Origin of the sequence: Dechloromonas sp. TW-R-39-2 (assembly GCF_016864195.1) — a bacterium.
GTDB lineage: Bacteria > Pseudomonadota > Gammaproteobacteria > Burkholderiales > Rhodocyclaceae > Azonexus.
The window spans coordinates 3,187,874-3,299,727 of sequence record NZ_CP045202.1 but is presented as its reverse complement, the minus strand read 5'-3'; the positions used below and the strand labels follow the sequence as shown (position 1 = coordinate 3,299,727).

Below are 111,854 nucleotides of genomic sequence, written 5' to 3'. Positions count from 1 at the left end.
TTCAGTGTGAACTTCATCCCTTATTCCCCGTTGGCAAAACTGAAGTTGGTCAGGTAAGACTCATACAGGCGTACAGGCTCGACACCATTAGGCAGGCGACGGGCAATCGACTGGAAGCGGCGATCATCGTCAGTGACGATATATGCCACTACCAACTCATTCGACTGAGTAACTGCCGAAATAAATGGCGCTGCAAAATCCACGTCTACCAGCAAACCATAGGCGTCGGAAACCTCCCATCCTGATTCGGGAAGTTTGTCGATGCGCCGACCACGACTACCAGCTTTCATCCACAGCAAGGGAGCAACACGAGAGAATGCTCGGTTGTGGCTTACAGCGATTGGTGTCTCGTAAGTCAGAGTGAAAAATTCGGCATTTTCCGCGAACCCTTCGGCCATCGGAAATTCATCGGTGAACTTGTAATCGCCCTTTATTGGGTGACCGTCTGGGGTTTTCCCACTTATGGCGGCGTTAACGCGGGGTTTGGTGATGTAATCACAGATGCCCAACATTTCCCAATCAGGATCGCCAGGTCGGAAACCGCGCTCTTGGAGGGACTTCTGCTCATCGGCAGCAACTTCATTGTTGGTGACGGAGATGCACTGACGATGCCCCTCATCCTGACGGTTCAAACGCATCACTGCATGAGCCGTGGTGCCCGAACCAGCAAAAAAATCAAGGATGACGGCACTGGGTTTGTCCCCAACAAAAAACCGTAGAGAGTCCTCTACTGCATACAGAGATTTGGGAAACGGGAAGCGGCGATCAGGGAGTAGCCGCGAAACGATAAGAGAGCCGCCGGTTTCTGCATTATGCGAGTCCATGTTCCACACTCGCTTCGGGATTACCCCTTTGCGTTCCTTGTGAATTGCCTGCACTGCCCCATCTGGATCACGCCCGACAACATCAATTCGCCCGTCCTGTATAGCTTTAACGGTCCCACTCGGTAGATAGTGAATTGCCGCTTGTTCCTTCTCTGGCTTGGGGTTGCGTGAGCGGATGAAACCATCTCTAAGGTATCGTTTAGCTGTTTCTGGGGTAATCCCCCAAAGCCCTTCTCCCCCATTGGGCCTCAAAGGCCAGACAGCAAATGTACCAATCGGTGCTGCTATAAGTGATCGGTCAATATCGTCGGCTATTGGTTCACCAATAGAGTGGATGTGGCCTGACTCGATATTCACAAAAATCGGATAGAACTGGTTTGGACGAGCACCTCGCTTGGCTGTCGGTTCACGCCGTCGTAGACCAAGCCATTCAATTTCTTGTCCAATTTGGGCGGTTGCTGACCGTGAGTCGTCCAACATGTTCTGCTCACCAAGCTGGACCTTGCAATTACCAATCCGCACAAAGTAAATAAATTCCTCAACGCGGGAGAATTGCCCAAATCGCGCCACGCCTTTGGCACTTATTACGGACGTAATCATCTCGATTGCTGCTTCTGGGAATATCTGTTCCAAAAGTAGCCCAAGCCGTAGATATTCCTTTTCGTCGATGGTGACGATCAACACTGACTCAACAGGGTTCAATAACTGTTTGGCCGACAACAAACGTCGCTCCATCATCGCCAGCCATTTACTGTGCCGGTAGAGGTCGTCACCTTCAACGTAATCGTTGTTGTATTTCCAATCCTTTGCGCCTGTGTTGTACGGTGGGTCGATGTAGATTGCATCCACCTTGCCGCGGTGGGTGTAAGTCAATGCTTTGAGGACGTGGTAATTCTCTCCGTTGATGACGGTATGGAACGGCTTATCGCCACCACGCTCAACCCTGCCCGTACTTACCAATCCAGGATAAATGGTATCCCGAAACTCCGAAACTACGACTAAATCAGCCAGTCTCTCGGTTTTTGTTTCTGCTTCTGCTGCACCCAACAATTCGAGGTCGGCGACCTTGCCACCATCTAATTTATGGATGGCCTTCACTTGCCATAGGCGTTGATCGCCCTTCTTTGTTGAAACGCGTTCGGGCAGAACTCGTACCTTGTCACCCTTGCGGATCGGACGTTGAGGAAGCTCGACCGCTTCCGGGCTATGGCGCTCGAAGTTCAAACCGAATGGTAGGCGGGACGATAGCACCTTGAACTCACGATCTAGGTCGGCACCAAGCAGGGGGTCTTTGGCTTTCGCCTGCGCGATAAGGTCTGTTAGTCGTGACACAACGGCTCCAAATACGTTCTTGCGAGGCTTTTTGCCTTCGTTTTTTCTTGAGTTTGCAGCGTCCAGTTCACTTCTTCTGCGTTCTGGCGAAGGACAGGACAGTACTGGCCGCGAGATAAGGGCATCTTGTTCAGGTGCAGTCACCCGAAGAGCAGCAATTGTAGATGACGCATGAGGTTTTCATGTGTTTCAAGGCGATTTCTGGCCTAAATATGACGAATTCCTGTGTTGAACGGCACAGCGTAACTGTCTTCATACCAAACGCACTCCTTGCTTGGTCGCACGATCAAACGAAAACACATGTTCTCGCGGGTTTTCTTCGCAACGTCCGACGATCCGCTTGGGATGGGTAGTTTCTCCCCGCTCCAGCTTGACCATCCATCCACAGACTGGGCATGTCGCAGAATATCGGCTGACATGAATCGTACTCGGTGTATCGGTGTCTCTGGCTCGGTTGATTTCGATGGTCGCCCCGAACTCCTTCCAGGCTAGTGCCCAGTCGGGTGCAATCACGATTCGATCCTCGAATAGCTGAAAAATACCGCTGAAGTAGCGGTGAGCAACCCAAGGAAAGCCAATCCCGAGGGCAAAGAGCAACAGGTCTTGGCCGGTTATAGGCTGCGTCCGATACCAAAGCACCAGCCATATCAAGAATTCAAAGCAAACGGCGAAAATCAGGAATAGGAGCTGCCACGTGAGGTAGCCATACCGCTTCGAGGGCGTCCATTTCAGACCGTCAGCAAAAAGAAACTGGCCGAAGGTGGAAAGTTTCAGTGACAAGTCGCGCTTGTAATAAATACCACCAGCCTGAGGAAGGAGCGCAGGCATGGTCTGAGTCATTTCATTGCCTGGGGTACCGGGTAATGGCCGGGATGCCAATCGGTAATACGCCGGTTTGCCATTCTCCTTCTGCACGATGGGGTAGGTATCCAGCCCCGCTTTCCGGCTCAATTCGATGAGAACAGGCTCGATCTCAGGCAGATAACGGGTTTCTATCTCTTTCCAGATTGGACTTAGCCATTGAGATGGCTCCAGGTTTGGATTGCCAGCCAGATCGGTATGGATTGCCTTGGTGCTGACTCGCAGTGATCTGTTTTCCTGGGATGCAGAACGAAGGGCCTCCTGAGCTAGGTAAACCATGATCTTGCCTGCCCAAATCTGCCGCCTATCTTCCGGGATCGCTGCGATTAGTATTTCGGCGAGTTGCTTGAGATGGCTGATATTCTCATCATCAGAATTTTCATCAATCAATTGATCTGTAAGGTTATTACTCACCATAAACTGACCCTCAACTTACCCTTTCTGACTGCAGAAATACGCTGCTCAAGCCTAGCTTGGCCCCTGTTACATCAGGAGGTTGAGCAGAATGAGCAAAGAAAGCAACGGCAAGCATGTTATTCCATTTGGTTGGCACGTGCCGACGCAGCGAATGGTTACAGCCCGCGAGGTGGCGAATGGTCGTGGCTGTGACTGTGTTTGTATTGCCTGTGGAACACGGCTTCAAGCGCGACAGGGCGAAATCCGAATTTGGCACTTTGCTCACGATAGCGAAACCCAGTGCCAGGTTGCTGCTGAGGCGGCGATTCACTACATGGCAAAACAATTAATCGCTGAGCGTGGCTCAATTTATCTTCCTCACAGGGAGAAATCGAAGGAAATCCATGGAAAGCGAAGAGTTTGGTCGGAGACTATTTGCACCGATGTGCAGCAGCCGGGGTTGCATCCCTTGGAAGATTGCCAAGTTGAGAAAACAATCACCATTCCAGCAGAGCCAGGTACGACTTTCCGACCAGATGTGCTTGCGACACTAAACGGCTTGCCACTGGCAATAGAAGTGCTCAACACTCACGCCGTTGAGCCTGAAAAGGCCGCTTGGTTGGAGGTGCAAGGGTATTCAGTACTCGAAATCGACGTAAACGACATTGGTTTGCTGCCCCAGGATCAAATACTGAGCGCCCTTGAAGTTCGCCTGTTCGATACTGCGGACTACACCTCCTGGCTTTGTCACGCTGCAGACCGGGAGGCAATTCGAGCACTGCAGGAGATTGAGGCTGATGTTCGCGCCAGAAGGCTGGCAGAGGAAACGATCCTGTTGGCTCAACTCGAAGCGGCAGAAGCAGCCCAAAAGCGCAGGGAGGAGTTCCTTCGCCGAGTGCGCGACATTGATGCCCTGAAGATTCCTGTTGGTGGTTGTACTGTTCGTATCGGCAGGAACTTCGAGCGTGTTTCGCTGAAGGTGCATGGGTACGCATCAGATGAGGTTTTTGCAGCAACTAAATCGCTTGCACGTGAGCATGGAGGGCGCTTCAACCCTAAAGCCAGATGCTGGGAGTTTTTCAGAGATGCCGAAACCGAAAATTTCTTCGATCAGCTATGTGAGAGGGTACAGCAGCGACTGGTTGGTTCATTCTGGGGCTCGAAGCCGACGCCACTGGCAGTAGCCAAGGAAAGGACAATACCGCTGCCGGAACGTCCATTACCTGTGTTTTTTCAAGACCCCGTACTTCAAGAAGCATTCGATGAACGGGCAGGAATTCTGGAGTTCGATGCAGGCTACGAGCGTCATGCCGCTGAGCAAATAGCTTTTGCTGAAATTCAAGCATCTACTGCCGTCACTGGAATGACTGGTTCACTTTGATACCGACCTGACAGGCAATTCCAAGCTTGTCGTCCATAGCGGTATTTCCTTAATACGATTTCTAATGACTGCTTTCCGCAGGATTCCGGACACGCCCGCTACTGAACCGCAACACTAGCAATCTTCCGCATTTCGTCCGCCCATGCCTCAATTGCGTAGTCGCCTGACGCAACATCCACCCAGTACAAAGCTTCGATTGGATGACGAGGTGGGCGAGGAAGGTTATATAGGTGAGCTATAGCCAATACATTCCGCATCGTCTCACCATTCCGATGAGCAGCAGCGTTACGAACTGTCTGCAGGTGACTTACCTGTACTCCAAGACCAAATGCTGAGAGAAGTTGGCTTCTATTGACAGGGTTTGCAGCCGGTATCACTGTCGCCAGTACGCCAACATCCCCCCAAGTTGGTTCAAGGCGTAGTGTGGAATTGGTTCTCCCCGCCAGGATTGGACTTCCACTGCCTCTTGTCTGTTTAGCGATGTAGGAAACACGCTCCCACCTAGCGGGTGCAACAGAGGGAGCGAGAACGTTGCCTGATGCCGTTGTACAACCTGTAGCCGAAAACATAACAACGTCACGACAAAAATGCCCCCATGATTGCCATAGCGAAGAAACCAAACCTTCTAGATGCATCCACTCTTTCTCGCCTGTCCGGTTGAGATCAGCAGAAACCGCAAAATTTAAAACATGTTCCCCAATGCGCTCCAGTCGCGCCAATAGCTTCTTTTCGATTTGTTCAAGATTCATAGCCAGGCACTAACCAAACAAAATTAAAGCTGGCCGCGCAAAGCCTGAACCAACATCCTCACACGCACCATGCGAGAATTTTCCCGCGTTGTTGCTTGTGTGGCTAATACATAGTCGCGGAATGGGCCATCAATTTCTTTCCCCTCGTGAGCCATAGCGAGCGCCTGTAATTGCTGGCGAGCGTCATCAATGTTCAATACGAACTGCCCAATCGGCGGCAATCCAGTCGACTCCTCGAAGCCGGGGATTCCATACTTGTTGTGTATCAGCGCACAGAAGAGAGAATGAACGATATAGGACTTGAAGAGGAAGGTTCCACGAAGCTCTCCTAGACTAGTCCCAATGAATGAGAAAACCTCATCCAAGTACTGCATGTAGACATCTGTTTTATCAAACGATTTGTCATACTTCTCGTACAGCTTGTTCAGCTTCGCATTACTGGTGCTAACAACACCTTGCTCCAGCGCCAACACCATGTCAGCAACCAATTCTGAATCTTCCATGCGAACGAGTTGGCGGTTTGTCAAAATGCCGAAGGAAAGAATCGTCGGCGATATTCGATCTAAAACAGAGTTCACAAACCACTTGAAATTACCCATATATATTGAGTGGCGTTTCTCTGCCTCATTCAACGGCAAGGTATAAGCATTCATTCGCCGAAACATTTCAAGAATTTCGGCTTCACCCGCATTTCTGATGATGTCTGCCGGAACTTTTGCCATTAGAAATTCATCTTGCACATCCTCATCCAAATCGGAAAAGCAGTGTCCTGCATATTTCTCCGAAACAGATGTCAGCTTGAACTTGTCCTGAAGGAAGTCGATGATCGAAGTTATACGCTGCTGACCATCAACTATTTCCTTGATAACCTTCTTACGGGAATCAAGCTGCTCATAAAAATACAATTTTGGGAACGGGAAACCCGTCAGAATCGTATCAATAAAATAACTTCGAGCCGTCGAAGGCCATAGACCTGAACCGCGCTGATAATTCCGGTTAACTACAAGCTCGCGACGGGCAAGCATGTCTCGAATTTCAGCGATGGAATATGAATTAGGCTCAAGTCGCACAGCGTGTTCTCCAACAATAAACTCCGTCGACATAACGGGACGATGCAGTTTACAACATTACCCTCCCTGCATTTTCGCAACTTTAGACTTCACTTAAGGCATAGAAGGGATGACGCTGGTGTCTGCTCGGAAACTTAGATCCGCCTGCTGCTGTACGGTGGTCTGCGGCCTGCGATTTCTCACCGTGATGATCCGACCATGAAGGGCTAAAGTAAAATTTAAGGATGACCCGATCCGAACTGAATGCTGCGCTGGCCCAGCGTTTCCCACAACTGATGCAGAAAGATGCTGAAATGGCCGTGACCGAGATTCTTGGCGCGATTGCGACGGCATTAGCTGCAGGAAATCGCGTCGAAATTCGTGGTTTTGGCTCATTTGCCTTGAACTATCGACCTCCGCGCACAGGCAGAAACCCTAAGACTGGTGAAAAGGTAGCTGTCCGTGGCAAATTCGTACCGCACTTTAAAGCGGGGAAGGAGTTGCGTGACTTGGTTGATACCTCGCAAACTTCCGGTGCTTTACTGAGGTAGGCAGCCTTGGGATTGGCTCATCAATAGGGGGAGCAGGTTGTGAAATTCGTTAATCCAAAACGGCCAGAGAAATACAAAAAATGTTGGACACGCATTAAGGCAGGCTGCGAATTTTCAGATGGAGATAGGGAGAAGCTGAAAAAATATGGTCCTTGGCTCCGCGCACTGCATAACGCGAAGTTGGCTCCGAAAAATGAGTTTGAGCAGCATTTCGTCAGTGTTTGCAGAGGTGAAGCAGTTTCTGAAAACGATCTTGAGACGGTTTGGCTTCGCTACATACACTGTCGCCTTGTCGAGACTCAGCTTCGGCGTTTGCATCGAGCAGACCAGGACTACGCAGGGGTACGCTCGTCGTTGGAGCGATTTGCCTCGAAGGGAAACCCGTTTGCCATTAGATGGCTTAAGGATGAGGGTGCGTGGGAGGAAGAACCTAGCGACGGATACTCCAATCGAGTCTGGAGGGAGGGTGCTACTTCTAAAATTGTGCGGATTGTCAGAGGTTAGGGGAGATTTTGCCTAACAAATACTGTGAGTGATTAGCTCGTTCGCATACAGTATTGCCCTCTTTTGAATGCTGTATAAAAATACAGTATTAAGAGGAGGCCGCCATGATTCGTATCGTCTGCCCGTTTTGTCATTCCCCACTGAACGCCGCTGATTTGGAAACGGCAACGCTCGGTGATCGCGTGTGCCTGGTTTGTCCCGAGTGCGAGCACGTCCTGTTGATGGACGACCATGCTCAAGCTGAAGTTCAGGTGTCTGCCGAGGGTGTTGAAGCTCATGCTTGAGGCTGCTCAGGCAAGCCTAGATTGGTTGCCAGCCATCGACCCCCCGCGTGTATTCATTCCGCTCGGTGCCGCCAAGGTGTCTGCGGGGTTTCCAAGTCCTGCTGCTGACTACGAAGATAAGCGGCTCGACATTAACGAGTATCTGGTTCGCAACCCGGTCAGCACCTTCTTCTTCCCGGTGCAGGGCGATTCGATGCAAGGAGCGGAGATCTTCGACGGTGATATTTTGGTCGTGGATCGCAGCATTAAGGCCATACACGGTCACATCGTGATTGCCTTCGTCGATGGTGAGCGCCTGGTGAAGCGATTGCATCACCGCAATGGTCGCGTCGCGTTGGTTGCTGAAAACCCAGCCTACCCGACCATCGACATTCGTGGCGACATGGAATTGGTGATCTGGGGGGTGGTGATCGGCAAGTTCAAGCGGCTGGGGTAGCGATGCCGGTTTTCGCGTTGGTCGATTGCAACAATTTTTACGCCAGTTGCGAAAAACTGTTCGATCCGAAGTTGGCATCGAAGCCGGTGGTGGTGCTATCGAACAACGATGGCTGTGTCGTTGCGCGGAGTGCTGAAGTTAAAGCCTTGGGCATCCCGATGGGCGTTCCCTGGTTCAAAATTCAGAAGGAAGCCAAGCGGTACGGCATCGTCGCCTTCTCGTCGAATTACGCCCTGTATGCCGACATGAGCAACCGTGTCGTCGAAGTTCTCGCTCAGTTCACCCCAAACCTGGAGGTGTACAGCATCGACGAAAGCTTTCTGGACCTCAGCGGTTTTCACCGTGACCTGATCGAATACGGTCAGGAAATCCGGCAGCGCATTCAACAGTGGCTGGGCCTGGCCGTGTGTGTCGGCATTGCGCCGAGCAAGACCTTGGCGAAGTTGGCGAACCACTGCGCGAAAAAAGGCTTGGCTGGCTCCGCTGGCGTGTGTGATTTCACGACCATGACTGAATCGCAACTTAGCCAACTGTTTGCCAATATTGAGGTTGGAGAGGTCTGGGGTGTTGGCAGAAAGATTGATGCTCGCCTTGCCGATATGGGCATCACCACGGTGTTGCAGCTTCGAGAGGCCGACCCTGAGGTGATTCGCTCGAAGTTCTCGGTCGTGCTGGAAAGAACGGTTCGGGAATTACGGGGCGTGTCCTGCCTCGACCTGGAAGAGGTTGCCCCGGATAAGCAGCAAATCATGTGCAGCCGATCCTTCGGTCAGTACGTTTATGACCGCGATCAGCTTGAGGAAGTCGTCGCCAGTTATGTAGCCAGGGCTGCCGAGAAGCTGCGAAAGCAAGCCTCACTGGCCGGTGCATTGATGGTATTCATTCGCACCAACCCGTTCAGCCCCAAGGAGCCGCAATATCAATGCTCGATGACCATTCCCTTGCCCGAGGCGACTGCTGATACCCGAGTGCTGGTCAATTGGGCATTGAAAGTCCTGCGGCGAATTTATCGCCCTGGCTATGGCTACCAGAAGGCCGGGGTGATGTTGAGCGAACTGCGGCCCAAGGCCATGGTACAAGCATCGCTGTTTGTCGATCCTGAGAATGATCGAGGCCAGCGGTTGATGGAAACGCTCGACGTAATCAACCAGCGGTGGGGTCGAGGCACATTACGCTCAGCGGCTGAGGGTATTGAGAAGGCTTGGAGGATGAAGCGACAGCGACTATCGCCGAGCTACACCACCGATTGGGATGGGCTTCCGATGGCTGTGGCTGGCTAACATTACTCATGAATGAGCCAGATGAAAGGTTGTTCTTTACTGCGACGTATTTGGGCTTAGTGCTGCGGAATAGTGGATGCCGTAATAACCACTATTCGAGGCAACGATGAACCGTCGAGAGTTTTTGAAAATACTGGCACTGTCAGCGGGTGCATCCACAGCTATGCCCGCAGCAGCAATTTTAAACACGGTGGGTGTCGGTCAATGGCCGCTCATTGCTAGGGATAGTCCGGCTAATTTCACCGACATGGGCGATGCTTCAGATACTGATTTCCCGAAAATCGGCATCGTGGCGGCAGGTAGTGGGGCCTGTGGCATGTTGCGAAATTCACAAGGGAATTTGCCTTACCTTGAGCGCAGTGTGGCAATAGACACCAGCCCCTTCGTCCTTCATCGCACGAAGGCAGATCGTTCTGTCAGAGTAGGCCAGTCAGCAGACAAGATCACAGATTCCAAGCTACTTCGTGTGCAGGCTAAGGCCGCTCAATCGGAAATCCGTGATGCGTTGGATGGCCTGGATCTGATCTGGCTGCTGAGCAGCTTGGGCGGTAACGCCGGCACTGGCATTGCACCAATAGTGGCCGATGCCGTCAAGGATTTAGGTATCCCAGTGATCGCAGCGTCGGTGACCCCTTTTGAGTTTGAAGGTGAGCGCCGAAATCAAATCGCTCGCGCCGGACTGAATTCAATCACGCGCCGTGTCGCAGTCTCGATTGAGTTACCCAATGAGGCCTACGTAACAGACGACGATGATGAAACGCTCGACACAGTTCTGGGGAGAGTCAGCAGCGATTTCGAGCGTTTGTATAGCGCCAGCAGTTCCATTCTTAGCCAGCAAGGTCTGATTGGTGTTGATTTCGAGGATTTTCATGCAGCATTGGCGCAGGGACAAGGGGTGGTCGGATTCGGTAACGGCGAAGGCAATGGAGAAGCCGGGTTGAGAACGGCATTATCTGCGGCTACGGCTCACAATTCTCTCGGTGCTGAGCGGCTGTGGCAGGCTAAAGGTGTATTCGTTGCTATCCAACTAAAGTCCAGCAACGAACCGATACGCCGAATCAACGAGGTTATGCAAGACATGAATGCCCTGGTCAGCGATTCTGAGGCACTGGTGATCTACGGTGCGGTAGTCGATCCGAACCTTTCCAGTGACGCCCACATTTCCATCATGGCGGCGTTATGATTTCGGAACGAATAGCGATATGGAGTAGATAATGGGAATCTTGGACGAGGACATTGAAGCCCTTGAAAGCAGGCAATCCGGCGAAGAAGTCAAGGAGGCGATACGGGAATTTGGTGAACCGACCGAGCATGAGTTCGCTTGCTATCAAAATGCAATTACCACGCTGGCTAGGCGAGCCAATAACTCCGAGTACGATACCTTTATGAATGTCGAGGATGGAGAAATCATTGATCTGCTCACCGATGAGGGAATCGAGGATGACCGCGCAGAAGACATTCTCGATCAGTGTGCTCAACGCTGGAAACCACGCGATCTGAGCAAATCCTGGCCTTAATCCTTTTCTGGTGAGACTCGTGCAAACCAGACGCGGAGAACCTCCTTGGCGAGTGCTATGTTAGCTGGACGCTGGTGAAAAATAGCATGAGCCTGGAGACTCCGAAGTACGTTGGGTAAGTCGCGAATGCTCAGGGTGGGTTGGGCCGCAAAGAAGGCTGCTACATCATCAACGAGCGGCACATCAGTGGCCTGTGCTTGCTGCTTTAGATACCGTTTGCGTGATTCGATAGCGAAACAAGACAATTGCCCAAGAGCGGAACCGCTATTGACGTGGCAAGTCACCGCGGCACCTTTTGCCAAATAATCGAGCATACGGCTATTCATATTCGGGAGTTCGTTGGCAGCCGAATGGCTGCTCAAGACGATCTGACGCCCTCGTATTCTCAGTGTTTCTCCCACAGTACGCATTACGTCTTGCGCCACATTGTGCCCAGCAAGATCCTGCAGGTCGTCGATGAGGAGTAAATCCATGGTGACCAAGCGGCGGTCGAGTGTCTGGGGGGACAAAAATGCGGATGCCGGAATTCGCAAAATTTGAGCGACTGGTTCGTAGCGCAAGCGCCCCAGGCCGATGGCATTTAATAGGTGGGATTTTCCGCTACCTGATGGCCCCATGATGAGAAGTGGATTGCGCTCCGGGCTTTGAGAGAGGCTGGCAAGGGTTGCGTAGCCAAAGGCAGCGGCGTTGTCTGGTGTGAAGTTGAATTGCTCGAATGTCTGTTCTGTATTCAAGCCACACCGAATGGCATGATCTTGCACTTCAAGGGCGAGGGGACGTTCAGCACCGCGTTGCTGACAATATTTGACAAGTTCCAGCAAGATACCCTGAGTGGCGTGATGCTCGCCCAGGATTGCCCAAGTGACCATCGGTATCGCCGCAGTCCGAACCGCTTGGTCGAGAAAGTGAACAACGGCCATATCAGGATCGTGCCGATCTAGCCAATCACCCACAAAGCTGATCTGGGTAACGGTTCCAGTAGCCAGCAAGGCAATGGCTGCGTTTGGTGTCGGCGCATAAATCACCTCTTGGTGAAGCGATAATTCATCACTGAGAACAAGGTGCATGACATTTCCTTCGGTGGTTGAACGCCAGACTGCCAAAGGAGAGCGTCAAGATATGTCCCGTACAGTCGGGTGCGACGTATTCTGACTCACGCATCCGTAAGCTGATAACATCAAGTCAGCAACGAGGTTCCCATGCCGCGCCAATTCAAACTCTCGAAATCGAAATTGCTCGCCTACCGGCAATGCCCCAAGCGGCTTTGGCTGCAAACGCACCGGCCTGAATTAGCGAAGGTTGATGACGCCACCACAGTCATCATGGCAAGCGGTACGGAGGTCGGCGAAGTGTTTCGCTCGCTGTTTCCGAATGGGGTGCTGATCGACGATGAAAGCCTTGGGGATGCTTTGGCATCGACTCGAGAAGCACTTATAAACGCTCCCAACGTTCCGATCTTCGAGGCCACCTTTGAGGCAAACGATGTGCTGGTTCGCGTCGATATGCTGGCTCCGAACCAGCATGGTTACGAATTGGTCGAGGTCAAATCATCAACCAGGGTGAAAAGCTACCATCTGGACGATGCGGCAATCCAAACCTGGGTCACGCAAAACGCCGGTATTCCAGTAACGCGAACCGCGATTGCCCATATTGATAACAGCTTCATCTACCCCGGTGAGCAGGAGTACCGAGGCTTGTTTGCCGAGGAAACCATCAATGAGCAGGTCGCTGAGCGGCTGCCACATATCATTCACTGGGTTCGTGACGCGCAAAGTATGTTGGCGGATGACGAGCCGTGCATCGAAGCCGGTAACCAATGCCACGATCCATTTGCTTGCCCCTTCGTTGCCTACTGCGTTCCTGACGTTGAGGGCCCCGAATACCCGGTAGAAATCCTGCCAAGGAGCAATCGGCTTGTCGCAACGTTGAAGGCGGAGGGCTATGACGATCTTTGTGCCGTGCCAGGTGATCGGCTGGAGCGGGCGATTCACCAAAAAGTTCACCGTGTCACCAAGTCAGGGCAAGCGGAGTTGAGCGACGAGGGGCGGGAAATTGCTCGGTCCCTGCCATACCCAAGGTATTACCTCGATTTCGAGACGATTGGCTTTGCTGTTCCGCGCTGGGCCGGAACATGGCCTTATCAGCAAGTACCGTTTCAGTTTTCCTGTCACGTAGAGTTGGCTCCCGGTGTTGTTGCGCCGACCGGGTTCTTGAGCACCGATGGGCTAGATCCTCGTCGTGCATTTGCAGAGGCGCTTATCAATGCGGTGAATGCCAAACTTTTCGCAGACCGCGGCATGGAGTTCAACCCGATGGGGCCGGTGCTTGTTTACAACGCACCTTTTGAGCGGAGTCGGATCAAGGAACTGGCGGAGCATCTTCCTGATTTGGCTGAGCAACTCTTGGAAATCAACGAGCGGATGGTCGATTTTTTGCCGATTACCCGTGAGCATTACTACCACCCTGAAATGCGTGGCTCTTGGTCGCTCAAAGCAGTATTGCCGACGATTGATGCTGGCCTGGGCTACGATGGAATGGCTGTTGCCAATGGCGGTATGGCTCAGGATGCATTCCTCGAAATGATCGACGTTGGAACTGATGAGGGGCGAAAGGAAGAGCTTCGGCAAGGATTGCTCGATTACTGTGCCCTGGACACCTACGCCCTGGTGCAGTTGGTCGAATTTTTCTCGAAGGAAAGCTGATGCCAAAGGTGGCACAACATCACGCATTAGCCAGGCAATGGCAATTGCTCCGCTTGTTGCCAAATAAGCTGCCAGGCATGACTAGCAGAGAGTTAGTCGACAAGCTCGAACGGGAGGGCTTTGTCGTCACCAAGCGAACGGTCGAACGTGACTTGGCTGAGCTTTCAACCATTTTCGGCATTGCCTGTAACGATAAGGGGATGCCCTATGGCTGGTACTGGATGAAAGGGGAGTACGCTGATTTGCCTGGGATGAGCGTTTCGGATGCGGTTTCGCTCCGGCTCGTGGAAGATTTACTCAGGCCTTTACTGCCATCAGCCATTCTTGAGTCGCTTGAAACTCGATTCGGGCAAGCCAAAGCAAAACTTGCTGAATTGTCGGCAGACAATCCCAACGCCAAATGGGCCGACAAAGTGCGATATGTGTCGCCGTCGATGCCGTTTTTGCCTCCCAGAATTGATTCGGCGGTGCTAGACGCAGTTCATGAGGCGCTACTGAGCGAGCATCAGGTTGAGGTGGAGTACAAGAAAGCTTCAGGGGAGCAACAAACCTATCGGCTGCATCCGCTTGCCCTTATCCAGCGAGGACAAATCACCTACTTGGTTGCCACTGCATTCGATTACGAGGATGAGCGACTTTATGCGTTACATCGTGTTCTCAGTGCTCACATGCTGACCGACTTAGCTAAGGTGCCTGAAAAATTCGCTGTTGGAGACTATGTGCGGTCAGGGGCACTTGAGTTTGGGGGCAGCGACAAAATCAATGTTCAGTTGCGAGTTACAAATACGCTTGCCGACATTCTTGCTGAAACCCCTCTGAGCATGAATCAGCGACTTGTTTCCTACGGCGATGGCTTTCTTGCCATTGCTGAAGTGCATGACAGTTGGCAGCTAGAATGGTGGCTACTTAGCCAAGGAGGTGCAGTAGAAGTCATTGAACCTGCTCATCTTCGTCATCGACTTATGCTTCGGATTAATGAAATGTGCTTGGCGTACCAGATTGATAGCCATGGAAACCAGTAACTTAGCTCCCCTTTTTGTTGAGCGAACCAACGAGCTTCTCACTCGTATTGCAGGCATCAAAAAAGCGTCAATACTGCATCAGCGTGAAGTTCATCAAGCGGCGATGCAGGCAACTAAAAAGTTGCTGACTGAGGCAGTTTTGCATATCGAACGTATTGAAAGAGGCGCACCACATTTCAATGTGTTTCACGCTCTGGGGATCGTAAGGAAGGAGCTAGTGCAGTCCAGATTTTTAGCCTTCCTGCTTTTGCCGATGGCTGAGCATGGACAAAACACTCTATTTTTGAATTCTTTTCTGGCAGCAATTGGTCTTCCCCATGTGGATGCCGCATTCTCGAAGGACGTTCAGGTACAAACGGAGCTATCCATTGGCGCCGGTGGTCGCCTCGACATTGTCTTGAAAGGGCCGAGTTTTCTAGTTGCTATCGAGAACAAGGTCGATGCTGGTGAGCAGGAGGAACAGTTGCCTCGGTATCGCACATGGCTGGACTCTGATTGTCATGGGAGCGAATGTAAGCATCGGGAATTGGTATTTCTGACACCGAGCGGCTATGACGCAGAGACTGGAAATGGCCTTGAATATCGAAGAATGTCCTATCTTGAACTGGGTTCGATTTTTGAATCTGTAGTTGAGGATGTTGGCACTGATGCGGCTGCTGTCAGATTTTCTGTCGAGCAGTACATCACTGCATGTCGAATGGTTTCATTAGGAATGAGCGCAATGACAAAAATTGATCCGGAGCTTCTTGCTTTGCTGACCAGCCCTGAGCATTTGGCGACTGCACTTGAACTACAAAATCAGATGGCTGTAATTCGTGATGACGCAGCGCAAAAGTTTGCAGATCAAGTCGTCACTTTTCTGAACCAGCAATTGATTGCAGCAGAAGTTAATCAAGATTGGATAGCGGAAAGGCAAAACAATTGGGATACCGCGGTTCAGATTCGACCAGCAAGGCTAACAGAGGGGCGGCGAAGTTACTTTTTGGTCGCTTCGGGCATCGTAATGGCGAATGGGAAAGGTTGGTTCGGATGGCGCTGGCCGCAAAAGCTATTCGACTATCGGCAGCCTAGCTCGGTAGCGGAAGCAGAGCTGGCAAAGCGCATGACTGATGCTGATGGAGGAAAAACCGATGGTGAGGCGATTTGGTTTAAGGGATTGCGAGGTGGTGTTGGTGCCTACGATTCGACCAGCAGCGATGACATGGTGAAAGTCATTGAAGACAATCGCAAAGAAGATCATCCATTGGCAAAGGCGATAGCCAATGAGCTTTCTGAAGTGTTTTTCAAGTGGAAGGATGAAATCGTTAAGCTGCCTTCGTTCTTGGCAACCTAAGTCTGTCTCACTCATATTGCATTAATCACTGGTTTGCACTGCTAAAGACGTTCTTCCCCGACTGGGTCATCGGGATCACTGGCTCGATGCTTGGCTGCAAACTCTGCCGGCGTCAGGTAATCCAGTGAGCTATGCGGCCGATGCTGGTTGTAGTCTCGGCGCCAAGCGGCAATCAGGATACGAGCCTGGGGCAAGCTCGTACCCAATGGTCGTTCAGCGGTTGATGGCGACGCTTGATGTTATTAACCAGCGGTGGGGCCGAGGCACGTTGCGGTCAGCGGCTGAGGGTATGGAAAAGCCGTGGCAGATGAAGCGACAGCGGCTGTCACCAAGCTACACCTCAGACAGGGAAGGGCTGCCGATGGTGGTCGCTTGCTGATGCAAAAGGCAGCCAGACTTTAGGAATACGTTTACTTTTGGTGCGCTAGGAAATGAGTCGATACGAGATCATCGTTTTTTGATGAGTGCCTATAGGGGTTGTGAATCCACTACTGTCTGCTAGACAGACGAAGTGCCTGGTCTAGAACCGACTTCTTGACGTCATCAGGATGGGAATCGCTGCACATGATTTCAGCGGCGAGAAGTAAAGCAGCCGGAGTGGTGCCAAGAACGCTTGAAATTTCCTCCAGCTTGTCGATTGTTGGGCTTTTAAGACCTCTCTCCAAGCTGCTTAGGTATGTGCGACTTGAAACCAAAGTGAAGTCTTCTTGAGTAAGACGCTGCAGCTTCCTGGCTGATCGAAGGACATGAGCAAGTGCCGTTTTCAGGCATGGGCGCGATGTGTTTTTCATTGCGCCATGAACCCATTTTGAACACTATAGAACTACAATCAATAGTGTTCATTTTGGGCAAAATTGGCCGATATATTAGCTCTGCCTATCGAGGAACTTTCCTGGTAATGCCTCAAAGTAATCAATACAAATATTGCGTCGCTGAGTGCTCAACGCAATCTTTCTAAATCCCAACTTGAGCAGAGGGAGTGTTCTGCAACGACATTCATCAGGGCTGCGTGTCAATTGTGACAAGGATGATGCTGCGGGCTTACCGATTGCCACTCGCATGGAAGCGCAAAGTTGGAGGAAGTCGTTGGGCAGTCTGGCTCGACGCAAGTTGCTCGCAAACAATTGAAGTGCCTATGTCGAGTGAATTGCTCAAGTGCTATTAGTGTAAAATATGTCAATTGTGGCACATTTGGTTGCAGGTGCTGAATGCCTATCGGTAATATACAAATACAACCTTGGAAATGGTGATAAATGTTTATCCACTCCGCGAAAAATACATCAAGGCGCATTTTTCCTTTCATTGTGGTTTTACTAATGATGCCTAATTTCCTGTGTGCAGCAACCGGAAATAACGATATTACACCGAAAATAAAACGATTTCGTCTTAACTGTCCTTTGCCCTCGACAGCAAAGTGCATATCTACTCGATTGATCCCATCTGGCTATACAGTTTTGAGCGAAAAAATTGATGTTGAAATATATGAAGATTCTTGGGTGATTGATTTCAGAAAGCGAAAGAACCCTCAGGATCGGCAAATTGAGTTGCGAATCGTTTCATCGGATGGTGAGTTGTATGTTATTAATGCATTATTTCCTGAAGAAAAAATTGCGCCTGTTCCTTTGGCTCCCCCTGCCGTGCCTATTAATAAAACCTCTTCTACTACCCCCGCTAAAGAGAAATCTGAGTTAAAAGAAGATGCCGCACAGCCGAACAAGGTAAAAAAACAAGAGGTCATACGGCCGGAATCTGAATTGTCAAAAAAAGAGGGGGCTTTGATTAATTCAGAGTCGTTTTGCGAAACTTTGGCAAAAGATCCTGTTGTTAAAAAGTATGTTGAAATTCTTCAGAAATTCTCCGCCTTTAGTGGAAAGGTTGAAAACTACAACGAAAATCGACCTCATTTCGATAGCGCAGATCGACGGCTTGAGCGGTATGTTGACTCAAAGTCGGTTGATAATCCAGGAACTGTTTCTGATGTGCTCGCAGATTGCGCCTTGCAAATTAAAGATTCGAAGTTGTTTCCACTTTTTGGCGTTAATCTTAGTGACTTAAAAAGATATTCAAAGGATAAGGCGGATAGAGATGGCGCGCGTCAGAAACAAAATGTGCCGGGAAATATAAAACAAATTGATGCCAAGATTGGTGTTTCTTCGAATCCATTTCTTAATTCCCGCTCAAGGAAAGTTGTTCTCAGTAATGGTGACACTCCGCTTCTTTCCGCGCTAATGTTTCAAGATGGTAAGGACGAAGTTAAATCAATTGAAAAGGAGGTCTTTGATGATCTGAATAAAAAGCTCGCTAGCCTCAAGGCAAATCAAGATGGAATCCAGAAACGGGAGGCGGAGCGTAAGAAATCGGTGGTAAATCTAGCTGCGCGACTAAAAAAAATAAGCAGTGGGGATCTTAGGGTGGCAAAAAGCTGTTTCGATATTGCCGTTGGGTTAGAGGCCAATATGAGCGACCAGCTTTTGCCAGCGATATCGCCAAGTAAAGAAGTTCGGGCTATTACTGCTATGTTACTGGACTACGATGAGAATGAATTGATTAAGTCTGGGCAAGGCAAGTTATCTGTTAATAATAATTTTGGAATGTTCAAAACAGGTGCAAAAACCCAGTGGTTTGGAAAGGATGAGATATCACCAGGGAATTCCAAGGTTTTTGTTGTTGGTCGTTATGTGGCAAATGAGCAGGTAAAATTAACCAATGGATCAGTTAAAAAAGCTTCTGTATTTGAAGCTTTGTGTGTCTCCCCTGACAGCAAATCAATGTCGATAGACGATGCATTTATTTATATGAACAACGCTGATGAGTTGGAGAAGGAATTAAGCCGATAATGCAAAGGTGACGTCGTTCGAGGCCTCCTAGACACGCTTGCAGCACATGGTATTCATCTTCCAAGTCTCTAGTCAGCCAGCGACTTCACCAGGTATCTAAAACAGGGTTTTGGCACCCGATGGGGGCTTGCTCCCACCCCTAATTCGGATGGAAGACGTCGACTTCACTATCAAGTCCTGGCTATTACGTTTCATCAAGCGATCCTTCACGGCCTTGGCGCGACCGGGTGTCGCCAAAGGAGGGGTAGAGCATAAAAACTTGGGCGGTTGAGGCACGGCGTCTGCCCGTAAATGACCAAACTTCTGGTCTAACTGCTTATCTGAAAGCCTGAACTCGGAGCCTTTGACAAAAATTGAATCGAAATGCCTAGTGAGAGGCTTCGCATGGCCCTCAAATTTGACTTCGGCTAGATAGCAGCAGTTGCAGTAGTCAATAACCCTTCCCTTCCCATAATCCGGGTGGAGCAGCTTAGTGCCAACCAGTTGCTCGCGCGTGACCTTGTCCCGATTTTCGCGGATAACCTTGCGGATGCTCTTAGTCATGGCGGCTGGCCTCCCTCCCGCAGAGACTGAGGTTGCGAGACGGGGTGAGGTCGATAGCGGTGTGGAGGCTACTCGGCTGAATATCCGATTTATGCTTCCCGAGCTTCTTCACCTGCGATGGACTTCCGCGGGTAAGTTCAATCGTGATGCTACGAGGGCGAGAGAATGAATTGGCTTTCATAGTGTTACTCCGTTTTTGTAAGATGTCTCATGTTGGACTGAGGGGGGCACTAGGGGGCAATACTGGGGACTGGGGTTTTTTTTCATATTGTTGCCCGAGCTTGGTTAGGGGGCGTTTGGGCCCCCGTATTCGTCTCCTACTAGTGATGGCGGCGACCATTGATGTGATGATTGGCCGTCTTAAACCGCTTCCCTCGACCGGCCCGCCAAGCATCGTAAAACCCCGATTTAGTGCACAGCTTCAGCTCTTCAGTGAGATGCTTTTCCAGCACCTTGTACCAACCCTTGGGAATATTCATGTGGTCAACTCGCATCTCTTCCAAGTGAGACAAGATTGCTTGAATGCGAATTTCGATCACGGAAATGCGGGGCTTGTTCAAGGGGGGGAGACCGGCGCTAGATGGTTTACATTGCGGCACGATGTCTTCAGGCAGGAGACGATAGGCATGACCACGCGAAGCAAAATAGCCATTGAGATCCTCCAGGCGAATTTTCTCGACTGACAGAACGCACGCATCCGGTTGATACGGGAACCCCGCTGTATTGCGGACAAAGATGTCCCCGGACAACAGGGCTCCAGCAATTTCATACTTCACCTCTGCCTCTGGGATCGAGTATTTCTTCGCGATTTGCTGAATTGCCAGTAGCACAAGAACGCAACCCTCCGTAGTGGAAGTCGAGATTGCGACAATGTTCATTTCGGGATTGGTAAGAGAAATAATCAACATGGTTGAACTCCTGTTCAGTGCCAGGTCTGAAACAACTAGTCAGACCTGGCAACGGTTATTAGTGGTTGTGATTGGCAGCCAAGGGGTTAGGCAAACAGATCAGAGATGTCGCTGGTTTCGTTGACGTCATCACCAGTGCCATGAGCAAACGCCTTTACTTGACCGAGTTGCTTCTTCGCATCAGCGGATGGCAGCGGGATTGGGGATGCAACCAAAGCTTTCGGCGCAGCGAGGCTGGCATTGATCTGACGCAACTGCTTCAACTTGGCTTTGGCGGTTTCCCGAACAAAGCAGTGCGCAGCCAAGTGATTCGGAGCCTGATATTCATCGGGCAGCTTCATCCAGTTGGGCAAATCCGGGGAAATCTTCGTGCTGTGGATAGCCCAGGGGATGGTGATGTCGATACGTAACTCAGTCTCGATGTGGCGCTTGATGCTCGAAAAATACTGGCTGCTTTTACCAATCATTGACGGGTGCTGCTTGGGATCAACACCAGCAAAGTAGTCGAGCAGGATGGTCTGTTCAGCAGGGGGCAGCTTGGCGATCTGATCCGGCTTCGGGCGCTTACTACGAAGTTCCTCGCTAACGCGAAGGTAATCCTTGATTTGCTGGAAAGCCCCGGCAATAAGCTCAGCCGCCTTTGCCTTGTTCTTCCATGCCAGCGGTGAGTCACCACCATTTGCTTCCAACCACTTATGCTCCGCATTGTGTTCAAGGCGAACCTTGTGACAGCTTTCGCCATACACAGCTTGGCGTATCGCTGGTGAGTGGAAGGTCTCAAAGGAATTTGGCGTAGGCCCGACTTTCACATACGACTTGTCCTCGAAGTGGCGAGGCTTAAGGATGGTGACAGTGCTCTGCCCCGCCGAAGTGATGACAGAGATCGGCTTCTTCTGCTTGGCGTTGGTATGGTGAGTATTCAGCGTTGCTTCGCCGTATTGTTGAATCTTCGAGTTGAAGCTGTTCGCCTCTGCCTGATCCTTGCAGTCCAGCAAATACGTCAATGCCACTCCCTTGATTGAAGAATGTTCGAGATCAAGTTGGTTGACGATGACAGGGCTGCAGCCTTGCTGTAGCAGGTGCATTTTTAAAAATTCGAGTGCAAACACGCAGCACCAGTACACGAGTATCTGCAGCAAGGCGTTGTTGCCGACCACGCAGGCAGGAATGTGGATACTGATTAAGTACCCCAGCAACTCACCCTTGCGAGCAGCCTTGTTGTTACGAAAAACTGGCGTGACCATGAAAGTGGCACCAGTCAGTGCTGACTTAATCCACTGGGACTTGGGAGTGGAACTCGATATCTCCCCATGGTGATTCACCGATTGTTCAACATCAAAGGGAATCGTATCCATCTGCTCTTCGGTGAGCACCCATAAAGCGCCATCACCACAGGAAGGCGGACGTGAGCCTCATCGGGTAGCAAATGGAATCGTTCCAGTTGTTGATTGACGTTTGCCCGCCGCGCAGCTTCACGCTGAAGAGCAGCAACCAGCTTTTCTTCCTCGGTGAGGAATTTCTTCTTTTTGACCGTCATGGCCCACTCCTAAAAGAAGTTAGCCAGCGACCAGCGATGTGCCTGTCGATCTAGCTGCTGGTCTTTCACAGCTAAAAAAATGGACTGATTGGCGATGGCTGAGAGATGCATCTACTCCAGCAAAGGAATGCTTCTTTAGGCCAAACGTTTTCAAAATCGTGAGGAAATGGGAGGAAATTCGTGTAAGATTTTGGCGATGCGATGGACTTGTTTGATCGCTATACAAATGCGCGGGAAAGGCTAATTCGTGTGGGGTCCTACGGGAGGGCGAGCAGGGCTGGCGATGATTCAGCGTTCATTTTCTGCCTAACTGACGTAGGGGGGGCACAGGCCGCTTACAACTTTTAGAACGAAGGCAATGGCGAAAATATCAAAAGTTTTTCCTCTCGATTTCAACGCGCAAGAATGGACTGTGGAGGAGGCGCTACCGTGGGTGTTCTTTGGAGATGACAGTGGCAAAGGCATCTGGAAAGAACAGGCTGAGTTCAACGTCCAGTTTGTTGTTGGGGAAGCAGACGAACGGTCAAACAACATACACCTAAAGACGTGCACTCGGCGGTTACAGAAGTACTTCAGGGAACATGGGGAGGTGAGGCGTTGCACAGCCTTTTCCCCGTTGGTTTGGTGCCGACTTGCGATTCAGTTTTGGCTAATGCTCGGTGGCCGTCAGGAGGCCTTCATGTCGGCAATGACTGATTGGATTAAAACGAAGAATAAAGGAGGGAAAGCGTTCGTCGCTTATTGCTGTGCCACTACTGGCAAAAAAGGGAGGATGCCGATGGAGGCTTTCCTGTTCGGTGGTGATGAGTTGCCCGACTTGAAAGCAACCGAATGGAAGTACAAGCAGAAGGCCGCCACCCTCCCTCCGCATAAAGTGGAGTCCCAACGTTCGAAGGTGCGCACCGATGAAGATCAGGTTGGTGCGAACATCCTCGTGGCAGTTAAACATGCGGTTAGTGAGGTCATCGGAAAAAAGCGTGGGGAGTCACTATATCTCCGTGGTACTGACAAAAAGACGGGGAAGAAAAGGTACAGGGGGACGAAGTACGATCTACTGGAAGAAATATGCCCAGCCGGAAAAGATTCGGGAGGGCGGTGGAGATTAGCGAACGGTAATGGGATAAGCCTGTACGCTGAATCAACCTTGATGAAGGCGATATCCAAGGTTGCTATCTGCCGGAAATCTTGGCCCGGATGACTGGCAGGGCAGAATCAAGGTAATGTTTAACGGAGCAGGTGAAGCTATACTTCAACTTTTAACCCTACCTTGCGAGATACGAGCCGAATCGAGTGTCAGAGATACGATTTCGGGTAGCTCAGAGGGTAGCTAGACTGAATTCTAAAACACAAGATCGCCGATTTATAAGGCTTGGATAGCGTTTCAAAGCTATTGTTCAAGACCTTATAATTCGCCCCATCAACACCCATGGAGTTTGTTTAAATGGCACGTACCGTCAATTGCATCAAGCTGGGCCGCGAAGCCGAAGGCCTCGATCTCCCGCCGTATCCCGGCGCTCTGGGTCAGCGCATTTTCGAGCATGTTTCGAAGGAAGCCTGGCAACAGTGGATCAAGCTGCAGACGATGATCATCAACGAAAACCGTCTCAATCTGGTTGAGGCCCGTCATCGCAAATACCTGGCCGAGCAGGTCGAAAAGCATTTCTTCGGCGAAGGCGCCGACCAGATCCAGGGCTTTGTCCCGCCGGCCGCCTGATTCCAGACGCCCGACCAATAAAAACCCGCCATTCGGCGGGTTTTTTGTTTTCAGGCAACCTTGCCTAGCGCAAAGATGAGCAGCGCACTGCCGGGTATGGCGGCAATTGCCAGTTTCAAGCCGGTGCGGCGGATGCCCAGACCGACTTCCTCGATGAATTGGTCCATGTCGCCAAACAGTTCGGGAAAGGCGGCAATATCGCTACGGGTATTTCTTTCCATGTTGATCTCCGAAGTCCTGGGGCGTAATGGACACCACTATCGCCGGGCAATGTTGCAGAAAAATGAATCCTGGCGGTGTCGGACGTAGTTCGGAGAGCTTGGGGCTGGGCGCTGCGGTAAAGGCAGCTTGCCGGCTGGCTGCTGCGGTCAACCGGCAAAAATCCATGGTTATGGCCCATGGTTGGGCCAAGCAGTTCAGGTGACTTGTTCGTGCCGCAGCAGGCTCAGGCGTTCCGCCATGTGCCGAGCTTCTTCACGGTTGATTTCGGTCTGGCGACGTCCGAAGGCATCGCGTTCCAGGCGTTCGCAAGCGGCAGCCTCGATGCTGCGGATGCAGCGCCAGCGCTTGCCGAGCTTGGTGGGGAAGAGGCGCATCTGGTCTTTAGGGTGATGCACCCGACAGCAGTAACAAAAGAGCATTTCCGACATGGCAACCTCGTCGCAAAAAGGGTCGTGGCTGACAGCATGATAGGCCAATATTGCCGCGCGATGACAGCTTAATGCAGTGCTTGTTGCAATAAGCCTGTCATCTGTCTGAAACAGGCGATTCCTAAACTGGCTATTCTGTAATCGATTTTGAAGCGAAACATGATGATTGTTCTGATGGATGACGATACCGCCGAGTTGGCACGGGTCATGGCTGGCGGTCTGCTCTATCCCGTATTCCAGCCGATCATCGATTTCCGCATGCGCAGCATTCTCGGTTATGAAGCACTGATCCGCGGCCCGGAAGGAAGCGAGCTGCATCGTCCCGACATGCTGTTTGCCGCCGCGCGTCGGGCCGGTCGTTCATTGGAGCTGGAGCATGCTTGTCGCGAAGCCAGTTTGCGCGCCTTTGCCGGTCTCAATCTTGCCGGCCGATTGTTCATCAATGTCACGCCGGGTTGCCTGCTCGATCACAAGATGATGAATGGCCAGACGCGGGAGTTGTTGAGCGAACTGGGCATTGCGCCCAACCGCATCGTCATCGAGCTGACCGAAAATCAGCAAATCACCGACATGCCTGGCATCCAGGATGCCTTGCTGCATTATCGCGGGCGGGGCTTCCAGATTGCGATTGACGACCTTGGCGAAGGCTTTGCCAATTTGCGCATGTGGTCGGAGCTGCGTCCGGAGTACGTCAAGATCGACAAGCATTTTGTCCATGGCATTGCCGATGACCGGATCAAATACCATTTTGTCCGGGCCATGCAGGATCTGGCTGAGATTTGCAATGCCTCGCTGATCGCCGAAGGTATTGAGCGCCCGGAGGATTTCACCTGTATTCGCGACATGGGGATTGCCTGCGGCCAGGGCTTTTTCATTGCGCGTCCGGATTGCGCGCCGGTGCGTCAGATGCCGGGCAAGGTGCTGGCCGCCATCGGTCATCAGCGTGTCTCACTTTCGCCGATGGCGGGTGGCGTCGGCAAAATGCCGACGGCGAAAACCTTGGTCAAGCCGATTGAGCCGGTCTTGCTGCACGCCAGCAACGCAACCGTGATCGAGCGTTTCGAAGCCGACCCTGATCTGGATGTCCTGCCGGTTGTGCATGGCACCAACCCGGTGGGCATGATCAATCGGCACAGCATGATCGATCGTTTTGCCCGTCCTTTTCGCAAGGAGCTTTTTGGCCGCAAGAGTTGCGACCTGTTCATGGATCATGCGCCACTGGTCGTTGATCAGCATGCGACCATCCAGGAACTGGCCCTGATGATTGCCCTGGCGCCCAAGCATTACCTGTTCGATGGTTTCATCGTGACCGGCGAAGGCAATTACCTGGGGGTCGGCAGCAGCCACGACTTGATGGTGACCATCACCGAAATGCAGATCAGCGCTGCCCGCTACGCCAATCCGCTGACCCAGCTGCCGGGCAATGTACCGATCAATGAGCACATCGACCGCATGTTGGCCGCCGGCAGCAGCTTTGTCGCGGCCTATATCGATATCGATAATTTCAAACCCTATAACGATACTTTCGGCTATCGCCGCGGCGATGACGTGATCCAAGCGCTGGGCCGGCTGGTTTGCGAGACGGCCGATGAAGCGCAGGATTTTGTCGGCCATATCGGGGGCGACGATTTCTTCGTCATCTTCCAGAGCAGCGACTGGGAAATGCGCTGCTGGTCGCTGGTCCGCAGCTTCGCCGAGGCCGTCGATGCCATGCTGGGGACCGAAGAACGGGCGCATGGTGGCTATATGGCCGAAAACCGGCGGGGCGAAATCGGCTTCCAGCCTTTGCCAACCTTGTCGATCGGCGCTGTTCGTGTCGGGGCCGGCGAGTGCGAGTCGCACCGCGAGGTGGCTGCCGCTGCTTCGGCGGCCAAGAAGCAGGCCAAAAAGAAAAGCAAGGCCGGAGACGATCCGTTCGGCGGTAGTGTCTTCATCGAACGACGGCGTGCCGGTCAGGGCGAGCCGGCCTTGGCGCTGGGCCGGATGTTGAACTGAGGATGCTGCGGTCGACGGCCCGCAAATCACTAAAACCGGTTTTCAGCCGTCAGTAAAAGAGCCGTCCGAGATCCAGGGTGGCGCGTTTGCCCAAGGCGGCCCGATGCTCGTTCAGCCATTGCCGGGCATGCTCCCGCCCGTTGTCGCGCAGGCGCAGGAAAAACGGCAGGCTGACCGCCAGTTTGCTGTCGGCTGGCAGCTCGTTCATCAAGGCGTCGGCCGGGATGGCATGGAAGCGCACCTGGCGAATGCGTTGGGCCAATTGTCCGGCCGGTAACCATTTTGTCAGCCAGTCGGGCAGGCGGGATTGGCCGGTGCGTTCGTGCAAGTGGGCGAACATGCGCATTTCGCGCAGGAAGGTGGCGCCAAAGGCAAGCTCGCGCAGGCGTTGCCGAATTTCCTGGGCTGAGTCCGGCGTCTCGGTGTAGTGCAGCGGCGTCAGTAAAACCAGCAGGATGTCGGCCGCAGTGCAATCGTAATAGAGCGGGAAAATTGCCGGGTTGGCGCTGTAGCCGCCGTCCCAGTAAGGCTCGCCATCAATCACGATGGTTCGGTGAATGGTCGGCAGGCAGGCCGAGGCAAGCAAGGCTTCGAGCGATAGCTCGTGGTTCTCGAAAATACGCAATTTGCCGGAATTGGCGTGTGTGGCGGCAATGAACAGCTTGATCGGACTGCTGCGTCGCAGTCCGGCAAAGTCGATCTGTTCGGAGAGGATGTCGCGCAGCGGATTCAAATCGAATGGATTCAATTGCTCCGGCGAAAAATGCTCGGTCCATTGCAGCATCATTTTCATCGCGGCAGGGATGGCCGGTGCTTCGCCGCTGCTGCGCTGCTGGAAGGGGGCGCTGGCGGCAACGGCTGTCCAGAAACCTTCGAGGGCGCTGCGTGCCCCATCATGACCGCCGCTCATCAGGCCCTGCGCCAGGCAGGCCGCGTTCATGGCGCCCGCGCTGGTGCCGCTGACGCCCTCGAAGTCGAGTTCGCCGGTTTCAAGCAGGTAGTCGAGTACGCCCCAGGTGAAGGCGCCATGGGCGCCACCGCCTTGCAGGGCAAGGTTGATCCGGCGTGGCCGGGCGGTGGATTTCATGGGTTCTTCCTCCTGATGCTCGGGCGGTGTTGAGTCGGCAGTCTGGGATAAGGCCGTGCCTGCGTCAAATCAGTTTGCTGCGCACCAGCGCGATAAAAAAAGCCCGGCAGGGCCGGGCAAAAGAGAGTCGGGATGATTCGAGTGGAGAGTCAGCGGGTGCGGCTCCGTGTGCGGGCAAGCGGTTTTTCCGGGGGCGGCAAGGTGCTGGCGATGGCTTGCTTGGGCAGATGTGCCTCCGGGCTGGCCAGTTCGACGCTTTCGATTGCGGCGGCACTCATCTCGTGGAGGGTGGTTTCAGCGCTTTTCAGCGTTGTTTTCATGGCTTGCAGCGCGATTTCGAATTCCCACGGGCTGCTTCGGCTGGCCCGGTTCAGGCTGGCAAAAACCAGGTGGTCGAAGGTTCGAACCTGCGATTCGGCGGTCTGGATCAGCGATTTATGGGTGGCGCCGAGTATCTCGTAAGCGGCATTGAGCAGCTTGCTGTTGCGCGTGCTTTGTTCAAGCCACAGCGCAACGGGAAAGTGAATCAGCGACTCCAGTTGTCCATGGCCGAAACCGGCCCAGTGTTTGCTGCTGCCGTACAGTGCATCGCGCCCTGCTGCGGCGAAAAGTTCGGAGAAATGCTGGCTGGCCTCAAGGCAGGCGGAGGACAGGCCGAGCAGGTTGTTCAGGCTGTGTTCCCGGGTCTGGCTGATGTCTTGTTGTGTCAAAAACATGGGGCACTCCCAAGGGCGTCGAGAACCCTCAGATTAGTGCCCCGATGTGACAGGACGATGAATCAGGCCAGTGTCTTGACACCCTCGGCCGTGCCGAGCAGCAGCACATTGGCCGGCCGGATCGCAAACAGGCCGTTGGTTACCACGCCGGTGATCTGGTTGATCTGCGCTTCCAGCCCTTTCGGGTCGGTGATCGACAAGCCGTGGACATCAAGAATGATGTTGCCGTTATCGGTGACGAAACCGGCGCGTTCCTGCGGTCGACCGCCCAATTTGGCCAATTCCCGCGCAACGTGCGCCTTGGCCATCGGGATGACCTCGACCGGCAGCGGAAATTTGCCCATGGTGTCGACCAGCTTGGAACCATCGCAGATGCAGACGAAGGTGCCGGCCACGGCGGCGACGATCTTTTCACGGGTCAGGGCGCCGCCGCCGCCCTTGATCATGTTCAGGCCGGCATCGATTTCGTCGGCGCCATCGACGTAGACCGGGATGAACTCAACGTCGTTCAGGTCGAGCACGGTGATGCCATGGCCTTCAAGACGTTTGCGGGTCGCTTCCGAACTGGCGACGGCGCCCTTGTAGCGCGCTTTGAGCGGTGCCAGTGCGTCGATGAAGAAGTTGGCGGTCGAGCCGGTGCCGACACCGATGATGCTGCCTTCCGGCGCGTGTTCGGCAACGTAGTCGGCGGCGGCCTGGGCGACGGCCTGTTTGAGTTCGTCCTGGGTCATGCGGCTGCTCCTGATGAGTTTTGCCGGCATTTTAACCTGTCAAAAAAGTTTAACTTTGCGTCTCGGCGAAATCTATAAACTGTCTATACCGTTTTTTAGGAGAGCAGCATGACGACACAAAAGAAAACCACCCCGGCCGCCAAGCCGGTTGCCGCAGCAAAACCGCCGAAAAAGCTGATCCCGCGTCCGGCCCCCAAGGCTGAGCCGATTGAGCCGGCTCAGACGGCGGTACCCGAGGTCGCTGCGCCAGTCGGGCAAGCAGACGTTGCCATGCCGAGCGCCACGGCGGCAGCAGCCAAGGCGCGTCCGAAGCCGGTCCGCAAGCCTTCTGCCGTTGATGAAACGGTAGCCAAGCACCAGAAGGTGTTGGCCGAGGCGCTGGTCAAGGCCCAGGCGATCAGTTACGAGCAGCCGATCACCGTTGGTCAGCCGGAAGTGGCCAAGGTCCAGAAAGCCGGCAAGCCGGCCAAGGTCAAAAAGACGCGTCTGGTGCGCGACAGTTATGCCATGCCGGAAACCGAGTATGCCCAGATTGCCGTGCTCAAGAAGCGTCTGGCCGGGCTGGGGGGCGAGGCCAAGAAGAGCGAATTGCTGCGGGCCGGTATCGCCCTGCTGGCGGCGCTGAATGATGCCGAACTCAAGGCTGTGATGGGGCGGGTCGAGCGCATCAAGACCGGGCGTCCGGCCAAGTAAGCAAGCAATTTTCGGCCGCTTTCGGTCGCTGCGGTCAACGGGGCATTTTGCCCCGTTTTTATTGCCCGGATTTGAGTGGTTCTGGCGGTGCCTGATGGCTATTATTACAAGCTGTCATCCGGTTGTAACAATCGGTGATTAACCTGAGCGTCGTTGTTTATTCCAACTATGTGCAGGAGTCCCCATGTTCAAGCAATCCACCCTCGTTTCATTCATGGCAGCGGCCGGTGTGGCCCTGTTCGGCGCCCAGGCTGCTCAAGCCCAGGTCGTCAAGATTGACGGCTCTTCCACGGTTTATCCGATTACCGAAGCCGTTGCTGAAGAGTTCCAGAAAGCCAAGAAGAACGCCATCAAGGTGACCGTGGGTATTTCCGGTACCGGCGGCGGCTTCAAGAAGTTTTGCCGTGGCGAAATCGATATTTCGAATGCCTCGCGCCCGATCCTGAAGAAGGAAATGGATGTCTGTAAAGAGAGCGGCATTCAGTACATTGAACTGCCGGTTGCTTTTGACGCACTGACCGTGGTCATCAACCCGAAAAACAACTTCATCAAACAGTTGACCGTGGATGAGCTGAAGACCATGTGGGAGCCGGCGGCCCAGGGCAAGATCACCAAGTGGAACCAGGTCAATCCGGCCTGGCCTGATGCGCCGATCAAGCTGTTCGGTGCCGGTGCCGACTCGGGTACCTTCGATTACTTTACCGAGGCGCTGGTCGGCAAGGCCAAGTCCTCGCGCGGCGACTACACCGCTTCCGAAGACGACAATGTCCTGGTCCAGGGCGTGTCGCGCGACATCAACGCCATCGGCTATTTCGGTTATGCCTACTACGCTGAAAACACCAGCAAGCTGAAGGCCGTGCCTATCGTCGAAAAGGCTGGCAAGCCGGGCGTTCTGCCTTCCGAAGCCACCGTGATCAACGGCTCCTACCAGCCGCTGTCGCGTCCGATCTTTATCTACATCAACCCGAAGTCGCTGGAAAAGCCTGAAATCCGCGAGTTCGTCGAGTTCTACATGAAGAACGCCGCTGCATTGACCAAGGAAGTGAAGTACGTGCCGTTGCCGGCCAAGGCTTACACGGTCAACATGGAACATGTGAACAAGAAGAAGGTCGGGACCGTGTTCGGTGGCAATGCTGAAGTCGGCATCACCATCGAAGAGCTGCAGCGTCGCGAAGCCAAGTAAGGTCTCACCCGGTGCGCCAAACGCCCGTCTCTGAAAGCCTGGCCCCGGTGGGGCCGGCTTTCTTGTTTAAGGAATTCTTTTTGTGAATTCACACGCCATGTCTGCAAATAACGCTTCTGATCTGCCACAGGTCAGCGATCGTCTGGCCTACAACGCCATGCGCAACTGGAAGGAACGGCTGATCGAAGCAGTTTTGTTCGGTGCTGCGGCAATTTCTGTCCTGACGACGCTCGGCATCGTTTACGTGCTCGTATCCGAGTCGTTCCATTTCTTTTCGAATGTCAGCATCGTCGATTTCCTGACCGACACGCAATGGACGCCGCTGTTCGATGATGCCCACTTCGGCATCATGGTGCTGGTTTCCGGCACCCTGGTTTCCTCTTTCGTCGCACTGGCTGTCGCCATTCCGATGGGGACGGTGATCGCCATTTATCTCTCCGAATTCGCCAACAGCAAGGTGCGCGAGGTTGCCAAGCCGATTCTCGAACTGCTCGGCGGTATCCCGACCATCGTTTTCGGTTACTTCGCCCTGCTTGTCGTGACGCCGCTGCTGCAGATGGTTTTCCCGGAACTGCCGGGCTTCTCCCTGCTTTCAGCCGGCCTGGTCATGGGCATCATGATTGTTCCCTACATCGCCTCTCTCTCTGAAGATGCCATGCGCGCCGTGCCGATGAGCCTGCGTGAAGGGGCTTACGCCATGGGCTCGACCCGCCTTTATACAGCGATCCACGTGGTCGTCCCGGCGGCGCTCTCGGGACTGGCCGCCTCCTACATCCTTGGGATTTCCCGTGCTGTCGGCGAAACGATGATTCTGGCGGTTGCCGCCGGCATGCAGCCGAACCTGACCTGGAATCCAATGGAGCCCGCGGCAACCATTACTTCCTACATTGTTCAGGTGGCGCTGGGTGACTTGCCGCATGGCTCGATCGGTTACCAGACCATTTTTGCCGCCGGCCTGACCCTGCTGCTGATTACCTTGCTGTTCAATATTCTCGGCCAGTGGCTGCGTGCTAAATACCGGGAGAACTATTAATGAAACCGCTGACTACCGAAGAAATCCGCGCCGTCATTGCGCGCGGCAAATTGCGCGACACCATTTTCAAGGCGCTGGGCGTATTTTGTCTGGCCCTGGCGTTGGTCGTCATCGTCGCGTTGATTACCGACATGGTAATGAAGGGCTCGGAACGTTTCACGCTCGACTTCTTCCTCAACTTTGCTTCGCGTCACGCCAACAAGGCCGGCATCCTGTCGGCCTGGGTCGGCTCGCTGCTGGTCATGCTGGTGACCGGGCTGGCTGCCGTGCCGCTGGGTATCGCAGCCGGTTTGTATCTTGAGGAGTATGCCAAGCGTAACTGGCTGACCGAGATCATCGAAATCAACATCACCAATCTGGCCGCCGTCCCGTCGATCGTTTATGGCTTGCTGGCGCTGGGCATCTTTGTGTACCAGTTCGGTTTCGGCCAGAGCATCCTCTCGGCCGGCCTGACGCTGGCGCTGCTGATCCTGCCGATCATCATCGTGTCGACCCGCGAAGCGATCCGCGCCATTCCGGCGATGATCCGCGAAGGTTCGATGGCGGTCGGTGCGACGCGCTGGCAGACCTGCCGCTATCACATCATCCCGTATGCCATGCCCGGCATCCTGACTGGCGTGATCATCGGCCTGGCCCGTGCCATTGGCGAAACTGCGCCGATCATCACGATCGGTGCGCTGACCTTCATCGCTTTCCTGCCGCCAGCCCCGTTCATGGGCGAACCGGCCGCCGGTTTGTTCGATTGGGTGATGGCACCATTTACCGTGATGCCGATCCAGATCTTCAACTGGACTTCGCGCCCCGATCCGGCTTTTGAAATCAACGCTGCCGCCGCCGGTTTCGTGTTGATGGCCATGGTGCTGTCGATGAACGGTGTCGCGATCTACCTGCGGTACAAGTTGCGCAAGAACATCAAGTGGTAAGAACTCACCCAGGGGTGACCGTGGCAATGTCCCGGTCGACCTGCTGAAAACCAAAAAAATGAATATCGAACTGGAGTCTCAGATGCAGATTCACGACACCCCGGCCCTCAAGGCCGAAGCCCGCAACCTCAATTTTTATTACGGTGAGGCCAAGGCGCTCAAGGGCATCAACATGCCCATCTACGACAAGAAGGTCACCGCCCTGATCGGACCTTCCGGTTGCGGCAAATCGACCTACCTGCGCAGCTTCAACCGGATGCACGACCTCTATCCGGGCAATCGCTACGAAGGCGAGATCCGTTTTTATCCGGATAACACCAACCTGCTGTCGCCGGATGTCGATCCGATCGAAGTCCGGATGCGCGTCGGCATGGTTTTCCAGAAGCCGAATCCCTTTCCCAAGTCGATTTACGAGAATGTTGCCTACGGCCTGCGCGTGCGCGGCGAGAACAACAAGCGGATGCTTGACGACAAGGTCGAGCACGCCCTGAAGGGCGCCGCGATCTGGGATGAAGTGAAAGATCGCTTGCAGGATCTGGCCTCCAATCTCTCCGGCGGCCAGCAACAACGTCTGTGCATTGCCCGTGCGTTGGCCACCGATCCCGAACTGCTGCTGTTTGATGAGCCGACGTCGGCGCTTGATCCGATTGCGACTGCCGCGATCGAGGAACTGGTGCATGAACTGAAGAAGCGCGTCACCATCCTGATCGTGACCCACAACATGCAGCAGGCGGCTCGCGTTTCCGACTATACGGCCTACATGTTCCTGGGTGAAATGATTGAATTCGGCAAGACCGACGAAATTTTCATCAAGCCGCAAGACAAGCGGACGGAAGATTACATTACCGGCCGTATGGGTTAATCAGGGGACAAAAATGAACGAAAGCCAACACCTTTCCAGCCAGTTCGACGAAGATCTCAGCCGCCTGCGCACCCATGTGCTGCAGATGGGCGGTCTGGTCGAAACCCAGGTTTCTGCCGCCATCGACGCTTACACGACCGGCGAGATCGCCAGCGTGAAGACCATTGTCGAAACCGACCGCAAGGTTAACGAACTTGAAAAGGCGATCGACGACGATTGCGCCCACATCATTGCCAAGCGTCAGCCGACCGCATCCGACCTGCGTCTGGTGCTCGGTATCAGCAAGATCGTTACCGATCTGGAGCGGGCCGGCGACGAAGCCAAGAAGATCGCCAAGGGCGTGCGCCGTATTTATGAAGGTGGTCACATGCCTTCGCAATACGGTGTCGGTATCCGTCACCTGGCCGAAGCGGCGCTGATCATGGTGCGTCAGGCGCTGGACGCCTTTGCCCGCCTCGATACGCCGCTGGCGACCAATGTCATCCGGGCCGACTCCGATGTCGATACCGAATTCAAATCGATCATCCGCCAGTTGATTACCCACATGATGGAAGATCCGCGCACCATCACCACGTCGATCGACATCATCACGATTGCCCGCGCCATCGAGCGGATCGGCGATCACGCCAAGAATATTTCCGAGCAGGTCGTATTCGTCGTCGAAGGTCGTGACATCCGCCATACCGGCAAGGAGTCCACCAAGTGACACCGACCATTCTGGTTGTCGAGGACGAGCCGGCCATTCAGGAACTTGTCGTCATCAATCTGAAACATGCCGGATTCCTCGTCGTTCGCGCCGGTAGCGCGGAAGAAGCCGAGTCTGCCATCCGTGCTGCCTTGCCTGATCTGGTCGTGCTCGACTGGATGCTGCCCGGCCAGTCCGGCGTAGCGCTGGCCAAGAAGATTCGGGCCGATGAGCGAACCCGCGAGTTGCCGATCATCATGCTGACGGCGCGCGTCCATGAAGAAGACAAGGTGCAGGGCCTGGAAGCCGGGGCCGACGATTATGTCACCAAACCGTTTTCGCCCAAGGAACTGGTCGCCCGGGTGCGTGCCGTGCTGCGCCGCCGGGCGCCGCATCTGGCCGGTGAAGCGATCGAGGTCGGTGATCTGGCGCTCAATCCGGCAACGCATCGCGTGCTGGCCGGCGGTCAGCCGATTGAACTCGGCCCGACGGAGTTTCGCCTGCTCTTCTTCTTCATGACGCATGCCGAGCGGGTTTATACCCGTGCCCAGTTGCTTGACGAAGTCTGGGGTGATCACGTTTTCATCGAAGAACGTACGGTCGATGTGCACATTCGTCGTTTGCGTGCCGCGCTTGAATCCTCCGGGCATCATGAACGGGTCGAAACGGTGCGCGGTACCGGTTACCGCTTCCGGGGAGCTTGAGCCGGGTGTCGTCACAACTGATTCGGGCAGTTTTGCTGGCTTTGCTGGCGGCGCTTCTGGCGCTGCCCGTTGGCTATTTCGTGGCCCATTGGGCTGGCTGGGCCGTCTTTTGCTGTGGCCTGGGGCTGCAACTGGCTTTCCACTTTCGCAACTTCGCCCGTCTGGAGCGCTGGTCGCGGTCACCGGTCGTCGATAGCAGCCTGGAAGGTGAAGGTGCCTGGGATGGTGTTTTCGGCCGTCTCTATCGCCACGAAAAGGATTTGCGCACCAAGCTGGCCCAGCGCGATCACGAAATCAGCATGCTGATTGCGGCCGGACAGGCATTGACCGACGGGGTCGTCCTGCTCGATGCCAATAATCTGATTCTGTTTTGCAATACGACGGCAGAAATGCAGCTTGGCCTGGTGATTCGTACGGATCGGGGGCAGCCTGTCGTCAATCTGGTTCGCCAACCGGAGTTCGTCAATTATCTCGGCAGTAACGATTTCTCGCGGCCGCTAACCTTGAGAACAGAGCGGAGCGAGGATCGCGTTCTTTCGATTTTCGTCATTCCCTATGCCGGCGACCGCCGGCTGATGCAGATCAAGGATGTGACGCAGACCGATTTGCTGGATCGCATGCGGCGCGATTTCGTAGCCAACGTTTCGCATGAGTTGCGTACCCCGCTCACCGTGCTGGCTGGTTTCCTTGAAACCTTGCAGGAAATCGAGGTCGACCGCGACGAGCAGGCACGTTACCTCGGCATGATGATTGACCAGTCTCGCCGCATGGAATCGATCGTCCAGGATTTGCTGACGCTTTCCTCGATCGAGTCGGCGCCGCCGCCGGAGAGTGAGATCGTCGATATGGCCAATATCGTCGATAAATTGCGGCGCGATGCCGAGGCGCTTTCGGCCGGGCGGCACAGCATCGTGATCGAAACCGACGGCCAGGGCGACCTGCGTGGCTCCGAGCCTGAACTGGTCAGTGCTTTCGGCAACCTGGTGGCGAATGCCGTGCGTTATACGCCAACTGGTGGAAGGGTGCGGATCAGCTGGCGCGCCAATACCCAGGGCGCCGAGTTTGCCGTGCAGGATACCGGGATCGGGATCGACGCCAAACATATCCCGCGGCTAACCGAGCGTTTTTATCGCGTCGACCGCGGCAGGTCGCGCGATGCCGGCGGTACCGGGCTGGGATTGGCCATCGTCAAGCATTCGCTGAGTCGCCATCAGGCACTGCTCGATATCAAAAGCACGCCGGGCGTTGGCAGTCGCTTTGCCGCACGTTTTCCAGCCAGTCGGGTGGTCGGCGTCTGAGTTGTTTAAACGGATGGCATGTCGTCGAATAATATATTTTACGATTAAGCTTGACGTAAGGTTCCGCATGCTGGATAGTGCGCACCTCTGACGGACGCGGGATGGAGCAGTTGGCAGCTCGTCGGGCTCATAACCCGAAGGTCGCAGGTTCAAGTCCTGCTCCCGCAACCAATTAATTTTGCTGGCTTAAACGCCGGATTCGTCAGGGAAACAAGCGAGAAGCGGCCGGCAAATTTGCTGGCCATTTTGCTTTTTGGGTTCCCCATTTCCTCCCCGGACATCATGGCACTTCCCGGCATCGACCCCACTCAGTACGCGGCACAACTGGCCGCCAAGCTTGAACTCTTCAAGCAGTCATTCGCCCCTTATGGCCTGCCCGAGCCCGAGGTTTTCTGCTCGGCCCCACAGCATTACCGGATGCGTGCCGAATTCCGCATGTGGCATCAGGACGAGCGGGTCGATTACGCCATGTTCGATGCCGAGCGACCGAAGCAGCCGGTGATTCTCGATACCTTCCCGGTGGCCAGCGAAACGATCTGCACGATGATGCCGATCCTGCGCGATCGTCTGATCGCCAACGAGGTCTTGAAGCATCGCTTGTTCCAGATTGATTTCCTGTCGACCTTGAGCGGCGAGTTGCTTGTCACGCTGATTTATCACCGCAAGCTGGACGACGAATGGGAAGCGGCGGCACGTGCCTTGGCCGCAGATTTGAACATCCAGCTGATCGGCCGCAGTCGTGGCCAGAAAATTGTCGTCGACCGCGACTGGGTGCTCGAAGCGTTTGAATTGAACGGCCGTCAGCTGCGCTACAAACAGATCGAAGGCAGCTTCACCCAGCCGAATGGCGGGGTCAATCGCCAGATGCTCGCCTGGGCCTGCAAACAGGCGGCCGGGCTGGGCGGCGACCTGCTCGAACTGTATTGCGGCAACGGCAACTTCACGGTGGCGCTGGCGCCGTTGTACGAGCGCGTGCTGGCCACCGAAGTCAGCAAATCATCGGTCTATGCCGCGCAATACAATCTTGAAGCCAACGCAATTGAAAACACCGCGATGGTCCGCATGTCGAGCGATGAAATCAGCAATGCGCTGACCGGCAAGGAAATCTTCACGCGGATGAAGGATGTCGATCTGGACAGCTATCGTTTCTCGACCATTTTTGTCGACCCACCGCGCAGCGGGCTGGATGAGACGACGCTGGCGTTGGCCGCTGGCTTCGAGCACATCCTCTATATTTCCTGCAATCCGCAAACCTTGCAGGAAAACGTTGCGGCCTTGCAGGCGACGCACCAGATCGTCGCTTCGGCGGTGTTCGACCAGTTTCCTTATACGCATCATCTGGAGTCCGGGCTGCTGCTCAAGCGGCGCTGAATATTTTCAACCCGGGCCAACTGAAGCCGATGGTTTTTCCATCGGCTTTTTTTCGTTCGCCACGAGGAGAAATGTCAGACAGGGGATTGCTGCGGTCTACGCGATAAAACAACAAAAATGAGTTGTTCAATAATAAATATAAAATTGACAAAAATACAAAACACGAATAGTTTGTCATAAACATCTGCGCAGCGAGGTTCTTCCATGTCGGCCAATTTGCAAATTCTTTTCGATAGCATCGACCAGGGCTTGCTGATTTTGTCGCCCGATGGCGTGGTGCGTTTTTCGAATGTCGCCGCGACATCGCTCTTCAATCTGACGCTCGGCAAACCGCTCGGGATCGAGGGCGTTCAGGTCCAGCTCGCGGCGCTCGGTCGTGGCTACGTCAAGTTACCGCTGGAGTTTGAAATCGAGGCGCCGGGCAAGACCTGCCAGGGTGACCGGCTCAAGCTGAAGGTGCTTGAATCTCCTGTCGGCGGCGGCTACCTGCTGGTGGCGCGCAATGTCAGCGAGGCGACGCGCTTCGACACGATCATTACCAATCTGGCCAATTTGATGTCGGTCGAACTGGCTCAACCGATGCGCCGCTTCTCGGAGAATCTGGGGGCCTTGCTGGTTGCCACCGTGCCCGATCTCGATGCGCGTTATGCCTTGTCCGAAGAGGTGCGCAAGGTGCTCGGCCAGGGTGAGGAAATCGCTTCCCGTGTGATTCAACTGGCTTCCTTTGCCGAAATATTTGCCAAGTCGCCGGTTGTTGCCGCCGAGCGGATCCAGGTGCTCGATCTTGTTTCTGCGCTGATTCGGCGGCTGCGCCCGCTGCTCGATGAGCGCAACATCAAATTCAACATGAACGGCCTCAATCAGGAGCTGCCCGTGATTTACGGCAGCCGTGACTGGCTGGTCGAGGCGCTTTATGGCTACATTGAATACATGCTGAAGCATTGTCGGGTTCGTTCCGATCTTGAACTGGTGGCTCGTCCCTACGGCAATTTTCTCAGCTTGCAAATCCGCAATCACGGGCGCGGCTTGCCGCTCCAGGCAGCCTCTCGCAGTCACCTGCCGTTTTCTCAGCAAGCCAAAGGCGCTTCCGGTGGGCAACCTTTACAGAGTCTTGGCTTGGGCATGGCCCTGTGCAAACAGATTGTCGAACTGCACCACGGCAGTCTGAAGCTGAGCGAAGAAGACGACGAAATTACGGCCTTCGTCCTTGAATTGCCGGCCGGTGCACCGGGTGATGCGGTGGTGCCCAATCTGGATGCTGAGCAGGCACGGCGTTACGCCCAGGATTTGATGCGCCTGATGCAGCGTCAGCGCGCAAATACAGATAGCAACTAAGTAAATAGCGATCGGGAGAACAGCATGAGCGAACGAAAAATAATTCTGATCATTGAGGATCAGGCAGATATCCGAAAATTGATCAAGATGACCATGGAGCTTGGCAACAGCGAAGTTCACGAGGCCGACAACGGCGAAAATGGCTGGCATATGGTCAAGGCGCTGCGTCCGCATCTGGTCCTGCTCGATGTGATGATGCCGGGCAGTCTGGACGGTTACCAGGTCTGCCAGAAAATAAAGCAGGATCCTGTTCTGCGGCAGACTGCGGTCGTTTTGCTCACAGCGCGCGGGCAGCAGGCCGATTTTGACATGGGCCACCAGGCCGGTGCCGATGCTTACCTGACCAAGCCTTTCAGTCCGTTGGAGTTGATCGACACGGTCGATGGCTTGCTCGATAAATCCAACCGCCAACCGGTGTAATCATGACAAGCAACCTCGCATTGCGTCGTTTTACCGCCGCCGCCTTTTTGATGCTGGCTGGTATTGTCCATGCGGCCAACGAGCCGGTACAGATCGGTCTGGATCTTGAAGTTGGCGATCTGAGTAGTACCTCCGATGAGGCGATTCGTCTGGGGGTTGCCCAAGCCGTGGCGGAAATCAATCAACGCGGCGGGGTGCTGAATGGCCGTCCGCTGGAGGTGCTGGTTCGCGACAATCGTTCGGTGCCGGCGCGTGGCGTTGAAAATCTGCGGACTTTTGCCGCCATGCCGGATGTCGTTGCCGTGATGACCGGAAAATTCAGCCCCGTGGCGCTGGAGCAGGTCAAGGAATTACCTGCCCTCAAGATCGTGCTGCTCGACCCCTGGGCAGCAGCCGATGGCGTGACCCAGAACGGGCAATCGCCCAACTGGGCCTTTCGTCTTTCCTTGTCGGACAGCATGGCTGTCTCGGCGGTGTTGCGTCAGGCGCGCAGCCGTGGCTTGACGCGCCTGGGCGTCTTGCTGCCGAATATTTCGTGGGGCCGCAGTACGGCACAGGCGCTCAAGGCGCAGGCCAGTGCTGCCGGTGTCGAGATCAGCGGGACCGAGTGGTACAACTGGGGCGGCGATCCGACCCTGATTGAGCGTTACCTGGCATTGCGCCAGTCCGGGGCGCAGGCCATTTTCCTGGTTGCCAACGAACGCGAAGGCTCCCAGCTGGTGCGTGGGTTGGCCGAGTTGCCGGATGCGCAGAAACTGCCCGTGATCAGTCATTGGGGAGTCAGTGGCGGAGATTTCCCCAAGCTGTGTGGCGACAGCCTGCAGAAAATCGATTTTGTCCTTGTCCAGACATACAGCTTCGGCACGGCGCGCAATGAGTCCGGCAAGGCGCTGGCTCGTGCCGCCCAGAAAGCATTCGGGGTGAGCCATCCGGACACCATTCCATCGCCTGTCGGCATTGCCCATGCTTATGATTTGACGCATCTGCTGGCCTTGGCGATCAAGAAAGCCGGCTCGGCCGATCGTGCGGCAGTACGCGCAGCGATGGAGCAGTTGGGGCGTTTTGAGGGAGTCGTCAAACGCTACGACAAACCATTTACGGCCGACAATCATGAAGCCCTGCGCGAGCGCGATCTGTTTTTTTCGCGCTATCAGCCCGATGGTCGATTGTCGCGGATAGAAAAGAACTGAGTGGGGTGCGACGATGAACACCCCTGTCGTTGCCAAACTATTACAAAGCAGCACCCGGTTTTTCGATTGGTATGAGGGCAGTCTGGCCAATCGGTTCAAACTGAAAACCCAGTTGCTGGTGACTGTGTTGTTGGTCGGGTTTGCCACACTGACGTATCCGCAGCTCTTTTCCCTGGTCCAGGAGTCAGCCAGCCAGCATCTTGAGGCAATGGCCATCCTGACCTCCCAACGTATCGAGTCCGATCTGGACCGCCTGCTGATCGAAACCGAAAAGCTGTCACACCGGACCCTGGTTGCCAACGGTCTGGCGGACTCGGTCGGCAGCCAGGTCTATTTGCGCCCTTATCTGTTGGAGCATCGCCAGGGCTTTCCCGACCTGCTTTCCCTGCAACTTCTGGATGCGCTGGGGCAGGTGGTCGCCTCTGCCGAGCAACATCCGCCGGTGGCAAAGAACGCCTTGCAAAGCGTCATGAGCCATGAAAAAGCGGTGTTCGAGCTGATCTCCGAGGGGAATCGGGTTGTCTTGGACGGTGCTTATCCGGTGCGTTATCAGGCGACCGGGTCTACTGAAGGGGCTCTGGCCATGGAAGTCGATCTGTCGCAGCTTGCCGGACGGGTGATCAATACCATGCACAACCCGGAAAGCTTGCCGCTGGTCGTTGTCTTGCAGGATGCCAGCGGTCGCGAGATATTTTCGAATGCTCCCGCAGGTGACGGCGACTGGCTGATGGTCGAACAGACATTGCATGGCGTTCTCGCCGAAAAAGGCTTTCCACTGAAGTTGACCGTCAGATTGCCGAAAAACGTGGCCTACGCCCCGTTGCTGAAAATGAAAATGGTTGCGGCGGTGATGGCGCTGGTGACCTTGCTGATTGCGCTGTACCTGAGCCGCCAGATTTCCGAGAGCGTGGTTCGTCCGCTCAGCGAAATGAGTCATCACGCCATGGAAATTGCCGGGGCCGGTCCCTCCGGGCTGAGCCAGTTGCCGGTGACGCGGCGCGATGAAATCGGCTGGATGGGAACGGCGTTCAATGAGATGGTCTTTTCGTTGCGTCAGATTTACGAAAATCAGGAAGCCACGGTTCTGTTGCGTACCGAGGAGCTGGCCAGTACGCAGGCACGTTTGGCCAGCGTTCTGGCCAATATTGATGACGTGATCTATTCGATGCCGATCGACTTTTCGATGGTCAGCTATATCAGTCCGGCTTCGACCAAGATATTCGGCCATCCGCCCTCGGCTTTTCTTGAAAATCCGGGGTTTTTCGAACAGCAGGTCAGCCTGGTGGATGTCGAACGGTTGCTTGAGGCCAGGCACAATCTTTCGGCCGAGGGCGAAACCGAGCTGCGCTATCGCATTGTTCGTCCCGATGGTGCCGAGCGTTGGGTGCTTGATCGTTTCCACCAGGTCATGGATGCCAATGGCTCACCGAGTGGTGTCGCCGGCGTGATTCAGGATGTGACCTCGACCGTCGAAGCGGAGGCATCGTTGCGTTTGCGCGAGCGGGCGCTGGCCTCAAGCTCCTGCGGGGTCGTCATCGTTGATATGTTGTACGCGCATCAGCCCATCCTTTATGTCAATGATGCTTTCGAGCGGATTACCGGCTACAGCGCCGCCGAGGTCATCGGCAAGAATTGCGGCATGTTGCAGGGCGGACGTAATGAGGATCAGGGCTTTGCCTTGGGGCAGATGCGCCAGGCCATCCGTAACGGCGAGAGTTGCAAGGTCGTTTTGCGCAATTACCGTAAAAATGGCCAGATGTTCTGGAATGAGCTCCAGCTTTCGCCGCTGCTCGACGATAGTGGGCGCATCACGCACTACATCGGGATTCAGAACGATATTTCAGCCAGCATCGAGGGCACGCAGGCGCTGGTCGAAAGTGAAAACCGCCTGGCCCTGACCATCGATGCGCTGCATGAAGGCATCTGGGACTGGAACATGGTCAGCGACAGCTTGATCACCAGCCCGAGCTGGGCTGCGGTGCTCGGGCTGGATCCGGCCAATTATGTCGGGGCGCATCCCCTGAGTTCGTTTACCGACCTTTTGCCGGATGAGTGGCACGATCGCCTGTTTGCCGCGATCCGCCGCCACATTGATGGCGAAGCCGAGGATTACGAGCTGGAGCATGAAATGATTCGCGGTGACGGCCGGCGTATCTGGGTGACCAGCCACGGTCGCGTGGTCGAACGCGGCGCGGGTGGGCAGCCCTTGCGCATGGTCGGCAGCATTGTCGATGTGACGCAGCGGGTCGAGGCATCCGACCGGATTATCGCCCTGATGGGGCAGCTCGATGTCATTCTGACGCTGACGCCGGACGGTATCGCCTATTTCAACAACGATGGCGTCGTTTCATTCATCAACCGGGCCTTCGAACAACTGACCGGTATCAAGGCCGGCGAGGCATCCGGCTTGTCTTCCCGTGACTTCATCGAGTTGCTGCGTTCGCGTGTCGACCCAGCCCAAGGGTTTCCCGATCTGCTCAATCTCCACCATGAGACGGGTGACGAGCGGCACCTGATCCATATCCTGCAGCCACGCCAGCGAGTCCTGCAGGTCAGCTGGCATAGTCCGAGCGAAGGGAGTTCGGTCGTGGTCTACCTGCGCGACGTGACGCATGAAACCGAAGTCGACCGCATGAAGAGCGAGTTCTTGTCGACCGCCGCCCATGAATTGCGCACACCGATGGCCAGCATCATGGGATTTGCCGAATTGCTCACGCTGCGCGATTTTGGGCCGGAGCGGACACGCGACATGCTGGGAACCATCAATCGCCAGGCCAAGCGGCTGACCGACCTGATCAATGAACTACTCGACCTGGCTCGCATCGAGGCCAGGGCCGGCAAGGATTTCAAGATCGCGCCGTACCCGCTGGTGCCGGTGATCAATGATGCGATTGCAGCATTGAATGTGGATGGCGACCGCGGTCGCATGCAGTTTGTCGAGCCGGCTTCCCAAGCTGTCGTGCCGATCGATCCGGCCAAGCTGCAACAGGCGATTATCAATATCCTGTCGAATGCATACAAATACTCGCCCGATGGTGGCCCGATCGAAATTTCGGTCAGCCGGCGTATCCAGGGTGGGGGGGAACAGATCGGCGTAGTGGTGCGCGACCATGGGATGGGCATGACGCCGGAACAGTCCGATCGCCTGTTCGAACGATTTTTCCGGGCCGATCCATCGGGCAATATTCCCGGAACCGGCTTGGGCATGTCGCTGGTCAAGGAAATCATGGATGCCATGCACGGTTCTGTCAGCGTAGACAGTCAGTTCGGGCAGGGGACGACGATTGCCCTGTGGTTGCCGCTCGACAGTGCCGCCGTGCCGGTTCAGGAGGTTTCAACCAAACAACCCAAGGCCTACGGCGAATTGACTCTCTGGCAGGACGACGCGCCGGTTGAAACCGCACAATAAAGGAGCTTTTCGATGACCGCCCTAAAACAGAACAACGTGGCCTTTCCGTTTGATGCGGAATTCGTCCTTGATGACAATTCATTGCTCGATATTCCGCCGGTGCAGTCTCGCCCCGGTATGTTGGAAACGCTGAACCGTCTTGAAAATGAAAAACTCAGCGCCTACAGCCAGATGCACCGGATGGTGGCGGATATTGCCCTGCTCAAATACCAGCGGGAAGGCAGCCAGCGCGAGGTTGGGCAGGTGCATGCCGACTCGCTTTACCGCCTGGCGCTGATGGCCGAATACCGGGCCGGCGACGGTGCCGCCAAAATTGCCCGCATGGGTGTGCTATCGGCCTTGCTCACCGTGTCGATGGGGTACGAACTGGAGTTTTGCGATGCCATGCAGCTCGCCGCTCCTTTGCTCGATATCGGCGAAATCAGCTGGCCGGATCATTTGCGGCAAGTGCCCGAGCTGAACGATGCCGACCGGGTCTTGATGCAGGCGCATTGCCAGGTGGGCAGCCAGCTCCTCGACGGAGCGAGGTTTGTCGAGCTGCGTCTGGCTGGTGAAATCGCCCTGTCGCACCATGAAAATTTCGATGGTTCCGGTTATCCGCTGCGCCTGAGCGGTGAGGATATTCCCTTGGGTGGCCGGATCGTGGCGGTAATCGATACCTTCGATGCCTTGTGTTCAGAGCGCCCTTATCGACCGGCATATGCGCCGCAGAAAGCGGCCGAACTGGTCATTTCCGGTAGCGGAAGTCGTTTCGACCCGGAGATCATTCGCGCCTTTCAGCGCGATCTGCCCCTGTTGCTGCAGGTTCGCAAGGAGATTTCGATACCGGAGCTGGCTAACCGCGCCGGTTTGGTTTTCGGCCAGCCGCCCGAGGCCGGGTTGTGGCAAAAATTCATCTAGGGTGGGTTGACCGGAGCATTGCCGCGGTCAACGCCGAAATCAGGCCGCAATCGGCTTGACCTTGCTGGCGGCCAGTTTGGCGCGCTGACGAGCTTCGTCGGTATCTTTTCCATTCGCCACAGCGACCCCCATCCGGCGTTTCTTGAAGGATTCAGGCTTGCCAAACAGGCGCAGGTCGCTGCGCGGCACGCTCAGTGCCTCGGCCAGCCCCTCAAAGGCGATGCCCGTTGCTTCCATGCCACCGTAGATCACAGCCGAGGCGCCGGCTTCTGACAGTGCGGTGTCGACCGGCAGGCCGAGGATGGCGCGGGCGTGCAGTTCGAATTCCGAAAAGCGTTGCGAGCAGAGCGTGACCAGCCCGGTGTCGTGCGGCCGGGGGCTGACCTCCGAGAACCACACCTTGTCGCCCTTGACGAAGAGTTCGACGCCGAACAGGCCGCGCCCGCCGAGATTGCCGGTCACGGCGGCGGCGATTTCCTGGGCGCGCTGCAAAGCGGCGGGCGTCATCGGCTGCGGTTGCCACGACTCGACATAATCGCCGGCCACCTGGATATGGCCGATCGGCTCGCAGAAGTATGTCTGCACCTGGCCTGCTGCATCGCAGGCACGCACGGTGAGCAGGGTGATTTCGTAGTCGAAGTCGCGCATAAGTGCAAGTTGTAATAAAATGGACGCCACAAAATTGTTGTAAATCAAAGAGGTCGAGCCTTGCCGAAAGTCCATTCGTGAGAGGTTTTGATGGACAAATAACGGCGGGAAGTGTCCATTTTGTTTATTCTCTGTTTGTCGCGTATTCCGACCAAAGGAGCCACTCTGTCTGGCACAAAACGCCACCCAGTAGGCACACGGCATGGTCTGCAGATGATGCCCAATAAAGAGGGAGTGAGATGTCTCGCAAATCAGGCGCAGTGGGAAACAGTAATTCGCAGAAGGTCAAAGATCTGCCAGCACTGGCAAACCAGAAAATAAAGGTTGGCCAGCCCAGCAAGTTCGTTCACTTTGTCCGCCTTAGCAAATTGCTGGGCGCGGTGGCGATGGTGGAACGCCTGCGGGAACAGTCGAAGTTCAATAAGGGCGGAAATTTTGCCTTTATGTGGGCACTCGACGCTGCCAATTCATCTAATTGGGATGCGGCGGCATTTAGCAAGTTTCCCAAAAAAGAGTTTGATACAAGCAATGCCATGCTCATGCTGTCACCAGGTATTCCGGAGAGTCGTTGTCACTGCACCGAATTCCAGTTGCTTAATGGACTTGAGAAAACCCAATCTGATAGCTATAAGCGCGTCAACGCCGTTGCCATTTATACCGAACGCTTCCCCTGCAAAAGCTGCACGGCTCTGCTTCTAAATTACAAGGGCCTGCGGCCCGACCTTGCGATCTGTATTTACCATACTGAGGAAGAGCACATGCAGCACGCAATTGCGCTGCAGCAGGCCAAGATAACGTTGCGCAGGGTTCCCAGACTCTCAGATGCCTTGCGGTTCGAGCCGAAGGTGGGTTCGGATTATGTCTTTGCTCATGGCAATACGCTGGAAAAATTTACTTTTATGGGACCTTCGGCACCGGACTTGAGCGAATGGAGGGATCAACAAGGAAAAATGATGGGAGACCTCCTCAACGACGCATGCTATCTCTTGGTAGGGGATGCAACGGGACAGCCTGTTCCCGGCACGCTGGCCTACCTGACAGCCCACTTCTCGACCACGTAAGCTATGCCAATTCGGCCTTTGGATGTCGTATTCGATAGGCTACGATGTTGCCCAATTCAACCTAACGCTTGATCTCTATGACAAACCACTGTTTTCGTCGTCTTGGAACCCCCCTTAGTCCATCTGCCGTCAAGGTTATGCTGCTTGGCGCTGGTGAGTTGGGAAAAGAAGTTGTCATTGCGCTGCAGAGACTGGGGGTAGAGGTAATTGCAGTCGATCGTTACGCAGATGCGCCGGGCATGCAGGTTGCTCATCGCTCACACGTTATTTCGATGACTGATCCCGTGGCGCTTCGGGCGTTGATTGAGGCAGAGCGTCCGCACCTTGTGGTGCCAGAGATAGAGGCGATTGCTACTGCGGTGCTAATTGAAATAGAGCGCGAAGGTCTCGCAGAGGTAATCCCAACTGCTCGCGCGGCCCAACTTACAATGAATCGAGAGGGGATCCGGCGCCTTGCAGCAGAGGAGTTAGGGCTACCTACCTCGGCTTACGCATTTGCGAGTTCTCTATCTGAGTTACAAGCCGCAATTGATGGGGGAATTGGTTACCCATGCTTTGTTAAGCCCGTTATGTCCTCCTCTGGAAAGGGACAATCGTTGTTAAGGGGCGCACCGGATGTCGCCAATGCTTGGGAGTTCGCTTTGCAATCGGGGCGGGTGAAGGAGGCTCGTGTAATTGTCGAGGCATTCGTGCCCTTTGAATACGAGATTACCCAGCTTACAGTGCGTGCACTTGGTTTGTCGGGCGCTATTGAAACCTTCTTTTGCGAGCCGATAGGTCACGTTCAGGTCGCAGGGGATTATGTCGAATCCTGGCAGCCACAGCCCATGTCTTCTATTGCTCTTGAGCGAGGCAGGGAGATTGCAGCTCGTATCACAGAGGCCTTGGGGGGGCGGGGGATTTTTGGAGTAGAGCTTTTCGTTAAGGGGGATGATGTCTGGTTCTCTGAAGTGAGCCCTCGTCCTCACGACACCGGCTTAGTGACACTTGCTTCACAACGACAATCTGAGTTCGAACTGCATGCGCGAGCTATTCTAGGTTTGCCAGTAGACCCCGATTTACGCCGTCCGGCGGCATCAGCCGTGATTTATGGTGGTGTGGATGCCAGAGGAATAGCCTTTGAAGGCTTATCCGATGCCCTTGCTGTGCCTGAATCTGACGTGCGATTGTTTGGCAAGCCAGAAAGTTTCAAAAAGCGTCGTATGGGTGTTGCTGTTGCTAGCGCTGATGATATTAATGAGGCTCGTCGCCGTGCGAAATTGGCGGCCAGCCGTGTTCGGCCGGTTCTTGGATAGCGCGAACATCTGTAGCTAGCAATATGTTTTTGGATCTTGATAAACCGCTGCGAAAAGCTACCGAAGTAGACGTACCCTAAGGGTCAGGACCGTTTGGATGCGTGCACCTGTGAGCAAAGCAAGCAGGTGAACTAGTGACATTTCGGTATTTTCGAGATTGATGAGGGCTTCCAAAAGCCACTCTTGCTCTGCTCCGGTAAGCGGCTTTAACTTTCCGCCATCGTCAATTGTCTCGACGAATGGGTCATCCTGTTTTCTGGGCTTGATAGAGATGTCGGTCGTTGCGATTTTTTTTGATTTTGAAAATCCTCTCGCATCCATATAGTTGATGTAACGGTCGGATTCTTGCCAGGTCGGATAGGCGGGCTTGATTAATTCTTGACCAACCAACCAGCGGTAAAAAGCAATTACTGTCCCCATGCGTCGTTTGGCAGTTGGTGCTGCCAGCTCACATGCTTCAACCTGAAACTTCAGCTCGCCATGATAGCGATAGGTCGGGCGGTGAAGCTTACGCTGCAAAAATAGGGTGAAATCGATCCCTTCGTTCTCAAGAAAGCCGAGGTAAGCAGAAAGATCCTCAGCAATGCTTGCATAGGTTCCCATGTTTGGCGTAGGGGTGCCTTCCAGTCGGGACAGAATATACAGATTAGCTACGTCCCAAGGGACTCCTGAGCGATCTAGGACTACTGGAAACAGGTTGTAATCGTAGCGAATCCACCGTGCTCTGCGCTGATGGTCAATTGAGGAAATCGGACGGTAATAGTATGTCGTGCTTTCAGCGTTCTCGCCGACCGCGAGGCTCCTCTTCTTCGCGCCAGGAGTGTTCTGATCGCAAACTTCTGAAAGAGCAAGGATTGGCAGAAGTAGTTTGCTCACTGTTGTTTATGCCCCTCGTTACTGCAAGCTACGATAGAGTCTAAACAGATTTTTACAGCCGGGACGAACCCTAAGCCAGTAACGTGTCGGACGAAATCAATCGAACCTCCGCCGCCCCTATGCAGCTGATCGTGACTTAGCAATTCATTGATCCACTTTTCGCCGGTAACAATGAACCGAAAGTCGCGGCTCTGGTAGCTCACCTGAATGCGAAATGAGCCCTTGCTGCAATCGTGGGGAGCGTAGCTGCTATCGAATTTGTAGAACGCCCCAAGAAAATCAAGAACGGCTGTGACACGAGCTTGCCTTGCCGTTTCAATTTCGGAACTAGTCCAAGGTCCGGCCAAGTGACACTCCTGAAAAGCACTACTGCGTTTTAATAAAAACGAAACCCTCAACCCCAAAAGCAAAACACCGACAAGGTTCTCTCCCTTGTCGGTGTCCATTCCAGCAAAACTTATGAATGCTGTCTACTTAGTGAATACTTGCACTTACGATGAAGCCTTCGACGATGATCCGGCCCGAATTGACCCGTCCGCCGCTGGCCGCGTAGTCCCAGGCAGTCTGTACATCGGCCGGGCCGCGCAGCAGCGACTGGCCCTTGCCGGACGAGGACATCACCGGCTTGACGATGCACGGGTAGCCGATGCCAGCATCGATCGCCGCCTGCAATTCGGCCAGCGAGTCGGCGAAACAGTAAGGCGAGGTGGCCAGGCCGAGTTCTTCGGCGGCCAGCCGGCGGATGCCTTCGCGGTTCATCGTCAGCTTGGCGGCGCGAGCGGTCGGGATGACTTCAGCCAGGCCTTCGCTTTCGATTTGAACCAGCATCTCGGTCGCGATGGCTTCGATTTCCGGCACGATGAGGTGCGGCTTTTCCTGTTCGACCAGGCGGCGCAGCGCGGCTCCATCGGTCATCGAAATGACGTGGGCGCGGTGCGCCACCTGGTGGCCGGGGGCATTTTCGTAACGGTCGACAGCGATCACTTCAACGCCCAGTCGCTGCAGCGCAATGATCACTTCCTTGCCGAGTTCGCCCGAGCCGAGCAGCATGACGCGCAAGGCGCTGGGGGAAAGCGGGGTGCCGATTTTCATGGAATTCTCCTGACGGTAGCAGTGCTGTCGAAGGCGACAGCGAGGTCAAGCGCGCAATCTAGGTGCAGCGGCGCAGTGCGTCAAGGCATGCTTGCTGAAACCTCAGCGTCACTGCGTTGTCATGCCGGCTTCACAGCGAGTTAATGATCGGCGGCTATTTTTACGCCATGTCATCCATTACTTTCTCAGCCCTGGCCGGTCGTTTTTCTGCGTCGGCGTTACTGGGCGGCCTCTCGCGCTGCCTGACTTCCCCGTGGGCCATCATCCTCGCCGTGGCCTTGGCTTTTTTGCTCAATGCCCACTCGCTGCCCTTGAGCGATGTTGATGAAGGTGCTTTTTCCGAAGCGACGCGCGAGATGCTGGCGCGGGGCAATCTGGTTTCGCCGACCTTGAATGGCGAAGCGCGGCATGACAAGCCGATTCTTATCTATTGGCTGCAGGCTGCTGCGGTCTACGTGCTGGGTGTCGATGAATTCAGTTTTCGGTTGCCATCGATTCTGGCGGCGTTGGCCTGGGTTGTCGTGCTGTACCGCTTTGTTGCCCGTCAGGAAGAGCAGAGTACTGCAGTCGTCAGCGTGCTGGCCATGGTCCTGTCGCTACAGGTCGGCTTTGTCGCCAAGGCCGCGATTGCCGATGCTTTGCTCAATTTGTTCATCTGCCTTGCCCTGTTCGCCATCTACGACCTTTTTCTGGCCGGGCGCAAAGGTTTGGGAACGACAGCGATTCGGCGCCAGCAGTGCCTGATCTATCTTGCGCTCGGTTTGGGTTTCCTGACCAAGGGACCGGTGGCCGTCTTTCTTCCACTGGTGATCGGAAGTTTGTTTTTTATTTCCGCAGGGGCCTGGCGCGAAGCGCTGCGCACAGCATTTTTCCTGCCTGGCTGGGTGATTTTCCTGTCCATCGTCCTGCCCTGGCATGTGATGGTTTTTCTTGATCAGGGCGATGCCTTTTTCCGCGGGTTCTACCTGCAACACAACCTGAATCGCTACGCCAGCACTTTCGAAGGCCACGGCGGCAATCCGTTTTATTACCTGCTGGTCTTGCCACTGGTCCTGATGCCTTTTTCCGGTTGGCTGCTGGCCATTGCCGGACGTCTTCTCGCGGGACTGAAGCGAGCCGATGAGGCTGCGTTGTTCGAACGTTTCCTGATGTGCTGGTTTGCGGTCGTCCTGGTCTTCTTCTCTTTTTCACGTACCCAATTGCCGCATTACCTGCTTTACGGCTGTACCCCCTTGTTCATTCTTCTGGCGCGTCATCGCCAGATTGACAAACAACGCTTGCTGGCCTTTCTGCCGGTTGTCCTCTGGGGGCTGCTGCTGGCGGCCTTGCCCTGGATTTTCGAACGGCTGGCCGGACATCTGACGCGCCCGCTTGAAATCATCCTGCTTGACGGGTTGACCGCAGCATTTGCCCGTCCGGCATCCTGGCTGCTGGCCTTGTTTGCCTTGCTGGTGTTGGCCATTTCTGTCTGGCGCCGCCTGCCGGTCTGGCAGGGCCTGGTCTTGATCGGCTTGCTGCAGGCCGGGTTGGTTTTTGGTGTGATTGCCCCGTGTGTCTTGTCCGTGACACAGGGGCCGGTGCGCGATGCAGGTGAGCTTGCCAGGTCGATGGGAGAGCCTGTGCTTGCCTATAAATTCAATCAGCCAAGCTTCAGCGTGTACCGCCAGGCCATCACGCCAGCCCGCGTTCCGGGCGCCGGGGAGTTGGTCATCACACGTCGTGATCGTCTGGATTCATTGGCACAGGAGGTTGCGCCCTTGGGCGTGACTGAAGTTTACCAACGGGGTTTTGTCTCATTGCTGCGGGTCGGGGAGAGCATCGCTCATGAATGACGCTACGCTTCAGTCGGAACAAGGTCCGCTTCTCTGGCTGGCCTTGTGTTTTGCCGGCAGCGCTGCCCTATTGGTCGGTATCAATGGCTGGTGGGGTGGATTTCATAGCGCGCAGGCGATCAGTGGCTTGCTGCCTCACTGGCTGTGGGAATCGCTGACGACGCTGGGTGATGAACGCATCCTGCTGGCATTGATGCTGCCCTTTTGCCAGCGTTATCCACGCGTTTTCTGGGCCATCGTGATGGCCAGCCTGATCGGCGCACTGGCTTGCCGCGGCATCAAATTCTGGGCTGAAATGCCTCGACCGGCAGCGATCCTGGGGGTCGATGAGATGACCTTGATCGGTGCGCGCCTGACCCGTCACAGTTTTCCGTCCGGGCATACCGTCTCGGCTTTTTGTTTCGCTGCGGTCTGGCTGGGTCTGCTTGGCTGGCAACGCTGCTGGCCGATCCTGGTGCTGGCTGTTGTTGCCGGGTTTTCACGCATTGCTGTCGGCGCGCATTGGCCGGTCGATGTGTTGTTCGGGGCGGCTATCGCATTCCTTGCTGCCTGGGCTGGATTGAGCCTGACCAATGTTTTTCGCTGGGGGCTGCGTTCAAGTGCGCATTGGGCGCTGGTTGGACTCGCCGCACTGGCCGTTGCAACCCTGCCTTTCGATGGGCAGGGCTACCCCGGCTCCTTGCCCTTCCGTCTGGCGATTTGTGCCTGGGGCCTGGCCGGTTTTCATGCTCACTATCTGGCAGCTATTCTGCGTCATGGTTGGGAGGGCGCAAGACGGCCTGCGGCAATGGCTTGGGCGGCTGCAACAAAACCTTAATCCGGATGTCACGGGCGATTCATTGTCGCCCTCTATCGTCGCCACATGCCCAAGGTTAGATCCATTTTCCTGTCTGACATCCATCTCGGCACGCGGGCGTGCCAGGCGGATCAACTGCTCGATTTTCTGCGCGAGTATTCGGCCGAACAGACCTTCCTGATCGGCGACATCATCGATTTCTGGGCGATGAGCCGCAGCATCCACTGGACGCAGCAGCAAAATACCGTGGTCCAGAAACTGCTGCGCCGGGCGCGTCATGGCGAGCGCGTCGTGTTCATTCCCGGTAATCACGACGAAGCCTTGCGCGATTACTGCGGCATTGTTTTCGGCGAGATCGAGGTGGTCAGTGAGCTGGTCCATGAAACGGCCGACGGTCGCCGCTTCCTGCTGATTCACGGCGACATCTTTGACCAGGTGACGCGGCATCACCGCTGGGTCGCGGTACTCGGTGACAAGGCTTATGACCTGCTCGTCCGGCTCAATCACTGGCTGTCCTGGGGGCGACGCAAGCTCGGGCTGGCCGGTTACTGGTCGCTGGCCGGTTACGCCAAGCGCAAGGTCAAGACGGCGCTCAATTTCATTTTCGATTTCGAAGAGTCGGCTATCCACCACGCCCGCGAGCGCGGTCTGGATGGGGTGATCTGCGGCCATATCCACTGGGCGACGATCCGTGACATTGGCGGCCTGAGTTACGTCAATTGCGGCGACTGGGTCGATTCCTGTACGGCCATCGTCGAGCATTTCGATGGTCGCCTAGAACTTGTGGCCTGGGGAATGCGCAGTCATCTCCCGGCCCTGGCTGCTCCGGCGGCAGACGTGGTGGAGGTTTGAATGCGTGTCCTGATGGTGTCCGATGTCTATTTTCCGCGGGTCAACGGGGTGTCGACCTCGATCGAAACCTTTCGCCGTACATTGTGCGGGCTGGGCGTCGATGTTCGCCTGGTCGTGCCGCGCTATGGCGATGAGGCCGAGCAGGAAGGGATCATCCGCGTTGCCGGCCGTTCGATCCCCGGTGACCGGGAGGATCGGCTGGTCGGCTGGCGGGCGATGCATCGCAGCGTACTTGAAGCGGCGGTGGATTGTGATCTGATCCATGTCCAGACGCCTTTCGTCGCCCACTATGCCGGCCTGAAAGCTGCGCGCCAGCTTGGTTTGCCGGTCGTGGCAACCTATCACACGCTGTTCGAGGAATATCTCCAGCACTATGCATCTTTCCTGCCTGCCGGCTGGTTGCGCCGGCAGGCACGCGCCTTCTCGCGTCGCCAGTGCAATGCGCTGGACAGTGTCGTCGTGCCATCAACGGCGATGCAGCAGCGCTTGCAGGAATACGGCGTGACCGTACCCTTGCAAGTGCTGCCGACCGGTATTCCGACCGGCCAGTTTGCCCAAGGGGATGGTGCGGCCTTCCGCTACAAGTACGGGATCTTGTCGACCCGGCCGATGGCACTTTTCGTCGGGCGCGTGGCGCATGAGAAAAATATCGGTTTTCTGCTCGATGCGCTGGTTCATGCCCGTGCCCTGCGGCCAGACATCTTGCTGGTCATTGCCGGCGAAGGTCCGGCGATGGATGACCTCAAAGCCCGGGTCAAGTCACTGGGTTTGCGCGATTCGGTCCGTTTCATCGGTTATCTCGACCGGGCGCAGGCTTTGCCGGATTGCTATGCAGCCGCCGATGCCTTCGTTTTTGCTTCACGAACCGAAACGCAGGGGCTGGTTCTGCTCGAAGCGATGGCGGCGGGCGTGCCGGTCATTGCGCTGGCCGATATGGGAACCATCGATATTCTTGCGCCGGGGCGGGGCGCGCTGTCGCCACCTCCGGAGCCAAAGGCTTTTGGCGAGGTCTTGGGGCACTACCTGAATAGCCCATCGACCTGGTCGCATCTGCGCCAGGACGCCCCCATTTATGCCGAAGAGTGGTCGGATAACGCGATGGCCGCACGATTGGCGGCACTTTATCGCCAGTTGGCAGGACGCAAAATCGAGCAGGAAAGTCCGTTGACCGCAGCAGCCTGATAACAGGTGGCCAATCTGGCCGATTACCAGGCCCGGCCGACCGGATGCGCCTGGGTACGTTCATGGAGAGTGCATGTCCGATTCGAATCCTGACCCCCTTGGCCTTGATCCGGCCAATGAGTCGCCTTTCAAAGGCAAGACCGGTTTGCGCCGGGTGTGGAATGCCTTCAATTATTCAATCGCCGGTCTGAAGGCAGCCTACCTGTGCGAAGACGCTTTTCGCCAGGAGGTTCGTCTGGCGGTGTTTCTTTTTCCGCTGGCTTTTCTCTTGCCGGTCCCCTGGCTGGGGCGTGGCTTGATGCTGGCCAGCTTGCTTTTTGTGTTGGTGGTGGAGTTGCTCAATTCGGCGATCGAAGCTGTTGTCGACCGCGTCAGTCTTGAAAATCATCGTCTGGCCAAGCGTGCCAAGGATATCGGCAGTGCTGCCGTGCTGGTCTCCTTGCTCAATGTGCTGGTGGTTTGGGCTTGTGTGCTGAAAGAGGTGCCCTGGTGAAATTGCATATTGTGTTTGTCACGGAAACCTTCGCCCCGGAAATCAATGGCGTAGCCATGACGGTCGGGCACCTGGTCGATGGCTTGCGCCAGAACGGTCACCGGGTCAGTCTTGTTCGTCCGGCACAGGGCAAGGATGATGTCGCCGGGCCGGACGAATGCATCGTCGGCGGCTTGCCCTTGCCGGGTTACCCCGGTTTGCGCTTCGGCTTGCCGGCGCAGCGGCGGTTGCGCCAAAGTTGGCGCGAACTTCGCCCGGATGTCGTCCATGTCGTGACGGAAGGGCCGTTGGGCTGGTCTGCGGTCAACGCGGCAAGACGCCTGAAAATTCCAGTGACTTCCGGTTTTCATACCAATTTCGACCGCTATAGCGCTCACTACGGGTTGGGCTGGCTACGACCGGCGGTGGCCGCTTATTTGAGAATGCTGCATCGCCGCACGCTGGCCACGATGGTGCCGACCGAGGCGCTGGCAGCCGAATTGGCTGGCGAAGGGATTGCCGGCGTGCGAGTTGTCGGGCGTGGCGTCGATACCGAATTGTTCGATCCTGCCCGGCGCAATGCCGGCTTGCGTCGGAGCTGGGCTGTACCTGAGCGCGGGCTGGCCTGCCTTTACGTCGGACGAATGGCGCCGGAAAAGAATCTTGCCTTGGTCGAGCAAGCTTTTGCCGCAATTCGTGCCCGTTGCCCCGAAGCTCGCATGATCTGGGTCGGCGATGGACCGTCGCGCGGCGGGTTGGAAAAGGCGCATCCGATGCATCATTTTGCCGGCCTGCGGACCGGTAGCGATCTGGCTGAACACTATGCGAGCGCCGATCTTTTTCTTTTTCCCAGCCTGACTGAAACCTACGGCAATGTCGTTGCCGAGGCCATGGCCAGCGGCCTGCCGGTGCTGGCCTATCGCAGTGCCGCGGCCGCCGAGTTGATCGGGGGCGGCAATGCCGGGCTGACCGTCACGCCGGGCGACGAGTCGGCCTATGTGGCGGCGGCGCTTGATTTACTCGATGCGCCGGAGCAACTGGATGAAATGGGCCAGCGGGCGCGACAGGCAATGCTGTCGCGCAGTTGGTCGAATGTCGTGGCCAGTTTCGAACGTGTCGTTTATGACGCGCTGGATCAGAATTCAGCGTGGAAGCGCAGCGATCCGATGTTGGCCGGACCGCGATCGGCGTTGTAGGCCGGATTGGCGATGCGCTGGTAATCGGCGCTCAACCACAGGCCGGAAACGACTTTCCAGCTGTAATAGGTTTCAAGGATATTTTCCGGCCGGTAATTCAGCCCGCCATCGCCGATGAAGAACGAGATGCCGCCTTTGGTCAGGTAGCTGCGGCGGTCGTTGGACAGTGAGTTGCGCGCCCAGGACAAGCCGAAGGTGTCATCCGGGCGGGCCCAGGCGGCACCCTTGAGCGAGATCCCCGTCGCAAACGAGGCATCGGCCTCGGTGAAGGCATAGGTTTCGGTCGCTCCATCCGCATGCATGGCACGCAGGAACATGCCGAGATTCTCGCTCAGCGATTGTTCGAGGTTGATCCCGAAGCCGTACTTGGTTTGGTCGCTGTTGCGGACATAGGAGATGGCCTTGGCATCGCCTCCCGGATGGCTGTCCAGCCAGTTGCTGGCATCACGGTAAGTGCCGAGCAGGGCACGGTTGCGGAAGGCCAGCAGGCGGATTTTCCCCGGCCGCTCGGCGATCGTGTGGCTGTGTTCGATTTCGATCTGGTCGCCGTAGTGGTGCATGATGCGATAGTCCATGACCGACCCGTTCGGCTCCTTCGGCCCCGTCATCCGGCCAAAGCGCAGTACCCATTCATCCTGGTACCACTCCCCGGCAAAGCCCCAGCCAAAACCGCGGGCATCGGCGGCATAGTCATAGGCGGCACTGGCCATGTTGCTCCAGTTGAGAAACTGGGTGCGCGGGTCTTTGGCGTAGGCATTGCCATCGAAAATGTCGAGCGTAGAAAAGTTGCCGGCTGTCAGGACAAAACGGTTTTTGGCAACCTTGCCTGCCATCTGGTTGAAGGCTGACTCGACGAACTCCGATTCATCGTCCAGTGCCCATGTCTGGCGCAGGAAAAGTCGCTGCCGATAGGCTTTGGGCTTGGTCCCGGAAACGCGGGTTGCTTCGCCATTGCTGAAGCCGCCCAGCCCGGTCAGGCCGGAGAGCGGGTCGCCCTGGCCGATCTCGACGTTGAGATAAACCTCACCGTTCTGCCACGGCCGTGCCCCGAGATAGGCACCGGAAGTGAAGGTATAGCCGCGTTCATGCTTTGCGGAAAGACTGTTCGGCCCGCTGTAGTTGGCTTGGAATCCGGGGGATTTTTGCCAGATGTAAGTGGCTTGGCCTTTGGCTTGCCATTGTTCTTCAATTTCTTCGGCCTGGGTCAGCGGAGAAAAAACAAGAGCGAGCAGGAGGGTGGGCGTGAAACGCATGGAATGAGTGCCGCATTTTGAGAAGTGGGCGCGATTATAAAAGCAGGAGATGAAGCTGGCGTTACACAATCCAACGCCACCGACATTCTTTCGCCTGTTGCTGCATTGCGTCCGCCTGCTTTATACGGATTTCACTCTGACGAGATCGGGGTGCTTTGCCTGGTCGAGCAAAATACGTTCAACCCGTTGCTGCCACAATTGGGCGAACAGACTGCGTTCGGCCTCGCTAGCCTGTCCCGCCAGAATGTTGCCGAGCAAGGGGCCGCAGCGAGGATCGCCGGGGACGTGGCTCAGGTCGAGCTGGCATTCGACGCTCTGACCGGTATCGCGGCGGCTCAGGCGGATGCCCGAGATGGTCGGCGTAGCAAACGACAGGCGCCGGTTGCGCCGGAACTGCCCGGCCAGGCCCTTGAATCCACCGATTCCGGCGGCGCCGGTCAGCAGCGTGAGAACGCTGGCGGTTACGCCGGCAACGCCGCTGTCTTCGGCTTCAGGCAGGGCAACGTCAATTTCTCCGCGGACCGGTGTTTCAGCCCCGTAAAGGGCGCGCAGGGCACTAACTCCGATCAGCCAGGCGCCGGCCACGGTCGGGCAGGCGTGACCGCAGAGTTTGACGGCATCGGTGAAGCTGTATTCGATCAAGCCGCCGTTTGCGGCCCCCAGCACTTCGGCCAGCGGGTCGCGCACGGTGATTGTCGGAATGCGTGAAAAATAGTCTGGAAAGGCCATCTTGATCTCCTTGGGCAGGCAGTATGCGCAGGCTCGGAGAGGGGGGCCTTGATTTCGGTCAGCCGCGCTGGATCAGTTCGATCTTGTAACCGTCCGGGTCGTCGACAAAAGCGATGATTGTCGTGCCGTGCTTCATCGGCCCGGCTTCGCGCACCACCTTGCCGCCGCGCTTCCTGATTTCGGCGCAGGCTGCCGCCGCATCGGGCACGGCCAGTGCAATGTGGCCGTAGCCGTTGCCCAGCTCGTAGCTTGGTGTGTCCCAGTTGTGCGTCAGTTCGAGTACGGCGCCTTGCTCTTCCGGGCCGTAGCCGACAAAGGCCAGCGTGAAGCGGCCTTCGGGGAAATCGCTGCGGCGCAGCAACTGCATGCCGAGGATTTCGGTGTAGAAGGCGATGGAGCGATCGAGATCGCCGACGCGGATCATGGTGTGAAGAATGCGCATGTGAATGTCCTTGCAGATCAGAATTGGGGGATTTGCCGGCCGAGTTGACGCAGTTCGAGACGCCGGCTGCGCCAGTCCGGACAAAGTTGTTCGACGACAGACCAGAAACGCGGGCTGTGGTTCATTTCCTTGAGGTGGGCCAGTTCGTGGCAGACGACATAGTCGATGATGTCCAGCGGCATAAAAATCAGCCGCCAGTTGAGCGAGATGCCACCGTGATGGGCGCAACTACCCCAGCGTGTCCGAGCCGATGACAGGCGCAGCGGTGGCGTATCGACGGCAAGCCGGGCGGCGTGAAGGCCAAGTCGTTCGGCAAAAACCGTGCGCGCTTTTTCGCGCAGGGCCATTTCGAGCAATTTTCCGGCGTCGACCGTGGCAGCCGTCTTGAGATAGAGCGTGCGGCCGGCAAATTGCCAGCGCTGCCGGCCAATGTCGCTGAATGCCACGGTCCACGTTTCGCCGAGCAGAGAAATGCGGGTGCCATCGGCGATGGCCAGTTTTTCGGGGAGCGGGCGTTCGCGCCACTGGGTCAGTTTGTCGAGGACCCAGTTGGCGTGTTCCTGAATCAACTTTTCAATGTCGCCGAGCCGGGCGCGCAAAGGAGCGGCAATACGCAGGCCGCGCTGGTCGATGCTCAGGCCGATGGTTCGCCGGCGGCTGCGTCGCAACAGATAGGCGATTTGCGCATCACCGAGGGCAATGCGATGGCTGGTTTCAGGTGGCGTTGTGCTGGGCATCCGCGTAGCGGTGCGGCGAGATGCGGTGCATCTCTTCCTCGATCCAGGCTTCGGCTTGCCGGTTGACCTCAAGTTCGCTCAGGCCGGTTGCGTCGAAGGCCGGGCCGATGCTGACCGTGACGGTGCCCGGTTTCTTGAGGAAAGCCTGGCGCGGCCAAAGCTCGCCGGCATCGTGGGCAATCGGCACGACTTTGCAGCCAACGCGGGTGGCGAGATAGGCGCCGCCTGCCTTGTAGCGTTTTTTGTGGCCGGGGGCGACGCGCGTGCCTTCGGGAAAAATGATGACGTAAAAGCCCTGTTGCAGACGTTCGCGGCCCTGGACGACCACCTGGTCGAGAGCGTCCTTGCCGGCGTTGCGGTCGATCGAAATCATCTTCATGGCCGCCAGTCCCCAGCCGATCAGCGGGACGCGCAGCAATTCCTTCTTGAGCACGAAGACGCAGTAAGCGCCGTTCGGCACATAGTCCTGCAGCGTCATGGTTTCCCAGGCCGACTGGTGCTTGGCCAGGATGACGCAGGGTTCGTCCGGCATATTTTCCAGGCCGATAACGCGGGGGCGGATGCCGAGCATGTTTTCGACCCCGAACTGGATGCCGAGCCGCCACAGCTTGCCCAGGCGATAACCCCACAGGCCGCGCAGCAACAGGGCACCGATAACGACCAGCGGCGCAGTCAGGATCGACCAGACGATCGCCCAGGCCATGAAAACGGTGGAGCGCAGTGCGTTCATCATTTTCTCCCGTTCAGGATATGGTCGACGGCGGCTGCCAGATCGGCGAACTCCAGCGTCCCCTCGGGCAGATTGCCTTCGGCCTTGGTCTTTTCACCCTTGCCGGTATGGACCAACATGGGCTGGCAACCCAGCGCCGCACAGGCTTGCAGGTCGCGCAGCGAATCGCCGATGGCCGGCACGCCCTTCAAGTCGGCATTGAGGGTTTCCGAGATGCGCTTGAACATGCCGGGTTTCGGCTTGCGGCAATCGCAGGCTGAATCGGCGGTGTGCGGGCAGAAGAAAATGGCATCGATCCGGCCGCCGACAGTGAACAGCGCCTTGTGCATCTTTTCGTGGATGCTGTTCAGCGTGTCCATGTCGAACAGGCTGCGTCCGACGCCGGATTGATTGGTCGCCACGACCACGCGGTAGCCGGCCTGGTTGAGGCGGGCAATGGCTTCCAGACTGCCGGGGATCGGTTTCCATTCGGCCGGGCTCTTGATGAACTGGGCTGAATCGAAGTTGATCACGCCGTCGCGATCGAGGATGACAAGTTTCGTGGGCATGGCGGCCTTTCCGGCTTAGGCGGAGAGCTTGGAAATGTCGGCGACCTTGTTCATCGCCGCGTGCAGCTTGGCGAGCAGGCCGAGACGGTTGGCGCGCAGGGCAGGCTCTTCAGCGTTGACCATGACATCGGTGAAAAAGTTGTCGACCGGAGCGCGCAAGGCAGCGAGTGCCTGCAGCGATTCGGCGTAGTCGCCCGTATCGAAGGCAGCATCGGCCTGCGGCACGATGTCGACCAGTGCGTCGTGCAGGGCGATTTCGGCAGCCTCCCTGAGCAGGGCGTTATCCACCGTGGCTTCGATGGTGTTTTCGACCTTCTTCAGGATGTTGCTGACGCGTTTGTTGGCGGCGGCCAGTGCGGCGGATTCCGGCAGGGCGGCAAAGGTGCGTACGGCGGCCAGGCGCTTCGGAATGTCGCCCAGGCGCTGTGGCCGCTGGCTGACCACGGCATCGACTTCCTGCGCCGTGTAACCCTGCTCGCGCAGGCTGCCGGCCAGGCGGTCGTAAATAAAGTCGGCCAGTTCGCTGTCGGCACTCTTGAAGCCTTCGACGGCGGCAAAAGCACCACCCGCCACGGTCAACAGGGAATTCAGCGGTAAATCCAAATTGCCCTCAGCCAGCATGCGGATGGTGCCCAGCGCATGACGGCGCAGCGCGAACGGGTCGCGGTCGCCGGTCGGGATCTGGCCGATGCCGAACATGCCGACCAGGGTTTCCAGCTTGTCGGCCAGCGCGACGACGGTGCCAACCTGACCGCGCGGCAAGGTGTCGCCGGCAAAGCGCGGCTTGTAGTGATCTTCGATGGCGTCGGCGACCTCGACGGCCAGGCCGTCATGCAGCGCGTAGTAGCGGCCCATGATGCCCTGCAGCTCGGGGAATTCGCCGACCATGTCGGTGACGAGGTCGGCCTTGGCCAGCACGGCAGCCTGTTCGGCGTGCAGCGCCAATGCTTCGCCGCCGAGTTGCTGGCCGATGGCACGGGCAATGGCGGCGACGCGCTGAACGCGCTCGCCCTGGGTGCCCAGCTTGTTGTGATAAACAACCTTGCCGAGGCCGGCGACGCGGCTTTCCAGCGATTTCTTGCGGTCCTGGTCGAAGAAGAACTTGGCATCGGCCAGACGTGGACGGACGACGCGCTCGTTGCCGCCGATGACGGCGGAAGCGTCTTCCGGCGAGATGTTGCTGACGACGAGGAACTTGTTGGTCAGCTTGCCGGCGGCGTCGAGCAGCGGGAAGTATTTCTGGTTGGCCTTCATGGTCAGAATCAGGCATTCCTGCGGCACGGCGAGGAATTCTTCTTCAAACTGGCCGATCAGCACATTCGGACGTTCGACCAGCGCGGTGACTTCGTCGAGCAGCGCATCGTCCTCAATCGGCTTGCCACCAGCGGAGGCGGCAGCAGCTTCAAGCTGGCGAACGATCTCGGCACGGCGTTCGGCGAAGGAGGCGATCACGGCACCGTCGGTCGCCAGCTTGGCGGCGTATTCGTCGGCGTTGGCGAAGACGACCGGATCGACGGCGGCTTCAAAGCGGTGACCGTGCGTTTCCCGACCGGACGTCAGGCCGAGGATGGCGAGCGGCACAACGTCGCTACCGTGCAGCGCAACGAGGCCGTGTGCCGGGCGGACGAAATTGACGCTGCTCCAGCCGTCCTGCAGCTGGTAGGTCATCACTTTGGGAATTGGCAGTGCGGCCAGCGCGGCTTCCAGCGCTTTTTGCAGGCCTTCGGCCAGCGTGGCCCCCTTGGCCATGCTGTCGTAGAACAGGATGTCGGCCTTGCCGTCGTTTTCGCGGCGCAGGCTGGGCACGCAGGATTCATCGGCGCCGAGGGCGGCCAGCTTCTTGAGCAGGGCGGGCGTGGCGTTGCCGGCGGCGTCGAGGCCAACGGCGACCGGCATCAGCTTCTGGACGACCGGCTTGTCGGCAGCGACAGCGGCCACAGCGGTGACGTGCGCGGCCAGGCGGCGCGGCGAGGCGAACGCGGTGACTGCTGCGGTCGACGCAGTCAGACCCGCCGTTTTCAACGAGTTGGCCAGTGTCTGGGCGAACACTTCACCCAGCTTCTTCAGCGCCTTGGGCGGCAGTTCTTCAACGAACAGTTCAACGAGCAGATTTTGGACGGTCATGTTCAGGCAACTTTCTTTTCAATCTGGGCCAGCACTTCAGCCGCCCATTCCTTCGGGGCCATCGGGAAGCCGAGGCGGGCGCGCGAGTCGAGATAGGCTTGCGCCACGGCGCGGGCCAGGTTGCGGATGCGGCCGATGTAGGCGGCGCGTTCGGTCACGGAAATGGCACCGCGCGCGTCGAGCAGGTTGAAAGTGTGGGCAGCCTTGAGCACTTGCTCGTAGGCCGGCAGTGCGAGCTGCGCACCCATCAGGTGCTGGGCCTGCTTCTCGTGCGCGCCGAAGGCGTGGAACAGGAAGTCGACGTCGGAGTGTTCGAAGTTGTAGGTCGATTGTTCGACTTCGTTCTGGTGATAGACGTCGCCGTAGGTCAGGCCTTCCGTCCAGGTCAGGTCATAGACGTTCTCGACGCCCTGCAGGTACATGGCCAGACGTTCGATGCCGTAGGTGATTTCGCCGGTGATCGGCTTGCAGTCGATGCCGCCGACCTGCTGGAAGTAGGTGAACTGGGTCACTTCCATGCCGTTCATCCAGACTTCCCAACCGAGGCCCCAGGCGCCCAGCGTCGGGTTTTCCCAGTCATCCTCAACGAAACGCACGTCGTTTTTCTTGAGGTCGAAGCCGAGGGCTTCGAGCGAGCCGAGGTAAAGCTCAAGAATGTTGTCCGGCGCTGGCTTCAGCACGACCTGGAACTGGTAGTAATGCTGCATGCGGTTCGGGTTCTCGCCGTAGCGGCCATCCTTCGGACGGCGCGACGGTTGCACGTAGGCGGCTTTCCACGGTTCTGGGCCGATCGCCCGGAGGAAGGTGGCGGTGTGGCTGGTGCCGGCGCCGACTTCCATGTCGTACGGCTGGAGCAGGGCGCAGCCCTGGGCGCTCCAGTATTGTTGCAGGCGCAGGATGATTTCCTGGAACGTGGGTTTCTTCGGGGATGTGTTGCTGGTCGTCATCGGACGCACTCGGAAAGACGGAAAGCCTTGGATTTTACTAGGTTTTACCCCGCTCCGGCAGGTCTGCGCCGGCCCCGCTGGCAAAGCCTTGTCGTGTCAGGTCCGGACGGTGCCTGGATACTGCAATTCAGCCGAATGCTCATTGGGTTTTGTTGTTGTCGTGCAACATGTTGGTGCCGCGTTTTGGTCTTTTGAATTGACAATATTCAATATAATCAATAGACTGCAAATTATGTTGCGGTGCAACATCGGCTCGCCCCTGTGTTTTCGGGCATCTGAATCCTCGTCATGAGGTCTGCGAGCGGGTGTCGTACCCCCTGTAACCGTTCGCTGACGGCGTTGTTTTCCGCAGTGGCAACAGTGAAGGAGGTCGCGTGTTCGCTACGTCTCTTTTTCCGCCGGTGATGTCACGTTTGACGTCAACCGTGTTCGCAGTACTCCAGAAATTTCTTGTGGTTTTTGGCCTGGCCCTGCTGGTCGCTTTGGTTGGGGCGCATAACGGCCATGCGGCCTTTGTCGACGGTATCCGTTCGGTCCTGCCGAGAGAGGCGCTGCTCGGCGACGAGCTGGAAACCGATGCGCCGCCCGAAGCCTTGGAAGATGTTCCCTCCGTGCTGCTGACGCCTCGCATGCGCGCGGCACTGGCCTACGTTTCAATGCGTTATCACGTGTCGACCGAGGCGCTTCAGCCAATTTTCGCCACGGCCGAAGAGGTCGCGCGGGATTTGCAGCTTGATCCCCTGTTGATTGTCGCGGTGATCGGCGTTGAGTCCGGCTTCAATCCGCTCTCGCAAAGTGTGGTCGGCGCGCAGGGCTTGATGCAGGTAGTGCCGCGTTTCCATCAGGACAAGTTGCCGAGCGATGCTGGCAGTCTGCCGTTTTTTGATCCGCTGACCAATGTCCAGGTCGGGGCTCGGGTGCTGAAAGAGTCGATTCGGCGCAATGGCGGCCTGGAAGACGGGCTGCAACAGTTCGGCGGAGCGACCAAGGATCCGGCCAGGCGTTACGCGACGCGGGTGCTGGCCGAGCGTCAGCGCCTTGAATTGGCAGCCCAGCGCTGGCGTTCGACCTGAACGTGCTGCTCAGCGGCGACGGCGGCTGAGCAGGGTCAGGATTGCCGCAGCGGCCAGAAAACCGAAGTTCCCGATTCTGGCAAACGGCGTCAGGCCTTCGTAGGCACGCACTTCGCCATGCAGCACGCCTTGCGTAAAGGGCGCCAGGGCGGCTTGAACGACGCCGTCGGGGCCGACGATGGCGGTCATCCCGGTGTTGGTCGAGCGCAGCATCGGCCGCCCTGTTTCGCTGGCGCGCATCTGGGCGATCTGCAGATGCTGCGGCTGTGCCAGCGAGCGACCGAACCATGCAGTATTCGACAGGTTGGCCAGAATTCCGGCAGCGGGCAGGGCGCGAATGATTTCTTCGCCGAAAACATCCTCGTAGCAGATGTTGACCGCGACATGGCGGCCGGCAATGGCCAATGGCGTTTGTTCCGCCGGGCCGCGGGTGAAGGACGACATCGGGATGTTGGCTAGGCTCATGAACCATGAAAATCCGGCCGGAATGGTTTCGCCAAACGGGACCAGGTGCGTCTTGCGGTAACTTTGCAGCGGCGATGAACCCAGGCTTATTGCGCTGTTCCAGTAGTGTTCGCCATCGCCACTCAGCGTGCCGATGATCAGGTCGCCCTGGTTGGCCTGTGCGGTCGCCTTGAGCGAATCGACGTAGGTCGGTGGCAGCTGGTCGAAAAAGGCGGGAATGGCGGTTTCCGGCAGGATGGTGAGTTGGGCCGGATGGGCTTCGATCAGTTCGCGATAGGTTTCGAGCGTGCGAAAGAAGGCTTCCGGCCGGAATTTCATTTCCTGCGGGATGTTGCCCTGAATCAGCGCAACGCTGATTGGCGCACCAACAGGCGTGGTCCACGCAATCTGGTGCAGCCCGAAACCACCTAGGGCAAGCAGCGTCAGCGCCAGCGCACCAACGCGCCAGCGCAGCAGCAGTGCGCCACACAGCGCGACCAGCAGGCTCAGACCGTGTACGCCGATCAGCGGTGCGAAGCCGGCGAGTGGGCTGGGCGAGGCCTGCGAGTAGCCGACTGCCAGCCAGGGGAAACCGGTGAAAACCCAGCTGCGCAGCCAGTCGACCGTGGCAATCAGGCTGGCGAAATAAATCGCTTCACGCCAGAAATCATGCGCCGGCCAGCGCTTGAACGCCCAACCGGCGAGGGCTGGGTAGAGCGCCATGAACGCACAGAACAGGAAAGTCGCCGGTGCGGCAAGCCAGATCGGCATGCCGCCGAAGACCGAAAGGCTGACGTAAATCCATGACACGCCGCCGAGGAAAAAGCCGAGCCCGAAGCAAAAGCCGGTCAGCGCTGCCTGGCGCGGCGTGCCGGCTTGGCGCCATGCGAAGAACAGCCCGAGCCAGACAAGCGGGGTCAGCCAGAACAGGCCGAAAGGTGCGAAGCACAGCACGCCGGCCGCACCGGTGGCGGCAGCAAAGGCATACGGCGCAAGCGGGGATCTAGCCAGTAAAGTCTTCAGCACCGGCTTCGAATTTGGGCGGCGGGGTGATCAGCAGGGTGTACAGGCGACGGCTGTCGGCCCGCAGGACCTGGACGCGCATGCCATCGATGTCGATCACTTCATTGCGTTTCGGGACGCGACCGATGTGGCGCAGAACCAGCCCGCCGACGGTGTCGAACTCTTCGTCGGAGAAGCGGGTGTCGAAGGCGGCGTTGAAATCTTCGATTTCCGTCCGCGCCTTGACGCGGTACATGCCTGAGGCGTCGAGGCGGATGTTGTCGTGCGCTTCGTCGAAGTCGTATTCGTCTTCGATGTCGCCGACGATCTGTTCGAGCACATCTTCGATGGTGACCAGGCCGGCGACGCCGCCGTATTCATTGACGACGATGGCCATGTGGTTGCGCGAGACGCGGAATTCGCGGAGCAGCACATTGAGGCGTTTGGATTCCGGGATGAACACCGCCGGGCGCAGCCAGTCGCGCAGGTCGAAATCCTTTTCGGTGTGGATGCGCAGCAGGTCCTTGGCGAGCAGGATGCCGAGCACTTTGTCGCGGTCGCCGTCGACCACCGGGAAGCGCGAGTGCGCGGCTTCGATGACGATGGGGATGATTTCGTCCATCGGGTCATCGACGTCGATCGCATCCATCTGGGCGCGCGGAATCATGACGTCGGAAACACGGGTGTCGGAGGCGGCAAGTGCGCCTTCGATGATGGTCAGCGCATCGGCGTCCATCAGATTGCGCTCGTAGGCCGAGTGCAGGATTTCAAGCAGTTGCTCGCGATCTTCGGGTTCGCGCAGCAGCAGGGAAGTCAGTCGTTCGATGAAGCTCGGTTTACTGTCACTGTCCATGATTTTTAAACCGCATACGGGTCTGGATAACCCATCGCGGCGAGAATCTCCGTTTCTTCGTTTTCCATGGCCTGGGCAGCCTCGTCTTCTTCGTGGTCCCAACCCTGTAAATGCAGCATACCATGCACCGTCAGGTGCGCGTAATGCGCCGCCAGCGGCTTGTTCTGCTCCGCCGCCTCGCGTGCCACGACGCTCGGGCAGAGGACCAGATCGCCCATGACCAGCGGTTCGGTGTCGTACGGAAAGGACAACACGTTGGTCGCGTAATCCTTGCCGCGGTATTCCTTGTTCAGTTCCTGGCCTTCGTCGGCGTCGACCAGACGGATGGTGATTTCACCGCCGCCGACCAGCGCAGCGCGGGCCCAGCGGACAAAATCCGCCCGCAAGGGTAAGCCCTCACGGTTACAGGCATATTGCACGGAGAGATTAAGACGTTTGCTTGCTGTGGGATTCATAGGCGGCAACGATGCGGGCGACCAGTGGGTGGCGCACGACATCTTCCTTTTGAAATTCGGTAAAGGCCAGGCCGCGTACCCCCTTGAGGATATCGCGTGCTTCGCGCAGGCCGCTCTTTTGCCCCTTGGGCAGGTCGATCTGGGTGATGTCGCCGGTGACCACCGCCTTGGCGCCGATGCCGATGCGGGTCAGGAACATTTTCATCTGTTCCGGCGTCGTGTTCTGCGCCTCGTCGAGAATGATGAAGGCGTGGTTCAGCGTCCGTCCGCGCATGAAGGCGAGCGGCGCGATTTCGATGGCGCGCTTTTCGTAGAGCTTGCTGACCCGGTCGTGGCCCATCAGGTCGTACAGCGCGTCGTACAGTGGGCGCAGGTAAGGGTCGATCTTCTGTGTCAGGTCGCCGGGGAGGAAGCCGAGGCGTTCGCCGGCTTCAACGGCCGGCCGGGTCAGGATGATGCGTTCGACCAGATCGCGTTCGAAGGCATCGACCGCACTGGCCACGGCGAGATAGGTCTTGCCGGTGCCGGCCGGGCCGATGCCGAAGGTGATGTCGTGCTCCTGGATCGCATTCAGATAAGCGACCTGGCGCGGTGTTCGGCCGTGCAGTTCGGTCTTGCGGGTGACCAGTTGCGGGCCGTCGACGGGGCCTTCGGCCTTGCGGCTGATGCGCCGGACCGGCGCGTTGGTCAGCTCGATCAGGCCGAGCTGGATTTCGTCGACCGAGAGCGGCTGGCGTGCCATGCCGTAGAAGTGACGAATGGCTTCCGCGGTCAACGCCGCTTTTTCCCCCGAAATGGAAAAGCGTTCGTTGCGCCGCTTGATGCTGACGTCAAAGCCGGTTTCGATCTGGCGTATGTTCTCGTCGAGCGGGCCGCACAAATTGGCCAGCAAGGCGTTGTCGACCGGGGCAAGCGCCAGGCTGACCGGCTTGCTTTTCGGGGCCGGCTTAGCCTTCTCGGATGACAATTTCGCCTCTCAGGCTGTGCGGCAGTGCCGACGTGATGCGGACATCGACGAAGGTGTTGATCAGGCGTGCATTGCCGGCGAAATTGACGATACGGTTGTTGTCCGTCCGCCCGGCCAGTTCATGCACGTCCTTCTTCGACGTGCCTTCAACCAGCACGCGCTGGATGCTGCCAACCATCGCCTGGCTGATTACCTGGGCCTGTTCGTCGATACGCTTCTGCAGGCGCAGCAGGCGAGCCGACTTGACCTCCGCTGGCGTCGAATCGTCCATCTCGACTGCCGGGGTGCCGGGGCGCGGGCTGTAAATGAAGGAAAACGAGCTGTCGAAACCGACATCGTCGATCAGCTTCATCGTTTTCTCGAAGTCTTCGTCCGTCTCGCCGGGGAAGCCGACGATGAAGTCGGAGGACAGCGAAATGTCCGGCCGCGCAGCGCGCAGCTTGCGGATAACCGACTTGTATTCGATGCTCATGTAGCCGCGCTTCATGGCTGCCAGCACGCGGTCCGAGCCGGACTGGACGGGCAGGTGCAGGTGCGAAACGAGCTTGGGTACGTTGCGATAGGTTTCGATCAGGCGATCGCTCATCTCGCGCGGATGCGAGGTGGTGTAGCGAATGCGCTCGATGCCGGGAATTTCGGCGATGTACTCGATCAGCAGTGCCAGGTCAGCCTTCTCTTCCGTTTCGGCCATATCGCCGCGGTAGGCATTGACGTTCTGGCCGAGCAGGGTGACTTCGCCGACCCCGTTGGCGGCCAGGCCGGCCACTTCGGTCAGGATGTCGTCGAACGGACGGGAAACCTCGCCGCCGCGGGTGTAGGGGACGATACAGAAGGTGCAGAACTTGGAGCAGCCTTCCATGATCGAGACGAATGCCGAGGCGCCTTTGACTTCAGCCGGTGGCATCGAGTCGAATTTTTCGATTTCCGGAAATGAAATGTCGACCGCAGCCTTGCCCTTGGCTTTGCGCTCGGCAATCAGCTGCGGCAACCGGTGCAGGGTTTGCGGGCCAAACACCACGTCTACATAAGGCGCGCGAGCGACAATCGCTTCGCCCTCCTGGCTGGCGACGCAACCACCGACGCCGATCACCAGATTTGGATTCAGCTGTTTCAGGTGGCGCACCCGGCCGAGGTCGTGGAAAACCTTCTCCTGCGCTTTCTCGCGCACTGAGCAGGTGTTGAACAGGATGATGTCGGCTTCTTCCACGTTGTCGGTTTTGACAACGCCTTCCGAGGCGTTGAGCACGTCGGCCATCTTGTCCGAATCGTACTCATTCATCTGGCACCCAAAGGTGCGGATGAACAATTTCTTTGGCATGGGTAACTACTTTACGGGAATCGTGAGTCGCCGGCGGGCGATGGGAGGTCAATCAAAAAACAGTCGCACATTATAACCGAGCATAAATCCGTTGACCGAAGAAGCATCCCAATCTATAATCCGCGCCCTCGTAGTGTGGTGATGTAGCTCAGTCGGTTAGAGCGATGGATTCATAACCCATAGGTCGGCAGTTCGATTCTGCCCATCACCACCAAAGAATCAAAGAAAAAGCCCAACCATCACCGGTTGGGCTTTTTCTTTTTGTTCCCTTCAGTACCTTGGCGCCGGTTCCTCAGGTCGATTGATTCAAATTCCAGTGGGCAAGCTACCGTCCTGTGCTTGCTTTAGGGACTCGGAGTTTATTCGGGTGATCATGGGGTCAAGAGAGAGGTGAACTGACTGGACTTAACCAGTTTTTCGACCAGTTTCTTTACGGCAGGGATGTAGGCATCGGCAGCCTCTTGGCAGGCTGTGTCGGCACCAAATGATGTTTTGAAATCGTACTTTTCTGCAATCTCCATGGTTTTCCCATTGGAAGATGAGATGCGGATTTTCAGTATCCACCAAGCATCTGAAAATGTACTTGTGGAGGAGAACACCAGGTTTTTCAGCTCTCCGAACAGGGCCATCTTTGGTGCAGCCTCATTGAATGCTCCTGTTGCCCTGATTTCATCGGCTAATGCCTGTTGAATGAATGCTTCGAAAGTTGTGCGTTCTGGTGGCGTTATTTTTCCTGCAGCGCGACATTTGTCGTCAATGTAGGTGGGGGCTTTGAAGGGGGCGACAGTTATATTTCCAACAGTGATGGCCTTGATTGTTGATTGTCTATCGACGTTGTAGCGTTTGCTTCCGGGTGGTGCGCACGCGGATACGACTATTGCTAACAGAAGAGAGAATGCCAATTTCATTTGAGGTCGCCTGTTCCGTTGGGGTGCTAGGCCAAATTTTATAGCCTGAATCAATGCCGACAAAGACAGTCGCTCACGGTGATGACTTCTTGTTGCAATGACAAAGCCCGGTTTTTATGCCGGGCTTTGTCATTTCAATCCGCGGCAGAGCTGCGGATGAGGTGGTCGAAGGCGCTCAGCGAAGCGGTCGCGCCGGCGCCCATGGCGATGATGATCTGCTTGTAGGGAACCGTCGTGCAGTCGCCGGCCGCGAAGACGCCGGGCACGGACGTCTGGCCCTTGGCATCGATCTCGATTTCGCCGCGATTCGACAGGTCGACCGCACCTTTCAGCCAATCGGTGTTGGGCAGCAGGCCGATCTGCACGAAGATGCCTTCGAGTTCGATGCGCTTCATCTCGTCAGTATTACGATCCTTGTAGACCAAGCCATTCACCTTCTCGCCGTTGCCGGTAACCTCGGTCGATAGTGCCTTGGTGATCACCGTGACGTTGGGCAGGCTGTGCAGTTTCTTCTGCAAAACGGCATCGGCGCGCAGTTGACCGTCGAACTCGAGCAAGGTGACGTGACCGACGATGCCTGCCAGATCGATCGCCGCTTCGACGCCGGAGTTACCGCCGCCGATTACCGCAACGCGCTTCCCCTTGAATAGCGGGCCATCGCAGTGCGGGCAGTAGGCTACGCCCTTGCCGCGATATTCCTTTTCGCCCGGCACGTTCATCTCGCGCCAGCGCGCGCCGGTGGCGAGGATTACCGATTTGCTCTTCACCGAGGCGCCGTTCTCCAGCTTGATCTCGATGAGGTCGCCGGGAATCAGCTGCGTGGCGCGTTGCAGGTTCATCACGTCGACCGGGTATTCCTTGACGTGCTCTTCCAGACCGGCGACCAGTTTCGGGCCTTCGGTAGCTTTCACGGAAATGAAGTTCTCGATGCCGACGGTGTCCATCACCTGGCCGCCGAAACGTTCAGCCAGCAGGCCGGTGCGGATGCCCTTGCGGGCAGCGTAGATGGCGGCCGAGGCGCCGGCCGGACCGCCACCGACGACGAGCACGTCGAAGACTTCCTTGCTGGCGATCTGCTCGGCAGCCCGCGTTGCGGCGCCGGTATCAAGCTTGGCGATGATTTCCTCGATGCTCATGCGGCCGGCACCGAATTCCTCACCGTTGAGGAAGACGGTCGGCACCGCCATGATCTTGCGCCGTTCGACTTCGTCCTGAAAAAGCGCGCCATCGATCATCGTGTGGCTGATTCCCGGATTGAGCACGGCCATCAGATTGAGTGCCTGCACGACATCCGGGCAGTTGTGGCAGGACAGTGAGATGAAGGTTTCGAAGTGAAACTTGCCGGGCAATGCCTTGATTTGCTCGATCACGGCGGCGTCGACTTTGGGCGGGTGGCCGCCGGTTTGCAGCAGGGCGAGGACCAGTGAAGTGAACTCGTGGCCCATCGGGATGCCGGCAAAGCTGATGCGCGCAGTTTCGCCCGGGCGACCGATGGCGAAGGAGGGTTGTAGTGCGGCACTGCCGTTTTCGCGCAGGCTGACCTTGTCTGAAAGTTCGGTGATGTCATTCAGCAACTGGCGCATGTCGGTGGCAGCCGGGCGGCTATCAAGTGCAGCGACCAGTTCGATCGGTTGCTGGAGCTTTTCGAGGTAAGCCTTGAGTTGCGTTTTGATATTGCTGTCGAGCATGGTTTTCTCCCTGTCCTGAATTTCACTGAAATGCTGCGGTCGACCGCAGCATTGCGCTGAAATCGCCGCCACCCGTTGCCGGATGGCGGAATTTGCTTACTTAGATCTTGCCGACCAGATCGAGCGACGGTGCCAGGGTGGCATCACCTTCTTTCCACTTGGCCGGGCAGACTTCACCTGGGTGGGCGGCAACGTATTGAGCAGCCTTGACTTTGCGCAGCAGTTCGGAAGCGTCGCGGCCGATGCCCAGGTCGTGAATTTCGGCAATCTTGATGACGCCTTCCGGGTTGATCACGAAGGTGCCGCGCAGTGCCAGGCCTTCTTCCTCGATCATCACGCCGAAATTGCGGGTGATGGCGCCGGTCGGGTCGCCGATCATCGGGTAGGTGATCTTGCCGATGGTGTCCGAGGTGTCGTGCCAGGCCTTGTGGGTGAAATGCGTGTCGGTGGAAACCGAGTACACCTCGACGCCCAGCTTCTGGAACTCGGGGTAGAAATCAGCCATGTCGCCCAGTTCGGTCGGGCAGACGAAGGTGAAGTCGGCCGGGTAGAAGAAGACGATGGACCACTTGCCCTTCAGGTCGGCGTCGGAAACCGGCACGAATTTGCCGTTGTGGAATGCGGTGGCCTTGAAAGGTTTGATTTCGGTATTGATGTTGGACATGACGTTTGCTCCTGGTGGGTTAGAAATTCAACATGGATTGCATGTTAGCGAGCGTCTTTTCATTGCTCCAATTGAATAAAAGAATTTATCGAATAGCTTTTGGCTATGTGCTGAATTTTTTGGTTTGGTTAAAACTAGTCCGAAAGTACTAATATTTATCCTGCAGTGGCACTACTATGGGTATCAAGCGATTTCATGTTGACTCAAATCAACTCAATTGCAGGCCATATCAGGATGATGCGCAGGATGTCGCCGCATCCCTGCGGATTCTGCGGACGATGCAACGAGGAACAGCCATGAATATTTCCAGTGCCATCGTGCACATTTCACATGCACAGCTTGAAGAAGCCTGCGCCATTTTGACCGGCATGCCCGGCGTGGAAATCCACGCCCGCAGTCCGGAGGGCAAGGTTGTTGTCACGCTTGAAGATCACGATACCAATTCGGCGGCCGACAACTACGTGGCCTTGCACCGTATTCCTGGCGTTCTGGCAGTGGCCATGGTTTATCAATATAGCGACGACGAGTCAGTTACTGAGGAGGTAGAGGCGTGAAGCTCAATCGACGGGATTTCATCAAGGCCAATGCAGCTGCAGCGGCAATTTCAGCGGCCGGTCTGACCGCATCAACGGCAGCCGAGGCAGCCGGCAAGGACGATATTCGCTGGGACAAGGCGCCGTGCCGTTTCTGCGGCACCGGTTGCAGCGTGCTGGTCGGTACCCAGGACGGCCGCGTGGTGGCCACCCAGGGCGACCCGGAAGCGCCGGTCAATCGTGGTCTTAACTGCATCAAGGGTTACTTCCTTTCGAAGATCATGTACGGCAGCGATCGTCTGAAGACGCCAATGCTGCGCATGAAGGATGGCAAGTTCGACAAGAACGGCGACTTCGCACCGATTTCCTGGAAACAGGCTTTCGACATCATGGAAGAGAAGGCCAAGGCAACGCTCAAGGCCAAAGGGCCGAACGGCCTGGCGATGTTCGGTTCCGGCCAATGGACGGTGTGGGAAGGTTATGCTGCCTCCAAGCTGATGAAGGCCGGTTTCCGTACCAACAATCTTGATCCCAATGCACGTCACTGCATGGCCTCGGCCGTGGCCGGCTTCATGCGTACCTTCGGTATTGATGAGCCGATGGGTTGCTACGATGACATCGAGCATGCCGATGCCTTCGTGCTGTGGGGCTCCAACATGGCGGAAATGCATCCGATCCTGTGGACCCGCATCACCGACCGCAAGCTGTCGAACAAGGGGGTCAAGGTTGCCGTGTTGTCGACCTTCGAGCATCGCTCTTACGAGCTGGCCGACATCCCGATGATCTTCACGCCGCAGACCGATCTGGCGATTCTGAACTACATCGCCAACTACATCATCCAGAACGGCAAGGTTAACCAGGCATTCATCGACAAGAACGTCAATTTCAAGAAGAGTGCGACCGATATCGGCTACGGCCTGCGTCCGACGCATGCGCTTGAAAAGGATGCGACGAGCAACGGTTACCCCGGCGCGGATGGCAAGCCCAAGGGCGATACCGGCAAGTCCGAGGGGATTTCCTTCGAAGACTACAAGAAATTCGTTGCCGACTACACCGTCGAGAAGGTTTCCAAGTTGTCCGGTGTTTCCCAGAAAGACCTGAAAGCACTGGCCGAACTGTATGCCGACCCGAAGGTCAAGGTCGTTTCCTTCTGGACGATGGGCTTCAACCAGCACACCCGTGGTACCTGGGCCAACAATCTGGTCTATAACATCCACCTCCTGACTGGCAAGATTTCCGAGCCGGGTAACAGCCCGTTCTCGCTGACCGGCCAGCCGTCCGCCTGTGGCACAGCACGTGAAGTGGGTACTTTCTCGCATCGCCTGCCGGCCGACATGGTTGTGACCAACCCGGAACACCGCAAGCATACGGAAGAGCTGTGGGGCTTGCCGGAAGGCACCATCCCGGACAAGATCGGCTTCCATGCCGTGGCCATGGCGCGTGCGCTCAAGGATGGCAAGGTCAATTTCTACTGGCAGCAGTGCAACAACAACATGCAGGCTGGCCCGAACATTAATGAAGAACTTTATCCGGGGTGGCGCAAACCGGAAAACTTCATCGTTGTTTCCGACCCGTATCCGACCGTTTCAGCCATGGCTGCCGACCTTATCCTGCCGACCGCCATGTGGGTCGAGAAGGAGGGTGCTTTCGGTAACGCCGAGCGTCGTACCCAATTCTGGCGCCAGCAGGTCAAGGCTCCAGGTGAAGCCCGTTCTGACCTGTGGCAGCTGATGGAGTTTTCCAAGCGCTTCAAGATGGAAGAAGTCTGGCCGGAAGAGTTGCTGGCCAAGGCGCCGAAGCTCAAGGGCAAGACGATGTTCGATGCGCTTTACGCCAATGGCGTGGTCAACAAGTTCAAGGCGAGCGAAACCCAGCCGGGCTTCGATAACGATGAGGCCAAGCACTTCGGCTTCTACCCGCAAAAGGGCTTGTTCGAGGAGTACGCTGCATTCGGTCGCGGTCATGGTCATGACTTGGCTCCGTTTGAAACCTATCACCAAGCTCGCGGTCTGCGCTGGCCGGTCGTCGGTGGCAAGGAAACGCTGTGGCGTTTCCGCGAGGGCTACGACCCGTATGTCAAGAAGGGTGAAGGCGTCAAGTTCTACGGCCACAAGGACGGCAAGGCAGTCGTTTTCGCGCTGCCTTACCAGCCGCCAGCCGAGTCGCCGGACAAGGAATTCGATCTGTGGATGTCTACCGGACGCGTTCTCGAACACTGGCATACCGGTACGATGACCCGTCGCGTTCCCGAGTTGTACAAGGCCTTCCCGGATGCCGTGGTCTTCATGCATCCGGATGATGCCAAGGCACGTGGCTTGCAGCGTGGTATGGAAGTCAAGGTTGCTTCGCGTCGTGGAGAAATCCAGTTGCGCGTTGAAACGCGTGGTCGTAACAAGCCGCCGCGTGGTCTTGTCTTCATCCCGTTCTTTGATGCCGGGCGTCTGGTCAACAAGCTGACTCTGGATGCAACTTGTCCGATTTCGAAAGAAACCGACTACAAGAAATGCGCCGTCAAGGTCACCAGGGCCTGATTCGGGAATCAGCCAATAATGAATAGGCGGCCGGAGTAATCCGGCCGCACATCGGAGGAAAAAACATGAGATTTATTCCAGCTCTGGCCCTCGCTGCGACGCTGCTCCTCTCCGGAGCGGGGGGCGTTGTGGCGCAGGAAAAACTGGTCAATGAAATTGGCAACGTGACAATCGAAGGCAACTCCAAGGTTGACATGTTCCGTCCTGAGAAAGATCAGGAAGCGATTCAGCGTAATTTTCAAAAGCAACCGCCGCTGATTCCGCATAGCGTCAAGGGCTATAACATTACCCAGAACTTCAACAAGTGCATGGACTGCCATTCCAAGGAACGGGCCGAGGAAACCGGCGCGACCAAGGTTGCCAAGTCGCACTATCTGGATCGTGAAGACAAGAAGCAGCCGAACATCTCGCCGCGTCGTTATTTCTGCATGCAGTGTCATGTACCGCAGTTCGATGCCAAGCCGCTTGTGACGAATACCTATAAACCGGCTGCCAAGAAGGGGGAATGATGAGTCTGGAAAAACGTATGCCCGCTTGGGTGCAACGCATTGGCCTGGTGACTGTCCTGGGTCTGTTCATTGCCGGTATTGTCTTCTGGGGCGGCTTTAACTGGGCGCTTGAGTCGACCAACAAGGAATCTTTCTGTATTTCGTGTCACGAGATGGAAGAAAATGTCTTCCGCGAATACCAGAATACGATTCACTACACCAATCGTACCGGTGTTCGTGCAACCTGCCCGGATTGCCACGTGCCGAAGGAGTGGGGGCCGAAGATGATTCGCAAGATTCAGGCTTCCAATGAGGTTTTGCACAAGATTCTCGGAACGATTGATACGCCGGAAAAGTTCAATGCCAAGCGCGGTCAGCTGGCTCAGAACGAGTGGAAGCGCATGAAGGCAAACGACTCGCAGGAATGTCGTAACTGCCACCGCTACGATTACATGGATTACACCGAACAGGGTAACCGTGCTGCTCGTATGCACCCGCAGGCGTTTGTCGATGGCAAGACCTGTATCGATTGCCACAAGGGTATCGCTCACCAGTTGCCGCAGATCGATCAGCATATCGGCAAGCAGAATGAAGGTGGGGTTGAAATCTCCCACGGTGAGAAACCGGCAGAAGCTGCCGAGAAAAAATAAGGTTCAGTCCTTGTTTGAAAGTCAAACCCCGGCCATGTGCCGGGGTTGTTTTTCAGGGGTGCGTTTTTATCGGCGTGTGAAAAATACAAAAATTCACGCAATGGGTAGTAAATAGGCCGTCTTCGGTCAAGACATCCATAAAAAGATATGCTACTTTTAATGCGCTGCCGTTCCGACGGCCGGTTTTCTTAAATTTTAAACAAGTAACAGGAGGCACTTAGATGAATAAATCCGAGCTGGTCGAAGTTGCTGCAAAAGAAGCTGGTATTACCAAGGCTGCTGCCGAGAAGGTTCTGGCGGCAGTGATCGGGGCGGTGGTTAGCACAGTCACCAAAGGCGAATCTGTAACGCTCGTTGGTTTCGGTACCTTCAAGTCCGCGAAGCGCGCTGCGCGCACCGGCAAAAACCCAAAGACTGGTGCAACGCTGAAAATTCCGGCAACGACTGTGCCGAAATTTACGGCAGGTACGGCATTCAAGGCATCTGTTGCGGCCAAGAAAACTGCTGCCAAGAAAAAATAATCCGGTATCACCTAATGCGGGGCTCCCTAATATGAGGGCTCCGCTTTTTACTTTACGATGACTAATCAAAATCCCGAAACTCCGCTTGAAAATACGCCGTCTGCGCCTCCGCCCAACGACAATCGTCGTCGCCTGCGCGAGCTTCTGTCCATTCCCGAGCGTGACCGGACAGATGAGCAGTGGGATGAAATCATCGAACTTGAAATTCAGCTTGCTCCCGGTAATCGCATCTCTGGCAATGAGCCTCAAGGCAATGGTGGCGGTATGCGCCAAGGCCGCACAGGTGGCGGCGGTGGCGGCGGTGGCGCTCCGGGTCAGCAGCAAAAGAAGAATCATCGTCCGCGCACAAATAACAACAATAACAACCGTCGACCGCGTCAAAACAAACCATCATCTGGCGGCGGGACTCCGGCCTGATTTCATTGCCTCACTCCCGTGAGTCATAGAGCGTGCGGTCATGCAACAATTTGATTTGATTATTGTCGGAGGCGGTCTGGCCGGCGCCAGCTTGGCTATGGCGCTGCGTGATACGCGCTTGCGCATTGCCCTGGTCGAGGCCCAGCCTCCCCACGCATCGGCTGAGTGGGATGCGCGGATTTATGCGATTAGCCAGGCAAATGTCGCTTTCCTTGAGGAAATTGGCGCCTGGAAAAACTTGAGGCACGATCGCGTTGCGCCCATCAAAGCCATGCATGTGCATGGTGATGCCGGGGGGCGTCTTGAGTTTTCTGCTTTTGATGCCGGATTGTCTGAGTTGGGCCAGGTTCTCGAATCCTCCGGGATGGCTTGCGAGTTCTGGGAGAATGCCAAGCGCCAGAGCAATCTCAGTCTTTTTTGTCCGGCACAGCCGGCTCAGCTTGAGTTTCGTCACGATGCTGCTGTGCTTTCACTGCGTGACGGCACGGTGCTGTCTGCGCGCCTTGTGGTCGGTGCCGATGGGCGCGACTCATGGGTCAGGCAGGCGGCCGGCCTGGCCGCTGTCAATACGCCGTACCATGACAAAGGTCTGGTGGCCAATTTCGTGACTGAAAAGCCGCATCGCAACATTGCTTATCAATGGTTTCGCGACGATGGTGTTCTAGCGTATCTGCCCTTGCCGGGAAATCGCATTTCAATTGTCTGGTCGACGCCCGATCAAAAGGCGGACGAGCTTCTGGCGTTGACGCCTGAGGCCTTGTGCGCCCGTGTGGCTGAGGCTGGGGAGCATGTGCTCGGGCGACTCGATTGTCTGACGCCGGCTGCTGCCTTCCCGTTGCGTTTGATGCGTGTGCCTCAAACCGTGGCGCCGCGTCTGGCTTTGGTGGGCGATGCCGGGCATGGGATTCATCCGCTGTCCGGGCATGGAATCAATCTGGGTTTTCAGGATGCGCGTGAGTTGGCTGCCTTGCTTGCCGCTGCGCAACCGTGGCACGACATCGGGAATGAGCGTTTTCTGCAGCGCTATCAGCGTGCCCGTCGTGAAGAAACGGTATTGTTGCAGACGACTACCGATGCGCTTTGGCAGCTTTTTCGAAAGGCGCCGTCATTCATGAAGCCGCTGCGTAATTTTGGCATGAGTGCGACCAATCGCCTGCCGTTCGTAAAAAATATCCTGGTCCGTTACGCCCAGGGAATCCTCTAGGAGAATCGCATGTTTAAAAAGCTGCTGCCGCTCGTTGTTGCGGCTGTTTTCGTTTCAGCAGCCGTTGCTGATGAGGCTGACATCAAGCGTTCCATGGAGGCCAAGCTTGGCACCAAGGTGGAAAGTGTCAGCAAGTCGGGGTATCTCGGTCTCTACGAGGTCTACGCGGATGGCACCATTTTCTATACCGACGACAAGTTGACCGCGATATTGGTCGGTGGGCAACTGATCGATGCCAAGACGATGAAGAACGTCACCGATGAGCGGATGAAAAAGCTGACCGCCATCAAGTTTGGCGAGTTGCCGCTCGAGCGAGCCATCAAGCAGGTTCGCGGGGATGGTAAGCGTGTTCTGGCAACGTTCGAGGATCCGAATTGCGGGTACTGCAAGCGTCTGGCCAAGGATTTGCTGAAGCTGGAGAATGTTACGGTCTACACCTTCCTGTACCCGATTTTGTCGGAAGACTCGGTTCGCAAATCGAAGCAGATCTGGTGTTCGGCAGACCGTGCCAAAGCCTGGAATGACTGGATGATCGATGGCAAGGCGCCGGGTAGCAAGGAAGATTGCGATACGACGGCAGTCAGCAAGAATCAGGAGTTCGGCCGCAAGTTGAACATTACCGGTACGCCGACCATGTTCTTTGCCGATGGTGAGCGGGTCCCCGGTGCCATGCCGCTGCCGCGAATCGAGCAGAAGCTGGCCCAGACAAAGTAAGGCCCTGCCTTCGGGGTGAGATAGAGTCTTGTCATTCTGCCATCCCGAAGGCATGATCGCGGAATGGCAGAGTCTCTCTCTGGTATTCGTGGGTTGCCCGGCGTCTGGTCGCAAAAGCGCCTGATTCTGGTGTTCGTTGTCGCACTCTTCGTGGTGACGGGATTGCTGGGTTTTGTGCTAGGCGAGAGTTATCTGGCCGCTGAGCGACAAGCTGAAACCAATGCCAGGAATATTGCCGGAGTGCTGGAAGCGCGGTTGGGTTCGACGGTACGTCGCATTCATGCCGACCTGGAGCATCTTGCAGTCGTTTTGCCCCGTCAGGCAATGAGTCCGGACGCGGCTGCCTCGTACAAGGAATCTGTCAGTCGGGAACTGGTTTTGTACGCGGCGCGCTTTCCCGAAATTGTCGGATATCGTGTCGTGGCGAATACGGGCGAAGTTATCTACGCCTCTGAGGCCTCGTTTCAGCCGGGGAATGTCTCAGGCAATACGGCGGACAGGGATTATTTTCAGGCGTTGAAAAATGATCCGGCTCTTTCGCTGGTTTTTTCCGGAGTCGTGAATGGGCGAATATCCGGGCGCAATATCATGATCATTGCAGTCCCGGTGCGTGGGCATTCGGGAGAATTTTTGGGCTTGGTCATGGCGCCGCTCGATTTGCGCCATTTCCAGCAACTGTTCGATGCGGTTGATCTTGGACCGAATGGTGTGATCACCTTTCGCCGGAGTGATGATGCGCGCTTGGTGCTGCGTCGTCCGATCCGGCCGGATACGATCAATCAGAAGGTACAAAACAATCCGCTCCATCTGCGTGTTGAAAGCGGAGATCCCGCGGGAATCATTCGTTTTCGGGCGGCGCTTGACGGTGTCGAGCGGATTTATGCTTACCAGCGAATTGGTGCTTACCCGTTCTATGTGGCTGCGGGCGTAGCTACCACCGATTATCTGGCCGCTTGGTACCGGACGGCGGCGCTGGCCGGGGCGTCGGCATTGCTGCTGGCGTTGCTGCTGCTTTTTGCATTGCTTCGCGTGATGCGCCTTGAACGGGAAGAGGCGGTCAATGCGCAGAGGCTGGGTGACAGTGAGGCGCGTTACCGCATGCTGGCTGACAATAGCCATGACGTAATCTGGACGCTGGATATTCCCAGCTTGCGGTTTACGTATGTCAGTCCGTCCGTCGAGCGCTTGCGTGGCTTTACCCCGGAGGAAGTGATGGCGCAGCCGCTTGAAGCCTCGCTTGTGCCGGAAAGTGCGGCTCAGGTCGTCGGCGAGATTGCTCAGCGTGTCAAGCGCATCATCGGGGGCGAGGCTGCGGCACGGGTTGTTACTGGCGAACTGGATCAGGTTTGCAAGAATGGCGGTGTCGTGGCCACGGAGGTTGTGTCCAGCTATTTGCTCGATGCCGATGGTGTGCCGCGGACCATTCTGGGTATTGCTCGTGATATCGGGGCGCGCAAGGCGGCTGAACAAGCATTGCGTGACACTAATCAGCGTCTGCATGCCCAGATCGATGAAATCGAGCGGCTTCAGTCGGCGCTGCAGGAGCAGGCGGTGCGCGACGGCTTGACCGGGCTTTACAACCGCCGCTATCTTGATGAAACGCTCGAGCGTGAAGTTTCACGGGCGCGCCGCGAAGGGCATCCACTTTCCTTGGTCATGCTTGATATTGATTATTTCAAGCGGGTCAATGACACCTATGGACACCAGTTTGGTGATGAAATCCTGAAGGCGCTGGGGGCCGCCTTACTGCTGAATGTTCGGGCGGAGGATGTGGCTTGTCGCTTCGGTGGCGAGGAATTTCTCATCCTGTTACCCAATATGCCGCTTGAAGCGGCTCGTGGCCGGGCTGAGTCCTGGCGCCAGTTGGTCGAAGCGCTGGCGATCGCCCATGGTGAATTTACGGTCAATTTCACCATTTCGCTTGGGGTTTCTGCTTATCCCGAGCATGGCAAGACGCCGGATGACCTGACGCGCTGCGCCGATCAGGCCCTTTATCGGGCCAAACATTCCGGGCGCAACTGCGTTGTCGTCTTTGGTAGCGAAGTCGCCTGAGCCGACTCGTTTCTAGCGCATTTTTCCCTTTGTTTTTTTTCTGAATTAAAACGACGGCATGACCGTTGAAGGCATTTTTTTGCCTTGCTGGAACTCCTTATAAGTCACTTTAAGTCTTTAAATTCCCCCTTTGATTTATAAGGGAAAAATTTCAATAAAATTACCTTGCGAAGTGCTGCTAAGTCCTTGTTGCATAAGAAAAAATCCCAATTTTTCTATTGACTGGGGAGGTTCGTTGCTCTAAAGTGGGTAAACGTGTTGAAAAGTGGGTAAACGGGGAGCGACGCAGGGATGTTTGAAGGGGCTACAGCACTCAGTCTGGATGCAAAGGGGCGGCTTGCCATACCGGCAAGGTATCGCGAACCCCTGCTTGCGGCCGCTGAGGGTTCGCTCGTCCTGACGGCACATCCGCATCGCTGTCTGCTGCTTTACCCGTCGCCGGCCTGGCAACCGATTCGTGACCAGATTCTCAAGGGCTCCAGCCTCAATCCGGCGATTGCTTCGATCAAGCGTGTGCTGGTCGGTAATGCCCGTAGCGAAGAGCTTGATTCGGCCGGGCGCATCCTGGTTGCCAATGAGTTGCGTGAATACGCCAACCTGGGCAAAACCGTTTATCTGGTCGGCATGGGCTCGCATTTCGAAATCTGGAGCGAGGCCGGCTGGAAGGCTCAGAACGACATGGCAGCCGAGGCGCTGTCGAGCGGCGAGTTGCCGCCCGGCTTCGGGGATCTGGTGCTGTGAGCGCGGGTAGCACCCACGTCACGGTGCTGCTCGAAGAGGCGGTAGATTCCCTGGCGATCAAGGCGGATGGCGTCTACATGGATGCCACTTTTGGGCGGGGCGGCCATAGTCGCCGCATTCTTTCCTCGTTGAATGAAAAGGGTCGCCTTGTCGCGGTCGACCGCGATCCTTACGCAATTGCTGCCGGGGCGGCGATTGCCGACTCCCGTTTTCAGCTGGTTCATCGTGCCTTTGGTGAAATCGGCGAAGCCGCTGCCGAGGCTGGGGTGCGCGGAGTTGATGGAATTCTGTTTGATGTTGGGGTGTCGTCGCCGCAGATCGACGATGGGGAGCGCGGCTTCAGCTTCCGCCAGGATGCGCCGCTCGATATGCGGATGGATACGACGCAGGGCGAGACGGCTGCCGAATGGCTAGCGCGTGCCGAAATAAGAGATATTACGGAGGTTATCAGGAACTATGGCGAAGAACGGTTTGCTTTCCAGATTGCAAAGAAGGTTGTGGCTGCTCGGCTCGAACAACCAATTGTCACAACAGGTCAGTTCGCGGCCCTCGTACGCGAGACCGTGCGCACCCGTGAGCCAGGGCAGGACGCGGCGACGCGCAGCTTTCAAGCTCTACGGATTCATATCAATCAAGAGCTCCGCCAGCTGGAGGTAGCCCTGCCGCAGGCCCTGGAGCTATTGCAGCCCGGTGGCCGGCTGGTAGTGATTTCCTTCCACTCGCTGGAAGATCGCATCGTCAAAAACTTCATGCGCGAGCAGTCGACCGCAGACAATCTGCCGAAGAACCTGCCTTTGCGTGCCGATCAGTTGCCGAAGCCGAAATTGCGTCTGATTGGCAAGATGATCAAGCCATCGGCGGCTGAAGTTGCCGCCAATCCGCGGGCGCGCAGCGCCGTGATGCGGGTTGCTGAAAAAATCTGATGGTTCGCTTCAACATGGCCCTTCTCCTGATCGTCGTCATTTGTGCGCTGGGTGTGGTCACCTCGCAGCACCGGGCGCGCAAGCTCTTCCAGGATCTGGAGGGTGAGCAGGAGCGGGCGCGGCAGCTGGATGTCGAATATGGCCAGTTGCAGCTTGAGCTGTCGACTTGGGCGACGCATCCGCGGATCGAGAAGATTGCCCGCGATCGCCTGCATATGGTGACGCCGGATGCGATGGGCAAGGTTGTGCCGCCCAAGTTGGTGCTGTCAGTCAAGGCCGCCAAGCCGGCGCCGAAAAAGGCGGTGCACTGATGGTTGTGCGCCGTCGTCCGCAGCGTGGTCATCGCTTCACCGAAAGCCCGGTCCTGCAACTGGCGTTGCAAGGCTGGCGTTCGCGCACGGTCGTGTTGCTGCTGATGCTCGCATTTCTGGCGCTGGTCGGACGTGCGTTTTATCTGCAGGTGATCAATAACGATTTTCTGCAGGAAAAGGGCGATTCGCGTTATCGCCGGGATATCGAGGTGTCTGCGTCGCGCGGCAAGATCGTCGACCGTAACGGCGACATGCTGGCTGTTTCCACGCCGATGAAGTCGGTGTGGGCCATTCCGGGGGATGCGCGGACGATGAGTCTGCCGCAAAAACGTCAGCTGGCAGGCCTGCTGGATATGGCCCAGCGCGACCTGGATGGCAAGATCGGCTCGGACAAGACTTTTGTCTTTATCAAACGCCAGGTGCCGCCGGAGACGGCGGACCGGATTGCAGCGCTGAAATTGCCGGGTATTCACCAGGAAAAGGAATACCGGCGCTACTACCCGACAGGTGACATGACGGCCCACATCGTGGGCTTTACGGGTGTTGACGACAAGGGTCTTGAAGGGGTCGAACTGGCCTTCCAGCAAAGCCTGCTCGGGCATGCCGGCAACCGGACGGTGATTCGTGACCGGCGAGGCAATATCGTCGAGGATGTCGGCGCGCTCAAGCCGCCGCAGGATGGCAAGGATGTCCGTCTGGCGCTCGACTCGAAAATCCAGTACCTGGCATACAGCCACCTCAAGACTGCCGTCGAGACGAATAACGCCAAGGCTGGCGGTGCCATCGTGATTGATGCGCGCAGTGGCGAAATTCTGGCGCTGGCCAACTGGCCGACCTACAACCCGAACAATCGACAGAACTTGTCCGGCGCCCAGTTGCGCAACCGGGCCATCACCGACACCTTCGAACCGGGCTCGGTGATGAAGCCGTTTACTGCCGCCCTGGCGCTTGAAAAAGGCAAGGTCCGCTTCGATACCATCATCAATTGCGCGCCGGGCCGGATGACCATTGGTAGCGCGACCATCTCCGATGCCCATCCGCACGGCGCCTTGAGTGTGGCTCAGGTGATCCAGAAATCGTCGAATATCGGCACCGCCAAGATTGCTCTGGGTTTTCCGCCCAAGGAAATGTGGGAAATGTTCGACAGCATCGGTTTCGGTCAGGCGCCGAATCTGGGCTTCCCGGGTGAAGTGAATGGCCGTCTGCGTCCCTGGAAAAACTGGCGCCCGATCGAGCAGGCGACGATGTCCTACGGTCACGGCATTGCCGTCAGTCTGGTTCAATTGGCGCGCGCCTACACCGTTTTTGCCCATGATGGCGAGTTGATGCCCTTGTCGCTGGTTCGGGTTGATGAGGCGCCCGTGCGGGGCGTGCGGGTTTTTTCGCCGCAGACCATGCGCGAAGTGCGGGCCATGCTTGAAATGGCGGTGCAGCCGGAAGGTACCGCCCCGAAGGCACGCGTTCCCGGCTATCGCGTCGGTGGCAAGACCGGGACGGCCTACAAGGTCGAAGGCGGCGTTTATGCCCGTAAATATGTTGCTTCGTTTGTTGGTGTCGCGCCGATCAGCGAACCGCGTCTGGTGGTTGCCGTAATGATTGACGAGCCTTCGGGTGGCGCCCACTACGGTGGCGACGTGGCTGGTCCGGCTTTTTCCCAGATTGCGGGCGGTGCACTGCGCACCATGGGCGTTCCTCCCGATGCACCGTTGCAGGTGCCTGATGCCAATGGCGGAAAGAGTACCTTGTGAGTACGCCGCGTGAAATTCTTGATCGTCTGGAGGCCTTGGGCGTTGTGCCCCGTGGCGTTGCCGACGATAGCCGCCAGGTGATGCCGGGCGATGTCTTCCTGGCCTATCCGGGCGATCTGGCCGATGGTCGTCGTTATATCGACAACGCTATTGAGCGCGGTGCTGTTGCCGTCGTTTGGCAGCCGGGCGACGGTTTTGCCTGGAATCCGGCGTTGACCGTGGCAAACCTTGCCGTCGATGCCTTGCGCCCGCTGGCTGGGCCGTTGGCGCACGCTGTTTATGGACATCCGAGCGAAGGTTTGTCGCTGATTGCGATTACCGGGACCAACGGCAAGACAACGATCAGCCAGTTCGTCGCACGGGCTTACGCCAAGCCTTGCGCCGTGATCGGTACCTTGGGCGCCGGGTTTCCGGGGGCGTTGGTTGAAACCGGGTTCACGACGCCGGAAGCAACGACCTTGATGCGCTACCTGGCCGATTTCCGCGAACAGCGCGCGGCCGCTTGTGCGCTCGAAGCCAGTTCGATCGGTATCGAAGAAGGGCGGATGAACGGTGCGCGCGTCGATATCGCGATTTTCACCAATTTCACCCGTGATCACCTCGACTACCACGGCAGCATGGAAGCTTATGCCGCAGCCAAAGCCAAGCTTTTCGCCTGGCCGCGCCTGCGCACGGCGATCATCAACCTCGATGACGAGCTTGGTTTGAAGCTGGTCCGTGAAACGACGGCAATGCGGGTGCTTGGTTACGCCATTGGCGAAGCCAAACGCGATTTTCCAGCGCTGGTTCGGGCAGAAGAGCTGGTTGAAACGCCGTTTGGCCAGCGCTTCATGCTGGTTTTGCCGAACGGTCGGGCGGTCGTTGATACGGCCTTGGTCGGGCGTTACAACGTTTCAAACCTGCTCGCCGTGGCCGCCGTGTTGCACGACGGCGGCATGCAGGCCGGTGAAGTGGCACGCCGTATCGCCGAACTGACGCCGCCGCCGGGACGCATGGAGCGGATCGGTGGCCATGGCGAGCCGCTGGTTGTCGTCGATTACGCGCATACACCGGATGCGCTGGAAAATGCACTGGGTGCCTTGCGCTCGGTGGCCGACGCGCGTGGCGGACGTCTGGTCGTGGTTTTTGGCTGTGGCGGTGATCGCGATAAAGGCAAGCGTCCGCAAATGGGCGGCGTTGCCGAACAGCGTGCCGACCATGCCCTGGTCACCAGCGACAACCCGCGCAGTGAAGCACCGCTGGCGATCATCGATGATGTGCTGTCCGGCATGACTGGTGCCGACGTTGAAGTCGACCGGGCCGCGGCCATCCGTCGCGCCATTCTCGCAGCCGATCAGCGCGATGTGATCCTGCTGGCCGGTAAAGGCCACGAGACCTATCAGGAAGTTGCCGGTGTGCGGACGCCGTTTTCGGATGTCGAACAGGCTCAGGCAGCCCTCGCGCTGCGTCATACCATTTCCCAGGAGGTGAGCGCATGAACTGGCTGCTTTCGCAGGTTGCCAACGCAACGGGCGGTCGCATGATCGGCGCCGATGTTGCCCTGGCCGGTATTTCAAGCGACACCCGCGGCATTGGTCCGGGGCAACTGTTCATCGCCTTGCGCGGTGAACGCTTCGATGCGCACGATTTTCTGACCCAGGCCGCGACCAGTGGCGCAGCCGCGCTGATGGTGGCGGATGCCAGCCGTGTGCCGGCCGGTATTTCGGCCGTCGTGGTTGACGATACGCGTCTGGCGCTCGGGCGTCTCGGCGCGGCATGGCGTGCCTCGTTCGCTTTGCCGGTTCTGGCCGTAACTGGTTCGAACGGTAAAACGACGACCAAGGAAATGATTGCCGCCATTCTCAAGGCGCAATTCGGCGACGCTGTGCTGGCGACGCGCGGTAATCTGAACAACGACATCGGTTTGCCGCAGACGCTGCTTGGCCTGAACGCAACGCATCGGGCCGCCGTCATCGAGATGGGCATGAATCATCCGGGCGAGATCGCCTATCTGGCACCGCTCGGTGCACCGAATGTGGCGCTGGTGACCAATGCCCAGCGGGCTCACCTGGAAGGCATGGGGGATCTCGATGAGGTCGCCCGCGAAAAGGGCAGCATTTTTACCGGCCTGCAGCCGAATGGCGTCGCCGTGGTCAATGCCGACGATGCCTATGCTGCGTTGTGGCGCGCGATGGCCGGCGAGCATGCCGTTCGAACCTTCGGGATCGATCATCCGGCCGATGTCTATGGCAAGGTCAGTCAGCATGGTCTCGAAACCAGCCTTGAATTGATTGCACCGGAAGGCTCTGCCTCCATTCGTTTGCGCATCCCCGGCCGGCACAATGCCGGCAATGCCGTTGCTGCGGCTGCCGCCTGTCTGGCTGCCGGAATTCCGCTGGCTGCCGTTGTTGCCGGGCTGGAAAGCTTCACCGGCGTGAAGGGGCGTTTGCAGCGTCGCGCCGGGAAAAAAGGCGCCGAGATCCTCGACGATACCTACAACGCCAATCCGGATTCGGTGCGTGCCGGGATCGATGTGCTGGCTGCCACCATCGGTCGCAAGCTGCTGGTACTCGGCGACATGGGCGAAATCGGCGAAGCCAGTGCGCAATATCACGATGAAATCGGCGGCTACGCCAAGAGCCAGGGCATTGACCGGCTGTTCGCGCTGGGCGATGCGGCGCAGACCGCAGTTCGTAATTTCGGCGAAGGTGCCCGGCACTACTGCAATGTCGACAAGCTGATTGCTGCGGTCGACAAGGAATTGGGCGAAGAAACCACCGTGCTGGTCAAAGGCTCGCGCTTTATGAAAATGGAGCGGGTGGCCGATGCCCTCGCTGCCGTTGCAACCCCAGAGGAGAAACACTGATGCTGCTGGCTCTGGCCCAATGGCTCGCGCAGGACGTTCGCTTTTTCAACGTCTTCAACTACATCACCCTGCGTACCGTGCTGGCCACGATGACGGCGCTGCTGATTTCGTTTGCCGCCGGCCCGGGCGTGATCCGCTGGCTGGCCGCCAAGAAAATCGGTCAGGCAGTGCGCACCGATGGCCCGCAGACGCACCTGGTCAAGTCCGGTACGCCGACCATGGGCGGCGTGCTGATTCTGATCGCCATCGGCATCACCACCTTGCTGTGGGGCGATTTGACCAATAAATACGTGTGGACCGTGCTGATCGTCACGCTCGGATTCGGCATCGTCGGCTGGTACGACGACTGGAAGAAAGTGGTTTATCGCGATCCGAAAGGCTTGTCGGCCGGCTGGAAGTATTTCTGGCAATCGGTGCTTGGCCTCGGCGCGGCGCTGTTCCTGGCTTATTCCGCCAAATCCGGTGCGCAAACCGAACTGATCGTGCCTTTCTTCAAAACCGTGGCTTATCCGCTGGGCATCATCGGCTTCATCACGCTGACCTATTTCGTCATCGTCGGTACCAGCAATGCGGTCAATCTGACCGATGGCCTCGATGGTCTGGCGATCATGCCGACCGTGATGATCGCCGGTGCCTTCGCCATCTTCGCTTATGTCACCGGCCACGCCGTGTTGGCCAAATACCTGTTCATCCCGTATGTGCCGGGCGCCGGCGAGCTGTGCATCCTGCTCGGCGCCATCGCCGGTGCCGGTCTGGGTTTCCTGTGGTTCAACGCCTATCCGGCCGAAGTGTTCATGGGCGACGTCGGCGCGCTGTCGCTCGGTGCGGCGCTCGGCACGGTCGCCGTCATCCTGCGTCAGGAAATCGTGCTGCTGATCATGGGCGGCGTATTCGTCGTCGAAACGCTGTCGGTGATGCTCCAGGTCAGCTACTTCAAATACACCAAGAAGAAATTCGGCGAGGGCCGCCGCATCCTGCGCATGGCCCCGCTGCACCACCATTTTGAACAAACCGGCTGGAAGGAAACGCAGGTCGTGGTCCGCTTCTGGATCATCACCATCATGCTCGTCCTGGTCGGTCTTTCTTCGTTGAAGCTGCGCTAATGGAACTTCGGGGCAAACGCGTACTGGTGATCGGGCTCGGCGAGTCCGGACTGGCGATGGCCAAATGGCTGCATCGCCAGGGCGCTGTCGTGCGCGTCGCCGATACCCGTGACACCCCGCCGAACGTCGAGGCGCTGCAGGCCGTTGCGCCCGGCGCTGAACTGTTCGCCGGCCCGCTCGGTGATGCAACGTTTGCCGGGATGGAGATTGTCGCGTTGTCGCCGGGTGTGCCGAAAGCGACGCCGGCGATTGCCGCGGTCGACCTGCCGCTGATCTCCGAAATCGAACTCTTTGCCGCCGGCGTCCGCGAACAGGTGGCCGGTTCGCAAATCATTGCCATCACCGGTAGCAACGGCAAGACGACGACGACGGCCTTGACCGCCCATTTGCTCAACGGCGCAGGTGTCCCGGCGATTGCCTGCGGCAACATTTCACCGTCGGCGCTCGATGCGCTGATGGATGCGCAGGATGCCGGCACCTTGCCGCAGGTCTGGGTGGTCGAGTTGTCGAGCTTCCAGCTGGAAACGACGCATCATCTGAACGCGGCGGCAGCGACGGTCCTCAATGTCTCGGAAGATCACCTGGATCGTTACGCTGGCAGCATGGCCGAATACGCCGCAGCCAAATCCCGTGTCTTCCAGGGTAAGGGCATCATGGTGCTGAATCGCAATGACGACTGGTCGATGGCCAACGGGCGTTGTGGGCGCAAGATGGTTACTTTTGGTCTGGATGCCGCGCCACGCGCATTGGATTTCGGCCTGGCCGACGGGGTGATCACCCTGGGTAAAACCGCGCTTGTCGCGGTCGACGCACTGAAACTGGCCGGATTGCACAACGCCGCCAATGCCATGGCCGCGCTGGCGTTGTGCCAGGCGGTGGGCGTCGAGATCGATCGTCTGCTTGCTCCGCTCCAGTCCTTTACCGGTTTGCCGCACCGGGTTGAAACCGTGGCTGAAATCGGTGGTGTGATTTACGTCGATGACTCCAAAGGCACCAATGTCGGCGCAACGCTGGCCGCCATCGAAGGCATGGGCCGCAAAGTGGCTATCGTGCTTGGCGGCGATGGCAAGGGGCAGGATTTTTCACCGCTCAAGCCGGCACTGGAAAAGCATGGCCGCGCCGTGGCCCTGATCGGCCGCGATGCCGCCGCGATCGGCATGGCGCTTGAAGGCAGCGGTGTGCCGACCCGCATTCTGGGCGACATGGAAGCCGCCGTTCGCTGGTTGTCGGCCCACGCCGAAGCCGGTGATTGCGTGCTGCTTTCGCCGGCCTGCGCCAGTCTCGACATGTATCGCAACTATGCGCACCGGGCAGAAGCCTTCATCGCTGCCGTGAAGGGGTTGTCAGCATGATGATCGGCGCGCTCGACGCTCCCCGTCGCCAAGTGGCTGAAATTGACTACGCCCTGCTGTGGAGCGTGCTTTTTCTGCTGTTCAGCGGCTTGATCATGGTTTATTCGGCCTCGATCGCCATTGCCGAAGCCGGCCGCTTTACCGGCCATCAGCCGGCCTATTACCTGGTCCGTCAGGGCATTTTCCTGTGTATCGGCCTGGTGGCCGCCGCCGTGACTTTTCAAGTGCCGCTGACCCTGTGGCAAAAATACGCCCCTTATCTTTTCATGATCGGTGCGCTGTTGCTGGCGATCGTGCTGATTCCCGGCCTGGGGCGCGATATCAACGGTGCGCGTCGCTGGTTGCCGCTTGGTTTCGTCAATCTGCAGCCTTCCGAGCTGATGAAACTGTTTGCCGTGCTCTATGCCGCCGACTACACCGTACGCAAGATCAACGTCATGCATGATCTGAAGCAGGCCTTTCTGCCGATGTTCGGTGCGATGGTGATCATCGGCATGCTGCTGCTCAAGGAGCCGGATTTCGGTGCCTTCGTCGTGATCATCTCGATCGCCATGGGCATCCTCTTCCTCGGCGGCCTCAAGGCGCGTCTGTTCGCCATGCTGATCGTTGGTCTGCTGATCGCCTTTGCGGTGATGATCATCGTCTCGCCTTATCGTCGCGACCGGGTCTTCGGTTTCATGGATCCGTGGGCCGATGCCTTTGGGCGCGGCTACCAGTTGTCGCACTCGCTGATCGCTTTCGGACGTGGCGAACTGTTCGGCGTCGGTCTGGGCGCCAGCGTTGAAAAATTGTTCTACCTGCCCGAGGCGCATACCGACTTCCTGCTGGCCGTCGTTGCCGAGGAACTCGGCTTCTTTGGCGTAATCGCGATCATCGGCCTGTTTGCCCTGGTGGTGCAGCGCGCCTTTGCCATCGGTCGCCAGTGTGTCCAGTTCGACCGTCTTTATCCGGCTTTGGTCGCGATGGGCATGGGTATCTGGTTCGGCGTCCAGTCCTTTATCAACATGGGTGTGAATATGGGCCTGCTGCCGACCAAGGGCCTGACCCTGCCGCTGATGAGCTTCGGCGGCTCCGGCATCCTGGCCAATTGCGTTGCGCTGGCCATCCTGCTGCGGGTGGATTGGGAAAATCGCCAATTGATGCGCGGAGGCAAGCTATGACTCGGTGCCATGTGAATTCGCATCAGTTGGCGATTTCGTCGCAGGCTAACCCGGCGCAGCCGGTGTTAAGCGCGCAGCGCGGCCGTAGACAAAACCGCTCCCTCATGCGCGGAGGCAAGCTATGAGCAAGACACTGTTGGTCATGGCCGGTGGTACCGGTGGCCATATTTTCCCGGCGCTGGCCGTTGCCGAAAAAATGCGTCAGTCCGGCTGGCGCGTTGTCTGGCTGGGTAATCCGGATGGGATGGAAGCGCGTCTGGTGCCGCAGCATGGTTACGAAACGGTGTGGATCAAGTTTGCTGCCCTGCGCGGCAAGGGTCTGATGCGCAAGCTGCTGCTGCCGATCAACCTGCTGCGCGGCTTCTGGCAGGCACTGGGCGCCATCCGCCGGGTCCAGCCGGATGTCGTGCTCGGCATGGGCGGCTACATTACCTTCCCCGGCGGGATGATGGCGGCGCTGCTTGGCAAGCCGCTGGTCGTGCACGAACAAAATTCGGTCGCCGGTCTGGCCAACAAGGTGCTGGCCGGTGTGGCCGACCGCGTCCTGACCGGCTTTCCGGAAGTGCTGAAAAAAGGCAGCTGGCTGGGCAATCCGGTACGTCCGGAAATCGCCGCGCTCAGCGGGCCTGAGGCGCGTTACGCCGAGCGGAGCGGCGCGCTGCGTTTGCTGGTGATCGGCGGCAGTCTCGGTGCCCAGGCGTTGAATGAAATCATTCCGCAAGGCATGGCTTTGCTCGGCGCCAACCAGTTGCCGCAAATCGTCCATCAGGCGGGCGAAAAACATCTCGATGCGCTGAAGGCCAACTACGCCGCGGTGGGTGTCGAGGCGCACTGCGTTTCATTCATCGAAGACATGGCCGGCGCCTACGAATGGGCCGATCTGGTTATTTGCCGTGCCGGCGCGTTGACCGTGGCAGAGCTGGCCGCGGTCGGCGTCGCGAGCATTCTCGTGCCTTTCCCGCACGCCGTGGATGATCACCAGACCGGGAATGCCAAATTCCTGGTCAATGTCGGCGGCGCTTTCCTGCTGCCGCAAACCGAAATGACGCCGGACAGCATTGCGCTGATCCGCAATTACAGCCGCAGCCAGTTGCGCGAAATGGCCATCAAGGCGCGCAGCCTGGCCAAGCCCGCTGCGACCGAGGAAGTCGCCAACGTCTGCGCGGAGATCGCGAAATGAAACATAAAGTCAAACATATCCACTTTGTCGGTGTCGGCGGCTCGGGCATGAGCGGCATTGCCGAAGTGCTCGCCCACCTCGATTACACCGTGACCGGTTCCGATCTGGCGGCCAGCGCGACGACCCGTCGTCTTGAAGGCGAAGGCGTCAAGGTGACGATTGGTCACGCCGCCGAAAATGCAGCCGGGGCCGATGCCGTGGTGATTTCGACGGCGGTCAAGGCCGACAATCCGGAAGTCATTGCCGCCCGCGAGCGCAAGATTCCGGTCGTGCCACGTGCCCAGATGCTGGCCGAACTGATGCGTCTGAAGCACGGTATCGCCATCGCCGGAACGCACGGCAAGACGACCACCACCAGCCTGGTGACCAGCATCCTGGCCGAAGGCGGCGTCGATCCGACTTTCGTCATCGGTGGTCGGCTGAATGCCGCTGGGGCAAATGCCCGTCTTGGTTCCGGTGATTTTCTCGTCGCCGAGGCCGATGAGTCGGACGCCTCCTTCCTCTTCCTGTCGCCGGTGGTTTCGGTGGTCACCAATATCGACGCCGACCACATGGAAACCTACGGCCATGACTTCGAGCGTCTCAAGGGCGCTTTCGTCGATTTCCTGAATCGCCTGCCGTTTTACGGCGTTGCCGTGCTCTGCGGTGAAGACCCGAATGTGCGCGCGATCATGCCGCAGGTGCCGAAGCAGATCATTACCTACGGCCTGAGCGACGCCTGCAATTTCTACGCGGAAAACATCGTCGCCGCCGATGGCCAGATGCGCTTTGACTGCGTCCGGGTCAATGGCTCGGTGTCGCGCCTGTCTATCACGCTGAATTTGCCGGGTATCCACAACGTGCTGAATGCCCTGGCGGCGATTGCCGTGGCGACCGAGGTGCAGGTGTCCGACGAAGCTATCGTCAAGGCGCTCGCCGAGTTCAAGGGTGTCGGCCGCCGCTTCCAGCGTTATGGCGAAGTCGCGCTGCCGGCTGGCGGCAGCTTCACGCTGGTCGACGATTACGGCCATCACCCGGTTGAAATGGCCGCGACGCTGGCTGCCGCTCGCGGTGCTTTCCCCGGTCGCCGCCTGGTGCTGGCTTTCCAGCCGCATCGCTATACGCGGACGCGCGATTGTTTCGAAGACTTCGTCAAGGTGCTTGCCACGGTCGACGTGCTTTTGCTGGCCGAAATCTACGCTGCCGGCGAAGCACCGATCGTTGCCGCCGATGGCCGTTCGCTGGCCCGCGCCTTGCGTGTCGGCGGCAAGGTCGAGCCGGTGTTTGTCGAAGATATCGCGGCGATGCCGCAAACGATCATGGATGTCGCCCGCGATGGCGACGTGGTGTTGTGCATGGGCGCCGGTTCGATCGGTGCCGTGCCTGGCAAGGTGGTGGAGTTCAAATGAGCGGTTTCGGTAAAGTCGCAGTCCTCTTCGGCGGAACGTCCGCCGAGCGCGAGGTCTCCCTCAACAGCGGTTCGCGCGTACTGGCTGCCTTACAGGGCCAGGGCATCGACGCCCATCCCTTCGATCCGGCCGAGCAGCCGCTTGATGCCCTGAAAGGCTACGACCGTGCGTTTGTCGCCTTGCACGGTCGACACGGCGAAGACGGCACAATCCAGGGCGCGCTCGAACTGATGCACATTCCTTACACCGGTTCCGGTGTCATGGCTTCGGCTTTGGGCATGGACAAGTTCCGCACCAAGTTGCTGTGGCAGGCCGCGGGTTTGCCGGTGCCGGATTACGCATTGCTGACAGCAGATTCCGACTTTGCCGACGTCGAGGAAGAACTCGGCTTGCCGATCTTCGTCAAGCCGGCCCACGAAGGCTCATCGATCGGTATCAGCAAGGTCAAGGAGCACGACACGCTGCATCTGGCTTATGCCGAAGCCGCCAAATACGACTCGTTGGTGATCGCCGAAAAGGGCGTCATGGGCGGTGAATACACGGTCGGCATTCTCGGCGACCAGGCCTTGCCGATCATCAAGATCGAGCCGGCCTCCGAGTGGTACGACTACGAAGCCAAGTACAACCGCGACGACACCCGTTATCTCTGCCCCTGCGGCTTGCCGGAAGCCAAAGAAATGGAAATCCGCAAGGGCGCGCTGGAAGCCTTCCGCATTCTCGGCGGCCGCGGTTGGGGGCGGGTTGATTTTCTGATGGATGAGGCGGGGAATCATTACTTCCTCGAAGTGAATACCGCACCGGGCATGACCGATCATTCGCTGGTTCCGATGGCCGCCCGTGTGGCGGGCATGGAATATCCGGCACTGGTGCGTCGTGTGCTCGAACTGGCCACCAACGACTGAGACGCCGCATGTGGAATAAACCGCACCTGCTGACTGCAATCGCCGACCTGCTGATTCTCGCAGCGTCGGCTGCATTGCTGGCGGCGGGTGCTGTCTGGCTGGTTCGCGTGCCGTCCTTGCCGGTGCGCCAGGTGGTTTTTGCCGATTCGCTGGCGCATACCCGCCGGATCGAAATCGAGCAGGTGTTGCCGGCGGTGATGAAGGGTAATTTCTTCAGCATCAATCTGGATCAGGTGCGTGCCACGCTTGAAAAGCTGCCTTGGGTGCGGCGCGTTGAAGTGCGTCGGATCTGGCCGGAAAAGCTCGAAGTGAAGGTTGAGGAGCATCGTCCGGCAGCACGCTGGGGCGAGGCGCGGGGCGAGTTGGTCAACTCCTACGGCGAGGTTTTCTCTGCCGTGCTGGCCGAGAGTGAGACGACCGCTTTGCCGTTGCTCTTCGGGCCACAGGATACCGCGCCGGAAGTATTGAAGCGCTACGGCGAGTTTGTTGCCAATTTCAAGGCGCTCGGTGAGCGGCCGGTGCAGGTCACGCTGTCGCCGCGCCTGGCTTGGCAGTTGAAGCTGGAAAACGGAATGGTGGTGGATATCGGCCGGGAACAGCCGAAATCGCCGGTAGGCGTGCGCTTGCAGCGATTTATCGAAATTTATCCGGAGGCTGTCGCCAAGCGTGCGAACCGTCCGGCGGTCGTGGATTTGCGTTATCCGAATGGCTTTGCCATGCGGATGGCCGGTGAAGTGAAGGGAAAGTAATCAATGAGCAGGGATAACAAGGATTTGGTTGTCGGGTTGGATATCGGCACTTCGAAGATCGTCGCGCTGGTGGCCGAAATCAACCAGGAAGGCAGCCTCAATGTGATCGGCATGGGGTCGCAGGATTCACGCGGCCTGAAAAAAGGTGTCGTGGTCAACATTGAGGAAACCGTGCATACGATCAGCCGCGTCGTGCAGGAAGTCGAGCTGATGGCTGATTGCAAGGTCAAGGATGTGTATACCGGGATCGCCGGCAGCCACATCAAGAGCTTCAATTCGAACGGTATGGTGGCGATCAAGGACAAGGAAGTGACGCCGGCCGACATCGACCGCGTGATCGAAACCGCCAAGGCGATGCCGATTCCGGCCGATCAGGAAATCCTGCACATCCTGACGCAGGAATTCGTTATCGACGGCCAGGACGGCATTCGCGAGCCGATCGGCATGAGCGGCATGCGCCTCGAAGTGAAGACGCACATCGTGACCGGTGCCGTTTCTGCGGCCCAGAACATCGTCAAGTGCGTGCGTCGCTGCGGTCTGGAAGTGAATGATCTGGTGCTGCAGCCGCTGGCCTCGAGCTACGCCGTGCTGTCCGAAGATGAAAAGGATCTTGGCGTCTGCCTGATCGATATCGGTGGCGGTACGACCGACCTGGCGGTGTGGACGCAAGGCGCGATCCGTCATACCTCGGTAATCCCCATCGCCGGCGACCAGATCACCAACGACATCGCCATGGCGCTGCGCACCCCGACGCGCGAAGCCGAAGACATCAAGTGCAAGTACGGCTGCGCTCTGTCGCAACTGGCCGACGCTGCCGAGACGATGGAGGTTGCCGGGGTCGACGACCGCCCAAGCCGGAAATTGAGCCGCCGTGCGCTGGCCGATGTGATCCAGCCGCGCGTCGAGGAATTGTACGAACTGATCCAGAACGAATTGCGCCGCGCCGGTTTCGAGGAAGTGCTTTCCTCCGGCATCGTGCTGACCGGTGGCGCCAGCGTCATGCCGGGCATGGTCGAACTGGGCGAAGAAATTTTCCACATGCCGGTGCGCCTGGGTAACCCGAAATACACGGGCAGCCTGGCCGATGTCGTGCAGAGCCCGCGGTTTTCTACTGCTTTCGGTTTGCTGCTAGAAGCGCAGGCCCAGCGTAAACGGGGCCAGAAAATTCAGGACAAGCAGGGCATCAAGGATGTCCTGGTCGGTATGAAATCGTGGTTTGCCAAGAATTTCTAAACAATTTTTAACGGTTTTTCAGAGGAGGTAGTCATGTTTGAGATCATCGAGAAGGACGAAGAAGTCGGCACGATCATCAAAGTGTTCGGGGTCGGCGGTGCCGGTGGCAATGCTATCGAGCACATGATTCGCGAAGGTGTGAACGGCGTTGAATTCATTGCCGCCAACACTGACGCACAAGCGCTCGGCCGCAATGCAGCGTCGAGCAAGCTGTCACTCGGCGAGAGTGGCCTGGGTGCTGGCGCCAAGCCGGAAAAGGGCCAGGAAGCGGCCATTCAGCATCGCGAAGACATCCGTGCCGCACTGCAAGGCGCGCACATGGCTTTCATCACCGCCGGCATGGGCGGTGGCACAGGTACCGGTGCAGCGCCGGTCGTGGCTGAAATCGCCCGTGAAATGGGCATCCTGACGGTCGGTGTCGTGACCAAACCGTTCAGTTTCGAAGGCAACAAGCGGATGAAGTCCGCCGAAGCCGGTATTGCCGAATTCTCCAAGCACGTCGATTCGCTGATCGTCATCCTCAATGACAAGCTGATGGAAGTCATGGGCGACGATGCCGATGTCGACGATTGCTTCAAGGCGGCTGACGACGTGCTGAAAAACGCTGTTGGCGGTATTGCCGAAATCATTACCTACCCGGGTCTGGTCAACGTCGACTTCGAAGACGTCCGCACCGTGATGGGGGAAATGGGCCGTGCGATGATGGGTTCTGCCGCTGCCGCCGGTGTCGACCGCGCCCGCATCGCGGCCGAACAGGCCGTGGCTTCGCCGCTGCTCGAAGGTGTCAATCTGTCCGGTGCCAAGGGCGTGCTGGTCAATATCACAGCAGCCAAGGGCGGTCTGAAGATGAAGGAAGTCAACGAAGTGATGAATACCGTCAAGGCATTCGCTGCTGAAGACGCACACATCATCTTCGGCGCGGTCTACGACGAATTGATGGGCGATTCGCTGCGCGTCACCGTCGTTGCCACCGGTCTCGGCCAGGCCGTTGCCGTGCGCAATCGCCAGACGTTCGAAGTGATCAATACGCCGGTCATGGCAGCCACCGGTACGCACGATGCCGTCGGCTTCTCGAGCACCCCGGCCATCGATTACAACCAGATCGCCGATGTCCCGGCTGTTGTGCGCAAGCGCAATGTCACGGTTGAAGCGCTGGCCAACAGCGGAGTCGACCGTTACGACATCCCGGCATTCCTGCGCAAACAAGCAGACTGATCGCTTGCCACTTCTCTGAAAAAGGCGGCGGCGCGTTGTGTTACAATGCGCCGCTCCCCTAATTATTCAAGCACTTGCATGCTCAAGCAACGCACGCTCAAGACAGTTATTCGCGCCTCAGGTGTTGGCCTGCATGGCGGCGTCAAGGTCAATATGACCCTGCGCCCGGCCGCGCCCGATACCGGCATCGTCTTCCGTCGCGTCGATTTGCCGGAGCCTGTTGATATCCCGGCCCGTGCCTTCATGGTGGGTGATACACGCATGTGCTCCTGTCTTGAAAAGGACGGGGTGAAAGTCGGCACCATCGAACATCTGATGTCGGCCTTTGCCGGTCTCGGTATCGACAATGCCTGGGTAGACCTGGATGCGCCGGAAGTGCCCATCCTTGACGGTTCGGCTGCGCCGTTCGTTTTCCTGATCCAGTCGGCTGGCATCGAGGAACAGAACGCGGCCAAGAAATTCATTCGCGTTACCCAAACAATTGAAGTTCGCGATGGCGACAAATGGGCCCGTTTCGAGCCTTACGATGGTTATCGCCTGGCTTTTTCCATCGTTTTCAACCATCCGGCAATCGACAAGTCGGCCCAAAAGGCTGAAATCGATTTCGCCGAACAGTCCTACACCCGCGAAGTGGCCCGGGCGCGCACCTTTGGTTTCATGCAGGAAGTCGAATACCTGCGTGAAAACGGTCTGGCGCTGGGTGGTGGCCTGGAAAATGCCATCGTGCTTGATGAATTTCGCGTCCTGAACCAGGACGGTTTGCGCTACGGCGATGAGTTCGTCAAACACAAGATTCTCGACGCTGTTGGCGACCTCTATCTGCTTGGCAGCCCGCTGCTTGCCGCCTATTCGTCGCACAAAGGCGGTCATGCGCTGAATAACCAGCTGGCTCGTGAATTGCTGAATCACCAGGAATCCTGGGAGTTCGCAACTTTCGAGCAGGCTGAAAACGCCCCGGCCGGCGTGACGCGCTGGCTGAACCAGCCCGCCTGATTCAGCAGGAAATTCGCCGAACTTCCGCTGTTCCCGAGAGCGATGTCCCGAGCTTTTTTGGCGGGGACTCCAGCGCTACCTGCGTGCGCCAGCTTCTTGCCTGAATTGTTCTCCTGAGATTTTTTCGGCCTGCCTTGTGCGGCTGATGCCCCGCGATGTGGCCTTTATTCCCGTTTTGCCGAGCTTGCCAGCAAGGCATCGATTGCCGCGCGCAAAGAGCCTTTCGGCATGTTTTCTGCCGTCGACCGCAGCACCTCGCAGGCCGTGCTGGAGAGTGGCTTTTGCGTTGAAGGTGTTGATTGGAAAAGATTTTCGCGGGGTTGAACTTTTACTTCGAGCTCGTTACACTGCGCCCCACCTTTGCATAACTCGCTGCATAAACGCTGGCTCATCTGGCGGATTTTGGCAGCGACCGCGCCGTTATCGGCGTGGATAATAATTTTCCCCGACTTGTAATTGGCAACGCGTGCAGCGTGGCGAAACCCCGCCGGGGCAATCGCTTCGAAGCGGCGCGAGAGCTTGAGCAACAGACGTGCGTGAGCCATCAGCCGGCTGGCGTTGGCGTCGCTGTCAAGGTAATGCTCAGGCCCGTTGTACATGGAGGAGTTTCAATGCAGATTATTTTGGTTTCGCGTCATTTGAAAGCAGCGCGAACGATCACCATTATGCCTCGTCATGTCGTTGCGGGGCTGGCTCTCTTTATTTTCCTGGTGGTTCTGACCTCGCTGCTGTTTTCGTGGTTGTCCGTTCATTGGCGTCTGCCGGTGGTTGAAAGACTGATTCTTTCGCTGCAACAGCAAGAAACGCAGAAGACGCAGGATTATCTGAGCAACAACCTGTTGCTCATGGCGACGCGTCTCGGTGAGTTGCAAGCCAAGGTGGTCCAGCTTGATACCCTGGGCGAGCGTCTGGCCGGCGTGGTCGGGATCAAGCTCGACGTGGTGCCACCGCGAAAACCGTCGGGTGCAGGCGGTCCCTACGTGCCTGCCCCGATGACGGCTGCCGAGTTGCAGCGGGAAATCGACCGACTGGCGGGAAATGTCGAGCATAGCGCCGACGACCTTTCTGTTCTGGAATCACGCTTGCTCGAAAAGCGCGTCAAGGAGCGCCTGTTGCCGACGACACTGCCGGTCAAGAATGCAGCTTATGGCTCGCCGTTTGGCCATCGTAGTGATCCGATTGCCGGCTTGCGTGCCATGCACGAAGGGATAGATTTCAATGCCGAAATCGGTACGCCGGTTGTCGTCGCTGCCGATGGCGTCGTTCTTTCGGCCGCCTACCATGCTGAATTCGGTAATCTGGTCGAGGTCGACCATGGCGAAGGGCTGGTTTCTCGTTATGCTCATCTTTCCCGGGTCGATGTGCCGGCCGGCAAGCTGGTCCGTCGCGGCGAGCAGCTGGGGGCGGTCGGCAATACGGGGCGCTCGACGGGCGCCCATCTGCACTTCGAGGTGCGCATGCTGGGGGTAGCCCAGAATCCGGCACTTTTCCTCAAGCAGGGGAGTGAGTTCGCACAACTCAAACGGCGTTGAGCGGCTTATTCTAAACCCTTGATTTAGGTCGTCATCGTCATGCCGGGGGAGCGTGCTAGAATCCGCGCTTTGCCGCACCCCGCGCAACCACATTTCATCGCGATGATATCCGGCCTACTCAAAAAGATTTTCGGCAGCCGCAACGATCGGCTCGTTAAACAATATTCCCAGACCGTCAAGCGTATCAACGCGCTTGAGCCTTCGCTCGAAGCACTGAGCGACGAGCAGCTGCGGGTGAAAACGGACGAGTTCCGTCAGCGCCACGCCAACGGTGAATCGCTCGACGACCTGTTGCCCGAGGCTTTTGCCGTGGTCCGCGAGGCCGGCAAGCGGGAACTGGGCATGCGTCACTTCGACGTCCAGATGATTGGCGGCATGGTGCTGCATTACGGCAAGATCGCCGAAATGCGTACCGGTGAAGGCAAGACGTTGGTCGGCACGCTGCCGGCCTACCTCAATGCCATTTCCGGCAAGGGCGTGCACGTCATTACGGTCAACGACTACCTGGCCAGCCGCGATGCGGAGTGGATGGGACGTCTGCACCGCTTCCTCGGCCTGAGCGTCGGCGTCAACCTGTCGCAGATGGATCACGAGGCCAAGCAGGCAGCCTACGCAGCCGACATCACCTACGGCACGAACAACGAATTCGGTTTCGACTACCTGCGCGACAACATGGTGTACACGCCGGGCGAACGCGTTCAGCGTCAGCTGAATTTCGCGATTGTCGACGAAGTGGATTCCATCCTGATCGACGAAGCGCGTACGCCGCTGATCATTTCCGGCCAGGCTGAAGATCACACCGATCTTTATCTACGGATGAAGGATGTCGTGCCGAAATTGACCCGCGCTGCCGAAGAAAAGGCCGAAGGCGATTACTGGGTCGACGAGAAGGGCCATCAGGTCCATCTTTCCGAAGCCGGTTACGAGCATGCCGAGCAGTTGCTGGCTGAACACGGCCTGCTGGCTGAAGGCGCCAGCCTCTATGACGCGGCCAACATCACGCTGATGCATCACCTGAATGCAGCGTTGCGTGGCCTGACGCTGTTCCACAAGGATCAGCATTACGTTGTGCAGAATGGCGAAATCATCATCGTCGACGAGTTCACCGGTCGCCTGATGGCCGGTCGTCGCTGGTCCGATGGCCTGCACCAAGCGGTCGAAGCCAAGGAAGGCGTCCAGATCCAGTCGGAAAACCAGACGCTGGCCTCGATCACTTTCCAGAATTATTTCCGGATGTACGGCCGCCTGTCCGGCATGACCGGCACGGCCGATACCGAAGCCTACGAATTCCACCAGATCTACGGTCTGGAGACGGTTGTCATTCCGCCGCATCGTCCGATGGTGCGCAAGGACATGAACGACCTGGTCTACAAGACCGCAGACGAAAAACACGCGGCAATCATTGCCGATATCAAGGATTGTGCCAAACGCGGCCAGCCGGTGCTGGTCGGCACGACCTCGATCGAAGCCTCCGAGTTGCTTTCCAGCCTGCTCGACAAGGAAGGCTTGGCGCACAACGTGCTCAATGCCAAGCAGCATGCCCGCGAAGCGGAAATCGTCATTGAAGCCGGTCGACCGGGGGTGATCACGATTGCCACCAACATGGCCGGTCGGGGTACCGACATTGTGCTGGGCGGCAGCATCGAAAAGGCAACCTCGGCGATCAAGCATGACGAATCGCTGCCCGAAGCCGAGCGCGAAGCCCGCATTGCAGCAATGCGCGCCGAATGGCAGAAGTCGCACGATCAGGTGCTGGCTTCCGGTGGTCTGCACATCATTGGTTCCGAGCGTCACGAATCGCGCCGGATCGACAACCAGCTGCGCGGCCGTGCCGGTCGCCAGGGCGATGCCGGTTCTTCTCGCTTCTACCTGTCGCTCGACGACCCCTTGTTGCGCATCTTTGCCGGCGAGCGCCTGCGCGCCATCATGGACAAGCTGAAAATGCCGGAAGGCGAAGCGATCGAGCATCCGCTCGTCACCCGTTCGCTCGAGTCGGCTCAGCGCAAGGTCGAAGCCCGTAACTTCGACATTCGCAAGCAGTTGCTCGAATACGACGACGTTTCCAACGACCAGCGCAAGGTGATCTACCAGCAGCGTAACGAGCTGCTCGAAACCGAGGATATTTCCGAGACGATTACCGCCATGCGCCACAGCGTGATCGGCGATATTTTCCGGACCTATGTGCCGGCCGAGTCGGTTGAGGAACAATGGGACATGGAAGGCCTGGAGCGTGCGCTGGCGGCCGAGTTGCTGATCGTCGCACCGGTCGCCGCATGGTTCAAGAGCGAGCCGACCTTGTCCGACGAAGAGATTCTGGCCCGCATCACTCTGGAGGCCGATCAGGCTTACCAGGCCAAGATCGATCTGGTCGGCAACAACTCTTTCCAGCAATTCGAGCGCAATGTGATGTTGCAGAGCCTCGATACGCACTGGCGCGAGCACCTGGCGGCCCTCGATCACCTGCGCCAGGGCATCCACCTGCGCGGCTATGCCCAGAAGAATCCGAAGCAGGAATACAAACGCGAAGCTTTCGAGCTTTTCGAAGGCCTGCTCGACCTGATTCGCAAGGAAGTGACCCGCGTTCTCTTTACCGTACAGATTCGCTCGCAGGAAGACGTCGAGGAAACGGCGCCGCATGCCGATGTCCAGAACGTCCAATACCAGCATGCCGGTTATGATGAGGCTCTGGAAGGTTCGACCGACGAGGCGGCGGTTCCCGCGCCATCGGATGCCGGCCCGAAGGTTGGCCGAAACGACCCTTGTCCTTGCGGTAGCGGTAAAAAATACAAACATTGCCACGGAAAACTGTCCTGACCCCCCCAAGGCACCCACGCGGTGCCTTGATGCTTTTGGAGCCACGAGAATGCCAGTCAATTACAGCACGCCATCTGCCGATCAACTTTTTCCCGTGCCGGGCGTTCGTCTCGGCGTTGCCGAAGCCGAAATTCGCAAGAAAAATCGCCGCGATCTGACGCTGGTTGCGTTGGATGCAGGGTGTTCTGTGGCTGGCGTGTTCACGCAAAACCGCTTTTGTGCTGCGCCGGTCCAGCTTTGCCGCAACCATCTGGCCGGTGGCAAGGAAATTCGTGCGCTGGTGATCAATACCGGTATCGCCAACGCTGGTACCGGCGAGCCGGGTCGTCAGGCGGCGCAGGAAACCTGCGAAGCCGTAGGGGCCATTCTTGGCATCGCCGCCGACCAGGTGCTGCCATTTTCGACCGGCGTCATTCTCGAACTGCTTCCGGTTGAGCGCATCAAGGCCGGTTTGCCGGCGGCGCAGGCCGATCTGAAGGCGGACAACTGGTACAACGCTGCGCACGGCATCATGACGACCGACACCATTGCCAAGGCAGCCTCGCGTGTTGTCACGGTCAACGGTAAAAAAGTGACCATTTCCGGTGTCTCCAAGGGCGCCGGCATGATCAAGCCGAATATGGCGACGATGCTCGGTTTTGTCGCCACCGATGCCGGCATTGCCCAGCCGTTGCTCGACGAGCTGGTCAAGGAAGCGGCCGATGCGTCGTTCAACTGCATCACGGTCGATGGCGATACCTCGACCAACGACTCCTTCGTGATGATCGCTTCCGGTCAGTCCGGCGCCAGTTTCAAATCGACCGGCGATGCCGGTTGGGCCGAGATCAAGGCGGCGCTGATCGCTGTTTCCGTCGAGTTGGCCCAGGCCATCGTGCGCGATGGCGAAGGCGCCACCAAGTTCATTACCGTCGCCGTCGAAGGTGGCAAGGATGTCGAAGAGTGCCGCAAGGTCGGTTACGCCATCGGTCATTCGCCGCTGGTCAAGACGGCCTTCTTTGCCTCCGACCCGAATCTCGGCCGCATCCTGGCGGCTATCGGTTACGCCGGGATTGCCGATCTCGACGTCGATGGCGTCAAGGTCTGGCTGGATGACGTGCTGGTCGCCGAAAAAGGTGGACGTGCCGCCGCCTACAAGGAAGAGGATGGCGCACGCGTGATGGCCCAGGCGGAAATCACGGTGCGGGTTGATCTCGGTCGGGGCGCTGCGCAGGCCAAGGTCTATACCTGCGACTTCTCCTACGACTACGTCAAGATCAACGCCGACTACCGTAGCTAGTAAAACGCTAGTTCCGGCGTGTTCCGGAATATTCCTTGAAACCCGCATTATTGCGGGTTTTTTTACGCCTGTGTGTTCCGGGGTGTTCCATTGACTTCCGATTAAAAAGCGGGTATAAAAGCGGGTATGTACTGGCTTTTCTTGTGGCTCGAAAGCGGGTACAGAGATTTATACCCATAGGAAGGTGCGAAAAATGCTCACAGATACCGCTGTAAAGAACGCTCAGTCAAGGGAAAAGCTCTACCGAATGGCTGATATGCATGGGCTGTGTTTGGAGGTCAAACCGAACGGCGCGAAGGCTTGGCGCTATCGCTACCGAATCGGTGGCAAGGAAAATATGTACGCCATCGGCACCTATCCGGAAATGAGCCTGAAAGAAGCGCGTCTCGTTCGTAATGATGCGGAGGCGATGGTCAAAAAAGGGATTCACCCCAGCCGACAGAGGCAGCTGGATCGAATCGTCAGAGCGAACGAGTTAAACGATACGTTCGAAGGTGTGGCGCGAGAATGGATGCTGTCGAACGCGTCTGAATGGTCGGCAGGGTACGCCGCAAATGTTCAGAGACGATTAGAGGCTGACGCATTCCCATCGCTGGGCAAGTTGCCGGTAAAGGATATTAAGCCGGCGCACGTACTCGACACCTTGAAGAAGGTAGCAAAAAGAAGCCCGACACAGGCCAAGCTATTGCAAACGTGGATCGGTGGCGCATTCCGCTTTGCGGTCGTAAATCTTAGGCGTGATGATGATCCTTGCTTCCCTTTGCGCCGCTCGATTAAGACCCCGACACAGGTTCGTCATCATGCGATCTTGAAAACGGAAAAGCAGATAGGTGACTTCCTGCGAGCGGTGAATGGTGCTGTTGGTGAATATTCGACAAAAGCAGCCGTGATGCTGATGTGGTTCACCGTTTGCCGTGTGAATGAGGTTGTTGGTGCAAGGTGGGGGGAAATCGATTTTGATCAAAAGATATGGGCAATACCTGGCGAGCGGATGAAGGGCAAGCAAGACCACGTTGTTCCATTGTCCGATTCCGCGATTGATGTTCTCAAATCAATGCAGCCGCTTTCTGGCTCGCTTGAGTTCGTCTTTCCACACAGATCAGATCGAAAGAAGAGCATGTCCCCTGAGGCCATCCGAGATCTGTTTCGACGGGCTGGATACGAAGGCAAATTTACGCCGCACGGTATCCGTGGAACTTTCTCGACAGCGGCGAACGGTGCGAAATTGGAGAACGGTGAAGACTTCCGCAGTGAAGCGATTGAGCTTTGCTTGGCGCACCAAGAGCGCAACAAAATTCGTGCTGCATACAATCACGCGAAGTTAATCACGGAGCGGTTTGAGTTGCTTACTTGGTGGGCGGGTATGCTTAATGAATGTATGGCTGGTGGTGATGTTATTGCAATGCGGAGGGCTTGATTGTGGGAAAAACAATGCTCGAAAAGTTAAATGGCAGTAATGCTGAGGCGCTTGAGTTACTTGCGACGGCTGGGGTTCATTTGATCGAGCAGAGGCCATTGCCGCCAGAGGTGATGAAGTGGCTGGGGTACGGTTTGCTTGCTCTTTGTCGTGGTGAAGGTAGAAACGTGGCTTTTGGTGTGGCCGATATAAAGAGCCCCTCAAATAAGAATGCGTGGCGCTGGGCTATGGTCGAGCGGTTCAGGAAAACGGAAGGTCTTTCAAAGGACGATGCTGTCGCAAAGGTTGCCCTGATTGAGCTAAATAGAGACTTCCCTGACCGTAAAAACGATGATGCTCTACAGGTGGAGGGTGTTAAAAAATCTTGGAGTATTCAAAATAAGATTCAAAAGGGTTTTGCACAGAGAATTAAATAGTGACGGATAGTGCAATGCTATCCGTCTTCTTCTGTTTTTGGTGATTCCGAGAAAATCCAATACATGCCGTTACTTCACGGCAACGTTCAAGGTGTTCTCAAATGAAAAACCAAGTAAATTCTGCATTAAATATCCTGCGCCGTAAGCAGGTCGAAGCCCGTACCGGGTTGTCCCGCTCAACAATCTACGCTCATATGCGTACCGGAGATTTCCCGGCTTGTATTCGACTTGGTGCTAAATCAGTCGGTTGGATTGAAGGGGAAATAAATCAATGGCTAGTTGCCCAGATTGAAAACAGTCGGAAGGCTGCATAAGGGCGAATGATGATAACCAAAAATAAAGGCCGCACCGAGTCGGCACAGCCCCAAAAGAATTCACACCGCAATTCTACCGCAAACAAAGCATTGTCGCAGTTGCCTATCCTAATTGATCTCAACGTGAAGGCTCACGGCGATAAGGCGACATACTCGCAATTGATTGCAGACCTTCGCAAGACTGGATTTATTCGACGTCAAATTGAGGCAGCAATTGATAAATACGTAGCCGATGGGAATGGATTTTTTGTAATCCATCAATTCATGGGTTGTGAGTACGTCGGAATGTACGCTTATTCTCACCTTCGGCAACGCCTTGAAATCTGGCGAAACTACGAGGTGGCGAAATGATTGCCGACAACCTCATTTCAAAACTTGATAAGGTGCGCCGCACCGGGCCGGGAAAGTGGCAAGCCTGCTGCCCCTCACATGAAGACCGAGGGCCGAGCCTGAGCATTGCCGAAGGCGATGATGGCCGCGTTTTGGTGCATTGCTTCGCCGGGTGCTCGGTGCATGAGATTGTTGCCGCCGTGGGCATGGACATTGCCGACCTGTTTCCCCCGCGAGAGAGCACCGGAAAATCACAGCGCCGCCCATTTCCTGCTGCTGACGTGCTGCGAGCAATCGGCCATGAAGCCCTTGTGGTGGCCGCTGCTGCACGAATCATAGCGAATGATGGACAGCTTTCATCCTGCGACCTTGTGCGCGTAATAGAGGCAGCCAGCCGCATTCAGGCAGGCGTTACCGCAGCGGGGTTGCATCATGCATGAAATTGAACGCTCACTGAGCACCCTCGACAACCTGGCTGAGGAAATGCTAACCACCCTCGAATGGACGATGCCGGTTGATGTATTCGCCGAACAGCCGGTGCCGCCATTGCCATTGGACTGCCTGCCTGCACCATTTGCCAAATACGCAAATGAATGCAGCGCTGCATCTGGGTTCGACGTAGGTGGATACAGCCTGCTGACGCTAATCAGCGCGTGCAATCATATTGACCACCGGGCCAGAATGGAGATTGCACCGGGCTTTGAGGTTCCAGCGTTCGCATGGTTGGGCCTTGTGGCCAAGTCTGGCGCTGGGAAGTCTCCGATTATGAAAGCCTCTCGACGCTTCGCTGAGGCAATCAATGCTGAGATGCTTAAATCGTCGCAGAGCACCCAAGCCGAACACGCGGCAGGCAATCGAGATACCCGCCCACGGTGGCGACAGCGCCACGCTGACGACACGACGACCGAGGCACTGGCAAAGCTGCTGATTGACAACCCCGAAGGCGTGAATTTGTTCCACGATGAAATCACTCGCTTTATCGGACAGCTTGATGCTTACGGCAACGCGGGGGGCGGCAAAGATCGTGGCGTTTTCCTGCAAGCGTTTGATGGTGGCAGCGTAACCGTCAATCGAGCCAAGGCTGCGCCGATGTTTATCGAGCAGTTCTCAGTGGGCATTATCGCCGGGATGCAACCTGATGTGCTGGCTGATCTGTTTCGTAAAACAGGTGGCGGTGCCGATGGCCTTTATCAGCGTTTCCTCGTTTATCAAATTTCGCCCCCGAATATTGTTAATTATGAATCAACGCATGGCTTGCTGACCGCAGCAACGATTCAGAATATATTCAGCCGAATTCAGGAATGGAACGATGCCGGTATATTCACTGAGCAAAAGGCGAAGTTGGCCCCGGATGCACGTAAAGGCCACGCCGACTATCTCAACCAAATACGGATTATCACGGCACGCACGCCAGCAAAACGGCTCGCCGAACATCTCGATAAGTTTCCGGGCTTTCTTGGCCGGCTGGCATTCGGTCTGCACTGCGTAGAATGCGCCGTAAATGGCGAATACTTAGCCGAGGTAAGCATTGATACCTTTGAGCGAGCCAAACGCATTCTGCGCGTTTTGTATAGGCATTCTGAGGCTGTTTATCTAATCCTCGACCGAGGCGCTGGCGACGTGCTGCATCTTGTCCGGTCTGCTGCCGAAGCAATCCTGAGTAAAGGCTGGGAACGCTTCCAGCGTGGCGACCTGACGCGATATGCAACAGACTGGCGAGGCCGGAGCGATCAAACGCCGGAAGCTGCACTAGACCTGCTAATCGAACTGGGATGGCTTGCAGATATTACCGAGAACCAGCCCGGCAAACGCGGCAGGAAATCAGACGGCAAATTCCTTGTGAATCCGCAAGCGCACTTGATGTTCAGCGAACATGCCGAACGGATTACACGGGAGCGCGCCGAACGCTTCGAGGCAATCAAAGCACTGGCGGCATAGAGTTATCCACAGGAAGGCTAATTAATTGAAATTGTTGTATGTGTGTATGAGATAAAAAGTTTATATATAGGTATTACACTTTTACTCTCATACGCACATACAACTAATTCAACAATTAAAAATGCCATTCAAAATCGGCAATTTGCGCTCAATGCCGCCTGTTAATTTGCCATTCTAATAAATGATATAATCAGTTAAACGCTGACAAATGGCGTAAATTAACCACCAAAGGAAAATTAAATGAATAATCAAAATAGTAAAACCGGCCTTCTGGCTGGAAAGTCTTACGGCTGGGATACGCTTGCCGAAGCCCAGCGAGATTTTGAAATTGCAAGGCAAGGCAGCAGCTACGCATCAAAACAACGCACGATTCAGATGATTGAGAAGATCAACGCTGAGCGCGAGCGCAATATGGGGATCAAATAATGAGTATCGAAAACTTGAAAAAATCCCATGCTAGTGCAATGCACGCTTGCCAATTGGCAGAACAGCAACTTGAACAAGCCCGGCACGTTTGGAAGCAGCGCATCGCTAACGGCGCTGGCGATGACGAGCTAGACCGCTTGGAAATCGACCGCCTGAAGCTGGAACGAAACATCGAGCGACTGCGAGTAAAGGAGCAGCAAGCCTATACGGCTATCGCTGAGGCCGAGGCAGCCGATATGGCGAAGTGTAAGAAGCAGGCAGCCGACCACTTCCAGAGAACGCACGCCAGCATGGCCGCGCTTATCGAGGACGTGCAACAAGCAGCAGAAAGCTATGCCGCAGCCGTGAGCAAGATCGAGGCGATGCAGCAACCCTATTTCGATGCTGGCTTTACCGCACAACAGTTGAATGCAAAGCCTGTCGTTACGGCCCTGCGTATTCCTTTCGATCTGCAAGGCGTGGCGAAACGTGCCGTTAATCTACCGGCGCAGTTGAACGCGCGGTTCAACTGACGGGGGCGGTTAAATGGCGACCTTTGACCAACATGGCAACGTCGTAGAAGCCGAATCTACGGGCATTGATACCTCACCCCCTACCCGAATGCGATTGCCTCTCAAAACGGCAGAAAATGTGCGTGTAGAACTCGCTCGCCTTTACCGTGAAGGCAAAGCCGGGAAGCGATCTGTTGCCGATGTTTCACGGCTGGCGAATGTGCTGCAAATTCTTGGCCGGATGATCGAAACCAGCGACCTTGAACAGCGTATTGAAATGCTGGAGGCTGCACGATGAGCCGCACGCTATCGAAACGACTGGCAGCGATTGAGGCCGAACATCGGCCGGAAGATAACAAAAAGATGGTTACCTGCCTGCCGGTATCGGACTGGGCCAAGGCCGAAGGCGAAGAAGTTGCTCCCGGAGTTTGGTATCAAACTGATCTTCACTATGGGCGACCTGCCATTCACTATTCCGATGCCGACAGCTTGCGCGAGTGGCTGGCGAAGCGCCCTGATCTACACGGCCCGATTTATGAAGTAATTACGCCACAGGAATTCGACGAAATCCGAGCAAACCTCGAAGCGCAATGCTGACAAACTGATTTTCGGAAAGCCCAGCCGGTTAGTGGCTCGAAGTAACCCCGGCAGCGCAAGCGCGGTTTTCCTCTCGCGTGATTGTGCCGAAGCCCTAGCTAATGCTGGGGCTTTCGTTACGAAAGCCTATCCTTAGAACGATAGGCTTTTGCTTTTGGTATGTAAAATGACTTCATACAAAAATGGGCAGCGAATAGGAAAGCGGGTATATGTGCGGGTAT

The 111,854-nt window shown here is 57.0% G+C and carries 113 protein-coding genes, 2 tRNA genes and 3 pseudogenes (1 of these 118 cut by a window edge); 80 read left to right on the top strand and 38 right to left on the bottom strand.

Annotated features, from left to right (window positions below; translation table 11 throughout):
- The 3 genes from GBK02_RS16040 to GBK02_RS16030 form a co-directional block, all read right to left on the bottom strand.
- A protein-coding gene (locus GBK02_RS16040; protein ID WP_203467596.1) for a DEAD/DEAH box helicase crosses the window boundary here: on the bottom strand, positions 1-17 show its 5' end (the start). 2,560 nt of this gene lie to the left of the window's left edge; the window shows 17 of its 2,577 coding nt (coding positions 1-17); its start codon is at positions 15-17; its stop codon lies beyond the left edge, outside the window.
- A 3-nt stretch (positions 18-20) separates the two neighbouring features.
- A complete protein-coding gene (locus GBK02_RS16035) occupies positions 21-2,300 on the bottom strand; it encodes a site-specific DNA-methyltransferase (protein ID WP_203467595.1) in 2,280 nt (759 codons plus the stop codon).
- Positions 2,301-2,408: 108 nt separating this feature from the next.
- The gene (locus GBK02_RS16030) at positions 2,409-3,434 is read right to left on the bottom strand and encodes a hypothetical protein (RefSeq protein ID WP_203467594.1); all 1,026 of its coding nucleotides are present in this window, start codon (positions 3,432-3,434) and stop codon (positions 2,409-2,411) included.
- Between the two features lie 88 nt (positions 3,435-3,522).
- Between GBK02_RS16030 and GBK02_RS16025 the strand changes: the two genes are divergently transcribed.
- The gene (locus tag GBK02_RS16025; RefSeq protein WP_203467593.1) at positions 3,523-4,794 is read left to right on the top strand and encodes a competence protein CoiA family protein; all 1,272 of its coding nucleotides are present in this window, start codon (positions 3,523-3,525) and stop codon (positions 4,792-4,794) included.
- A gap of 98 nt (positions 4,795-4,892) precedes the next feature.
- Here GBK02_RS16025 and GBK02_RS16020 read toward each other — a convergent pair whose 3' ends face one another.
- Positions 4,893-5,543 carry a hypothetical protein gene (locus GBK02_RS16020; protein ID WP_203467592.1) on the bottom strand — a complete coding sequence of 217 codons (651 nt, stop codon included), beginning with the start codon at positions 5,541-5,543 and terminating at the stop codon, positions 4,893-4,895.
- Between the two features lie 23 nt (positions 5,544-5,566).
- Positions 5,567-6,568, bottom strand: coding sequence for a DUF262 domain-containing protein (locus GBK02_RS16015; protein ID WP_203467591.1), 1,002 nt, complete (start codon positions 6,566-6,568; stop codon positions 5,567-5,569).
- A gap of 269 nt (positions 6,569-6,837) precedes the next feature.
- On the opposite strand from GBK02_RS16015, the gene GBK02_RS16010 reads away from it, so the two are divergent.
- From GBK02_RS16010 to GBK02_RS15980, 7 genes are all read left to right on the top strand, one after another.
- Entirely contained in the window at positions 6,838-7,143 is a 306-nt protein-coding gene (locus GBK02_RS16010) for an integration host factor subunit beta (RefSeq protein WP_203467590.1), read from the top strand.
- A 39-nt stretch (positions 7,144-7,182) separates the two neighbouring features.
- Positions 7,183-7,647 carry a DUF413 domain-containing protein gene (maoP, locus tag GBK02_RS17095; protein ID WP_203467589.1) on the top strand — a complete coding sequence of 155 codons (465 nt, stop codon included), beginning with the start codon at positions 7,183-7,185 and terminating at the stop codon, positions 7,645-7,647.
- Positions 7,648-7,751: 104 nt separating this feature from the next.
- Positions 7,752-7,931, top strand: a complete 180-nt coding sequence (locus tag GBK02_RS16000; RefSeq protein ID WP_203467588.1) for a hypothetical protein — start codon at positions 7,752-7,754, stop codon at positions 7,929-7,931.
- Positions 7,924-8,367 (top strand): LexA family transcriptional regulator, encoded by a 444-nt coding sequence (locus tag GBK02_RS15995; RefSeq protein ID WP_203467587.1) that lies wholly within the window; start codon positions 7,924-7,926, stop codon positions 8,365-8,367. Before GBK02_RS16000 ends, GBK02_RS15995 begins: the two co-directional genes overlap by 8 nt.
- Positions 8,368-8,369: 2 nt before the next feature.
- The gene (locus GBK02_RS15990; protein ID WP_203467586.1) at positions 8,370-9,647 is read left to right on the top strand and encodes a Y-family DNA polymerase; all 1,278 of its coding nucleotides are present in this window, start codon (positions 8,370-8,372) and stop codon (positions 9,645-9,647) included.
- Positions 9,648-9,753: 106 nt separating this feature from the next.
- A complete protein-coding gene (locus GBK02_RS15985; RefSeq protein ID WP_203467585.1) occupies positions 9,754-10,830 on the top strand; it encodes a hypothetical protein in 1,077 nt (358 codons plus the stop codon).
- 31 nt (positions 10,831-10,861) lie between these two features.
- Positions 10,862-11,164 (top strand): hypothetical protein, encoded by a 303-nt coding sequence (locus tag GBK02_RS15980; protein WP_203467584.1) that lies wholly within the window; start codon positions 10,862-10,864, stop codon positions 11,162-11,164.
- Here GBK02_RS15980 and GBK02_RS15975 read toward each other — a convergent pair.
- Positions 11,161-12,231, bottom strand: a complete 1,071-nt coding sequence (locus tag GBK02_RS15975; RefSeq protein ID WP_203467583.1) for a DnaA ATPase domain-containing protein — start codon at positions 12,229-12,231, stop codon at positions 11,161-11,163. The genes GBK02_RS15980 and GBK02_RS15975 overlap by 4 nt on opposite strands.
- 132 nt (positions 12,232-12,363) lie before the next feature.
- Between GBK02_RS15975 and GBK02_RS15970 the strand changes: the two genes are divergently transcribed.
- From GBK02_RS15970 to GBK02_RS15960, 3 genes are read left to right on the top strand one after another with little or no spacing between them, the layout of a single operon-like run.
- A complete protein-coding gene (locus GBK02_RS15970; RefSeq protein WP_203467582.1) occupies positions 12,364-13,866 on the top strand; it encodes a DUF2779 domain-containing protein in 1,503 nt (500 codons plus the stop codon).
- On the top strand, positions 13,866-14,888 hold the full coding sequence (locus tag GBK02_RS15965) for a YafY family protein (RefSeq protein ID WP_203467581.1): 1,023 nt from the start codon (positions 13,866-13,868) through the stop codon (positions 14,886-14,888). Before GBK02_RS15970 ends, GBK02_RS15965 begins: the two co-directional genes overlap by 1 nt.
- Positions 14,875-16,221, top strand: a complete 1,347-nt coding sequence (locus GBK02_RS15960) for a PD-(D/E)XK nuclease family protein (RefSeq protein ID WP_203467580.1) — start codon at positions 14,875-14,877, stop codon at positions 16,219-16,221. The genes GBK02_RS15965 and GBK02_RS15960 overlap by 14 nt, the downstream gene beginning before the upstream one ends.
- Positions 16,222-16,262: 41 nt before the next feature.
- Here GBK02_RS15960 and GBK02_RS15955 read toward each other — a convergent pair.
- A pseudogene (locus GBK02_RS15955) lies at positions 16,263-16,444 on the bottom strand (integrase core domain-containing protein); the annotation flags it as partial.
- Here GBK02_RS15955 and GBK02_RS17090 point away from each other — a divergent pair.
- A complete protein-coding gene (locus GBK02_RS17090; RefSeq protein ID WP_203469446.1) occupies positions 16,427-16,600 on the top strand; it encodes a DUF4113 domain-containing protein in 174 nt (57 codons plus the stop codon). The pseudogene GBK02_RS15955 and the gene GBK02_RS17090 sit on opposite strands and share 18 nt — an antisense overlap.
- Positions 16,601-16,709: 109 nt before the next feature.
- Here GBK02_RS17090 and GBK02_RS15945 read toward each other — a convergent pair whose 3' ends face one another.
- Positions 16,710-17,012, bottom strand: coding sequence for a helix-turn-helix domain-containing protein (locus GBK02_RS15945; RefSeq protein ID WP_203467579.1), 303 nt, complete (start codon positions 17,010-17,012; stop codon positions 16,710-16,712).
- A 145-nt stretch (positions 17,013-17,157) separates the two neighbouring features.
- On the opposite strand from GBK02_RS15945, the gene GBK02_RS17085 reads away from it, so the two are divergent.
- Together GBK02_RS17085 and GBK02_RS15940 are read left to right on the top strand one after the other, a co-directional pair.
- Positions 17,158-17,349 carry a hypothetical protein gene (locus GBK02_RS17085; protein ID WP_371810497.1) on the top strand — a complete coding sequence of 64 codons (192 nt, stop codon included), beginning with the start codon at positions 17,158-17,160 and terminating at the stop codon, positions 17,347-17,349.
- Between the two features lie 125 nt (positions 17,350-17,474).
- Positions 17,475-19,058, top strand: a complete 1,584-nt coding sequence (locus tag GBK02_RS15940) for a hypothetical protein (RefSeq protein ID WP_203467578.1) — start codon at positions 17,475-17,477, stop codon at positions 19,056-19,058.
- Positions 19,059-19,154: 96 nt separating this feature from the next.
- Here the strand turns inward: GBK02_RS15940 and GBK02_RS15935 are convergent, their stop codons facing one another.
- From GBK02_RS15935 to GBK02_RS15920, 4 genes are all read right to left on the bottom strand, one after another.
- Positions 19,155-19,601 (bottom strand): hypothetical protein, encoded by a 447-nt coding sequence (locus GBK02_RS15935; protein ID WP_203467577.1) that lies wholly within the window; start codon positions 19,599-19,601, stop codon positions 19,155-19,157.
- A 320-nt stretch (positions 19,602-19,921) separates the two neighbouring features.
- Positions 19,922-20,509, bottom strand: coding sequence for a hypothetical protein (locus tag GBK02_RS15930; protein WP_203467576.1), 588 nt, complete (start codon positions 20,507-20,509; stop codon positions 19,922-19,924).
- Positions 20,510-20,595: 86 nt separating this feature from the next.
- Positions 20,596-21,864: a hypothetical protein gene (locus tag GBK02_RS15925; RefSeq protein WP_203467575.1), complete on the bottom strand. Its 1,269-nt coding sequence runs from the start codon at positions 21,862-21,864 to the stop codon at positions 20,596-20,598.
- Positions 21,828-22,046 carry a hypothetical protein gene (locus GBK02_RS15920; protein ID WP_203467574.1) on the bottom strand — a complete coding sequence of 73 codons (219 nt, stop codon included), beginning with the start codon at positions 22,044-22,046 and terminating at the stop codon, positions 21,828-21,830. Before GBK02_RS15920 ends, GBK02_RS15925 begins: the two co-directional genes overlap by 37 nt.
- A gap of 358 nt (positions 22,047-22,404) precedes the next feature.
- Here GBK02_RS15920 and GBK02_RS15915 point away from each other — a divergent pair, with 358 nt between their 5' ends.
- Entirely contained in the window at positions 22,405-23,244 is an 840-nt protein-coding gene (locus tag GBK02_RS15915) for a hypothetical protein (RefSeq protein WP_203467573.1), read from the top strand.
- Positions 23,245-23,487: 243 nt separating this feature from the next.
- Positions 23,488-23,760 (top strand): oxidative damage protection protein, encoded by a 273-nt coding sequence (locus GBK02_RS15910; protein ID WP_203467572.1) that lies wholly within the window; start codon positions 23,488-23,490, stop codon positions 23,758-23,760.
- A gap of 50 nt (positions 23,761-23,810) precedes the next feature.
- Here the strand turns inward: GBK02_RS15910 and GBK02_RS15905 are convergent, their stop codons facing one another.
- Positions 23,811-23,981: a hypothetical protein gene (locus GBK02_RS15905; RefSeq protein WP_203467571.1), complete on the bottom strand. Its 171-nt coding sequence runs from the start codon at positions 23,979-23,981 to the stop codon at positions 23,811-23,813.
- A gap of 195 nt (positions 23,982-24,176) precedes the next feature.
- A complete protein-coding gene (locus tag GBK02_RS15900) occupies positions 24,177-24,356 on the bottom strand; it encodes a hypothetical protein (RefSeq protein WP_239003079.1) in 180 nt (59 codons plus the stop codon).
- A gap of 213 nt (positions 24,357-24,569) precedes the next feature.
- On the opposite strand from GBK02_RS15900, the gene GBK02_RS15895 reads away from it, so the two are divergent.
- Complete coding sequence (locus GBK02_RS15895) at positions 24,570-26,405, top strand: GGDEF domain-containing protein (RefSeq protein ID WP_239003077.1); 1,836 nt, start codon at positions 24,570-24,572, stop codon at positions 26,403-26,405.
- A gap of 49 nt (positions 26,406-26,454) precedes the next feature.
- On the opposite strand, the gene GBK02_RS15890 is transcribed toward GBK02_RS15895, so the two are convergent.
- The 3 genes from GBK02_RS15890 to rpiA form a co-directional block, all read right to left on the bottom strand.
- Complete coding sequence (locus GBK02_RS15890) at positions 26,455-27,492, bottom strand: patatin-like phospholipase family protein (protein ID WP_203467569.1); 1,038 nt, start codon at positions 27,490-27,492, stop codon at positions 26,455-26,457.
- Between the two features lie 149 nt (positions 27,493-27,641).
- Entirely contained in the window at positions 27,642-28,208 is a 567-nt protein-coding gene (locus GBK02_RS15885; RefSeq protein WP_203467568.1) for a hypothetical protein, read from the bottom strand.
- 62 nt (positions 28,209-28,270) lie between these two features.
- Entirely contained in the window at positions 28,271-28,939 is a 669-nt protein-coding gene (gene rpiA / locus GBK02_RS15880; RefSeq protein ID WP_203467567.1) for a ribose-5-phosphate isomerase RpiA, read from the bottom strand.
- A gap of 108 nt (positions 28,940-29,047) precedes the next feature.
- Between rpiA and GBK02_RS15875 the strand changes: the two genes are divergently transcribed.
- The 15 genes from GBK02_RS15875 to GBK02_RS15805 all read left to right on the top strand — a co-directional run bounded on the left by GBK02_RS15875 (position 29,048) and on the right by GBK02_RS15805 (position 44,945).
- A complete protein-coding gene (locus tag GBK02_RS15875; RefSeq protein WP_203467566.1) occupies positions 29,048-29,632 on the top strand; it encodes a hypothetical protein in 585 nt (194 codons plus the stop codon).
- Between the two features lie 184 nt (positions 29,633-29,816).
- Positions 29,817-30,815 carry a PstS family phosphate ABC transporter substrate-binding protein gene (locus GBK02_RS15870; RefSeq protein WP_203467565.1) on the top strand — a complete coding sequence of 333 codons (999 nt, stop codon included), beginning with the start codon at positions 29,817-29,819 and terminating at the stop codon, positions 30,813-30,815.
- 97 nt (positions 30,816-30,912) lie between these two features.
- Positions 30,913-31,848, top strand: a complete 936-nt coding sequence (gene pstC, locus GBK02_RS15865; protein WP_203467564.1) for a phosphate ABC transporter permease subunit PstC — start codon at positions 30,913-30,915, stop codon at positions 31,846-31,848.
- Positions 31,848-32,771, top strand: a complete 924-nt coding sequence (pstA, locus tag GBK02_RS15860; protein WP_203467563.1) for a phosphate ABC transporter permease PstA — start codon at positions 31,848-31,850, stop codon at positions 32,769-32,771. Before pstC ends, pstA begins: the two co-directional genes overlap by 1 nt.
- Before the next feature lie 82 nt (positions 32,772-32,853).
- A complete protein-coding gene (gene pstB, locus GBK02_RS15855; RefSeq protein ID WP_203469444.1) occupies positions 32,854-33,633 on the top strand; it encodes a phosphate ABC transporter ATP-binding protein PstB in 780 nt (259 codons plus the stop codon).
- Positions 33,634-33,646: 13 nt separating this feature from the next.
- Positions 33,647-34,339 carry a phosphate signaling complex protein PhoU gene (phoU, locus tag GBK02_RS15850; RefSeq protein ID WP_203467562.1) on the top strand — a complete coding sequence of 231 codons (693 nt, stop codon included), beginning with the start codon at positions 33,647-33,649 and terminating at the stop codon, positions 34,337-34,339.
- Positions 34,336-35,022, top strand: a complete 687-nt coding sequence (phoB, locus tag GBK02_RS15845) for a phosphate regulon transcriptional regulator PhoB (RefSeq protein ID WP_203467561.1) — start codon at positions 34,336-34,338, stop codon at positions 35,020-35,022. Before phoU ends, phoB begins: the two co-directional genes overlap by 4 nt.
- 5 nt (positions 35,023-35,027) lie before the next feature.
- Positions 35,028-36,320, top strand: a complete 1,293-nt coding sequence (gene phoR, locus GBK02_RS15840; RefSeq protein WP_239003075.1) for a phosphate regulon sensor histidine kinase PhoR — start codon at positions 35,028-35,030, stop codon at positions 36,318-36,320.
- 95 nt (positions 36,321-36,415) lie between these two features.
- Positions 36,416-36,491, top strand: a tRNA-Met gene (locus tag GBK02_RS15835).
- A gap of 111 nt (positions 36,492-36,602) precedes the next feature.
- Positions 36,603-37,691 (top strand): tRNA (uridine(54)-C5)-methyltransferase TrmA, encoded by a 1,089-nt coding sequence (gene trmA, locus GBK02_RS15830; protein WP_203467560.1) that lies wholly within the window; start codon positions 36,603-36,605, stop codon positions 37,689-37,691.
- Between the two features lie 204 nt (positions 37,692-37,895).
- On the top strand, positions 37,896-39,026 hold the full coding sequence (locus GBK02_RS15825) for a sensor histidine kinase KdpD (RefSeq protein ID WP_203467559.1): 1,131 nt from the start codon (positions 37,896-37,898) through the stop codon (positions 39,024-39,026).
- 24 nt (positions 39,027-39,050) lie between these two features.
- Complete coding sequence (locus GBK02_RS15820) at positions 39,051-39,446, top strand: response regulator transcription factor (RefSeq protein ID WP_203467558.1); 396 nt, start codon at positions 39,051-39,053, stop codon at positions 39,444-39,446.
- A gap of 2 nt (positions 39,447-39,448) precedes the next feature.
- A complete protein-coding gene (locus GBK02_RS15815; RefSeq protein WP_203467557.1) occupies positions 39,449-40,636 on the top strand; it encodes an ABC transporter substrate-binding protein in 1,188 nt (395 codons plus the stop codon).
- 13 nt (positions 40,637-40,649) lie between these two features.
- Positions 40,650-44,045, top strand: a complete 3,396-nt coding sequence (locus tag GBK02_RS15810) for a PAS domain S-box protein (RefSeq protein WP_203467556.1) — start codon at positions 40,650-40,652, stop codon at positions 44,043-44,045.
- 12 nt (positions 44,046-44,057) lie between these two features.
- Complete coding sequence (locus tag GBK02_RS15805; RefSeq protein WP_203467555.1) at positions 44,058-44,945, top strand: HD-GYP domain-containing protein; 888 nt, start codon at positions 44,058-44,060, stop codon at positions 44,943-44,945.
- Positions 44,946-44,984: 39 nt separating this feature from the next.
- Here GBK02_RS15805 and GBK02_RS15800 read toward each other — a convergent pair.
- Positions 44,985-45,587: pseudogene (locus tag GBK02_RS15800) on the bottom strand (ATP-grasp domain-containing protein); the annotation flags it as partial.
- Between the two features lie 245 nt (positions 45,588-45,832).
- On the opposite strand from GBK02_RS15800, the gene GBK02_RS15795 reads away from it, so the two are divergent.
- Positions 45,833-46,654: a hypothetical protein gene (locus GBK02_RS15795; RefSeq protein ID WP_203467554.1), complete on the top strand. Its 822-nt coding sequence runs from the start codon at positions 45,833-45,835 to the stop codon at positions 46,652-46,654.
- Positions 46,655-46,731: 77 nt separating this feature from the next.
- Positions 46,732-47,949 carry a formate-dependent phosphoribosylglycinamide formyltransferase gene (gene purT / locus GBK02_RS15790; protein WP_203467553.1) on the top strand — a complete coding sequence of 406 codons (1,218 nt, stop codon included), beginning with the start codon at positions 46,732-46,734 and terminating at the stop codon, positions 47,947-47,949.
- 57 nt (positions 47,950-48,006) lie between these two features.
- Here the strand turns inward: purT and GBK02_RS15785 are convergent, their stop codons facing one another.
- From GBK02_RS15785 to GBK02_RS15775, 3 genes and pseudogenes are all read right to left on the bottom strand, one after another.
- The gene (locus GBK02_RS15785; protein ID WP_203467552.1) at positions 48,007-48,825 is read right to left on the bottom strand and encodes a hypothetical protein; all 819 of its coding nucleotides are present in this window, start codon (positions 48,823-48,825) and stop codon (positions 48,007-48,009) included.
- Positions 48,822-49,271 carry a hypothetical protein gene (locus GBK02_RS15780; protein ID WP_239003073.1) on the bottom strand — a complete coding sequence of 150 codons (450 nt, stop codon included), beginning with the start codon at positions 49,269-49,271 and terminating at the stop codon, positions 48,822-48,824. Before GBK02_RS15780 ends, GBK02_RS15785 begins: the two co-directional genes overlap by 4 nt.
- 49 nt (positions 49,272-49,320) lie before the next feature.
- Positions 49,321-49,917: pseudogene (locus tag GBK02_RS15775) on the bottom strand (ATP-grasp domain-containing protein); the annotation flags it as partial.
- 167 nt (positions 49,918-50,084) lie between these two features.
- Between GBK02_RS15775 and GBK02_RS15770 the strand changes: the two are divergent.
- The 6 genes from GBK02_RS15770 to GBK02_RS15745 all read left to right on the top strand — a co-directional run bounded on the left by GBK02_RS15770 (position 50,085) and on the right by GBK02_RS15745 (position 56,247).
- Complete coding sequence (locus tag GBK02_RS15770; protein WP_203467551.1) at positions 50,085-51,749, top strand: glycosyltransferase family 39 protein; 1,665 nt, start codon at positions 50,085-50,087, stop codon at positions 51,747-51,749.
- Positions 51,742-52,566: a phosphatase PAP2 family protein gene (locus GBK02_RS15765; RefSeq protein ID WP_203467550.1), complete on the top strand. Its 825-nt coding sequence runs from the start codon at positions 51,742-51,744 to the stop codon at positions 52,564-52,566. The genes GBK02_RS15770 and GBK02_RS15765 overlap by 8 nt, the downstream gene beginning before the upstream one ends.
- Before the next feature lie 45 nt (positions 52,567-52,611).
- Positions 52,612-53,397, top strand: coding sequence for a UDP-2,3-diacylglucosamine diphosphatase (locus GBK02_RS15760; protein WP_203467549.1), 786 nt, complete (start codon positions 52,612-52,614; stop codon positions 53,395-53,397).
- Positions 53,398-54,579 carry a glycosyltransferase gene (locus tag GBK02_RS15755; RefSeq protein WP_203467548.1) on the top strand — a complete coding sequence of 394 codons (1,182 nt, stop codon included), beginning with the start codon at positions 53,398-53,400 and terminating at the stop codon, positions 54,577-54,579.
- A gap of 73 nt (positions 54,580-54,652) precedes the next feature.
- Positions 54,653-55,072 (top strand): diacylglycerol kinase, encoded by a 420-nt coding sequence (locus GBK02_RS15750; RefSeq protein ID WP_203467547.1) that lies wholly within the window; start codon positions 54,653-54,655, stop codon positions 55,070-55,072.
- Positions 55,069-56,247 (top strand): glycosyltransferase family 1 protein, encoded by a 1,179-nt coding sequence (locus tag GBK02_RS15745; protein ID WP_239003072.1) that lies wholly within the window; start codon positions 55,069-55,071, stop codon positions 56,245-56,247. Before GBK02_RS15750 ends, GBK02_RS15745 begins: the two co-directional genes overlap by 4 nt.
- Here the strand turns inward: GBK02_RS15745 and GBK02_RS15740 are convergent.
- The 8 genes from GBK02_RS15740 to glyQ form a co-directional block, all read right to left on the bottom strand.
- Positions 56,187-57,500, bottom strand: coding sequence for a carbohydrate porin (locus tag GBK02_RS15740; RefSeq protein WP_203467546.1), 1,314 nt, complete (start codon positions 57,498-57,500; stop codon positions 56,187-56,189). The two genes, GBK02_RS15745 and GBK02_RS15740, sit on opposite strands and share 61 nt — an antisense overlap.
- A gap of 120 nt (positions 57,501-57,620) precedes the next feature.
- Complete coding sequence (locus tag GBK02_RS15735; protein WP_203467545.1) at positions 57,621-58,229, bottom strand: hypothetical protein; 609 nt, start codon at positions 58,227-58,229, stop codon at positions 57,621-57,623.
- 58 nt (positions 58,230-58,287) lie between these two features.
- Positions 58,288-58,671, bottom strand: coding sequence for a lactoylglutathione lyase (gloA, locus tag GBK02_RS15730; RefSeq protein ID WP_203467544.1), 384 nt, complete (start codon positions 58,669-58,671; stop codon positions 58,288-58,290).
- Positions 58,672-58,688: 17 nt separating this feature from the next.
- Positions 58,689-59,408: a M48 family metallopeptidase gene (locus GBK02_RS15725; RefSeq protein ID WP_203467543.1), complete on the bottom strand. Its 720-nt coding sequence runs from the start codon at positions 59,406-59,408 to the stop codon at positions 58,689-58,691.
- Positions 59,386-60,138: a 1-acyl-sn-glycerol-3-phosphate acyltransferase gene (locus GBK02_RS15720; protein WP_203469440.1), complete on the bottom strand. Its 753-nt coding sequence runs from the start codon at positions 60,136-60,138 to the stop codon at positions 59,386-59,388. Before GBK02_RS15720 ends, GBK02_RS15725 begins: the two co-directional genes overlap by 23 nt.
- Complete coding sequence (gmhB, locus tag GBK02_RS15715) at positions 60,138-60,686, bottom strand: D-glycero-beta-D-manno-heptose 1,7-bisphosphate 7-phosphatase (protein WP_203467542.1); 549 nt, start codon at positions 60,684-60,686, stop codon at positions 60,138-60,140. The genes GBK02_RS15720 and gmhB overlap by 1 nt, the downstream gene beginning before the upstream one ends.
- Positions 60,687-60,701: 15 nt before the next feature.
- Complete coding sequence (gene glyS / locus GBK02_RS15710; RefSeq protein ID WP_203467541.1) at positions 60,702-62,810, bottom strand: glycine--tRNA ligase subunit beta; 2,109 nt, start codon at positions 62,808-62,810, stop codon at positions 60,702-60,704.
- A 2-nt stretch (positions 62,811-62,812) separates the two neighbouring features.
- A complete protein-coding gene (gene glyQ / locus GBK02_RS15705) occupies positions 62,813-63,757 on the bottom strand; it encodes a glycine--tRNA ligase subunit alpha (RefSeq protein ID WP_203467540.1) in 945 nt (314 codons plus the stop codon).
- Positions 63,758-64,182: 425 nt separating this feature from the next.
- Between glyQ and GBK02_RS15700 the strand changes: the two genes are divergently transcribed.
- Positions 64,183-64,830, top strand: coding sequence for a transglycosylase SLT domain-containing protein (locus GBK02_RS15700; protein WP_239003071.1), 648 nt, complete (start codon positions 64,183-64,185; stop codon positions 64,828-64,830).
- Between the two features lie 9 nt (positions 64,831-64,839).
- Here GBK02_RS15700 and lnt read toward each other — a convergent pair whose 3' ends face one another.
- The 5 genes from lnt to miaB are packed head-to-tail and all read right to left on the bottom strand — an operon-like array spanning position 64,840 to position 69,869.
- Positions 64,840-66,300: an apolipoprotein N-acyltransferase gene (lnt, locus tag GBK02_RS15695; RefSeq protein WP_203467538.1), complete on the bottom strand. Its 1,461-nt coding sequence runs from the start codon at positions 66,298-66,300 to the stop codon at positions 64,840-64,842.
- Complete coding sequence (locus GBK02_RS15690) at positions 66,278-67,129, bottom strand: HlyC/CorC family transporter (RefSeq protein ID WP_203467537.1); 852 nt, start codon at positions 67,127-67,129, stop codon at positions 66,278-66,280. Before GBK02_RS15690 ends, lnt begins: the two co-directional genes overlap by 23 nt.
- Positions 67,130-67,134: 5 nt before the next feature.
- Positions 67,135-67,584, bottom strand: coding sequence for an rRNA maturation RNase YbeY (gene ybeY / locus GBK02_RS15685; protein WP_203467536.1), 450 nt, complete (start codon positions 67,582-67,584; stop codon positions 67,135-67,137).
- On the bottom strand, positions 67,556-68,551 hold the full coding sequence (locus GBK02_RS15680) for a PhoH family protein (protein ID WP_203467535.1): 996 nt from the start codon (positions 68,549-68,551) through the stop codon (positions 67,556-67,558). The genes ybeY and GBK02_RS15680 overlap by 29 nt, the downstream gene beginning before the upstream one ends.
- Positions 68,532-69,869, bottom strand: coding sequence for a tRNA (N6-isopentenyl adenosine(37)-C2)-methylthiotransferase MiaB (gene miaB, locus GBK02_RS15675; RefSeq protein WP_203467534.1), 1,338 nt, complete (start codon positions 69,867-69,869; stop codon positions 68,532-68,534). Before miaB ends, GBK02_RS15680 begins: the two co-directional genes overlap by 20 nt.
- Before the next feature lie 137 nt (positions 69,870-70,006).
- Between miaB and GBK02_RS15670 the strand changes: the two genes are divergently transcribed.
- A tRNA-Met gene (locus tag GBK02_RS15670) sits at positions 70,007-70,083 on the top strand.
- Between the two features lie 157 nt (positions 70,084-70,240).
- Here the strand turns inward: GBK02_RS15670 and GBK02_RS15665 are convergent.
- The 3 genes from GBK02_RS15665 to ahpC form a co-directional block, all read right to left on the bottom strand.
- Positions 70,241-70,777, bottom strand: coding sequence for a hypothetical protein (locus GBK02_RS15665; protein WP_203467533.1), 537 nt, complete (start codon positions 70,775-70,777; stop codon positions 70,241-70,243).
- A gap of 134 nt (positions 70,778-70,911) precedes the next feature.
- Complete coding sequence (gene ahpF, locus GBK02_RS15660) at positions 70,912-72,465, bottom strand: alkyl hydroperoxide reductase subunit F (protein ID WP_203467532.1); 1,554 nt, start codon at positions 72,463-72,465, stop codon at positions 70,912-70,914.
- A 100-nt stretch (positions 72,466-72,565) separates the two neighbouring features.
- On the bottom strand, positions 72,566-73,129 hold the full coding sequence (gene ahpC / locus GBK02_RS15655; RefSeq protein ID WP_203467531.1) for an alkyl hydroperoxide reductase subunit C: 564 nt from the start codon (positions 73,127-73,129) through the stop codon (positions 72,566-72,568).
- A gap of 296 nt (positions 73,130-73,425) precedes the next feature.
- On the opposite strand from ahpC, the gene GBK02_RS15650 reads away from it, so the two are divergent.
- The 25 genes from GBK02_RS15650 (at position 73,426) to lpxC (ending at position 100,082) form a co-directional block, all read left to right on the top strand.
- Positions 73,426-73,683, top strand: a complete 258-nt coding sequence (locus tag GBK02_RS15650) for a chaperone NapD (RefSeq protein WP_203467530.1) — start codon at positions 73,426-73,428, stop codon at positions 73,681-73,683.
- Positions 73,680-76,193: a nitrate reductase catalytic subunit NapA gene (napA, locus tag GBK02_RS15645; protein ID WP_203467529.1), complete on the top strand. Its 2,514-nt coding sequence runs from the start codon at positions 73,680-73,682 to the stop codon at positions 76,191-76,193. Before GBK02_RS15650 ends, napA begins: the two co-directional genes overlap by 4 nt.
- Positions 76,194-76,258: 65 nt before the next feature.
- Positions 76,259-76,702 carry a nitrate reductase cytochrome c-type subunit gene (locus GBK02_RS15640; protein WP_203467528.1) on the top strand — a complete coding sequence of 148 codons (444 nt, stop codon included), beginning with the start codon at positions 76,259-76,261 and terminating at the stop codon, positions 76,700-76,702.
- A 17-nt stretch (positions 76,703-76,719) separates the two neighbouring features.
- Entirely contained in the window at positions 76,720-77,331 is a 612-nt protein-coding gene (locus GBK02_RS15635; RefSeq protein ID WP_226406162.1) for a NapC/NirT family cytochrome c, read from the top strand.
- Between the two features lie 221 nt (positions 77,332-77,552).
- On the top strand, positions 77,553-77,852 hold the full coding sequence (locus GBK02_RS15630; protein WP_203467527.1) for an HU family DNA-binding protein: 300 nt from the start codon (positions 77,553-77,555) through the stop codon (positions 77,850-77,852).
- A gap of 57 nt (positions 77,853-77,909) precedes the next feature.
- On the top strand, positions 77,910-78,269 hold the full coding sequence (locus GBK02_RS15625; RefSeq protein ID WP_203467526.1) for a hypothetical protein: 360 nt from the start codon (positions 77,910-77,912) through the stop codon (positions 78,267-78,269).
- Between the two features lie 40 nt (positions 78,270-78,309).
- Positions 78,310-79,473: a UbiH/UbiF family hydroxylase gene (locus tag GBK02_RS15620; RefSeq protein ID WP_203467525.1), complete on the top strand. Its 1,164-nt coding sequence runs from the start codon at positions 78,310-78,312 to the stop codon at positions 79,471-79,473.
- A gap of 9 nt (positions 79,474-79,482) precedes the next feature.
- Positions 79,483-80,187, top strand: coding sequence for a DsbC family protein (locus GBK02_RS15615; RefSeq protein ID WP_203467524.1), 705 nt, complete (start codon positions 79,483-79,485; stop codon positions 80,185-80,187).
- Positions 80,188-80,250: 63 nt separating this feature from the next.
- Positions 80,251-82,239, top strand: coding sequence for a diguanylate cyclase (locus GBK02_RS15610; protein ID WP_203467523.1), 1,989 nt, complete (start codon positions 80,251-80,253; stop codon positions 82,237-82,239).
- Positions 82,240-82,530: 291 nt separating this feature from the next.
- The gene (gene mraZ, locus GBK02_RS15605) at positions 82,531-82,980 is read left to right on the top strand and encodes a division/cell wall cluster transcriptional repressor MraZ (protein ID WP_203467522.1); all 450 of its coding nucleotides are present in this window, start codon (positions 82,531-82,533) and stop codon (positions 82,978-82,980) included.
- Positions 82,977-83,903 (top strand): 16S rRNA (cytosine(1402)-N(4))-methyltransferase RsmH, encoded by a 927-nt coding sequence (rsmH, locus tag GBK02_RS15600; protein ID WP_203467521.1) that lies wholly within the window; start codon positions 82,977-82,979, stop codon positions 83,901-83,903. Before mraZ ends, rsmH begins: the two co-directional genes overlap by 4 nt.
- Positions 83,903-84,214 carry a cell division protein FtsL gene (gene ftsL, locus GBK02_RS15595; RefSeq protein ID WP_203467520.1) on the top strand — a complete coding sequence of 104 codons (312 nt, stop codon included), beginning with the start codon at positions 83,903-83,905 and terminating at the stop codon, positions 84,212-84,214. Before rsmH ends, ftsL begins: the two co-directional genes overlap by 1 nt.
- Positions 84,214-85,962 carry a penicillin-binding protein 2 gene (locus tag GBK02_RS15590; protein WP_203467519.1) on the top strand — a complete coding sequence of 583 codons (1,749 nt, stop codon included), beginning with the start codon at positions 84,214-84,216 and terminating at the stop codon, positions 85,960-85,962. Before ftsL ends, GBK02_RS15590 begins: the two co-directional genes overlap by 1 nt.
- The gene (locus GBK02_RS15585; protein WP_203467518.1) at positions 85,959-87,440 is read left to right on the top strand and encodes a UDP-N-acetylmuramoyl-L-alanyl-D-glutamate--2,6-diaminopimelate ligase; all 1,482 of its coding nucleotides are present in this window, start codon (positions 85,959-85,961) and stop codon (positions 87,438-87,440) included. Before GBK02_RS15590 ends, GBK02_RS15585 begins: the two co-directional genes overlap by 4 nt.
- Entirely contained in the window at positions 87,437-88,807 is a 1,371-nt protein-coding gene (gene murF, locus GBK02_RS15580) for a UDP-N-acetylmuramoyl-tripeptide--D-alanyl-D-alanine ligase (RefSeq protein WP_203467517.1), read from the top strand. The genes GBK02_RS15585 and murF overlap by 4 nt, the downstream gene beginning before the upstream one ends.
- On the top strand, positions 88,807-89,910 hold the full coding sequence (mraY, locus tag GBK02_RS15575) for a phospho-N-acetylmuramoyl-pentapeptide-transferase (protein ID WP_203467516.1): 1,104 nt from the start codon (positions 88,807-88,809) through the stop codon (positions 89,908-89,910). Before murF ends, mraY begins: the two co-directional genes overlap by 1 nt.
- Entirely contained in the window at positions 89,910-91,262 is a 1,353-nt protein-coding gene (murD, locus tag GBK02_RS15570) for a UDP-N-acetylmuramoyl-L-alanine--D-glutamate ligase (RefSeq protein ID WP_203467515.1), read from the top strand. The genes mraY and murD overlap by 1 nt, the downstream gene beginning before the upstream one ends.
- Entirely contained in the window at positions 91,259-92,422 is a 1,164-nt protein-coding gene (gene ftsW / locus GBK02_RS15565) for a putative lipid II flippase FtsW (protein ID WP_203467514.1), read from the top strand. Before murD ends, ftsW begins: the two co-directional genes overlap by 4 nt.
- A 121-nt stretch (positions 92,423-92,543) precedes the next feature.
- Complete coding sequence (murG, locus tag GBK02_RS15560) at positions 92,544-93,602, top strand: undecaprenyldiphospho-muramoylpentapeptide beta-N-acetylglucosaminyltransferase (protein WP_203467513.1); 1,059 nt, start codon at positions 92,544-92,546, stop codon at positions 93,600-93,602.
- On the top strand, positions 93,599-94,990 hold the full coding sequence (gene murC, locus GBK02_RS15555) for a UDP-N-acetylmuramate--L-alanine ligase (protein ID WP_203467512.1): 1,392 nt from the start codon (positions 93,599-93,601) through the stop codon (positions 94,988-94,990). The genes murG and murC overlap by 4 nt, the downstream gene beginning before the upstream one ends.
- Positions 94,987-95,892 carry a D-alanine--D-alanine ligase gene (locus tag GBK02_RS15550; protein WP_203467511.1) on the top strand — a complete coding sequence of 302 codons (906 nt, stop codon included), beginning with the start codon at positions 94,987-94,989 and terminating at the stop codon, positions 95,890-95,892. Before murC ends, GBK02_RS15550 begins: the two co-directional genes overlap by 4 nt.
- A gap of 8 nt (positions 95,893-95,900) precedes the next feature.
- Positions 95,901-96,641: a cell division protein FtsQ/DivIB gene (locus tag GBK02_RS15545; RefSeq protein ID WP_203467510.1), complete on the top strand. Its 741-nt coding sequence runs from the start codon at positions 95,901-95,903 to the stop codon at positions 96,639-96,641.
- A 3-nt stretch (positions 96,642-96,644) separates the two neighbouring features.
- Positions 96,645-97,874, top strand: a complete 1,230-nt coding sequence (gene ftsA, locus GBK02_RS15540) for a cell division protein FtsA (RefSeq protein ID WP_203467509.1) — start codon at positions 96,645-96,647, stop codon at positions 97,872-97,874.
- Between the two features lie 33 nt (positions 97,875-97,907).
- Positions 97,908-99,089, top strand: coding sequence for a cell division protein FtsZ (gene ftsZ / locus GBK02_RS15535; protein WP_203467508.1), 1,182 nt, complete (start codon positions 97,908-97,910; stop codon positions 99,087-99,089).
- Positions 99,090-99,167: 78 nt separating this feature from the next.
- On the top strand, positions 99,168-100,082 hold the full coding sequence (gene lpxC, locus GBK02_RS15530; RefSeq protein WP_203467507.1) for a UDP-3-O-acyl-N-acetylglucosamine deacetylase: 915 nt from the start codon (positions 99,168-99,170) through the stop codon (positions 100,080-100,082).
- Between the two features lie 164 nt (positions 100,083-100,246).
- On the opposite strand, the gene GBK02_RS15525 is transcribed toward lpxC, so the two are convergent.
- Entirely contained in the window at positions 100,247-100,681 is a 435-nt protein-coding gene (locus GBK02_RS15525) for a DciA family protein (protein WP_203467506.1), read from the bottom strand.
- 12 nt (positions 100,682-100,693) lie between these two features.
- Between GBK02_RS15525 and GBK02_RS15520 the strand changes: the two genes are divergently transcribed.
- From GBK02_RS15520 to GBK02_RS15460, 13 genes are all read left to right on the top strand, one after another.
- A complete protein-coding gene (locus GBK02_RS15520; RefSeq protein ID WP_239003069.1) occupies positions 100,694-101,614 on the top strand; it encodes a M23 family metallopeptidase in 921 nt (306 codons plus the stop codon).
- A 102-nt stretch (positions 101,615-101,716) separates the two neighbouring features.
- Positions 101,717-104,428, top strand: coding sequence for a preprotein translocase subunit SecA (gene secA / locus GBK02_RS15515; protein WP_203467505.1), 2,712 nt, complete (start codon positions 101,717-101,719; stop codon positions 104,426-104,428).
- A gap of 49 nt (positions 104,429-104,477) precedes the next feature.
- Positions 104,478-105,704, top strand: a complete 1,227-nt coding sequence (argJ, locus tag GBK02_RS15510) for a bifunctional glutamate N-acetyltransferase/amino-acid acetyltransferase ArgJ (protein WP_203467504.1) — start codon at positions 104,478-104,480, stop codon at positions 105,702-105,704.
- A 193-nt stretch (positions 105,705-105,897) separates the two neighbouring features.
- The gene (locus GBK02_RS15505) at positions 105,898-107,121 is read left to right on the top strand and encodes an integrase arm-type DNA-binding domain-containing protein (RefSeq protein ID WP_203467503.1); all 1,224 of its coding nucleotides are present in this window, start codon (positions 105,898-105,900) and stop codon (positions 107,119-107,121) included.
- Between the two features lie 14 nt (positions 107,122-107,135).
- Positions 107,136-107,537, top strand: a complete 402-nt coding sequence (locus GBK02_RS15500; protein ID WP_203467502.1) for a hypothetical protein — start codon at positions 107,136-107,138, stop codon at positions 107,535-107,537.
- 101 nt (positions 107,538-107,638) lie between these two features.
- Positions 107,639-107,851, top strand: a complete 213-nt coding sequence (locus tag GBK02_RS15495) for an AlpA family transcriptional regulator (RefSeq protein WP_203467501.1) — start codon at positions 107,639-107,641, stop codon at positions 107,849-107,851.
- Positions 107,852-107,857: 6 nt separating this feature from the next.
- Positions 107,858-108,202, top strand: coding sequence for a hypothetical protein (locus GBK02_RS15490; RefSeq protein WP_203467500.1), 345 nt, complete (start codon positions 107,858-107,860; stop codon positions 108,200-108,202).
- Positions 108,199-108,621 carry a hypothetical protein gene (locus GBK02_RS15485; RefSeq protein ID WP_203467499.1) on the top strand — a complete coding sequence of 141 codons (423 nt, stop codon included), beginning with the start codon at positions 108,199-108,201 and terminating at the stop codon, positions 108,619-108,621. The genes GBK02_RS15490 and GBK02_RS15485 overlap by 4 nt, the downstream gene beginning before the upstream one ends.
- Positions 108,614-110,119, top strand: a complete 1,506-nt coding sequence (locus tag GBK02_RS15480; RefSeq protein WP_203467498.1) for a DUF3987 domain-containing protein — start codon at positions 108,614-108,616, stop codon at positions 110,117-110,119. Before GBK02_RS15485 ends, GBK02_RS15480 begins: the two co-directional genes overlap by 8 nt.
- A gap of 240 nt (positions 110,120-110,359) precedes the next feature.
- Positions 110,360-110,545 carry a hypothetical protein gene (locus tag GBK02_RS15475; RefSeq protein ID WP_203467497.1) on the top strand — a complete coding sequence of 62 codons (186 nt, stop codon included), beginning with the start codon at positions 110,360-110,362 and terminating at the stop codon, positions 110,543-110,545.
- The gene (locus GBK02_RS15470; protein ID WP_203467496.1) at positions 110,545-111,057 is read left to right on the top strand and encodes a hypothetical protein; all 513 of its coding nucleotides are present in this window, start codon (positions 110,545-110,547) and stop codon (positions 111,055-111,057) included. The genes GBK02_RS15475 and GBK02_RS15470 overlap by 1 nt, the downstream gene beginning before the upstream one ends.
- 13 nt (positions 111,058-111,070) lie before the next feature.
- On the top strand, positions 111,071-111,334 hold the full coding sequence (locus tag GBK02_RS15465; RefSeq protein ID WP_203467495.1) for a hypothetical protein: 264 nt from the start codon (positions 111,071-111,073) through the stop codon (positions 111,332-111,334).
- Positions 111,331-111,633, top strand: coding sequence for a hypothetical protein (locus GBK02_RS15460; protein ID WP_203467494.1), 303 nt, complete (start codon positions 111,331-111,333; stop codon positions 111,631-111,633). The genes GBK02_RS15465 and GBK02_RS15460 overlap by 4 nt, the downstream gene beginning before the upstream one ends.
- The last annotated feature ends 221 nt before the right edge of the window (positions 111,634-111,854 follow it).

Coding starts and splice junctions, on each gene's coding strand:
- GBK02_RS15820 (WP_203467558.1), top strand. CDS start 39,051: ATGAGCGAACGAAAAATAATTCTGATCATTGAGGATCAGGCAGATATC.
- ftsA (WP_203467509.1), top strand. CDS start 96,645: ATGAGCAGGGATAACAAGGATTTGGTTGTCGGGTTGGATATCGGCACT.
- GBK02_RS16010 (WP_203467590.1), top strand. CDS start 6,838: ATGACCCGATCCGAACTGAATGCTGCGCTGGCCCAGCGTTTCCCACAA.
- GBK02_RS15905 (WP_203467571.1), bottom strand. CDS start 23,981: ATGGAAAGAAATACCCGTAGCGATATTGCCGCCTTTCCCGAACTGTTT.
- GBK02_RS15640 (WP_203467528.1), top strand. CDS start 76,259: ATGAGATTTATTCCAGCTCTGGCCCTCGCTGCGACGCTGCTCCTCTCC.
- GBK02_RS15500 (WP_203467502.1), top strand. CDS start 107,136: ATGCTCGAAAAGTTAAATGGCAGTAATGCTGAGGCGCTTGAGTTACTT.
- GBK02_RS15635 (WP_226406162.1), top strand. CDS start 76,720: ATGCCCGCTTGGGTGCAACGCATTGGCCTGGTGACTGTCCTGGGTCTG.
- GBK02_RS15810 (WP_203467556.1), top strand. CDS start 40,650: ATGAACACCCCTGTCGTTGCCAAACTATTACAAAGCAGCACCCGGTTT.
- GBK02_RS15765 (WP_203467550.1), top strand. CDS start 51,742: ATGAATGACGCTACGCTTCAGTCGGAACAAGGTCCGCTTCTCTGGCTG.
- GBK02_RS15910 (WP_203467572.1), top strand. CDS start 23,488: ATGGCACGTACCGTCAATTGCATCAAGCTGGGCCGCGAAGCCGAAGGC.
- ftsW (WP_203467514.1), top strand. CDS start 91,259: ATGATGATCGGCGCGCTCGACGCTCCCCGTCGCCAAGTGGCTGAAATT.
- GBK02_RS15920 (WP_203467574.1), bottom strand. CDS start 22,046: ATGACGGTCAAAAAGAAGAAATTCCTCACCGAGGAAGAAAAGCTGGTT.
- GBK02_RS15890 (WP_203467569.1), bottom strand. CDS start 27,492: ATGAAATCCACCGCCCGGCCACGCCGGATCAACCTTGCCCTGCAAGGC.
- GBK02_RS15925 (WP_203467575.1), bottom strand. CDS start 21,864: ATGGATACGATTCCCTTTGATGTTGAACAATCGGTGAATCACCATGGG.
- purT (WP_203467553.1), top strand. CDS start 46,732: ATGACAAACCACTGTTTTCGTCGTCTTGGAACCCCCCTTAGTCCATCT.
- GBK02_RS16015 (WP_203467591.1), bottom strand. CDS start 6,568: ATGCTTGCCCGTCGCGAGCTTGTAGTTAACCGGAATTATCAGCGCGGT.
- GBK02_RS15770 (WP_203467551.1), top strand. CDS start 50,085: ATGTCATCCATTACTTTCTCAGCCCTGGCCGGTCGTTTTTCTGCGTCG.
- GBK02_RS15720 (WP_203469440.1), bottom strand. CDS start 60,138: ATGAACGCACTGCGCTCCACCGTTTTCATGGCCTGGGCGATCGTCTGG.
- GBK02_RS15470 (WP_203467496.1), top strand. CDS start 110,545: ATGAGTATCGAAAACTTGAAAAAATCCCATGCTAGTGCAATGCACGCT.
- murG (WP_203467513.1), top strand. CDS start 92,544: ATGAGCAAGACACTGTTGGTCATGGCCGGTGGTACCGGTGGCCATATT.
- GBK02_RS15815 (WP_203467557.1), top strand. CDS start 39,449: ATGACAAGCAACCTCGCATTGCGTCGTTTTACCGCCGCCGCCTTTTTG.
- GBK02_RS15615 (WP_203467524.1), top strand. CDS start 79,483: ATGTTTAAAAAGCTGCTGCCGCTCGTTGTTGCGGCTGTTTTCGTTTCA.
- murF (WP_203467517.1), top strand. CDS start 87,437: ATGAACTGGCTGCTTTCGCAGGTTGCCAACGCAACGGGCGGTCGCATG.
- GBK02_RS15970 (WP_203467582.1), top strand. CDS start 12,364: ATGCCGCGCCAATTCAAACTCTCGAAATCGAAATTGCTCGCCTACCGG.
- GBK02_RS15825 (WP_203467559.1), top strand. CDS start 37,896: ATGTCGGCCAATTTGCAAATTCTTTTCGATAGCATCGACCAGGGCTTG.
- GBK02_RS15915 (WP_203467573.1), top strand. CDS start 22,405: ATGGCGAAAATATCAAAAGTTTTTCCTCTCGATTTCAACGCGCAAGAA.
- GBK02_RS15755 (WP_203467548.1), top strand. CDS start 53,398: ATGCGTGTCCTGATGGTGTCCGATGTCTATTTTCCGCGGGTCAACGGG.
- GBK02_RS15590 (WP_203467519.1), top strand. CDS start 84,214: ATGGTTGTGCGCCGTCGTCCGCAGCGTGGTCATCGCTTCACCGAAAGC.
- GBK02_RS15650 (WP_203467530.1), top strand. CDS start 73,426: ATGAATATTTCCAGTGCCATCGTGCACATTTCACATGCACAGCTTGAA.
- ftsL (WP_203467520.1), top strand. CDS start 83,903: ATGGTTCGCTTCAACATGGCCCTTCTCCTGATCGTCGTCATTTGTGCG.
- GBK02_RS15750 (WP_203467547.1), top strand. CDS start 54,653: ATGTCCGATTCGAATCCTGACCCCCTTGGCCTTGATCCGGCCAATGAG.
- GBK02_RS15625 (WP_203467526.1), top strand. CDS start 77,910: ATGACTAATCAAAATCCCGAAACTCCGCTTGAAAATACGCCGTCTGCG.
- GBK02_RS15665 (WP_203467533.1), bottom strand. CDS start 70,777: ATGAAATTGGCATTCTCTCTTCTGTTAGCAATAGTCGTATCCGCGTGC.
- GBK02_RS16000 (WP_203467588.1), top strand. CDS start 7,752: ATGATTCGTATCGTCTGCCCGTTTTGTCATTCCCCACTGAACGCCGCT.
- GBK02_RS15505 (WP_203467503.1), top strand. CDS start 105,898: ATGCTCACAGATACCGCTGTAAAGAACGCTCAGTCAAGGGAAAAGCTC.
- GBK02_RS15485 (WP_203467499.1), top strand. CDS start 108,199: ATGATTGCCGACAACCTCATTTCAAAACTTGATAAGGTGCGCCGCACC.
- GBK02_RS15630 (WP_203467527.1), top strand. CDS start 77,553: ATGAATAAATCCGAGCTGGTCGAAGTTGCTGCAAAAGAAGCTGGTATT.
- GBK02_RS15550 (WP_203467511.1), top strand. CDS start 94,987: ATGAGCGGTTTCGGTAAAGTCGCAGTCCTCTTCGGCGGAACGTCCGCC.
- GBK02_RS15870 (WP_203467565.1), top strand. CDS start 29,817: ATGTTCAAGCAATCCACCCTCGTTTCATTCATGGCAGCGGCCGGTGTG.
- GBK02_RS15490 (WP_203467500.1), top strand. CDS start 107,858: ATGATGATAACCAAAAATAAAGGCCGCACCGAGTCGGCACAGCCCCAA.
- GBK02_RS15885 (WP_203467568.1), bottom strand. CDS start 28,208: ATGTTTTTGACACAACAAGACATCAGCCAGACCCGGGAACACAGCCTG.
- ahpF (WP_203467532.1), bottom strand. CDS start 72,465: ATGCTCGACAGCAATATCAAAACGCAACTCAAGGCTTACCTCGAAAAG.
- mraY (WP_203467516.1), top strand. CDS start 88,807: ATGCTGCTGGCTCTGGCCCAATGGCTCGCGCAGGACGTTCGCTTTTTC.
- GBK02_RS15985 (WP_203467585.1), top strand. CDS start 9,754: ATGAACCGTCGAGAGTTTTTGAAAATACTGGCACTGTCAGCGGGTGCA.
- gloA (WP_203467544.1), bottom strand. CDS start 58,671: ATGCGCATTCTTCACACCATGATCCGCGTCGGCGATCTCGATCGCTCC.
- glyQ (WP_203467540.1), bottom strand. CDS start 63,757: ATGACGACCAGCAACACATCCCCGAAGAAACCCACGTTCCAGGAAATC.
- ahpC (WP_203467531.1), bottom strand. CDS start 73,129: ATGTCCAACATCAATACCGAAATCAAACCTTTCAAGGCCACCGCATTC.
- GBK02_RS15760 (WP_203467549.1), top strand. CDS start 52,612: ATGCCCAAGGTTAGATCCATTTTCCTGTCTGACATCCATCTCGGCACG.
- GBK02_RS15940 (WP_203467578.1), top strand. CDS start 17,475: ATGTTTATCCACTCCGCGAAAAATACATCAAGGCGCATTTTTCCTTTC.
- GBK02_RS15465 (WP_203467495.1), top strand. CDS start 111,071: ATGGCGACCTTTGACCAACATGGCAACGTCGTAGAAGCCGAATCTACG.
- GBK02_RS15995 (WP_203467587.1), top strand. CDS start 7,924: ATGCTTGAGGCTGCTCAGGCAAGCCTAGATTGGTTGCCAGCCATCGAC.
- GBK02_RS15975 (WP_203467583.1), bottom strand. CDS start 12,231: ATGCACCTTGTTCTCAGTGATGAATTATCGCTTCACCAAGAGGTGATT.
- GBK02_RS15935 (WP_203467577.1), bottom strand. CDS start 19,601: ATGACTAAGAGCATCCGCAAGGTTATCCGCGAAAATCGGGACAAGGTC.
- GBK02_RS15525 (WP_203467506.1), bottom strand. CDS start 100,681: ATGTACAACGGGCCTGAGCATTACCTTGACAGCGACGCCAACGCCAGC.
- GBK02_RS15545 (WP_203467510.1), top strand. CDS start 95,901: ATGTGGAATAAACCGCACCTGCTGACTGCAATCGCCGACCTGCTGATT.
- GBK02_RS15990 (WP_203467586.1), top strand. CDS start 8,370: ATGCCGGTTTTCGCGTTGGTCGATTGCAACAATTTTTACGCCAGTTGC.
- GBK02_RS16020 (WP_203467592.1), bottom strand. CDS start 5,543: ATGAATCTTGAACAAATCGAAAAGAAGCTATTGGCGCGACTGGAGCGC.
- GBK02_RS15895 (WP_239003077.1), top strand. CDS start 24,570: ATGATGATTGTTCTGATGGATGACGATACCGCCGAGTTGGCACGGGTC.
- mraZ (WP_203467522.1), top strand. CDS start 82,531: ATGTTTGAAGGGGCTACAGCACTCAGTCTGGATGCAAAGGGGCGGCTT.
- glyS (WP_203467541.1), bottom strand. CDS start 62,810: ATGACCGTCCAAAATCTGCTCGTTGAACTGTTCGTTGAAGAACTGCCG.
- GBK02_RS15475 (WP_203467497.1), top strand. CDS start 110,360: ATGAATAATCAAAATAGTAAAACCGGCCTTCTGGCTGGAAAGTCTTAC.
- GBK02_RS15960 (WP_203467580.1), top strand. CDS start 14,875: ATGGAAACCAGTAACTTAGCTCCCCTTTTTGTTGAGCGAACCAACGAG.
- GBK02_RS15805 (WP_203467555.1), top strand. CDS start 44,058: ATGACCGCCCTAAAACAGAACAACGTGGCCTTTCCGTTTGATGCGGAA.
- rpiA (WP_203467567.1), bottom strand. CDS start 28,939: ATGACCCAGGACGAACTCAAACAGGCCGTCGCCCAGGCCGCCGCCGAC.
- GBK02_RS16030 (WP_203467594.1), bottom strand. CDS start 3,434: ATGGTGAGTAATAACCTTACAGATCAATTGATTGATGAAAATTCTGAT.
- GBK02_RS15620 (WP_203467525.1), top strand. CDS start 78,310: ATGCAACAATTTGATTTGATTATTGTCGGAGGCGGTCTGGCCGGCGCC.
- pstB (WP_203469444.1), top strand. CDS start 32,854: ATGCAGATTCACGACACCCCGGCCCTCAAGGCCGAAGCCCGCAACCTC.
- GBK02_RS15795 (WP_203467554.1), top strand. CDS start 45,833: ATGTCTCGCAAATCAGGCGCAGTGGGAAACAGTAATTCGCAGAAGGTC.
- GBK02_RS15980 (WP_203467584.1), top strand. CDS start 10,862: ATGGGAATCTTGGACGAGGACATTGAAGCCCTTGAAAGCAGGCAATCC.
- GBK02_RS15460 (WP_203467494.1), top strand. CDS start 111,331: ATGAGCCGCACGCTATCGAAACGACTGGCAGCGATTGAGGCCGAACAT.
- GBK02_RS15610 (WP_203467523.1), top strand. CDS start 80,251: ATGGCAGAGTCTCTCTCTGGTATTCGTGGGTTGCCCGGCGTCTGGTCG.
- GBK02_RS17090 (WP_203469446.1), top strand. CDS start 16,427: ATGGTCGTTCAGCGGTTGATGGCGACGCTTGATGTTATTAACCAGCGG.
- miaB (WP_203467534.1), bottom strand. CDS start 69,869: ATGCCAAAGAAATTGTTCATCCGCACCTTTGGGTGCCAGATGAATGAG.
- GBK02_RS15965 (WP_203467581.1), top strand. CDS start 13,866: ATGCCAAAGGTGGCACAACATCACGCATTAGCCAGGCAATGGCAATTG.
- GBK02_RS15725 (WP_203467543.1), bottom strand. CDS start 59,408: ATGCCCAGCACAACGCCACCTGAAACCAGCCATCGCATTGCCCTCGGT.
- pstC (WP_203467564.1), top strand. CDS start 30,913: ATGTCTGCAAATAACGCTTCTGATCTGCCACAGGTCAGCGATCGTCTG.
- GBK02_RS15900 (WP_239003079.1), bottom strand. CDS start 24,356: ATGCGCCTCTTCCCCACCAAGCTCGGCAAGCGCTGGCGCTGCATCCGC.
- GBK02_RS15520 (WP_239003069.1), top strand. CDS start 100,694: ATGCAGATTATTTTGGTTTCGCGTCATTTGAAAGCAGCGCGAACGATC.
- GBK02_RS15875 (WP_203467566.1), top strand. CDS start 29,048: ATGACGACACAAAAGAAAACCACCCCGGCCGCCAAGCCGGTTGCCGCA.
- phoU (WP_203467562.1), top strand. CDS start 33,647: ATGAACGAAAGCCAACACCTTTCCAGCCAGTTCGACGAAGATCTCAGC.
- GBK02_RS15735 (WP_203467545.1), bottom strand. CDS start 58,229: ATGGCCTTTCCAGACTATTTTTCACGCATTCCGACAATCACCGTGCGC.
- pstA (WP_203467563.1), top strand. CDS start 31,848: ATGAAACCGCTGACTACCGAAGAAATCCGCGCCGTCATTGCGCGCGGC.
- GBK02_RS15780 (WP_239003073.1), bottom strand. CDS start 49,271: ATGGACACCGACAAGGGAGAGAACCTTGTCGGTGTTTTGCTTTTGGGG.
- lpxC (WP_203467507.1), top strand. CDS start 99,168: ATGCTCAAGCAACGCACGCTCAAGACAGTTATTCGCGCCTCAGGTGTT.
- gmhB (WP_203467542.1), bottom strand. CDS start 60,686: ATGCCCACGAAACTTGTCATCCTCGATCGCGACGGCGTGATCAACTTC.
- GBK02_RS15930 (WP_203467576.1), bottom strand. CDS start 20,509: ATGTTGATTATTTCTCTTACCAATCCCGAAATGAACATTGTCGCAATC.
- trmA (WP_203467560.1), top strand. CDS start 36,603: ATGGCACTTCCCGGCATCGACCCCACTCAGTACGCGGCACAACTGGCC.
- GBK02_RS15495 (WP_203467501.1), top strand. CDS start 107,639: ATGAAAAACCAAGTAAATTCTGCATTAAATATCCTGCGCCGTAAGCAG.
- GBK02_RS15690 (WP_203467537.1), bottom strand. CDS start 67,129: ATGGACAGTGACAGTAAACCGAGCTTCATCGAACGACTGACTTCCCTG.
- GBK02_RS15945 (WP_203467579.1), bottom strand. CDS start 17,012: ATGAAAAACACATCGCGCCCATGCCTGAAAACGGCACTTGCTCATGTC.
- murC (WP_203467512.1), top strand. CDS start 93,599: ATGAAACATAAAGTCAAACATATCCACTTTGTCGGTGTCGGCGGCTCG.
- GBK02_RS15480 (WP_203467498.1), top strand. CDS start 108,614: ATGCATGAAATTGAACGCTCACTGAGCACCCTCGACAACCTGGCTGAG.
- secA (WP_203467505.1), top strand. CDS start 101,717: ATGATATCCGGCCTACTCAAAAAGATTTTCGGCAGCCGCAACGATCGG.
- argJ (WP_203467504.1), top strand. CDS start 104,478: ATGCCAGTCAATTACAGCACGCCATCTGCCGATCAACTTTTTCCCGTG.
- ftsZ (WP_203467508.1), top strand. CDS start 97,908: ATGTTTGAGATCATCGAGAAGGACGAAGAAGTCGGCACGATCATCAAA.
- GBK02_RS16025 (WP_203467593.1), top strand. CDS start 3,523: ATGAGCAAAGAAAGCAACGGCAAGCATGTTATTCCATTTGGTTGGCAC.
- GBK02_RS15740 (WP_203467546.1), bottom strand. CDS start 57,500: ATGCGTTTCACGCCCACCCTCCTGCTCGCTCTTGTTTTTTCTCCGCTG.
- ybeY (WP_203467536.1), bottom strand. CDS start 67,584: ATGAATCCCACAGCAAGCAAACGTCTTAATCTCTCCGTGCAATATGCC.
- murD (WP_203467515.1), top strand. CDS start 89,910: ATGGAACTTCGGGGCAAACGCGTACTGGTGATCGGGCTCGGCGAGTCC.